A 103,997-nucleotide genomic window follows, 5' to 3' on the forward strand; every position below is an offset into this window, starting at 1 on the left:
CAGGGCTGGCAGCAGGAAGCTCAGGCTATCGCAGCACAGATGGGCGGCATTTAGTCATAATTTGGTCTAAAATTGTCTAATCCCTGTCAGCTTGGAAAGTCTTTTTTCCTCCCTGGCAGGGATTATTTTTTTATTTCAAACGGTTAAACCCTTCCCCGGCAGATCAGCCACTTAGCACTTTCCTCGGGCGTAGCTCACAAATATGACATTGGCGTGAATTTTGCGCATTGATCTTCTCTTCTTTTAGCGCTATTGATTACTCGTGGCTGCGCAAAAAGCAGCCATTGTTTTCTTTCCACCAGACCAAAATGAGGGAAACGAGGCATGAAGAGACAGAAACGCGATCGTCTGGAAAGGGCGCATTCGAGAGGGTATCAGGCAGGTATTTTAGGGCGTTCCAGGGAACATTGTCCCTACCAATCATCAGTGGACGCCCGGTCTCAATGGCTGGGAGGTTGGCGAGAAGCCATGGAAGACAGGGCTGTGACCGCTTAAGCGGCTCCCTGTCAAATAAAAGGAATAACCTCCGCCCTTGGCGGAGGTTTTTGTTTCAGGCGTTTATTTATCCTGCCAGCGCTTCAACAAAATACTCGCATTCACGCCGCCAAAGCCGAAGCCGTTTGATAAGGCGTAGGTCATGTTCATCGATTCCGCCTGTTTCGCGACCAGATGCAAGCCTGCCGCCGCCGGATCGGGATTATCCAGGTTTAGCGTTGCAGGGGCTATCTGATCGCGCAGAGCCAAGGCGGTGAAGATGGTTTCCAACCCGCCGGCAGCGCCCAACAGGTGCCCGGTCGCTGATTTCGTCGAGGTCACGGCGACAGTTCCGGCGGTGCCAAACAGGTGCTTGATGGCGTTGATTTCGCCTAAATCGCCTACGGGTGTTGAAGTCGCGTGCGCGTTTAAATGTTGAACTTCCTCAGGTGCGACGTTAGCCTGCTTCAACGCAATTTTCATCGCCCGATAGGCGCCATTGCCGTCTTCAGCGCCGGATGTCATATGGTAAGCGTCGGCGCTGGTGCCATAGCCGACGATTTCCGCGAGCGGCGTGGCGCCGCGCGCCAGCGCGTGTTCCAGTGTTTCAATCACCAGCATGCCGGCACCTTCCCCCATGACAAATCCGTCCCGGGCGCTGTCGAAAGGCCGAGAGGCCTGTCGCGCCAATTCGGCCGGTGCGGTAGACATGGCGCGTGCAGCGGCGAAGCCGCCCAAGCTGACAGTATCTATCGCGGCTTCGGTACCGCCGCACAGCGCGATATCGGCCTCATCATTGCGGAGCAATCGCACTGCGTCGCCGATGGCCTGCACGCCGGCCGCACAGGCGGTGACCGGTGCGCCAATCGGGCCTTTGAAGTGATGCTTGATGGAAACGTGGCCGGCCGCCAGATTGACCAGGAAAGAAGGGATGGTAAATGGCGACAGGCGCTTGGCACCACGGCTGTCAGTGGTGCGTACCGCCTGGGCAATTGCCGGGAAACCGCCAATGCCTGAGGCAATGACGGTGGCGGTACGTTCTTGTTTTTCCTCTGTATCGGCTATCCAGCCGGCCTGGCGAATGGCTTCATCCGCCGCCACCATGGCGAAAAGGATGAAGCGATCCATTTTCTTTTGGTCTTTGGGCGCGACAGATGCGTCGGGATTGAAGCCTGCTTCAGCATCTTGCGCCAGCGCAGGAACCTGGCCTCCCACCTTGACCGGCAAATCTGCAACGATCTCGTCAGGCAAAGCCCGAATGCCCGATTCTCCTTTCAACAAACGTTGCCAGATGGCTTCAACACCGCACCCTAATGGCGAAACGGCGCCCATACCGGTAATAACAATACGACGATGACTCATGAGGTCTCCTTGGTAGATTCGGGTAAATCGGCGAGGCGCCGCTGCCGCATCAGTTCGGCGCGTTGATTTATGCCATCGCTTGCCGCCGGCCCTGGTGCCAGCGTAATGAACTGCGGTGGCACCGGCTGTTGGGTATCACGATTGACCAACTGAACCTCGATCGGCTGGTCAGAGCGACTGTCGACTAACAAGGCGCTGATATCGCCGTCGATCAAATGGCGATTACCCCATTGTGAGAGGGCTGCCAGAACAGGGAGAAAATCTTTGCCGCGCTCAGTTAGCAGGTAGTGATAGCGCATCGGCCGCGTTTGATAACGTTCTTTATACAGAATGCCGTGGGCCACCAGATCCTTCAGGCGACGAGCCAGTAGCGTGGGCGACATCCCCAAACTTTGTTGGAATTCGTCGAACCGGGACAGCCCCTGAAATGCATCACGCAGGATCAGGATGTTCCATGACTCGCAGACGCGATCCAATGAGCGCGCAACTGGGCAAGGTGCATCGCTAAAGCGGGTCTTTTGCATGTCATTCCTCACTGGGTACACTAACTGTAGTTACCTTTCGAACCATGTTAGGGGATTTTGAGGGGCAAGAGAATAACCGGATGCAAAAAACCTGCTATCGCGCTGGTACCAATATCGAGAGCGTGCGACGTTCAGCCGGTCTGTTGCTTTAACCGCCTCAGGTAAGAATAGGCCAGAGACAGGAGAGAAAAGACGTTTCGATAACGGGCGATTAAAGGAGAGGGGGCTTGAAACGCTAAAAGAAAGAAATGCCGCCACGAGAGACGTGACGGCATACGCGATCGTTGGGAAAGAAGGCGGTGGCCGCCTTCTCGTCAGCGTGATTAGAACGCTGCGGTATCCTTGAACAGGCCCACTTTCAAATCGGTGGCGGTATAGATCACTTCGCCGTCAACCAGCACTTCGCCATCGGCGACGCCCATGATCAGCTTGCGGGTGATAACGCGCTTGAAGTTAATGCGGTAAGTCACCTTCTTGGCGGTTGGCAGCACCTGGCCGGTGAACTTGACTTCACCGACGCCCAGCGCGCGGCCTTTGCCTTCGCCGCCCAGCCAACCGAGGTAGAAACCGACCAACTGCCACATGGCATCCAGGCCCAGGCAACCGGGCATGACCGGATCGCCGATAAAGTGGCAACCGAAGAACCATAGGTCCGGATTAATATCCAGCTCCGCTTCCACATAACCTTTGTTGTGAGTCCCGCCGTCTTCGCTCAGTTTGACCACGCGGTCCATCATCAACATGTTACCTGCCGGCAACGGTGGGCCACCGGCGCCGAACAGCTCGCCACGGCCGGATGCTTCGAGGTCTTCTTTCGTATAGGAATCGCGTTTATCTACCATGTTCTCAGTAAGCCTTATTTTAATGAAGGACGCAGGTTAGCTAACACGTGTACGCTGAACAAGTCCGATCAGCCGTGGTTGAACCAGTTGAGCCAGCGCAGCGGCCATGGACGACGGCGTTCCTGCAGGCTCACCTGCGCAATCCGTTCCTGAATGGCCGCCAACAAATTCGGCTGTTGTTCATCAGAGTAGAGGCAACCTGTAAGCAAAGGCAAGGCTTCCGCCGCGCTCTCTACCGCCCACAGATGGAATTGCCCCTCGCGTACCGCGTCGACGACATCTTGACGCAGGCACAGGTGGCGCACGTTGGTCACGGGCAATACCACGCCCTGTTTGCCCGTCAGGCCGCGGCGTAAACAAACTTCGAAGAAACCTTCGACCTTTTCGTTAACGCCGCCTATCGGCTGTACGTTGCCGAATTGGTCGACGGAGCCGGTGACGGCGATCTGCTGTGTGATTGGCTGCTGCGACAGAGCGCTGACCAAGGCGCACAGCTCGGCGAGCGAAGCGCTGTCGCCGTCCACTTCACCGTAAGATTGTTCAAAGACGATGGAAGCGGAGAAGGGCAACTGCTGATCCAAATCCAGTTCGGCGATAAGGAACGCCTGCATGATCATCATGCCTTTAGCATGCAGGTTGCCGCCCAGCTCGGCTTTGCGCTCGACGTCGGTAAACTCGCCGTCGCCAAGATGCACGACGCAACTGATGCGCGAGGGCTCGCCGAAGCTGCGCGGATGGCCGGGATAATCCAGGACTGACAGGCCGTTGATCTGCCCGATCACTTCACCCTCGGTCTCAATCAGGATCTGACCCAGCTCAATCTCATCCTGCATACGCTCGGCCAGATAGCTTTCACGCCATTCGCGGGCATTCAACGCCGCCTCAAACGCTTTGGCGGTAATGCGCTCCTCTTCGGCATACAGTGCGGCCTCGGACAGCTGCTGGCCAAGCCAAACCGGCGAGAGTGGCAGGATGCCCTGATCGCCGGTGTAACGCACAGCCTGGACGATCAGCGGCGGCCAGGCGTCGGCCGCTAACATCGGCAACTGCCGATCGGCAATCACGCCGTTGACGTAGCCGCACCACTGCGCCATATCATCGACTTCGGTCAGCTGCAGATCGTCTTCGTATTCGCCGTAGACCGCTTGTTCGCTCAGTTCCGGCTCGATATCGTGGAAATCGGCCAGGCCGTGACGATCGCCGACCACAATCAGCCGCAGGTCCAGTGGCATCGGTGGAATGGCTACCGGCAGCGGGCGGGTTTCGTCTGGCGAAACCCAATGGAACTGGCGCTGGCCGATCATCTGCTTCAGCCGCAGCCATAGCAACGGCTGAGCCAGCAGCGCCCGGGCCGACAGGATCAGGACGCCGCCGTTGGCCTGGTGCACCAGACCCGGTTGCAGGGTAATGTCGCCATTGTGGATCCGTACGCAACCAAACAGCTGCTCCGGTTCAATCCACTCCTGGAACAGACAAGCACCGCCGGCGGCGAAAGGTTCATCGCCACGGTTGGCCGGCTCTATGCTGACCTTGCCATCCTGAATGGCATAGTGGCTGCCGCGGAATGCCGTATTCTTCGCCAGCAGTGGTGTGACGGCGTGAGCGATCAGCTCCAGGTATTCTCGCGTTTCTTGCGCTTTCAACAGCATGAAACGCGGTGGCGACTGAGGGTGGCAAAATAGCGTCAGGGCATTTTCCAGCCGAGGCTGAATGGCGGAAAAGGGCACGGGTGCCAACTGAGCGGCGGTATCAAATATCGCCTGATAAGGCGTTACGTCCGGCAATAAAGATTGCCATTCAAGTCGGTTATTGGTCAAAGTGTTAGATGCAATCGTTAAAAAGGGAAAGGGGGATTATACAAGAATAACGGCGGCTTGATACATGTGGAGTGCCAGTTGGCATCAGGGAGTTTGACATCGCGCGATGACTGTGCAAAAAACAGTCTAAATGACGGCTTAATTGCCGGGGAAATTCGGCGCAAAGCTGTTATGCTTATTTGAAGTTACGCGGTCACTGAAGAGCTCAAGATGAAATATCAGCAACTGGAAAATCTGGAGAGCGGTTGGAAATGGAAGTACCTGGTGAAGAAGCACCGGGAAGGGGAACTTATTACCCGCTACATTGAAAACAGCGCTGCTCAGGAGGCGGTTAACGAGCTGCTGAAGCTGGAAAATGAGCCGGTAAAGGTACTTGCATGGATTGCCGCTCATATGAATCCGGAGCTGGATAACCGGATGAAGCAAACGATCCGCGCCCGCCGCAAACGTCATTTTAACGCAGAACATCAGCATACGCGTAAAAAATCTATCGATCTGGAGTTTTTGGTTTGGCAACGCTTGGCTGCCCTGGCGCGCCGTCGTGGCGTCACGCTGTCGGAAACGGTTGTGCAGCTTATCGAAGATGCTGAGCGCAAAGAGAAGTATGCGAATCAGATGTCGTCGTTGAAAGAAGATTTGAAGGCGATTCTCGGTAAAGAACCTAAGTAAACGGGGCAGAGCGCCTTAGTTACACTGGGTCTTGAATGTTCTGATAACAGCAGGACGAAAAAAAACCCCGCAATGCGGGGTTTTTTATTAGGCGAGTAAACTTAGCCCTGAGGCTGAGTTACAACGTCTTTGATACCTTTAACTTCGATCTCTACGCGACGATCTGGTGCCAGGCAGTCGATCTGAGCTTTGGTAGCGCGGCCAGCTTTGTAGCCACAGGTGTTGCCAGTAACTGGATCAGCTTTGCCCATGCCACGTGCAGAGATTTTGTCTGACGGGATGCCTTTGGAGACCAGGTAGTCAACAACGCTTTGTGCGCGTTTTTCAGACAGTTTCTGGTTGTACTGAGCAGAACCAACGGCGTCAGTGTAACCCAGAACAACTACGGAACCGTCTTTAGGATCCATGGAGCTCAGCTGGGAGTACAGCTGATCCAGAGCCTGCTGACCTTGTGGCTTCAGAGTTGCTTTGTTGAAGTTGAACAGCACGTCAGACTTCAGAGTGAAACGCTTGGTTTCAACAACTGGAGCCGGAGCTGGAGCTGGAGCAACTGGAGCAACTACGTCATCCTGACCGAAGCGGTAAGAAACGCCCAGGCTCAGCATGGTGTTGTCTGGACGTGCGCCAACGGTACCTGCGTCACCGATGTTGCTTACGAACTGGTAGTCCAGGCGGGTAGCCCAGTTTTTGGTCAGTGCGTATTCAACACCAACAGCAGCCAGCGGAGAAACGCCGGTGTCGTGGTCGCTCAGACGCTGACCAGTGCGGCCGTAGTTAGCTTTGGAGTCTGCACGCCATACCATACCACCCAGACGAGTGTAGATATCCAGATCGTCAGCAATTGGGTAGCTCAGTTTAGCAGCCAGTTGAACGCCCTGCGCTTTGAAAGCACCGTTGTTCACGCTGCCTTTGTAAGGCATACGGCCGAGCCAGTCATAGCCCAGTTCGAAGCCCAGGTATTGGTTTGCCTGGTAGCCCAGGAACGCGCCGGCACCCAGCTGATCTTTGTGGGTTGGGCCGTTGCCGATACCGTTCTGGTAACCGTTGCCGTAGAAACCAGTGTCGTGGTACTGGGACCAGCCCAGTTTAGCACCGGTGTACCAGGTGTTATCTTTTGGAGCGGCTTGCGCTACGGTAGCGAAACCTGCCAGTGCCACTGCTAATGCGATAGCTGTCTTTTTCATTTTGCGCCTCGTTATCATCCAAATAGGCAATGAGCTTTAAAGCTGTTTTAAGCCCTTGGTTAAATTCCTTCGCCAAGGTTTAAGCCCTCGTTTGTTACTCGCCAGTTTTTCTGACGTTATAGAGCAACCTTGGCGATGTAAAGTCTACAACGTGGCGCGAAAGTTACAAGTGTGATGTGATAAGGCTCTAAAAAAAAACGCGGAATCGTACATATTTGCTAACATTCTTAGCCTAAAAAAACGACGATTCATCGGGCGTTTTTGCTTGGCAAACCGCGGCCGGACTAGCTTTGTGCCTTATCCCGTAAAGGTTCCCTCTACGGGGTGCGAAAATGATGGGAAAAATCCTAAATTTACTTAATGATACAAAGAAGAGTGAATTTTTAGGGTGGAACAGTGTCCGTGAGTCGGGTCAATGTCACGTTGAGGACGCATGATAAACCCGTAGGCATTACCCAATTCTGCAGCACGTCTTAATTTTAGACGATCCTCCTCCGTTAGCTCGGGCAACCAGCCTAGTACCACGCTGTAGTTCCCCGTTTGCAGCGCTTTTTCCATTGCCTCAACCGTATTCACCGGGCTGATTTGGCTCAACTGTACCATTTTATCCACTGGCAGGCCGGATTGCTGCAGCCATTGCTTGCTTAACTTTTGCTGCGGCGTCAGCCACAGAAGCCAGCGAGACTGCTTGCCCAGTTGCTGCAGCAGGGGCAACAGCAGTTGAGCCACTGCGGGCTGGCGCTCGTTGTAAACAAGTTCACTGATCAAGCCATTCTCTTTGCCGACATTTGTGTTCTTCGCAACGCTGTTCGCGGTAAAAGAGCCATGGCTAAAATGAGGTTGGTAGAGTGATTGAATACGCATAAAGTTCCCGCCCGTCGTGTTACTGTATGTTTATACAGTATCCCTGATTTCGGATAAGATCAACCCAAATTTTCGTAGCGGCTCGCATAATTGCGATCATTTTTTGTACCGGTGTTTTTTGTGATTGGCATGCAGACGGATAGTGCGTATTTTTCTAATTAGTTGTTCACGTTACTTTTTTCATTGATGAGAGAAATAATACGACCGGAACCTAAAAAGGAGGAACGCTATGAAAAGGATGTCGACGAGAAGAATTACGCAGGCTAAAAGTTGCTTCGCGGCGCTGGGCACCATCACCACGCGGTCACAGTTTGGCGGCTATGGGCTGTTGGCTGAGGGGGTGATGTTTGCAGTGATAGCGGAAGGCGAGCTGTATTTGCGGGCTACAGCGAGCATGGAACCGGCCTTTCGCGCTCGGGGCATGGTCAATATGGTCTATTCCAAGCGCGGTGTGCCCATCACTTTGCGCTATTACTGGGTTGACGAGTCACTGTGGCGGGAACGTAACGAATTGGTGGGGCTGGCCTGGCAAGCTGTCAGGGAGGCCCGTCGGGAACAGCGGCTCAAGGCCGGCGACCACGGCAGATTGAAGGCGCTGCCGAATATAGATGTCAATATGGAGCGACTGTTGTGGCGAGCGGGTATCCGCAACGCTTATGACCTGCGGTTGCAGGGCGCGAAACGCAGCTATCTTAGCCTGCTGCAACAACAGACCAATCTGGGATTGCGCGTCCTGTTGTCGCTGGGCGGGGCGATAGCCGGTTATCATCAGGCGGCATTACCGGCTGAATTGCATAACGAATTGGTGCGCTGGTTCGATCATATGATGGCGATGCGCCGCCATGGACATGAGCCGGTGATTCAGGGCCCGTCGAGCAGGCCCTGAATAATTAGGCTGTCTTATTGATTTGGGTGTGCAGCGCGGTGAGTTCCGGCAGAAGTTCTAGCACCAGACCCACCTGCTGCAAAACCAGCTGTTCTTTGCTTTCAGGTTCCGGAACGGCTTGGCGAATGCGCTCCGCCAGCTGTTCCAGCGCCTGCGCAATGCGCTGGCTGTTCTGTTCTTCCTGATGCAGGGCGCCGTCCACGTAACACACGGCATCATTGAGCAGGTCGAGCGTGGCAGGGGTATTCAGCCGCTCGCGGTGCGCACCCAACGCCGAGATGTAACTCAGGAGTGTGTGGTTCAGGCAGAGCAGGCGAAAGGCGGCTTCCTGCAGAGCCTTGTCGGCCTTAGGATCGGCGGACATGTTGGAGATGACCGAAGCCAGCTCGGCATCGCTGTTGTGGGCATCTCGCCGCGCAATGCGGTAGGCGAGGCCGTTATCCTTACCCTGGTGGTATTGCACCAGAATGGCGTCCAGATAACGGCAGTTGGCATTCAGCGTTTTATCCACCACCGCCGGCAGTTGGCGGAACTTCCAGTCCGGCCAGATAAAGCTGACTGCCGCCCAAGCGATGGCGCAGCCCAGCAAGGTATCGTAAACGCGCGGAGCTGCCACTTCGAATCCTTCACCCAACAGGTTAAAGCACAACAGCACCAGCAGCGTGATGAACATCGTCGCGTGCGCATATTGTACGGTGCGGAAAGCGAAGAACAGAACGCCGGTGATGACGATCAACACCAGCTGACCTTCCAGTGAAGGCACGAAATAGAGGATTGGCAGGCCGATAAGAATACCGGCCAGGGTACCGATGATGCGCAATGCCAGGCGTCGGCGGGTGGCATTGTAGTTCGGTTGGCAGACGAACAGGCTGGTCAACAGGATCCAGTAACCGTGCTGCATGCCGGTGAATTGAATGAAGGCGTAACCCACGCAAAGCACCACCGACATACGGATCGCGTGGCGAAACAGGGCCGACTGGGGCGTCAAATGGCGGCTGATGCGCAGCCGGATATCGCTCCAGCCGGTTAAGCGGTCATCGGCCAGGCTGTTCTCTTCCGCTTGCCCGCTGGCCAGCGTCTGCTCTGATTCGATATTGGCCAGCTGCGCATCGATCGCATGCAGGTTTTTCAACAGATGCGCCAGCGCCTTGGTCTGCTCGGTATTGCCCTGGGTTTCGGCGATGCGCACCAACGCCTCCTGAATGCGGCTGAAAGCCGGTTCAAAGCGCGGGTTGTGCTGGTACTTTTGCCGCAGCAGGATCGATTGTGCCAATTGGCGGCAGGCGCGCGCCTGCATGCTCAGCAAACGCTGGAAGCGGAACAAAATGTCGCTGTGGCGGAATTGGCGGCTGAGCGCGTGGTACTGAACGTGGGAAGAGCTGGCGCGTTCGTGGATATCCTGCGCGACAAAATAGTAGTGCAAGGTGCGGCGGGTGCCACGCTGGCCGCGATCGCCTTTCAGGCGCGTCAGCAGCGAGGCTTTGGTTTGGTTAAGCAACGCGACCAAGGCGCTGTTGGCCATCGCGACATCCATCCAGGGCAGATCGGCGTCGCGCTCGGCATCGGGATCGAACAGATTGGCTTTGGCATCCAGATAGTTGGCCAACTGATCGTAGCAGCGCGCCAGGTTCTCTTGCAGCGGCCGGATAGGGAACAGCAGGTGGCCCGCCAGCGTCAGCAGGTTGTACCACAGTGCGCCGATCACCAACAGCAGCGGTTGCTGATACCAGGCGTCGTACATGGCGGTACCGAGCATGGTATAAACCGCGATCAGCAGCGCGCCGAAGGCGATGGTGGCATAACGTTGCCCCAAGGCACCGAGCAGGATAAAACCGCAGGTTGACGTGGTTAAGCCAAGGGCGAACAACCAGGGGTAGGGGAACAGCAGCTCGATTGAAGCAGAGGCGACAAAGAAGCACACCAGCGTGATCAGCAGGTTGCGTAACCTGCCGGCCAGGCGGTCATCCAAATCAGTCAGGGCCGCCGCCACGACGCCCAGCGTTAGCGGGATGGTCAGCTTGGGAATGCCCAGCCACCAGGGAACGGCGGTGGTGCCGATCAGCGCAATAAGGATGCGCAGGTGGTACAGCAGGTTGCTGTTGTAGGTATAACGACGAACTGCGGGTGCAAAAGAGAGCACGAAAAACTCCTCAAACGGAGAAAAAATTAACGCTGATGATAGTGGCGGCGAGCATTCTCAATACGCGCTTGCTGAGCCATTTCTACCGAGACGACGCGGCGCCCCACCGGCCACAGCGCGATGGCGGCAATTTTGAAATTGGCGATGCCGACCGGAATGCCGATGATCGAAACGCACTGCACGATACCGGCGGCGATGTGTGACAGGCATAGCCACCAGCCGAACAGCACCAACCAGATAATGTTGAGCAGCGAACCGCCGGCGGAGAGCAGCGCATTGCTTTTTTCCGGGTAGAGTTCATCGACGTGGATTGCCTCATTGCCGAAAGGCACCAGCGACAGCTTGGTGATTTCCCAGCAGGAGCGGGTGAGCGGCAGCGTGATGACCAGCAGCACGCTGAACACCGTGGCGATGAGCCAACCCAGCGTGGTGAAGAAACCGCCCAACACAAAATTAAGAATATTCAGTACAGTACGCATAGACGTCATTCTGCTCTAATGATGGCCAAACCGCGATGCGGGCGTATTCACGATAAAAACGCAAAATCTATTCTACCCTTTTTTTAGCGCTAGAGTGCCACTGCTTATCACAGGTAAACTGGCAGATATCCGTTATTTAATCTCAACATAGTCATGGCGCGACGATATGGAACTTAAAGCGACATCGCTGGGGAAACACCTGGCTCAGCACCCTTATAACCGCGTGCGGTTGCTGCACGCCGGCGTTGAGGTGAGCGGGGAAAAACATGAATACCTGATCCCCTTCAATCAATTGATTCAGGTCAGGTGCAAGCGCGGCATCGTCTGGGGCGAGCTTGAATTTGAATTGCCGGACGAAAAAGTGGTGCGGCTGCACGGCACCGAATGGCAGGAAACGCAGCGTTTTCATCATTATCTGCTGCAGGCCTGGCAGCAGTGGAGCGCAGAAATGAGCGAGGTCAGCGCCGGCGTGTTGCAACAGCAGGTGGCGCAGATCCAGCGCATCGAGCAGCAAGACAAATGGTTTAAAAAGTCTGAGCTGGGCAAGTTGCAGCAGCAAATCCACGAGGCTTTCTCCGCGTTGCCGATGCCGGTAGCGCGTCTGGATGAGTTTGATAACTGCCGGGTTGATTATCATCTGTGTCTGCAATGGCTGCAGCAGGGGCTGCGCCGCGTCGAACAACGCAACCGGCAGTGGACCGAACGCATGCTGGAGCAACATCACGACTTCTTCCAGACCGTCGAGAGTTCACCGCTCAATGACTCTCAGAGCCGTGCGGTGGTCAACGGCGAGGATTCCGTTCTGGTATTGGCGGGGGCCGGCAGCGGCAAAACGTCGGTGCTGGTGGCGCGCGCCGGCTGGCTGCTGCGCCGTCAGGAGGCGGAACCGGGGCAAATCTTGCTGTTGGCGTTCGGCCGCCAGGCTGCCAGTGAAATGAATGACCGCATCAAAGAGCGCTTGGGCGATGCCGGTATTCAGGCCAAGACATTCCATGCATTGGCGCTACAGATTATTCAACAAGGCAGCCGCAAGGCTCCGGCCATCAGCCGGTTGGAAACCGATGCCAAAGCACGCAAAGCGTTGCTGATTACCCATTGGCGCCAGCAGTGCGCAGAGAAAAAAGCCCAGGCCAAGGGGTGGCGTCAGTGGTTGAGCGACGAGTTGGCATGGGAAGTGCCGGAAGGCGACTTTTGGCAGGATCAACGCCTGGCGGATCGGCTGGCGGGCCGCTTGGAACGCTGGCTGGGGCTGATGCGCATGCACGGCGGCAGCCAGGCGGAAATGATTGAGCAGGCGGATGAAGAAATCCGCGATCTGTTTTCAAAACGCATCCGGCTGATGGCACCGCTGCTGAAAGCTTGGAAAAGCGCCCTGAAAGAGGAAGGGGCGGTGGATTTCTCCGGCCTGATCCATCAGGCTGTCAATATTCTCGATAAGGGGCGCTTTGTCAGCCCGTGGAAACATATTCTGGTCGATGAGTTTCAGGATATCTCGCCGCAGCGTGCGCTGTTGCTGGCGGCGCTGCGCCGGCAAAACAAACAGACCTGCCTGTTTGCGGTGGGGGATGACTGGCAGGCGATTTATCGTTTCAGCGGCGCAGAGTTGACGTTAACCACGGCTTTTGCCACTCACTTCGGTGAAGGGGCGCAGTGCGCGCTGGATACCACTTATCGCTTCAATGAACGTATCGGTGAGGTCGCCAACCGTTTCGTGCAGCAGAACCCGCATCAGTTGAAAAAACCGCTCAACAGCCTGAGCAAGGGCAATAAAAAGTCGGTGGCGATCCTGCCGCACGAGCAGCTGGAGCCCTTGCTGGATAAACTGAGCGGCTATGCCAAACCGGACGAGCGTATCCTGGTACTGGCGCGCTACCATCATCTGAAACCGGAAGCGCTGGCGAAAGCGGCCACCCGCTGGCCCAAGCTGGATCTGGAGTTCATGACCATCCACGCCAGCAAGGGGCAGCAGGCGGAATACGTCATCATCGCCGGTTTGCATGAAGGGCGTGACGGTTTCCCCGCCGTGGCGCGCGAGTCGGTGTTGGAAGAGGTGCTGCTGCCGCAGCCGGAGGATTTTCCGGATGCTGAAGAGCGCCGCCTGCTGTATGTCGCATTGACTCGCGCCAAACATCAGGTCTGGCTGTTGCAGGATCGTGAACGCCCTTCGGTGTTCGTCGAACAGCTGCAAGATCTTGGCGTACCGGTGCAGAAAAAACCGTAGGCATCAGGCCTGGCGGTAGCCAGGCCGCGAGGACTATTTCAGGCGCTCTTGCAGATAGCGCTGATAGTCGGGGATGGCGATCTCCACTTCGCTTTTGAACAGCGGAGAGTCGATCAGAAAGTCCGCGGTCGAGCGGTTGGTGGCCACCGGGATATTCCATACGGTCGCCAGCCGCAGAAGCGCCTTCACGTCCGGATCGTGCGGTACCGCGTTCAGCGGATCCCAAAAGAAGATCAGCATGTCTATCTTGCCTTCTGCAATCAATGCGCCGACCTGTTGGTCGCCGCCCATTGGGCCACTCAGCATGCTGGTGACCGGAATGCCGCTGGCGCGCTGGATCAGATTGCCGGTGGTGCCGGTGGCGTACAGTTGATGCTGCGCCAGAATGGTCTTGTGGCTCTCTACCCACTCCAACAGGGCCTGTTTGCGGTGATCGTGCGCCACCAGCGCAATGTGCTTGCGCGCGGCGATAGTGCGGGTGGTCAATTCCATCTCGGTGTCCTTCGCTAATCGGGGATGTGCGACAGATTACTGAAACTGTTTTTCACTGCCTAGCGTTTGCGCCTGAAAATGCGAAGAAAAGGCGCCTTGCGAGGAAAGACGCCGGGTAGGATCAGCGAACCGGTTGTTTATTGGCCCACCGCAGAAAACGTTTCTGCGTTTCTTTGTCGGCTTGCTGGAACCAATATTGCAGCATTTGTTCCGACACATTTTCTCCTTTCAACGTCACCGTTGGGGCGTTCAACGGCGTGCCGGCCAGCGGGGGAGTTGAGGGATTACCGGTGTTCATCTGAACGAAGGAGGAGACGGAGGCCGGGCGATTCTGGCGATTATAATCCGTCATCACCTTTTCCAAATCGGCATTGAAGGTGACGCTGTCGGGATGCAGCACGTCATGTCGAAACGGCAGTGTGTTACCGTCTTTATCGACCACCAGGTAGTTCAACGTTTTGTCAAAGCGTTGCGCATCGCGATCGTTCTCGATGCGCGGCAGTTCGATCGCCACCTGGCTGATCTTTTGCGTATTGAAAGAGGCAACCAGCGGCAGGGATGCATAGGCCTGCGTATGCTGGCCGGCGCGGACGGTTTTGGTCACTTTAAACAGCAGCTGGTGCTGTCCGCCATCCAGTTCAAGACTGTCGGCGCCTTTTAACAACGAACCTGTCATTTTCTTGCCGTCGACCACCAACAGGTCGATGTCCGGGGAGAGTTTCAGGGTCGTAGCCGCGGCAGGCATGCTGATGCTGAGCAACGCCGCAACCACCAGACCAAATTTCATCATTATCTCCTTATAAAGTGACGTAGCCCTAAGTGTTGAACACGGCACAGGTTGTGTCAAAATTTATCAATTGGGTATTTTGTTTACATTTTCACATATTTTATCGCGATTAGACACGACCATGAGCAGCTAAACCGCGACAGCCTCTGACCATAAGATTGCGCTGAAGTTTCCCTCATGTTGCGTTTAGCCGAGCGGATGCCGATCGGTTACACTCGAAACGGAGAGTGACGCAGTGATAAACGGGAGTTGAAGATGCAAGATCAAGATATTGCCCTGCTGTTGCAGCGGGTGAAAACGATCGCGCTGGTCGGTGCCAGCGATAACCCGTCGCGGCCCAGCTATGGGGTGATGGCGTATCTGTTGGCGCAAGGGTATCAGGTGATCCCGGTCAGCCCAAAACTGGCGGGGCAGACGCTGCTGGGGCAGCCGGTTTACGCTACGCTGGCCGCTATACCACAGCCGGTGGATATGGTTGACGTGTTTCGCAATTCAGAGGCGGCTTACGGCGTGGCGCAAGAGGCGATAGCGATCGGCGCCAAGGCGCTGTGGCTGCAGGTCGGGGTGATTAACGATCAGGCGGCAGAGTTGGCGCAACAGGCCGGGCTGTGCGTGGTGATGGATCGCTGTCCGAAAATCGACATTCCGCGTTTGGGGTTGGAGCGCTGAATAAAAAGGGCCTGGCACGATGCCAGGCCCTCTCGGGTTTCTCAGGTCTTGGCGCGGTCAATTGCGCAAGCGTGGCGCCTGTAGCTGGTGACGGATGGATTCCGCCAGTTCATCCAGCGATGGTTGCTCGGGGTGTGCCTCCTGGGCTTCGCTATCCAACTGCGCTTCAGCCAGATAGGTGTGTACTGGTTGGCCTTCCTCGTCTTCCATCACCACGTGGTACCAAGGGGCGGAACGCAGTTCATCGTTCGCCGCTATTTCGTCAGCTTTGGGTTGTTCCAAAGAGTATTCCGGGTCGATATCGATCACGACACCCAAATACCCCAGCAGTTTATGCCTAACCTGTTGTCCGATACCGAATTTGCTGGCAATCATGATGACCTCCTGAGAAACAATGCCTTGCTCATATATGGGGGCAAGGCAGCGCATTTCAAGTTACATCACCCGACAAGCGAATCCTTTCAGGTACAGCCCCTCAGGATACGTGGCGATCACCGGGTGATCGGCAGCCTGCCGGAACTGCTCTATAAATTGTACATCACGTCCGGCATCTACAGCGGCGTCGGCCAAAATTTTCTGGAACAGGTCGGTCGGCATCAGCCCGGAGCAGGAGAAGCTGAGCAGAATGCCGCCCGGATTCAGCAGCTGTAGCGCCAGCATGTTGATGTCTTTGTAGCCGCGGCAGGCGCTGGCCAGCTGGTTTTTGTTCTCGACGAACTTCGGCGGATCCATGATGATCAGATCGAATTTCTCGCCCTGGGTGCGGTAGTTGCGCAGCAGCTGGAACACGTCATCGCGGACGAACTCCGCTTTGTTCAGATCCAGCTTGTTGAGCTCGACGTTCTGCCGGGCGATATCCAGCGCCGCCTGCGAGGTATCCACGCTGATCACCTGCGCGCAGCCGCCCATCAGAGCGGAAACGGCGAAGGCGCCGGTGTAGGAGAAGCAGTTCAGCACCCGACGGCCGGCGGAGTAATTGCGCGCCGCCAGGCGGCTGTCGCGCTGGTCGAGGTAGAAACCGGTCTTGTGCCCCTGCTGAATATCCACCAGCAGCTTCATGCCGTGTTCGGTGATCGGCAGCAGTTCCGGCGGCAGATCGCCCAGCACCGGGCCCTGCGCCAGCGGCAGGCCTTCTTTTTTGCGCACCGCAACGTCGGAGCGATCGTAGATCGAACATTCCGGGTAGCAATGTTGCAGGGCGGAAAGCAGGGCCGGGCGCTGGTATTCGGCACCGGCGGACAGCAGCTGCAGCACCAGGAAATTCTGGAAGCGATCGATAGTGATACCCGGCATGCCGTCGGACTCGCCGGCGATCAGACGGTATCCGTCCAGACCGTCGCGCTGCGCGACCCAATCGCGCCAGCTTTGTGCTTGCTGCAGGCGGCGAATGAAGAAATCGATGTTAATCTCTTCATCTTTCTGGAAGGTCCAGACGCGTGCGCGGATCTGCGACTCGGGCGAATAGGCGCCGCGCGCCAGCCACTTGCCCTGGCTGTCGAGAATATCGATGGTTTCACCGGAGAGGGCTTTACCCTCAACGCGTTGAACGGCACCGGAGAACACCCAAGGGTGGCGACGGAGTAAGGACTTTTCACGTCCTTTGGCGAGAAATAGGCGCATTTTAAAACTACTTTATTATCAATAGGTTGAGCGACCAAGGTCATTATTAGTCGAAATAAGTTCATAATCATATCTGAATATCATCCCATTCACTACCGCGCGAGTCCTGGTAACGGGCTGTCATTTCCGCCGATTTGTGGCCGAGAAGATGCTGCGCAAACTCGCCGCCGCGCGCGTCAGTATGCAGGCGCGCCGATAGGCTCCGGATCTCATGGAATGATGGCGGCTCTTTGTCGGCGTCCCACGATAGCGGCGTGAGCCGGCGCGATTTCGTGAAGTAGTCCGTCATTGTCCGCTGCGCGATTTTCTCACCTTTACGGCTCACCAAAATAAACTCGCAGCCGGCGGACAGTTCCCAGCATTCCTCGATCAGATTTTCCAGAGATAACCCAGCGATCGACAGTTCAACCGGGATCGTTATTCTGGCACCGGTTTTTTCCTGCACGACTCGCAGACGAAAATCGACAATGTCGGCCCACCGCATGTTACAAATATCGCTAATACGCTGACCAGTCACCAAAGCTATGTCCATCGCGATGCGGAACCAGTGCGGAAAGTTCACCGCCTGCGCCCGGATCGTTAAAAACTCGTCCAGCAGCAACCGTGCGCGCTTCACCTCAACTCTCGGGTTTCGCGAAGCCTCGACAGGGTTGTGCTGAATGATGCCGTCGGCGACAGCTTCGCGGAATACATCCAGCAGCGCGCCGCGCATCAATTTGGCGCTGGCCGCCTTGCCGGCCTCAACGTATCCATTCAGGAAGTCGGCAATATCCCGCGTTGTAAAATCGCACATCGCCTTATCCGGCAGGGTGCTGCGAAAGGCTTTCATTCTGCTGCGGTGGTTGGCCATTGTCTTTTCCTTCAGCTCGCGGCGTAGCACTATCTCGTCGTATCGATCGAGCCAGGCGTGCAGCGTGACGTTGTTTGCATCCTGCAGGCGTTGCGCCAGCGGCTTAATTTCTTCACTACCAAAAAACGCCATGTTGGCGGCGATCGCCTCGGTCACCGCCAGGCGCTTATCGCGACCGAGCCCGTATTCTTTACCGGTGCGCGGGTCGCGGTAGCAGTAATAGCCGCCATTACGGACGTAGAGGTTTGGCGGGAGATCGCGCCTTGCGTGGTTTCTGGTTCTTGCCATTGGTGATTCTCTGCAGTAGCTCGCTGGTTGGGCTGCACGGTGTATCGATCCGCACGGCCTGCTCGTCAAAAAGGTACTCCCGGCCATCCAGCACCGGCGCAGGGTAGATTTTCCCAGCACGGATCCAGCGGCGAACGGTTTCATGGCTGCGCGGGCGCGGGAGCCGCTTATTCCACTCCCCCAGGGTCAATTTGTTGGACATGGTCTTTCCTCGGTTTCAGCAATTGGGCGATTGCGTCGTCGGTCACACGACACGCCCGGGTGATATCGTCATCGCTCAGCGTCGCTTTTCTGACGCTGGCAGACAGCCGGCCGATCTTGATATCAAAATCAGAGAGTAGGCGGGCGCCTGGTTGCCATGGTTGCATTGCTGTTCCCCGTTGTGTGGTTTCCAACAATGCAAACATGGCGGGGGTGGTTATTTCTGATTAGGCGTAATCGGTTTTTTAAAGGCTTCTTTCTCGCGTGTCAGGCGTACAGATTGCGGGAAGTGGAAAGCCAGTTCGCCTCGGCTCTCGGCCTCAATGATTCCGGTGGTACCGTCAGGGAAGGTCACGTGCACCGCATCGCCTTTGGCCAGGTACATTCTCAGCATGTGAGATCCTCAGTATTGGCCCCGTTGCCGGGGCCGAGTGATTACCGCACCTGCAGCGATGGTTCGCCGATTTCGATATGCGCGCCTTTGACTTCCACGCCGTTCTCGATTGCCTCCTTGATGGCTTTCTTGTCCGGCGCCACCACCGTTTGCACCGTCACCAGTTCATCGGGCAGCAGGTCGGCATTGTCGACCACCACGCTGGCGGAGCCTTTGCGCGCCGTGAAGGTGTTCGCCGTGGTTTTAATTGAGCCTTGACCGCTGGCCAGCAGGCACGTCAGCACATACTTGCGGATCGACTTGGCGCGGTTCTCGAATGACTTTTTACGGTCGGTCAGGCGTTTGATTTCCGCCGTCAGCGTGTCGGCCTGCCCCTCGATATTGCGAACGTGGATAAAAGCGGCGTCCAGCTTGTCGCCGAGCGCCCCTTCAATACCTTCAAGCGTGTCGGCGATCATCTCCGGCGTCAGATCGTCGGAGGTTTCGACCAGTTCGTGCAACTTGGCGTAATCAGCTGCTAATGCAATGGCGGTAGTGCTCATGGTGCTTTCTCCTCGGACAATGCGGCGATACGTTCATCTTTCAGTGCGGTGAGGCGGCGCAGGCGGCCGGCCAGGTACTTGGCATGATCGGCATCGCCTTTTGCCTCAGCGGCCTTGCGATGCGTTTCGACCTCGCGAGCGATGGAGGCGTGAACCTTACTAGCCTCGTTGACTGTTACAGCAGATGTGATGGTGTCGGCGACTTTTGCCAGCTTCTCGTCCAGTTCTTCACGCAGGCGCGTTACGTCTTCGGCCTTGTCACTGGCATTTCTGATCGCGAACTCGGTGGCGTTTTCTTCGCGATATTCCGGCAGGTCGTGCCAACCCAGGAACACGTCGGCGGAGAAGCCCAGCATGGACAGCGACTTTTTGATCGCGTCGGTGAGGCTCTTTTTCATCACCTCACCGTCAGCCATAAAACCGCGCTTCGTTTTGTACATATATGGCGTGGCGCCATATGCCGTAACTCGGCCTTTGGTGCCGTTCAGAACATACCAAAACTCGATCAGTAGGCTGTGGTTCTGCTCGAACAAGATAGAACCGTCTGCATCGCGTAGAATGCGGTTACCAATAATTTTCCCGCCCTCGAATACGGCCTCGCTCATTGGTGCGCCGGCGATCATCTTCTCTTCTACAATGTCAAATCCCCAGCCCGTACCGATAGGGCCAAAAATTTCGGTTGCGCGCATAAACATGTATTCGCTGTTGATGCTGGTACCGACATAGCCAGCCCCTTCGATCGGCTTCGTATATCGAGGATCTGTACGCATAACGCGCTTCCAGATATCGAGATTCTTCTGGGCCTCAGCTGGCTGCTCGGCGATCACCTGCGCAACCTGCGCGGCGCGCTGCTGGAAATCGTCGGCTTTCAGCTGCTGCGCCAGCGCTTCGGCGCGGTCGGCGTTTTCTTCCGCCTGCTGCAGTTGCGGGGATTTCTCCGCTGGCGCGTTGGCGTAAACGCCATAGCCCATCTGATCCAGTTGCTGCTTGGCCTGCGCAGCCGCGGCATCGGTAACCTGCTGCTGCGCCACTTCCGTTTTTTCACCCTGATTTGAGGCGGCAGGCTGCGCCGTGTCTGGATCCGTATGCTGCGGCTCACCGCTTCCGATCAGACCTTCGATAGAGAAGCGGCCGCCGCCAAGGTTGGCCACCTCGACCGGCTTCTCGTCGCCCTTGCCATAGTTCGCCAGTTCGGCGCATGCAGGGTGACCAGCAAGACGGGATTTCACAAAGTGCAGGCGTTCTGCGTCGTCGCTGATCAGCTTGAGGTTTTTCAGGCCGTCGGAAATGATGCCGTGGCGCACGTCCGTTTCGACGTTGAGAATGCCGACGATCACACGCAGCGTTTTGTCCCACGCGCGCCAAGCGTTATCGCGGTTTGCGATAATCTCTTTGGCGTTCTTCACGTCAGCCGCTTTCGCATCCGCAGGATTAACGCCCATGATCGACAGTGCGGTGTGCATGCTCAGGGTGTTGTAGTCGGCCGCACCGCCGGTATTGTCGGTGCTGGTGCTGGTGCTGGTGCTGGTGCTGTTCTGCGTGAGGTTTTCGCGATCGTCAGGCTTGTCGACCCAGGCCTGTGCGAATGCGGTGGTGGCTTCTCTGGTCGGCATGGCGGTGGTGTTTTGGAACAGTGCTGAAACCAATTTGTAGACGGATGCGGGGTACATGGCGCCGACAGCGGGAACTGATACAAGCCCGTCGATCACCGCGCGCATGCCGGTATCATCTGGCGTTTCCTCGTCATTGAGCAAATCCACAACCAGCGATAACTGACTATCATCGATCTCGCCATCACCGTACATCACAACGGCGGCGATCCGAACGTTGGCAGGCTGCGCCATCAGGTCGCTAGGCCCGGCCGGCAATTCTGGCTCTGGCCCTTTTGGCGTCCAGGCGTTGCCGTCGAACACGTTATCAGCGGCAAATTTTTCATCGAACTGACCGACAGCCGGGCGAGGGTGGCCAGTTTGATCTTCGACGGTTTTCGGGTTGAAGAAGTTGTCGCCGCCCTCCGGGTAGGATTCGTACAGTTTGCCGGTGGCGATGCTTTCGGCCGCGCGCTTGTTTGGCGCTTCCAACGCGATCACCAGCGGCACGGCGCCGTTAACCTGAGCCTTTTTCTTAGGCTCAAAAAGTGAAATGTAGATAGGCATTTTTGGTCTTTCCTCTGTTTAAAAACGGCGCTGGTCAGGCGCCGGGGTGGGTTAAAATTTCTCGCGCGCTACGGCTTTCACGTTGTCGCAATACCAGCTGTAAAGCTCACGTTGGCGCTGCTGCAGGTTGTCAGACGTCGCCATCATTACGGCCATTAGCAAGCGGTCGCGGGTGTCGGCGGCGTTGCCGTCGATGTAGGTGAAAACCTCGATCGCCTCGTCGGAATAGCCGTGCGTCGCCGCGGCTTCGAACTGATCGCGTTGGCTTGCTGGATCGACTCCACACCACAGCACCAGCTCTGATTTCAGGTTATCCATTTCGATATCCATGGCCACGCCCTCAGTACGGGAGTTCGTCGGCGTCGACAGGGCAGTGCTCAATGCAAAGCAGTTGCTGCACCTGATCGTCGATCTCGGCAATGCGTTTGTAAGTGGCGTCGGCCAGACGGGCTTTTTCCAGCTTCAACGCTTCAACCTGTTTCCCGATGATGTCGATCGGTTCAGGCTGGTTAACGTCGATGTGGATTGTTCGGGTTTCCAGCAGCACGTATTCCGGGTACTGAGACATGTCCATGGTGAACACAGAGATTTTATCTTGCGTGTACTGGCTAACGTTCGCGTGGATAAACAGCGTGACGGGTATCTGTAGTGCTTTCATAGCGACTCCTGATATAATCGGAGCTGATCAGTAGCTCCATGGGTTATTGGTCTTTCCTCGATACAGGGTCGGTCCCCTGTATCATTCCCGGTTGCTTTGGTCGGCGCCGGGGTAAAAGAACCCGCTTCGGCGGGTTTTTTTACGTCTGGTGGTTGCCGGTCTTTCCCTGCTGTCAGAGCTGGTCAGGCTCCCGGTCTTTCCTCAATTTGCTGGGTGAAAAAATTGCCCCGGCGCGCGGGGCGAAAGACTACACACAGCAATGTCTTTCGGGTTGTGGTGGCCGAGAACAACGCCCCGAAGTTACGACCACCACGTTTAAATTCTTTGCCGCGTATCGCCCGGCTGGCGGAACATTTCTGAACAACCGCTGCAGGGTTAGTGCGCTGTTGATGGGCTTAATTTAGATAAATCTAACTATATGGTCAATCATAAAATTAGAAAAAACGAACAAAAAAGACAATAAAAAACCCAACACATTGAAATGTTGGGTAATTTTTTTATTTGGATTTTCTGGCTTTTAGCAGTTCTTCAAACAGGCGGTTGAACCCATCAACTTTGTCGCGAAGCATTGCAAGGTGGGATTCCTTTTCAGACTCAGGCAAAGCCTTGAATAGATCCAACAGTTCTTTTTCTCGCTCATCAAGTTGCGGCGGTAACTCCTCCGGCTCTCCTGGCTGCTGGCTATCGTCCCCGTAGAGAATCCAGGTGGGGGTGCATTGAAGCGCCTTGCTTAGGGCGAATAGGTTCTTCCCCCCAGGTTCGCTATCGCCTGTTTCCCACTGTGAAACGGTGACGTGTGAAACCGGCACGATCTTCGCGAGAGCGCGCTGGGTTAACTTCAGTTCTTTTCTACGCGCACGTATGCGCTCGCCGGGTAATTTCATAGTTAGATAATTCTAAATTCTCTTGACTTCGTTATCTTGAACATCTAATTTGTTCGGAAAATCTAACAGGAGGTGTTCGCATGTATACCGCAGATGCAATCGCATTTTTCAAAACGAAAGCAGCTTTAGCCGCCGCCGCCGGAGTCCAAAAACCCACGGTGTACGCATGGGGTGAGTTAGTGCCAGAAGGCCGCGCCGCTCGCCTAGAGCGAATCACGGAAGGTGCGCTGAAGTATGACCCCGCGCTTTACCAAAACCGTGACGTGCTCAACAAGGGTGCAGCTTAACAACCAACCCCACCGAAATCTGATTATGCGTAATCGGGTTCGAGCGACAGGAGACGCGAAGTGGAAAACATAGAGAAACTGAAAAACGAGATCGTGGGCTGGGCGGCGGAGCAGGGGCAGGAACACGTTGCCATCGAGATCACCCGCGCATGGTTCCAGCTCGGCGCCGACGGCGATCGGGTTCGCCTGTATCCAATCGAGGATGAAACCGGCGCCGCCGACTGGCGAGCGATCAACACCAACCGGCAGGCGATATTTCGCCACATGCGCAGCGAGTCGAAAGCCGCGCGTGAGAAGGTGCAGGAGCTGGCCGACGCTATGCTCGCCGCTCTGCCGGCGGAACGTCGCGCCCGACTGGCCGGCCCGACTCAGCAGTATTTGCTGTCGGTGGCAATCCGTGAATTTGCCGCCGCGATTATTGCAATCCTGCTCGGCGCCTGTGACACCCCGCAGCGAATAGCAGGGGCGTTAATCGCCTTGCAGGAAACCCAGCGCCTGACCAGCGCCGCGTAAAAACTTTGTACCGAGGAAAGACCAATGCTCAATTCAATCGACCGTATCACCTGGCGGAACGGCTACAAGCTGAACGGCGCGCCAGCGCACCGGGAAGAGATCGAGCCAATTTTTGAAGGTCGGCGCGCTGCTGCGCTGTCGGTCTGGGAACAATACGAGCAGAGCAAGGCCGCGCTGCGCCAACTCAATTTATCGCCGGAGCAGTGCCAGGACGCGTGCCGACAGATAGCGGACGCGCTGGGGATCTGACGATGAACACTTCCAAGCTTCTGATAAACGAGCCGCCGCTGCTGGTTATGCCGTCGCTAGCGGCCAAGATTGGGCTGAATGAAGCTATCTTGCTGCAGCAGATCCACTACTGGTTAAGCCGTTCTGAACACCGGCACGGCGGACGCGTCTGGTTTTACAGAACAGCGGCTGAGTGGTCAGAAGAATTAGTCTTTTGGTCTGACAGCACCATCAAGCGCACGCTGGCCAGTCTGGAATCTGCAGGGCTTATTTTGTCGGCGAAACTGCATCGCGAATTGCTGAATGATCCGTACACCCGCACCAAGTGGTACACGATAAATTATGACCAATTGGAAAAGCTAAGTTGCGTAAATGCATATGGTCAAAATGACCAAATGGCATGTGGTCAGAATGACCAGTTCTCATCTGGTCAAAATGACCAAATGTTACAAGAGAATACAACAGAGAATACTACAGAGATTACTGATGGTGGATCAGCTGGCGCTGATCACCCTGAACAGCCGCAGGCCGATCGGATGGATTATCAAAAAATCCTCGAAGCCTATCACGCTACGCTGCCGGAAATGGCGACGGTGCAGATCCTGACGGATACCCGTAAGCGCACGCTGCGTAACTTCTGGAAGAAATTCAAGTTCAACGAAACCCGCTGGCAGGCATACCTGCAGTTTATCGCCGAGAACTGCCGGTGGATGCTGGAAGACCGGCCGAACGGCCGCGGCGGTCAGTGGCGTCGTAAAAACTTCGACTACCTGATCACTGAGCGCTGCTATGTCGCCGTGAAAGAGGGCCGAGCCGATGATCGATAACCTGCCGGCCGCGCCGTACAACATCGACCTTGAGCAGGCCATTCTCGGCAGCCTGATGCACAACACTGAGCATGACAGGGCGGCGGCAGTGTTCGGCCTGTTGAAACCGGAGTCGTTCTACCTGGCGGCGCACCGGATAATTTTCACTGAGCTGCGCGCGCTGGTGAACGCCAGCAGACCGACTGACCTGATCACTCTGAGCGATTCACTCGAGAGCAAGGGCGTACTGGAGCAAGTAGGTGGGTTCGCGTACCTGGCGGAAACCGGACGGAATACCAGCGTCCCGGCGATGGTCAGCTATGCGCACGCCGTACGTGAGAAGGCCGTTCTCCGCTACGCGTTGGAGAAGCTTTACGCCTGCGTTGAGCTGGTGGGCGCTAACAACGGCATGGACGCGGCGAACAAGTTGGCCAGCGTGCAGCAGATGATCACCGCCGTATCCGACCATGCGAGAACCGGCAAACGCGGCGGCCTGCGCGCGGCGGGCGACGTGATCGGCGAATGGGTGGACGAGATGGATCGCCGGTTCCAAGACCCGGACAGCGCCTCCGGCCTGACGCTGGGTATCGAGAGCCTCGACCGGCTGATGTACCCGAAACAGGTGCTGCGCGGCGCGCTGGTTGTGGTGGGAGCCCGCCCGAAGATGGGTAAAACAGCGCTGTACAACAAAATCAGCGCGCACTTTGCGCTGAACCACCGACTACCGACGCTCGTTTTCAGCCTGGAAATGACCGACCGGGGGATCATCGAGCGAATGGTTGCGCAGGAAGCCCGCGTGAAATCGGAGATTTTCTACGTTGGCGCCCACGACGACAGCGATATGGCGCGCGCCATGGCCAAGGCCACCGAGCTGGCCGAGTCAAATCTGATGATCGACAGTACGCCGGGCGTGACGCTGGCGCACATCGTGGCGGAGTGCCGCAAAGTGAAGCGCCAGCGCGGCACGGTGGGGCTGGTGGCTATCGACTACCTGACCCTGATGAAAGCCGAGGAAGCCGAGCGCCGCGATATTGCGTATGGCGATATCACCACTGGCTTGAAAAATCTGGCCAAAGAATTGGATTGCCCGGTGCTGCTGCTGACCCAGCTGAACCGCAAACTCGAAGACCGTGCCGACAAGCGCCCGGTGCCGAGCGACAGTAAGGATACTGGCCAGATCGAGCAGGATTGCGACGTGTGGATCGGCCTGTACCGCGACGCCGTATACACCAAAGGCGCCGACCCGCAGCTGATGGAAGTGATTTTGCGCCTGAATCGCGAGGGCGCTACTGGCACCGCGTATGCGCTGCTGGAAAACGGATATATCCGAGACATAACCGACGAGGAGGCCGCGCGCCGGGCGCAAACCGGGCAAGCGAGAGAGCGGCGTTACGCCGACAAGAACGAAGCGACAAAGAGTTTTTAACCAGCGCCTGACCAGCGCTTGAACGACCAAAACGAGGAAAGACCATGAGCACTATCAACGAAATGATCCGCGATAAGCGGTTTGTGATGGATGACGGCTGCGACCACGCGCCGGCGATTCTCGACCGCATCAACCAGGCAGCCCGCGCCCGTTCCCGCGCGCCGTACTGCCCACCTCCGAAACCCCAGCGCGTCGCCCGGCCGGCAGCCGAATCCGGCCCGATCGTCAAAATCGGTGACCGTATCAGCTACGGCCGCCGGGTGATGACCGGTATCTACGAGTTGCAGCGCCTGGGGTGCTCTCCCGAAAGCATCGCGCTGATGCTCCGCATGCCCCTCGATCGGGTACTGCACATCCTGAAGCCTCTAACGGCCGTACGCCGCGAGATACAGAAAAGCGTGGCAAGTGGGTTACCCCCACGCGAAAAAGACGTCATGCGCCGTCTGGCGGCCGAATCGAGGGCATAAACAATGGCCGGGCAATCGGACTATCTACCGCCCGGCCTGCCATTCAATCGAGGCGCCTGGACGCAGGAACAACGCGATTTAGAGCAGTTCGACCTGCGTGCCTGTGGCCTGGTACGCGATTTATTCGCGAGGAAGATCACCCGCACCAAGGTGCTGGTGGCGATTGAAGAGGCGCCGGAGCAATACCGGGAACATTTCAGATCACGCCTGAATTACTGGCGTGATCGCAGAGAGGGGAAGGGACAGTGAAAAAATTCAAAGAGTGGGTGATTCGCAAACCGTGGGCGGCGATGTTCTGGGCGTGCGGAATTTTCTGGGCTGTTGTGGCGGCGGCGATCGCCTGGGCGGTGCTGAAATGACAAAAACACGCCATTCAGAACTTGCAGCGCGCAACTTTACGCTTTGCCATGAAAACAAAGAGTTGGGAGGTGCGTGATGCCAGCAAATGAACTGAAGCCTTGCCCGTTCTGCGGCAACACGGCTCCGCAACTGATGACTCCTGACTGCATCCCGCTTGGTGGGTTCATGGTTTGCTGCCCTCAGCCTGGCTGCCAAGCTCAGTGCCGACTATCAGGAAACCGGGACAAGGCAATTGCGGCATGGAACCGCCGGGCAGGTGACGGCGCTAGGGAGGTGGAGCCCGAAACGGCAAGATGCCCCGGATGCGGAAAACGTGGCGAGTCAAATCAGAAAGACGGCGGATTTTACTGCTACGGCAGTGACCGTTGCTGTCCATAGGCCCAGGAGAAAGCATTATGAGCAATGAAGAAAAGACAACTACCGTATCTGTTGACTGGCTTGATGATTGCCCTGCTTGCGGTCACGGCATCGCATCAGTAACCGGTCATGGCATTGACAATAATTGGCTGCATTTCGGTGATGCAGTGCTGTGCGACAAATGCGGGCACGCTGGCGAAATTGATGTGGATGGCGAAAACGCTTGGGTTGACTGGGAAGAGGCATCCGCTGATGGACAATAAGCTGAGCGAACTGAAAGCGGCCGCCGCGAAATATTCCTTGGCGCTCAAGGCACACAGAGAAAACCCGACAGACAAGGGGGCGCTGTATGCATGGGATGCGGCTGATGGAGAGTTTTTCGCTCTCATAAACAATAACGAGATGGAAATCATCATCGCCCTGCTTGCAGATCTGGAAGCGAAGGATAAGCGCATCGCCGAGCTGGAAGCCAAGCTGGCTACGCCGGTGCGGTTGCCTGAGACGTATTCGCCCGAGCCGTGGATGGGGCCAGACCCAAGCGGAACCTGGTTGGAAAAGGAAGACGTGAAAGACTCAATTCGCGCAGCTGGCTTCACCGTGGGGGATGAGTAGGATGCTCGTATCAATCATCAGCTACATCATCGCTATTATCGGCATTGTCGGCGCTACCGTCTGCGTGGCCGGTGGCGTAGCCATTGCCGGGTTCGTCATCAGCATGGCATCTAGTTACATGTGGCGCAACGCAAAAGCGGTCTATGGACTTGGCTACCTGCGTTACACGGCAAAAGCAATCCATCGCCGCACTATGATTCGAACTGCGGTGCGCAGGGCCAATAAAAAATCGGAGGGTGCATGACACTAACGACTGAGCAATTGAGCCAGATTAAGGCCGACATTGCCGCACGCAAGGCAATGCCAGAATATGGCGAAAGCGTCGAAGGAAATATCGAGCGGCTGCGTGTGATTGGCGAAACGCGTAGCCACTTCTCAACTGAAACGGTTGAGATGCTGGTACGGGCACTTGAAGAAAAAAGCAGAGCCCTTGCTGACGCCGAGCGTGAGCGCGATGACTGGGTTGAGCACAGCCGAAAAATGGAGTATCGCGCTATTGAGGCTAAAGAGAAGTTGGCTAACCGGGAGGCGCAGCCGGTGGGTTGGTTGTATGACGGAGATAAAGCACTGCCACCGATGTTTGTTCTAGGGGGTAATGATCCATCTGAATACTGGAAGGTGAAGTATGAGCGGGTATACACAGTGCCGCCAGCGCCAGCAGTGCCGGAGGGTGGGAAATAGCATTACAGGTGGCATTCACTGAGTACCACCGATAACGTCAAGTGGTTGAATTTGTTCCAGAGTGCATTTTTGCACTCTGGGTATTTTGTTTGACGAACAGCACAAAAATAACTACTGTTTATTTGTACAGTATTCTGGTGCAATATCCTTGCAGTACACAATAAAGAGATAGTTAATTGATTGATATTGAAGATTTGATAAAGTCATTGCCCAATACCGGGAGAGTAGTAATAACATGCGAAAAAGGCTCAATCACAGGCACTCGCATCGTAAAGAAAAATGAGCACATAGCATCATTTAACGCGTTGATTGATTTGGCAAAATCCGCCGGTTATTCGATTGTAAGACCCGATGGAAACGCGCTATAATTAACGGGCTGGACTGAACACCCAGCCCGTTCTAATTCTGAGCAACTGCTGCGCCACCGGAGAGAACCCAATGGCGCAGTATTCGTTTGTAAAATCCGCAGGAAATTTGTTAGTGCCGGCCACCCCGGACGCGATCGAATTCCTGAAAACCAAAGTGAAGATCGGTGCCGTCCTATATGCCGATTTTAGCCAGGCTCGCAATCCGGCATTTCACCGCAAATATTTCTCTCTGCTGAATCTCGGATTCCAATACTGGGAACCGACCGGCGGCGCCATATCGCCGACCGACAAAGAGCTGATCACCGGTTACGTTAAATTCCTCGCGTATTACGCCGGGAACGAAAGCACGCTGCAGGCAGCCGCCGACGAATATCTGCAGGATGTGGCAGAAAAGCGCGCCGGGAATATCAGCGCCGCAAAATCGTTCGAGGCATTCCGCGCCTGGGTAACGATTCAATCCGGCCACTACACTGCATACCAGATGCCGGATGGCAGCGAGCGCAAAGAACCCCGCAGCGTATCGTTCGCAAAGATGGACGATATCGAATTCGCCCAGCTCTACAAAGCCACCATCGACGTGCTCTGGAATTTCATCCTGTTCCGCTCGTTCCCCAATCAGCAGGCTGCAGAAAACGCCGCCTCCCAACTGCTCAGCTACACGGCATAGGGGGAACCATGGCGACCAAAGACGAACAACAATGGTTATCCGACGTGGCGGAACTTGGCTGCGTCGTTTGCCGCAATCTGGGTTACGGCCCATCCCCTGCAGAAATACACCATATCCGCACAGGACAGGGAACAGCACTGCGCGCCACCCATAAGCAAACCCTCCCGTTATGCCCACCGCATCACCGCACTGGCGGCCACGGTGTAGCCGTACACGCAGGAAGAAAAACATGGGAGAAGAATTACGGCTCTGAGCTGGAATTGCTGGATCAAGTCACAAGGGAAGTGGAGGAATTGCGCGAATGCAGAATTTAATCCTATCCCTAAGACCAGCAGGAAATAGCGAAAAGTCACAGGGTGCCCAGCGGTGGAAAAGAACAAAATCCTGTTTGGCCCATCTTCTTGCAATGGCCGGCGGCGCGTTCACTCCTCTCTATGCTCGCGCACGCGCGCGTTTAGGGGGCTGATCATGCCTCTCGTCGCGACATTCCGCACTGACTGGTTTCGCGTGATTACCGATATCAACCGCACCCGCATGGCAACGCAGAGCATCGCCGAGGAATTGGGCGTGTCGAAATCTGCCGTTCTCGGCTGGAAGTCGGGATCTGAACCGCGTCACGGTGACGGGGAGGCGCTGATCGCTCTCTGGTGCCAGGCGACGGGCTCAGACCGCAGCAACCTGCCGACGGTGCTTTACCGGCAGTGGTGGACGTTCAAGCGCCCGGTAATTGGTCGGGAATCCGACCGCAAGCAGGGCAGACAATGACCGCTCATCAACCCACGGAGTAAACGCAATGGGACGACCACGTAAAGAAATCCAAACCCCAGGGCAGGAAAATCAGCGGCCGGAAGAAAACGCCGCTGACGCACTGCTGCTGAATTCTGTCGCACAGCAACCAGCAAATACGCCTGAGCAACTGAACGCCGCTACCGCTGGCGCCACGGCCGTTACTACAGGTGAACCCGAAGGCGATGGCAGCGTGGCGATTTTGCAGCAGCGCGTTGCCAAGCTGCTCGACGGCGCAGCACTAGATGAGCGCAACGCGATCCTTTCCGGCCTGAACGATCAGGGCGCAGCAATCATCGCTCGATTCGAAGGGCTGGAGTTCCTCGATGCTGACGATCACCGCCTGACCGATAACCTCGAATTCCTCACGCTGGTGAAGAAAGCCACCGATGTGGCTACCGGTGGTGCCGGCCCGATGGTAACGAACGAAGAGGGCAAGAAGCAGCCGGCGCCGGGCAAACCTGTTTTAACCGAACACGGCTGGCACGTACCAGGCTAAGGAAACCGCTATGTGTGGATCTGCACCGAAAGTAGTACAGACCGACCCGCAGGCCGAGGCAGACGCAGCAGCAGACGCCGCGGCTAAATCTGCAAACGCCGACGCAGCAAGCCGCAAGAAGCGCAAGAAAGGCTCTTCACTGCTGGCCAGCGGCGCACAGGGCGCTACCGATTCCGGTGATTCGCTGCTCGCGAGCGGCGCCCAGGCGGCAGGCAACAAATCAACGCTGGGGGCGTGATTGATGGACGACACCGCCGCAAGGCTGATTAAACGCGTGAACACGCTCAAGGCGTCCCGTCATGTGCACGAAAGTGTCTGGCGGGAGTGCTACGACTACACGTACCCGCTGCGCGGCGCTGGTTTCTCGTCTGAGGTGCTGGATGCCCAGAGCGCCAAGCACAAGGTGGCCAAGCTGCTGGACGGCACGGCGACCGATAGTTCGCGCATGCTGGCGTCTGCTCTCATGTCAGGCATGACGCCGGCAAACGCGCAGTGGCTGAACCTCGACAGTGAATCTCTGCCGGACGACGCCAAAGCCTGGCTTTCTACTTGCGCCACGCTGGTGTGGGAAAATATACATGCGGCCAACTTCGACGCCGAGGGCTACGAGGCCAATCTCGATGTGGTGTGCGCCGGCTGGTTTGTGCTGTACGTCGATGAAGACCGGGAAGAGGGCGGCTATTCATTCCAGCAGTGGCCGCTGGCGCAGTGCTACGTTGCATCGACCCGCAAGGATGGCATTGTCGATACGATTTTCCGCTGCTACCAGCTGACCGCCGAACAGGCGATCGCCGAGTTTGGCCAGGATGCGGTAAGCGAGAAGATACGCCGTTCGGCAAAAGACAAGCCAGACGACAAGTTTGATTTTCTGCACGCGATCTTCCCGCGTACGAATTACATGGTTAACGCGCGCCTGGCTAAAAACCTGCGCTTCGCGTCGTACAACATCGACGTGACCGCCAAGAAGGTGGTGCGTGAATCCGGATATCACGAATTCCCTTGCTGCGTGCCGCGCTGGATGAAAATCCCCGGCGGTTCGTACGGCATCGGCCCGGTTTATGACGCGCTGCCCGATTGCAAAGAGCTGAACGAAACTAAACGCATGGAGAAAGCCGCGCAGGATTTAGCAATCTCCGGCATGTGGATCGCCGAGGATGACGGCGTGCTCAACCCTCGAACGGTCAAAGTAGGGCCGCGCCGCATCATCGTGGCCAACAGCGTCGACAGTATGAAGCCGCTGCTCACCGGTTCCGATTTCAACGTCGCATTCACCGCTGAGGAACGCCTGCAGGCGTCAATCCGCAAGATCATGATGGCCGACCAGCTGCAGCCGCAGGATGGCCCGGCCATGACTGCCACCGAGGTGCATGTGCGCGTCGCGCTGATCCGCCAGTTGCTGGGGCCGGTATACGGACGATTCCAGGCGGAATACTTGCAGCCGCTGGTTGAGCGCTGTTTCGGTATCGCGTTCCGCGCAGGCGTGTTCCCTGAGCCGCCGGAGAGCATGAACGCCGCCAACTTCAACGTGCGCTATATCTCGCCGCTGGCTCGCGCGCAGAAGCTGGAGGACGTCACGGCGATTGAGCGTTACGCCCAGAACGTTATGCAGCTGGTTCAGGTTTACCCGGACATTATCGACAACATGGACAGCGACGAGGCAAGCCGCGTTGTCGGCGAGGCATTGGGGGTGCCGGCCAAGGTTATGCGCTCGTCGGCGGACGTGTCCACGCTGCGCGACCAGCGCGCCAAGGCGCAGCAGCAACAACAGCAACAGGCATTGCTGATGCAGGCCGGCCAGCAGGCGGCAGGCGCGGCAGGACAAAGCGCCGGTGAAGCAATTGGCCAACAACTGGCGGGGGGCTGATGGGCATCAAGCAAGTTTCACCACTGGATTACAAGCGGCTGTTTGAAGAGACGGCCGGCGGCGCCGAGGTGCTGGACGAATTAACCCGACGCTTCGGCGGATCGATTTTTGTGAAGGGCGGCCCAGAGGGCGACCGCCAAACCTGTTTTAAGGCCGGGCAACGTGACGTGCTCGATTTCATTTTGCGCCAGCTTAATCTGGCAGACGGAGTAAACGACGATGTGGAAGCTTAAACACTTATTCATGAACGCAGCTGGCGAAGGTGGGGAAGGTGGCGGCACTGGTGACGGCGGCAACCCAGGCACCGGCGATGGCGGCAGCACTTCATTGCTGAGCACTGGCGCGCAGAATCAACCAGGCGGCGATGATTGGGTGCCTGAGAAATTCCGCGTCATGGGCGAGGACGGGAAACTCAATATCGAAGGATCCGCGCGCAAGCTGGCAGAGTCCTACACGCACCTGGAAAAACAGCGCGGCACCAGCGCGGCGCCGAAAACCGTAGACGAGTATGCACCTACTGTTGAAGTTGAGGGCTTCAAGTGGGACGAGTTCAAAGCCGACCCAGAGATGCAGGGATTCCTCAAGGCAGCGCACGCCAAGGGCATCACCAACGATCAGATGGGCTTTATCCTCGGTGAGTACATGAGTCGCGCGCCGGCGCTGGTGGGCGGTGCTGTTGAGCTGGATCAAGAGGCGGCGGCTACCGAGCTGCGCGGTACGTGGAAAACCGATGCGGAATTCCAGAAAAATATCGGGCTTGCGCACCGCGCGTTTATGTCGCTGGCTGACCCCGCCGATCAAGGCAAGATGGACGAGATCGGTAACAACCCGATGGTGATCCGCATGCTGGCGAAAATAGGTGCGGAGATGGGCGAGGATAATCCGATTGGCACTGGCTCGATTAATCTTGAAGAGCAGCAAAGCATTCGCGACCTGATGAAGTCTGAGGCGTACACCAATCCGAAACACGCCGATCACGAACGCGTTTCCGCACAGGTACGTGCGTTCTATCAGAAAACCTATGGCGATCAAACTGTCGCATAACCCGAGGAAAGACCAATGTCCGACAAAGCAATCGAGCAGGAAATCCAAGCCAAAGGCAAAACCGCGCCGCGCGTGACGCCTGAGCATATCGAGAGTACTATCGACAGCGAGCACTATTTCACAGCAGGTGATGGTATCGCAGGGGTTTGTTTCCGTCAGGTAGCGTCCCTGCATTCCCCGCAAGCGTTAGAAGTATTAACTTTTTGCGTGCTGGTTTTGAAAAACGGATTCACCGTTACCGGGGAAAGCGCCTGTGCCATCCCTGAGAACTTCGACGCCGAGATCGGCCGCAAGATCGCCCGCGACAACGCTGTGCAAAAAATCTGGATGCTTGAGGGCTACCTGTTGAAACAGCGCATGCATGACGACGCGCACCTACGAGAACTGCTGCGCCAGAAAGAAGAGTAACAGCCACCACACAGCACCAAGCGCCAGCCTAACCGCTGGCGTTTTCATTTGGTCGGGATTCCGACCGCGTAACCGCAACAAAATCACTCCAACAGCCCGGCGTGGTAGCCGGATAACTGGTATCTCCCGCCAGGCGTACGCGCCACTCGCCTGGTGTATTCAGGGCCGGTAACCCGATAACCCGCAGGCGATAATCTTTGGAGTGATAAAAATGGCTTTTGATCCGAACAAGAACATGATCACCGCCGCCTTTGTGCAGCAGTTCCATGATTCTTTCGAAATCGCATCGCAGCAGAAGGACTCGCGCCTGCAGGCTGCCGTACACGATCGCGGGATGATTACCGGCGCGTCGTTCACCATCAACGATATGGGCACCATCGAGATGAACCCAATCACCGAGCGCTTCGGCGATACGGTTTGGGATTTGCCTCAAGCGGGTACTCGTAACGCGCTGATGGCGGATTACGGTGTGTTCGTACCGGTGGAAAAACGCGACCTGCGTAAGCTGATCGCTGACCCGCAGGGGCCATATCTGCAGCTGACCCTGGCGGCGGCAAACCGCAAAAAAGACGACGTGATTTACCGCGCGTTGCTGGATACCGTTCTACGCAAAACTTCGAACACTGGCGCCTACGCTCCTGTGGCGCTGCCGGCGTCTCAGAAGATTGTGGCAGGCGGTACCGGCATGACCAAGGCTAAGCTGATCGCCGCCAAGGCTATGTTCCGCCGCAACGAATGCGACGAGCAGAACGGCGAAGAGCTTTACATCACCTACAACGCCGACATGCTGACGCAGATCCTGAGCGACACCACCCTGACCAGCGCCGACTTTATGGCGGTGAAAATGCTGCAGGAAGGTGCGGTGTCTGGCAACTGGTTGGGGTTCAAGTGGATTGCATACGAAAAACTGGATTCGGCCAGTTCCGGCGATCCGGCTGTCACCACCAAGACCGCTGCCGCCTGGTGCAAGTCCGCGGTGCATTTCGGTACCGGTGCAGAGTACAACACCGATATCGGCCCGCGCCGCGACAAGAACAACACCATTCAGATCTCTGTCGATGCGTCCTATGGCGCCGGCCGCGCAGCCGAAAACAAGGTTGTCGCGATCGACTTCACCGCTTAATGCCAGCGCTACTTTGCCGGGGGTAACACCCCGGCCTTTTTCATGAGGTATCGCCATGGCTTCCAGTATTTCCATCTGCTCTAACGCACTGCTTGCGCTCGGTGCGCACCCGATCAACAGCTTCGATGAAAACACCGAACACGCCCGCTTGTGCTCGAACATCTACCCAACCGTTCGTAACGACCTGCTGCGAAAACATCCGTGGAATTGCGCAGTAAAGCGCGTTGTGCTTTCACCCAGCAGCACGGCGCCGGCGTTTGGTTTCGGCTTTCAATTCCCGCTACCCGGTGACCTGATCCGCATCCTGTCCGTCGGCGAAGAGTGGGACGAAATCCCATACCGCATCGAGGGCAAGAAGCTGCTGGCCAATCAGAACGTGATCCGCCTGCGCTACATCTTCCGCAACGAAGACGAATCGACCTGGGACTCGGCGCTGGTGAATCTGGCCGAGGCGACCATGGCGGCCAAGCTCGCCTACGCGGTAACGGCATCCGCCAGCCTGCGCGACAGCCTTACCCAAGAGGCGGCCTATCTGCTGCGGCAGGCCAAATCTATCGATGGGCAGGAAGATCCGCCGGAAGAGCTGGGCGGCTACCCAACGTATAACTCGAGGTTCTAACCGTGCGCGCCAACCTGATTAAAACAAATTTTACCGCCGGCGAGATTTCCCCGCGCCTCATGGGACGCGTTGATATCGCGCGTTACGCCAACGGCGCCAAGCAGATCGAGAATGCGGTTTGCGTGGTACAGGGCGGGGTTATGCGTCGTCCTGGCACCCGTTACGCGGCTGTGGCCAAATACGGCGACCGTGGCGCCCGGCTGATCCCCTACGTTTTTAACCGCTCTCAGGCGTACGTGCTGGAGTTTGGCGACGGCTACATGCGGATTTTCCAAAACGGCGCGCAACTGGTGAACGACGATAACACCCCGTATGAAATCGCCAGCCCGTACAACTCGGCCATGCTGCCGGCAGTAAATTACGTTCAGGGTGCCGATACTATGTTTCTGGTACACCAGGGCGTGAAGCCTCACCGCCTGCAGCGTCGCGGGCAGCTTGATTGGGTGCTGGAGCCGTGTCCGTTTATCGTTGAGCCGTTCGACGAAATCCGCGACACGCCAGAAAAATGGTGCAAGCCGTCAGTTAAGGAGTTTGTCGGCTCAAAAATCACGCTGACTCTAAGCGACGACGAGCCACCGAAAGACAGCGAGGATCCGGCGCCATTCACCGGCCCCGGTTGGGTTGCCGAGGATGTTGGCTCATACGTCCGTATTAACAGCGGCCTGGTGCTGATCAAGAGCATCACCAGCGAGCAGATTGCCGTCGGCGTTATCCGTACTGACCTAACTGCCACACAGGCAGCGTCGCCGGGCGCATGGACGCGCGAGGATACGGTTTGGACGGACGAATATGGCTACCCTGGCGCAGTGACCCTGCACCAACAGCGCCTCGTTCTGGCCGGTTCGATAAAGTACCCGCAAACCATCTGGTTTAGCGAAACCGGCGTTTACCTGTCGTTTGAGCTGGGTACCGACGACGACAAGGCGATCAGCTTTACGCTGTCCTCCGACCAGCTCAACCCGATTGTGCACCTGGCGCAAATGAACACGTTGATTGCGCTGACGTACGGCGGCGAGTTCACGATTACCGCCGGCAACGATGCGGCGATCACCCCGACAAATATCTCGGTGAAAAACCCCAGTCCATACGGCTGCAACGGGATCCGCCCGGTGCGCGTCGGTACCGAAATCATGTTCGTGCAGCGCGCTGGTCGCAAGCTCTACGCCGTAGCCTATGATCCGGACAGCTTTGTTTCGTATTCCGCCAACGATATGACGGTGCTGGCCGAACACATCACCTCCGGCGGCGTGATCGATATGGCGTACCAGCAACAGCCCGACGCCTTTATTTGGCTGGTGCGCACCGATGGCGTAATGGTGACGATGGCAATCGACCGTGCTCAGGAGGTGATCGCTTGGTCTCGCCAAATCACCGCCGGCGGGTTTGAGTCGGTAGCGTCGATCCCGTCTGACAGCAACGATGTAATTTACGCGCTGGTTCGCCGGGAGGTCGGCGGCCAGGTGGTGCGCTATGTCGAGGTGTTCGACTCCACGCTGTATACCGACGCTGCCGTAACTGGCAGCAGCGAGGCTGGTGCAACAACGTGGGCAGGGTTAAATCACCTCGAGGGGCAGACTGTCGATGTTGTCGCTGACGGTTCTGTGATGCCTGTGCAGGTGGTTTCCGGCGGGCAGATCACCCTGACGCGAAAAGCTCACCGCGTGGAAATCGGTCTGCATTTTGAATCCACGATCCAAACGCTCACGCCAGAAGTTGGAACCACCGAAGGCACCACGCAGAGCGCCAAGAAGCGCACCAGCGAAGTCACCATGCGATTCCTCGAAACCACCGGTGCCGAGTGCAACGGCCAGGTGATCCCGTTCCGCACCTTCGGTCCGAAAATCCTCAACCAGCCGGCGCCGCTGTTCACCGGCGATCACTACTTTGGGAAATTGGGCTGGGAGAAGGGCGAGGACACGCTCCTGATCCAGCAGCGCCAGCCGCTGCCGTTCCACCTCCTATCTATCATCACCACTTTCACCAGCAACGGGGGCTGACAATGATCCGCAACGCAACCGCCGGGGATATCCCGGCACTGATTGAACTTGGCGCCCGCATGTACCTGGAGTCGCGCTACGCGGAAACCTCGCCATTCGACGAGCAGAAATGCGCCGAGCTGGCGCAGCACCTGATCGCCGCACCTGGCGGATGCGTGCTGGTGGCCGAGCGCGATAGCCAGGTGATCGGCTGGCTGTCAGGCGGCATCGCCGAGCAGTGGTTTTCGCGCAAGCTGATGGCGTTCGAGTACGGGCTGTTTATCGCACCAGAATATCGGGGCGGATCTGCTGGCCCGCGCCTGGCTAAAACCTTTATCGCGTGGGCTGCAGACCATGGCGCCGCCGTTATCAATATGGGCATCACCACCGGTGTGCATGAAGAACGCACCGGGGCGATGTATGAACGTCTTGGCCTGTCGCGCACTGGCCTGTTGTATTCGAAGGAGATTTGATTATGTGCACCGGGTTAGAGGTGGCGGTAATCGGTTCGTCGGTGCTGGCTGCCGGCGGCGCCGTCGCTGGCGGTATTCAGCAGCAGAAAATGGCGAACTACCAGGCGGCACAGGCTGATGCTGATGCAGAGGCTGCTCGCGCGTCAGCACGCGTACAGGCCGACAGGATCCGCAAGGCAGGGCGTGAGCAGGCAGCACAGGCAAACGCGGCGCTGGCAGCGTCTGGCGTCGAAACTGGCGAGGGTACGGCGCTGCGCATCACGTCCGGCATCACCGGCGACGCAGAGCAGGACGCCTACACGACGATCTTGAACGGCATGAACACCGGCGCGCGGTACAACGCGCAGGCGCAGGCTGACCGACTCAGCGGCCGCAATGCGGCGACGTCCGGCTATATCAACGCGGGCAGCTCGCTGCTGTCTGCCGCCGGCACCGGTTACTCCGGCTGGAAAAAAGCCAACCCAACAACCACGACAAATACCGGCACCGCGGCGTCGAATAACATGTTCTCGAATATGGGGGTGCGCTGATGCGGATACCAACCGGAAATTTTGGCAATGTGACGCCAGAGGCGCAGCGTACGCGCATTGACGTTGGGAACGTTGGTGCTCCTGCCGATGCATTGCAGCACCTGGCGACTGTCGGGATCGGTGTTGCCGAAGATCAGCAACGCAGAATTGCCCAGGAAAACCAGAGCCAACTGCAGGCGCTGACGCTGCAGCTTGATGATTTCAGTAACGGGCTGGTTAACGATCCAGACCATGGTTTACTGGCGCAGCAGGGAACCAATGCTGAAGGTGCAACCAAAAACTACACCAGCCAGTACGAGGATTTTGCGAACAAACTGGCTGCTGATTTACCGCAGGAAGTGCGCCAGCAGTTCCAGCAGCAGGCAATCGCAAAACGCATTCAGCTAGAGCGCACAGGATTAACCCATGAACTGAGCCAGCGCCGCCAGGTGGAGCAGGGCAATTTCGAGTCTGCTATAGCGAACAGCTCAACACGCGCTCAGAGTTATTGGGGAGATAACGTCAATTATCAGCTGGAGGTAGGCGGTGGTCAGCAGATGATCGACGAATACGGTAAGGCCCACGGACTTACACCTGAACAGATCACTGAGCAGAAAAATAATTACATAAAAACAACCGCATATAAAACCATGGAAAACTTGGTTGCGTCAGATGCCGACACGGCCGCCAGGCTGATGGGCGAGCCTTCGGACGTGGGCGGCGCGGTGCGCTACAGCGGTGGCGGCGCTTCTGATCCGGTAGGGCTTCGCAATAATAACCCTGGCAATCTGGTTAAAACTGCCAATACCTGGGACGGGGAAGTAAAAGGCGATGGTCGTTTTGCGTCATTCGCCACACCGGAACACGGGCTGCGCGCGCTATGTAAAAATCTGCTGGCCTACAACAAACGCGGTTACACCACGGTTGAGCAAATTATCGGGCGGTGGGCGCCACCAAACGAAAACGATACTGCAGCCTACACGGCGGCGGTATCCAAGGCGCTCGGCGTGCCGGCTGACAAACGTCTTGATCTGACCGATATCAACACGCTTACCGCGCTGTGTGCCAGCATCACCCAACACGAAAATGGCAGCAATCCCTATTCGCAAGAGCAGATCACCACCGGCGCTATGGCGGCGTTGGGTATGACCGCCTTGCCTCAGCCAGAAGGTGGAAATTTGCGTGCGGCTGGTGCAGCAACAGCGGTTACTCAGCTCGACCCGGTACAGCTGGCGCGACTGCGTAGCATGGCGCAAGGGCAGTTAAGCCAACAGCAGCGTGAATATCGTGCCGGGCTGGAAAGTGAGCTGAAAGACTTCAACGCCGTAGCCCACCAGGGCAAGAGCTATCCACGCGAGTTTAGCGAGGGCGAGTTTGTCCGCGCTTATGGATATGACGCCGGACAAAAAGAGTACGCCAGCTATCTCGACACACGCCAACTTAGCCGCGACATCTCGGTTGTTCAACAGCTATCCCCGGGCGGTCAGCAGGCGCTGCTTAATGCGCGCGAGCCGGTACCCGGCGAAGGGTTCGCCGAATCGTCTAAGCGATACGAAACTTTGCAAAAAGCCGTGGCGTACGTGAACAAGGTACGTGAAGCCGATCCCATCCTTTATGCCGCCGGACAGCAGCAGGTTAACCCGCTGGATATGCAATCCCCTGAGGCGTTCGGCAGCAGCCTGACAAACCGCGCCAGCGCCACCCCGGAGATCGCCCGGCACTACGGAACGCCGTTAACCGTATTTTCAAAGGCAGAAGCATCGCAGATTGGCGAGATGCTGCGTACAGCGCCGGCGTCGCAGTCAGTTGCCTACCTGGATGCGATGCGCCAGGGGTTAGGGACAGGCGCGCAGTATTCAGCAGCGCTGCAGCAGGTTAGCAGTTACGCCCCATCCGCTGCTGTTGCGGGCGCGATTATGGGTAAGAGCGGTAATGTGATCGGTAAGTCCGGATGGATCTCAGACTCCATGGTAAACCCCGATGATGCGGCAAAAACAATCATCGAAGGGGCGAATGCTCGGGCTGGGATCACCACCAAAGTGAATGGAGTGGAGAACAAAACGAAAGGAATCGAGATTCCGAAAGATTCCGATCTGCGCCCGGATTTCGTTGATGCAGTTGGGAATGCCTTTGCCGGAGATGCGGCCGGCGCGTCACAGGCCTATGAGGTGGCCAAGGACTACTACGCCGGGCTGATGGCCAAGAAGGGCGATGTTTCTGGCGAATATGACCGTGACGCATGGACTCAGGCAATCAACGTCGCGACGGGTGGCGTTTACGATTACAACGGGCAGGGAGAGGTTTTGCTACCGTGGGGAATGTCAGAGGGGCAATTTGATTCTGCCGTAAACACCGCGTGGCAATCCCAGATCGTTGATGCCGGCATTAAGGCGCCGCCTGGGCATTATGGGCTGCAAAGCTTTGGCGACAGCCAATACCTGATAAAGCTGGGGGCCGGCTACCTGCTCGGTAAGGACGGTAATCCGGTCGTGCTCCGCATCAACGCTGAGCGCGTTCGCCTCGGAAATGGAGGGATACCGCAGTGAGTTATTTCGGATTTAACCAGGCGCAGCAAAACAAGGAACTGGCGGCGGCAGCAGAAAACCCAATCGGATCCGCCCGCTCTGATGCTGATTTTTTTGACGGCGCATTCACTGCCCCTTTCAAGGGGCTTTACGCCGGGGTTACACAGGCCGATCAAGTTGCCTGGGCAGGCGTGGATGCTGTTGTTTCGCCGATCTCCCGGGCAGTCAATGACACATTTGGCGTAAACGACACTTCTGAAAGTTTCATCAAGAATCAGCGAAAGCTGGCGGAACAGCAGGTACGGGCGTTAACGCCTGACGCCGGAACCACCGGCACCGCCGGGCAGGTGCTTTTCTCTCTGGCAGAGGTTGGCGGGCAGGCGGCGGCCGGCACGCTGTTGGGTGGGTTGCCTGGCGCTGCGGCAACGGTTGGAGGAATTCAGGGCTTTTCCGATTATGAGAAGTCCCGCGCCGATGGCGTAGATTATGGCACCGCAGTAGAAAAAGCGCTGGTGACTGGCGGGACTGCGGCGCTTGGCGCCGTGCTGCCTATGTCTCTCGGTCTGCGAGCCGGTGGGGTGGTATCTGAAAGCATGGGTGCTGCATTTTCTCAGGGGGCGAAACGTTCAGGCATATCTTCAATTTTGGGGGGCTTAATCCCCGGCGCCGGTTCTATCGCTGGCACTATTGCGCGAGCTGCGCCAGACCTGTTTTATTCGGCTGGAACCAACGTTGCCATGGGCATGGCGCAACGCGGGTTGTCTGCTGTGATCCTCCGGCGCGGCGGCTATGAGGATATGGCCCGCCAGTACGATGTTTTCGATAACCAGGCGTTGGCAGTCGACGCCGTACTCGGCATAGCTTTCGGCGGGCTGGGGCGATTTATCAATAGCCGAGGCGAAAACGTGGCGGTGCGAGGCGTAGATCCGGCAGAGATCGACGCGGCGCTGACTTCAAGCTCTCACCTCAACTATGAGGTTACTGCATCGCCTGGTGTTCCTGTAAACGTCCTGTCACGCAATGCGCATGCCCGCGCTATGGACAAAGCCATGACGGATGCGCTTGCCGGTCACCCTATAGACGTCGGCTCATTGATGGATGGCTCGCAATTTTTACAAAAGGCGCCGCGGTTTGATTTGGCTTCCCTGTCTGTTCGTGAAGCTTTGGGCCTTGTGGATGATGGCGTATCTGCCAGAGCGCGCGAAGATTCAGTTCTTAGCGAATTAGCGGCGCAAGTTCTCCCTCGGGGGGAACGGCAAAAAATAATGAGTGATATCCATGATCTTGGCTATAAATTGGAGCTTGCGGAAGGAGAGCTAAAACAGTTGCGCGAAGGCCGATCAGGGAATAGCAGTGATAGGCGCATTAGGGCTAAGCAGACTGCAGCAGTTGATGCGCAATTAGCTAAGCTAAAGGCGACTTTGACCGCGAAAAAACAACAGTTATCCGATAGCTCTCCCGGTGGGCGTTTTTATGATGCACGTTCCGAATTGTCGCGCCGATCGCAACAGCAGGCCCAAATAGACTCCGCTGGAGCAAGCTTCTTCTCTACCCCGAAACCCAGAACACGAGAGCAGATCCAGCAAGATGAAATTGCGGGCGCGGAGCGCGCCATACGCGGGGATGATCCCCGCGCAGCGGAGGTCGATACACTGGAGGCACAGCGCGCCATTTCCGATAACCCGGATCTGCAGGTTCATGTCGTAAACCCAGATGACAGCACGACAGTGGTACGGGCTGCCGATCTGATGGCTGAGGCCGATCGCGATGTGGCCAATGCCCAACATGATGCAAATTTATTTGATGTGGCCGTGAGCTGCTTCCTGAGGAGATAATTTCATGAGAGACGAGTGCATTCAGGCGATCACCGCCGCATCACAGCGACCACTTACCGCCGCAGAAATAAAAGGGATTGAAGACCGCATCGTGAAAAATATGCGCAACCTCGCGCGTAACGATCCAGCCTCATGGCGCAATCTTAGCGAAGCGGAGCGCATGCAGCGCGCCGGGCAGATGGCGGCCGATGAATTGCAGCGAGAAGCTGCACTGAAAAAGCGGCGTGTTGCTTTAACCATTGCCGCGCGCCAGCGCCTTGATAACTACATCAACAGCTACCAAGGCAAGGATGGAAAGCTCGAGGCGCTAAACCGCACCATAGCTTTTCACGCGGACGGCAAGGCGAATTTTCTTTCCGTTGAGTCGAGAACTAAGGCGACCCGCGATTATGCTCTGAGCCAGCTGGAGGAGCTTTTCGAAGCTATCGATCCGCGCTTCTTCCAGCTTTTCGAGGACAATCAAGGCGTGCGTGATCTGGTCTACGAGATGCGCGGGCAGGAAACAGGAAATCAGCGGGCGAAAAGAGGCGCCGAAGCGTGGCGACGTGTCGCAGAACTGCTGCGCCAGCGCTTCAACGATGCCGGCGGCGATGTAGGGTTCCTGGAGGATTGGGGGCTGCCGCAGCATCATTCCATGGAGAAGGTGGGCAAGGCGTCACAGGATGAATGGGTGGGCTTTGTCGTTGGGAAACTCGACCGCAATAAATATGTGAAAGAAAACGGCGAGATGATGAATGATGCGGAGCTTGCCGCGTTCCTGGGCGACGCCTACAAAACTATCGCCACTGGAGGTATGAACAAGCTTGGCGATAGCGGGCTGCGGGTTTCCGGCGCTCGGGCAAATCGCGGGAGTGCTGAACGGCAGATTCATTTTCGTGATGCCGAAACCTACCTCGAATACCAGCAGCGCTTTGGCGAAAAATCGATGTGGGATATTTTGGTAAATCACATTGATGGCGTGAGCAAGGATATCGCGCTGGTGGAAACCTACGGGCCCAACCCCGATCACGTATTCCGGTCTCTGCTGGATCAGCTGACCAGCGAGACAGCAAAGGCAAACCCGCAGCGGTCAGGGCGTATTAATCGCCTGCGTAACAGTACCGAGAGCCTTTACAATTTTGTTGCCGGAAAAACGCAACCCATCGCGAACCCACATATCGCGCGCTGGTCGGATAACGTCCGAAACTGGCTTGTTGCAACGCGGCTCGGATCGGCGCTGATCTCTTCACTTTCGGATAATGGCACGATGTACCTTACCGCCAAAGTGAACAACCTGCCCATGGCGCAGCTGCTGCGTAACCAGCTGGCAGCCATGAACCCGGCGAACAAAGAAGAGCTGCGGCTCGCGCGCGGTGCTGGCCTGTCGATGGAAACCCTGATCGGCAGCGTGAACCGCTGGGCGACCGACAACATGGGCCCGTCGGCGTCACGCTGGACGGCCAACGCGGTTATGCGCGCCAGCGGCCTGTCTGCCTGGTCGGATGCCCATAAACGTGCCTATGGCGTCACTATGATGGGCGGCGTTGGTAATCTGGTGCGCCAGCACGGCAGCCTTGGGAAAATTGCTGCTGATGATGGCCGGATCCTCAAAAGCAAAGGGATTACAGATCGCGACTGGAGCATTTGGCGCTTGGCCGAACAAGAGGATTGGGGGAACGGTAATACAACCATGCTCACCCCGGAAAGCATCATGCGTATTCCGAATGAAAAACTCGAGGCATTTGGTAACCCGGAGCGTGTGAAGTTCGAGGCGATGCGCAAGCTTCTCGCCACGGTTTCCGAAGAAGTCGACATGGCGGTGATCTCGCCTGGCGCGCGCGAGCGGATGATTGCCGGCGCCGGCATGCAACGAGGGACCGTATCAGGAGAGCTTCGGCGCAGCCTTTTCCTGTTCAAATCCTTCCCAATCTCCGTGATGATGCGCCATTGGTCGCGTGCTATGGGAATGCCATCGGCCGGCGGACGCGCCGCGTATCTCGCGACGTTTTTGGCCAGCACGACGATCTTGGGGGCAATGTCTCAGCAGATCAGCGACATGATTGCGGGTAAAAATCCCCGTGAAGCTTTCGGCGACCAATCATTTAAGTTCTGGATGAATGCGTTGCTAAAAGGTGGGGGGCTTGGACTTTACGGGGACTTTTTCTTTTCTGACCACACTAAGTATGGGTCTGGTGCCTTGGCTTCAATGCTCGGCCCTGTGGCCGGTTTGGTTGATGATGCCATTAAACTGGCGCAAGGCGTCCCGCTTAATGCTGTCGAGGGAAAACCAGAACAGACTGGCGGCGATACTGTGAAATTTGTGAAAGGCCTCATTCCTGGACAAAACCTGTGGTACACAAAAGCCGTTTTGGATCATATGATATTCAACCAGATGCAAGAGTATTTCTCCCCTGGGTATTTGCGCCGCATGGAGAAGCGCTCACGTAAAGAGTTCAACCAAACATACTGGTGGCGCCCACAAGATAGGCTGCCGCAATAACCAATGGGGGTAAAATGGCCAATCCGGTATCGTATTTAATATTCTTCCTAGTTGCCTGGGCTTTCTTTAACTTCATTGAAAGCAGGCCGAAAGTCGGTGATATAGTGGGGAAAGCCTTTAAATATGTTTTTAGTTTTATTTGGCCAATCGCACTTCTGTTCGGTTCATATGTTTATGTTGAAAAAAACGAAATCACTGGGGCGTTTATTCTCGGCGCAATAGCATTAGCTTTAACGATACCATGCACCGTGATTGCCTCTGATGATCCTGGCAAGAAATGGTCAGAAATTAAAAAGTTCTTCAACAGGTAAACAGTCAGGAAACCGACCAACCACCCGCCACATCATAGCCCCATGACAACCTTGGGGCTTTTTTATGCACAACGATTACAAAACCCGCCTTACCGCGCTGAGCGACAAGTTAACCGACGTCGTGCTCGAGGAAGCCGATCCGGATACCTGGCCGGGCGCCGACAAACCACTCGACAAACACACGAAGCAGGAGCGCGGCGATCGCTATTGGTGCAAGAAGAACGCGGCGGCGTCGCTCACGCTCCTGGTGAAGGTACATTCGCTGATCGGCATGCACACGCGCGGCGGCACGCCGAAAGACGGCGACGAGCCGGACGACGAGGCGTTTCGCCTTGGGCAGCAGGTATCCGCCGCTGAGCGCGCGGCGCAGGAAGTTATCGAGCGCCTACAGCAGCGGAAAAAATGATCTCGTTCGTCGCCTTTTTCATCATGTGGGCGGAGCGGATGGGGTGGGATGTTCCCGACTGCCATTACCGTGCCTGCCACTGGCTCGAGCACCGCGGCGATCTGGCGGTGCTTCGCTGTTTCCGTGGCTTCGGTAAATCCACCATTTTGGCGGTGTATAACGCCTGGCGGTATTACCAGAATCGCCAATACCGAATCCTGCACCAGTCGGAGGCTGACGGCACGGCGTACAAGACCAGCCGCGACACGCAGAACGTGCTGCGCAATCACCCGCTGACGCGCGGAATGCTGCCGGACGGGCAGGGAACCGTCGAACAGTGGTGGGTTAACGGCTCGCTGGATATGCGTAACGGCAGCATGTACGCGAAGGGCATTCTGTCGAACGTCACCTCAGCCCGCGCCGACGAGTGCCAAAACGATGACGTCGAAGTCCCGCGAAACATCCAGACGCCGGAGGCGCGCGAGAAACTGCGCTACCGCCTCGGAGAGCAAACGCACATCCTCGTCCCCGGCGGTCGTAAGCTGTTCATCGGCACGCCGCACACCCACGACAGCCTATACGATGAGGTCGAAGCCATGGGCGCCGACTGCCTGACGATCAAGCTTTTTGAGAAAGAGCACCGCATCGATGAAAAACAGGCGACGGTGCGCAGCTACGCGCTGCCGTTCCGGCCGGAATACGTCTTTGTCGGCATCCACATCGGCGCGCGTCTGCTCGCCGAGGGTGTCGAATATCAGCTGACGGCTACCGGGATCACCTTCGCTGAGCCGCCGGGAACGACGGTGGACTGCTACGCCGAATGTGCATGGCCAGAGCGGTTCACGCCGGCCGAGATGGAGAAGCGCCGGCAGGAAACGCGCACGGTCAACGAGTGGGACAGCCAGTATCAGCTGCACAGTAAACCGATCGGCGAATCCCGCCTCGACCCTGAACGCATCCGCGAGTACAACGTGCAGCCGGAAATCCGGTACGCGAACCGCACAGCCTCGATGTGGCTGGGCAGCCAGCAGATTGTCGGTGCAGTCGCCTGGTGGGACGTGGCCACCGGTAAAGCAAAAGCGGATGCCAGCGCCTTTTCTCTGGTGCTGACCGACTCACGCGGCCACCTGTACTGGCATGTGTGCCAGGAGCTGATCGGCGATCTGGCTGAGTTCGACGAGCGCGACAAAATCACCGGCGGCCAGGTGGTGCAGATCCGCGAGCTGGTGATCCGGTACCAGATACCGCAGGTAGTGGTAGAGGTAAACGGCCCCGGTAGCTTCGCCGGCAAGCTGCTCCGCCAGGCACTGAAAGGTACCGGCTGCGGCGTTCGTGAGGAGTTCACCATAACCAACAAACAAAAACGCATCCTCGACGCGTTTGAGGCGCCGTTGTCGTCCCGTTTCCTCTGGGCGCATAGCGACGTTCTCGACGGCCCGGCCTACGACCAAATGCGAGATTTCAACCCGGCGGTGACCAACCAGCCGGACGACTTTATCGACTCTGGTGCGGGGGCTATCAGCGAAACGCCGGTGCGCATCGGCAAATTGGTCGGGAAACCGACCGCTCAGGGGCGGGAAGATTGGCAGCCAACAGATGGCGATCATGAGGTCGCAGTGGACTATTAAAACCGAGGCTGCCTTATGTCGGTACCTAACCAGACCCCATACAACATTTACACGGCCAACGGCCTGACAACTGTTTTCCCCTACGAATTTTACCTGCTGAATGCCGGTGATTTAGCTGTTTACCTCAACGGCTCAGTAATCACCTCCGGCTATACGATTTCTGGCGTGGGTAACGTTGATGGTGGCGAGGTTCTATTCCTAACGCCACCAGATAATGGCGCAACCGTAATGCTGGAGAGAGCAATTCCAACCTACCGCCTGACCGATTACCAGGACAATGGCGATCTGCTGGCTGATACCGTAAACAAGGATTTCGATCGGCTGTGGATGGCTATTCAGCAGGCATTTATCTATCTTGGCCTTGCGCTTACACGCCCATTGCTCGGTGGCCCATTTAATGCAAAAGGATACCGGATTGAAAACCTTGGCGATCCAGTTAATGAAAACGATGCAGCAACCAAGCGCTATGTAAAACAGCATTCAGAAAGCCTGTTCAACCGCACGCTGAGGGTAGGGGAGAATCATGTAACACAGATCCCCCCTGTAGCCGTTCGTAAAAATAAGGTGCTCGCTTTCAATGAGCAGGGCAACCCAATAGCAGTTCTTCCGGGAAGCGGAACCGCAACTGATGTAATGATTGAGCTGGCTAAGCCTACTGGCTCGAGTCTGATCGGCCACAATGGAACTACGGTAGGGCAAGCACTAGATGACGTGGAATTCACTAAATATATTCCTAGCATCTACTACGGCTCATTTTTCGAAAACGTATCAAATGCAGTAAACATCGTAACATCTCACGACGGAATTACTTTTAGCGATCCAATTCGCCTAAAAAATCCCAATGGTGATTTGTTGCGGGCCCGAGACCCTTCGCTTGTTTTCTATAATGGCATGTGGTTAATGGCTACAACTGCAAACACTCCTGGTTCAGTTGACCTGATTATTTATTCAAGCCTTGACCTTGTTAGTTGGGTAGCCAACCCGATAAGGCTTAACGGCGATAATGCTATTTGCAGCAATACCGCTCCATGGGATGGTGGAACTGTGCCCGCATCGCTGCTGTGGGCCGGGGAGCTCATAGTTGACAATAAGACCGGAAGGCTACATCTGGTTATTAGTATCCTGTTGGGAACTGACGGCACTAACGGTACAGGCCGGATGTTCGGAACGTATATATCAGAACTAAATGATTTATCAGGACTGAAATTTAGTGTTCCTGTTAGGGTGTCATGTGTAGATCATGACGGAGGGTTTAATAAATATAGCCGTATTGATGCAACCATAGCTTACGATGATGTTAATAATCGTTACCTCATGGCTGTTAAACGCGAAAACTACGGGATTATTGATATATTCTCTAGTTCAGCAATATCTGGCGGATACAGCTATATAAACTCAATTTCTGGTTTACAGAATACAGACGCAGGGAGTGGATATTTCAGGCGTTCATCTGTCGAAGGCCCCGCTCTATACCGCATGAAGGATGGCCATACATGGGTTGTTGCATTTGACCCGAACGACACATTCGACGGAATTTTATACGTTTCATCCAGCGATGGGTTCGCTACATTGTCAGTACCTAAAAAGCTTGAGATGGCAAGGTTCCGTCATGGTTCTATCACTGCCGGTGTGGGGCTTCCTCCTCAGGCGATAAAGAATTTAGAGGATGTGAGAAATGGAATTAGTGGGTATTCAGCACTAACACAAATTCCCCTAAATTTTGTTAAGCTGACAGAAAGTTGCTCAATTATACCTCGCTCAGATACTGTGTACTGGAGTGATACGGATATAACGGTAACGCTAGTTGCTCCAAATACAATTAGTGGGAATATGAATTACCCGCGTAGGTTTTATTTTTGCTTGCGAACAAACTCACGCCTTATCAAAATGAGAATATCTGGTGCCGTTTCCGGGGGGGTGTGGGATATTGGTTGGGGCGTCAATAGTGACCGTCTAATTGAGTTTTTCTATGAAAATCTAAATAACGTTTATCGTAGTGAAGCTATGGGCGCTGTTTCATATACACAGACCCGACTAAAAGCTGATACCGGTACTAACTCTATTAATGCATCTTCTGTTACTTGGGCTCCTCGTCATGCTAAAACTTACGTAATAACAGATGGTGACGGGACAATGATAATTAACGCATTACCTAACATGCCTGTTGGAACGTATTTCAATATTGTTATTCAGTCTGGCACAAACTCGTTTGTTGGATTGATTTTAAAAGCGGCTGTTAACGGTAATAACATGGGGATGCCGACAGATTGGACGTATAACGGGGGTGGTTCAAATTACGACGGAAAAATAATTAGATTGGAAAAGGGCAGTGACCTGTGGTTTGCCACTCGATAAAAATCAAAACCTCTTGGTTATTACTGAACTGAGGGTGGGGTATGAAAATGGAAAAGTTAACGACAGGTCTTTCTTATGGCGCCTCTGGTGGTGGCGCTGCATTCTGGTTTACTAAGCTGCTGGATGGTTACTCACCTGATCAGTGGGCAGCTATTGGCGTTCTTGGCGGTCTTTTTTTCGCCTTCCTCACCTGGCTGATGAACCTGTATTTCAAGATTCGCGAAGATCGACGCCGCGAACGCATGGGGAGGATTGCCGATGAGCAAGCTGAATAAAACCGGTGCCGCCGGTGCTGTCTGTTCTGTAGCGGTAATCATCGGCCTGGTGCTGTCGAGTGGCGAAGTGAAGACCAGCCACGCTGGGCTTGAGCTGATCGGCAATGCAGAGGGCTGCCGCCGAGACCCGTACAAATGCCCGGCAGATGTGTGGACTGACGGCATCGGCAACACGCATGGCGTTAAACAAGGCGTGCGCAAAACCGATCAGCAGATCGCTGCGGACTGGCAAAAGAACATCCTTGTGGCTGAGCGGTGCGTTACTCGCTACGCCGCCGGTGACAAGCTGCGGCAGGGTGCATTCGATGCGGCGGTGAGCATCACCTTTAACGTCGGTTGCACGGCAATGCAGACGTCGACAATGTTCCGTCTGTTTCGTCAGGGGGATGTGGCGGCCGCCTGCGAGCAGTTCCCTCGCTGGGTGTATGCCGGCGGCGTAAAGCTAAACGGCCTGGTGATCCGCCGTGACAAGGAGCGCGCGTTATGTCTGGCAAAATAACATCTGCGGTGGTGATCCTGCTGGCGCTGGCATCCATTGCTGGCGCTGGCGCCTGGCTGGCAGCTCGACACTACCAGCCAACGATTGACCGGCTTAACGATGCGCTGACGCAATGCCGCGATACCGGCAGGCAGCAGGCGGCGACGATCGACAGCCAGAACGCTGGCATAACGGCACTGCAGCGTGAACAAGCCGAGAGAGAGGCCAAGGCCAAGGCTGATCAGGAAAAAGCCCGCGAGCAGGCCCGTGGCGATTATGAAAAGGCCAATGCGGTGATGGCAGAGCGAACTACTGGCGAGGTGTGTGCAGCGGCGTCTGCTGCGTTTGACGCAGAGCTGCGCCAGGAGCGTGCACAATGAAAAAGCTGATCGTGGTTTCTGTTCTGGCATTGGCCAGCTGCTCCAGTACTCCGCCGGCGCCGTCATATGTCGAAGTAAAAGTTCCGATCGCTGTACCATGCAAAACTGCCGATGTGGCACGACCGGCGTTCGCTGTTGACCAATTGCCGATCGGTGCAGCTATCGACGTACAAATGCGAGCGCTGCGCGCTGAACGTCATCAACGTATTGGGTATGAGCGCGAATTACTGGCGGCGAATGAGGCATGTAAGTAGAATTTTGCAGGTCACTATTCGCGGTAAGTTATTGATTGATAGTGACTGAAAATGTCGTTTTTTGTGGTGTAATGTAGTATATTAATTAAGCTGTATTTAATTTAACTATTTGATTTTTATTTTATTTGTTTGCTTGGTTGCTTCTTTTGGCGAGAAACAGGTGTACGGTCATAATTAATAATGCTGCCAGCTAGGAGAGAAACAGTGACACGGCGGTGCAAAGGCACGGCAATGCCATAACGAAAACTGAATAAGGGGGCGATTATGACACAAGTTTGCATAGCTGCGTATGTGTATGGCGTGGTGCAGGGGGTCGGGTTCCGCTATTCCACCCAGCGGCAGGCCGAGGCGCTGGGGGTGACCGGCTATGCGCGCAACCTTGATGACGGCAGCGTTCAGGTGGTGGCCTGCGGCACGCAGGCGCAGGTGGACACGCTGGTGGCGTGGTTGAAACAGGGCGGCCCGCGCAGCGCGCGCGTCGAGCGCGTGCTGGTGGAGCCGCAGGGCGTGGTCGATTACGCCGGGTTTGGCATTCGCTATTGAATACCCGCCGGTAGCGGCGCTGCGGGCAGAGCGGTCAGATGCATTTTACCGGTTTCGGCAATCCGGCGATCTTGGTGGCTTGTTTAGCCGGCCCCTTCGGGAACAGGCGATACAGATAGCGGCTGTTGCCTTTTTCTTCGCCGTATTTTTGCGCCATGGCCTTGACCAGCATGCGAATCGCCGGGGAGGTGTTAAATTCCTGATAGAAGTCGCGCACGAAGCGTACCACTTCCCAGTGTGCTTCGGTGAGCACGATCTCTTCCTGTGCCGCCAGCAGTGGCGCCAGCCCTTCATGCCAGTCGGCGCTGTTTTTCAGATAGCCCTGCGCGTCAGTGTCGATAACCTGACCTTCAAACTCCAACATACTGCCTCGATAACGGATAATTCGGAACGGCCGCCAGTTTAGCAAATTTTTTCGGCCGCAAAAAACAAAGCCCCGCCGGAGCGGGGCCAGGAAGGCATGCGTAACGTGCGATCAGTTGCTGCGGGCGAAGCCCAGAATGCTCAACAGGCTGATGAACATGTTGTAGAGCGACACGTACAGGCTAACGGTGGCGCGAATGTAGTTGGTCTCGCCGCCGTGAATGATGTTGCTGGTTTCCCACAGGATCGCGCCGGCGGAGAACAGGATGAACAGCGCGCTGATAGCCAGGTGCAGGGCAGGGATCTGCAGGAACAGGTTGGCGATCACCGCCACCAGCAGCACCACAAAACCGGCCATCATCATGCCGGACAGGAACGACATGTCTTTACGGGTGGTCAGCACGTACGCCGAGCAGCAGAAGAAGACGGCTGCGGTGCCGCCCAGCGCCAGCATGATCAGGTCGCCCGCGCCGGCGTTCAGGAACGAACTGAGGATCGGGCCGAGGGCGTATCCCATGAAACCGGTCAGCGCGAAAGCCGCCAGAATGCCCGCCGGGCTGTTGGCCAGTTTATGGGTCAGGAACATCAGGCCATAGAAACCGACCAGCATCAGCAGCAGACCCGGCGCCGGCAGACCCAGCATCGTGCTGGCGGTTGCGGTCAGGGCTGAGAAGGCCAGGGTCAGGGATAACAGGAAATAGGTGTTGCGCAGGACTTTATGCGTGCTGAGCAGCGAGTCGCGCGAAGAAGATGAGACGACAATGCGGTCCATAATGCTCTCTCTTATCAAGCCATCACAAAATAATGCCGATAATAGGCAGCGCAAGCGCTTGATTAAAGTTTGTTTACCAATCTTTACCCTTAGTTATCATTACGGCAACAGCGAGGGGATGAGGTGCGCGTTTGTTCACCGTTTGCTGCACCTTCGCCGGTTTTTCGCGCGGTTGAACGCGCCCGGGCTTTACAAGTGAATGAGGTCTGTTTATAGTGCGCGTCGTTGCGGAGGGGTGGCCGAGTGGCTGAAGGCAACGGTCTTGAAAACCGTCGACGGGAAACCGTTCCAGAGTTCGAATCTCTGCTCCTCCGCCATACATTCTGACCCCGTGCTCTCTGAGCACGGGGTTTTTTGCTTTTGCGTGCGCAGAAACTGGGGCGCTTTTGCAGGAAACGCGATCGGCTATTGATAAGGGCCACGCATCGGTGAGATTATGCGGTCATCAAGGTTGGCTGCCCGGATGCCTGCTGCTGTCAGGCGCTGCCGGGGTGATAATCAACGCCACCTTATCAATTTCGCTTAATGCTCGTATGGAGACAGAGATGAACTGGTATCAAGTCGCCCTATGGACCATGATATTTTTGAAGTCCGGCGCTTTCCTGGTGTTCGTGTGGTGGTGGATGTTCAAACGCGCGACCAAACCCTATGTGCGCCCGCAAGACGTCGTGGTGGACGATAAGCCGTATGATGAGAACCTCACCATGGAAGAGGTGATGAAGAATCACGGCATTGTCCGCACGGATATGTCGGTAAAATAGCCCCTCCCCAATCGGTATCTGGGGCGTGTTTGCCATAAACGCGCCCTTTGTGCTGTTTCGCTGTCTCTCCATTACATTCTGTTTTCACGTTAACGGCATAGCGTGACCGGGAAAAGCACGCCATGAACGATGTACGCATCCTGCCGAACTTTACGCATCGAAAAAATGCCGTTCTTAATGCCGAGAGAGAGCATGGGGATTTCTTTGATCAGCTCATCCGGTGCGTTGTCGTCGGGGGTTTTGCTGATTTCTCGGTGGGTAGTCATGTAAAACCCGTGAGCTAACCTCCTTATATCAAAGTTTATTTTTCTATCCAGGCTGTAGGTTTTTTCTCTCACGGTAATGTCCCCGCGCTGCACGATCATGGCATGGTGTTCGTCATAGATGAATAAACTGCCCGTCACTTTTAATTCCAGGTCATCGCCTGAAGCTAATCGTTTTTTAGTTATCGTATCGGCCTGGCAATTCATATGCACTGGTGCTGCGGGCGTTAAAACGCGGAACAGGACAATGAAGAGGATCACTGTCAAAAATCCGATAGTCAGTATTTTGGGATTGTGCAATACGGCCATTTATTTTCCGTTGAGAATTTTGTAGGTGACACACTGGGTATATTGATCTTGCGAACTGAAATAACACACACCAAGAAAGGTGTTATAAGTCAACGTGTGCTTTACGGAGGAGAAATAGATATCCGCCTTGCTGTTGATGCAATCGACGCCGCTGCTCTCTAACGCTTGGTTAACCATGCTTTTTTCCAGGTTGTCATCAATATGCTTGTTCGCATCCAGAGAATACAAGGTGCAGTGGTCTTTTTTTCCTAGCGGAACTAACTTTTCTCTCGGTTGATCGGGCGGTTCAATAGGATAGAACGTCGCGACGAACAACAGCGGAATAAATACGCCGCAGATAGCGGTAATAGCGCTAATCTTTGCCTTCTTCTGCGGTGACGTGATATGAGATCCGGCAACCGGCGGGGGAGGCGAAAGCGGCTCTGATGTGGAAGAGGGCGGCGTTTCGTTCACGGTTATCTGCGGTGATGGATAAATATCAATCATGGCGGTAAAGCAAAAACCGACTTTTGCCAGGGTCTTTATGGGGGCGGTTTCTCTCCCCAGCAGTTTGAATGCTTTCCTTATTTCACTGACGGCCACGTTGAGGCTGATCGATGAGCCTGAAAAACCATACTCTTCCCATACCTTTTTTATCAACATCTCACGTTTCAATGGGATATTCGGATGAGTCAGCATTTCAATTAACAGGCGTGAAGCCGGGTTGGATATCCGTATCGATGACTCATCATTGTCAATGAGTTGGAGACGACACGCGTTTGCGTCATAGATAACGCAGAGGTCGATAATATATTTCATGTATTCAGGTTTTTATAATGATATAGGCTTCCAGTTCGCGGCTAGTATTTAGTGAAACTTCGGAGAGGTCAAGGTTCCGGGCGGAAAACATAAACAATTCAGGGCTTTTTTTATTTTTTCGGCGAACGAAATGTACGGTGGATTACCCTCTTGCCGGTCTTTTTTGGTGTTAAATTCTGAAAATATAATATTTTGTAGATTATAATCATTAAAATTTGCGTTAATAAAAATAATGTTCCTGTTGTTAATGGTTTGATGCAGAATTATCTTAGTGTTTTAAGGCACCGGTTTACGTGCCAGTCGCTTATTGTTTGCTCCGAACGGCAATGCGAATTTTCCAAGAAAACGGCGGGTATTTAGTGCAAGGTATCGCCGTTGTCCTTAGCCATGGATGGAGGAAGTATGCTCAGTATCGGTATCGTATCTGAAAACATCTTTTTCAGAGAGGCGATAAAAAGAATATTGATGCCAAGGATTTTTCATAAAGATCACGTTATTGCCTACTACGACGATCTGCCTTTGGCTATGGGGCGTAATTGCCACGATATTCTGAACGTCGATGATGCGGTAAAAAGCATGCTGCGCTTCAGCATGGCGATGACATTATTGTCTGCTATTCATGGCGTAAAGGTTTTTTTGACGACGGAAGAAAAGCGCCGTCTGTTATTTCGTTCCGTCTCGCGTGATGTGGTTGTGCTCGATAAAAAAATCAGTATCCCCGGTATGAGTAAAGAGTTTTCTTTTCTGGTGGATAAGGTCACGCAGCACTCTGCATTAAATGGAGACGTTGAGGGCGGAACGGTTCGCAATACGAAAAATCGCCTGACGGAAAGTGAGGTGGAAACGCTCCATTTGCTTTCCTTCGGTTATACGGTGACTCAGGTTTCCCGAATTCTTGATAAAAGCGTAAAAACGGTCAGCACGCAGAAATGCAGTGCATTACGCAAAATGGGATTGAAAAATCGAGTGCACAACTTATTGGAGATTTCATCCGGTTTCTCGGAGGTTATCTAGAAGTCGTTATGTTCACCGCTTTCATTACCGGCTGATGAATAACGCTATGGCTTGATTTTATAAAAACAGGAATGTGTTCGCCCTTTTGCCTCTGTATTACGGGGAGGGATTATTTCATCCCGCCGGCAGCGGCCGTTTTTTATTTATTCCCTCAAACCAAACTGTTATGGAGTTTTATCTCATGATGAAGAAGATGCTTTCTGTTGCAATCATGGCGGCTGCGGTCGCTGCGCCAGTGGCTTTTGCTGAAGACAATTCCGCCGGTGGCGTCATTAACTTTACCGGCGCCATTACCGACACCACCTGTACGATTAACGGCGGCAAGAGCGCGGATTTCACCGTAGCGCTGAGCCCGATCTCGGTGACTGACGCGGGTAACACCGTTGGGCCAATCACCAAAAACAAGAAGTCCTTCTCGCTGACCTTCTCCGGCTGTTCGCCGGCGGCCGGTACCGCAGGCACCCCGCTGAAAATCTACTTCTCCTCGGCGGATAACATCTCGACCGACGGCAAATATTTGCTGAACAACTCGGTCAACGAGAACGACGCTTCCGTCGCGAAGAACGTGGGCTTCTCTCTGGCGGAAACCGGTTCTTCCACCCCCATCCAGCTGAACGTGCCTTATGTCACCGACATCATGGGCGACAAAGCGGCACCGGATTCAGAAACCCTGACGTTGGACGCGTACTACTACAAAACTAACGCCGAAGCGGCAAAAGTGGGCGCTCTGAGCTCCAACGTGACTTACACCATTTCTTACCTGTAATCGCGCTGACAGCCAGGCCCTTGATGGGCCTGGCCACCCGGGGGAACGATGAAAAAATACATGATGATAGCGGCGTTGTTGCTCGGTTCCGTTGGTGCCCAGGCCAATGTGGTGGTTAACGGGACGCGGGTGATCTACCCGGCAAACAACAAGGATGTGATTGTCCAACTGCTGAATAACGGCGCCGATCCCTCACTGGTTCAGGCCTGGATCGACGACGGCGATATCAATTCCACCCCGGAAACCGCTAACGTGCCGTTTTTGCTGTCGCCGCCGGTGGTGAAAGTGAACGGCAACAGCGGGCAGCAGCTGCGCATTCAGAAAGTCGGCGCCGCATTGGCGGCGGATCGCGAATCGGTGTTCTATCTCAACGTGCTGGATATCCCGCCGACGCCGGAAAACCTCCAGGGCACCAATACCCTGCAGTTGGCGATCAAGTCACGCATCAAGCTGTTCTACCGCCCGCAGACGCTAACCCGCGGCGTAGAAAACGCGATGGAAAAACTGACGCTGCAAGCCAATGGTAAAGGGTTCAACGTCATCAACAACAGCCCGTATTTCATCACGGTAGCGAATATCGGCCAGGGTACGGACAAGCATCTGCTGGTTGATTCGCTGATGGTCGCGCCGTTTTCCACCCAGTTTGCTGCCAGTAAACGATCGGTCAGTAAAAACGTCCGTTATGACCTGATGTATATCGACGATCTGGGGGCTTACAAGTCTAAAGCCATCACCGCACACTAACCTGAAAGAACAACAATGAAGCTGAATAAAAAAGTCCTCTCGCTGCTGACCGCCTCTTCATTCTTGTTGCCGGATACGGCCTGGGCGGTGACGTTCGATACTTCGCTGTTGGCCGGCGAATCACGCGATTCCGATCTCTCGCGTTTTTACCTCAATAATGACATGCCTGCCGGCCGGCAGGAGATTGATGTGTATGTCAACCATGACTGGAAAGGGCGCTATGCGCTGCTGTTTGGCACGCAGCGCGACGATATCCAAATCGACTACCAGGATGCGCAGCGGCTGGGCATCGATCTGAGTCAGTTGCCGAGGCCCCAGGCACCGTTGACGACGCTGTCGATCGCCACGCTGGTACAGGGTGGGCGGTTCGATATGGACGTCGGTGCGCTGAGCCTGCGGCTGACGGTGCCGCAGGCGCGGGTCAACCGGTCGGAGGCGGGATACGTGGATCCGGCCTTCTGGAATCGCGGCATCTCCGCATTGACGCTGGCTTACAACGCGACGTACTACCACGCCGAGGCGCGCGGCGACGGCAATCACAGAAATAATGACGATTTTTATACCGGGTTGGAATCCGGGATCAATCTGGCCGGCTGGCAATTTCGCGACAGCAGCAGCTTTCGCCACGGCAGTGGGCGAGGGAGCCACTGGCAGAACAACACGCGCTACCTGCAGCGCGGCTTCGCCGACATCAAATCCAACCTGATCGCCGGTGATTTTTATTCGCCGGGGGATCTGTTCGACTCGGTACGCATCCGCGGGGTGGCGCTGGCGTCGGACATCAGCATGCGTCCCAACTCGCAGCAGGGCTTTTCACCGGTCGTGCGGGGCGTGGCGCAAACCAACGCCCTGGTGAAAGTGATGCAGAACGGCAACGTGATCTACCAGGAAAACGTGCCGCCGGGCGCCTTTACCCTCGACAGCATTCAGCCGACCGGCTCGGCGGGCGATCTGTGGGTGACGGTCAAAGAGGCGGATGGGCGCGAACAGTCGTTCAGCGTGCCGTTTTCCGCCGTACCCAACATGTTGAAACAGGGTGTCAGCCAATACAGCGTGCTGGCCGGCAAGGTGAACGAAAGCAATACCGATTACGATCCCGGCTTTGTGCAGGGTACCCTGCAGTACGGTTTCAACAACCTGGTGACCGGTTATGCCGGCAGCATTTTGAGCGACGACTATCAGGCCTGGCTGCTCGGCAGTGGCTGGAACCTGCCGATAGGGGCGGTGTCCATCGATCTGACGCATGCCGATACCCGTCTGAAAAACCGCCGTGAAAGCGGGCAGAGTTTCCGTATTGCCTACAGTAAATTTCTCGACGTCACCGCGACCAACTTCACGCTGGCGGCCTACCGTTACTCCACCCGCGGTTACTACAGCTTTACCGACGCCATTTACTCCAATGACGGCTACCGCCAACTGGAACGGCAGTTTGACCGCTGGCGCGACGAGGAGGGCGTGTCCGAACTGGATATGAACACCTGGGACGCGCTGCGTTCCGCTCGGCCGAAAAATACTTTTACGCTTAACCTGAACCAGCGTCTTAACGAAGGGTGGGGCACGCTGTTCTTCTCCGGTTCCCAGCGCGATTACTGGACGGCCAACGCGAAAAGCCGCGAATACCAGCTGGGATACTCCAACAATCTGGGGCGTGTCAGCTACTCCGTTTCCGCCAGTCGGGTGCGTAATAGCCAGCGTGAGGAAGAAACGCGTTATTACCTGTCGTTCAGCCTGCCGCTGTCGGTGTTCGACAACAACGCCTATCTCAGCACCGGCCTGTCGGTGACGGACTCTCACTATCAGCAAAGCACGGTCAGCCTGAGCGGCAACGCGTTGGAATCCAACCGCCTGAGCTACTCGCTGAGCGGTAGCAATCGCAGCGGCGGAGACAACATGGCCGGCCTCAATGCGGCCTATCGCACCCGCCTCTCGACGCTCGGCGTCTCCTACAGCGAAGGCAACGATTATCGCCAGAGCGGCCTCAGCGCGCGCGGCAGCCTGGTGGCGATCCCCTGGCATGTGCTGGCGTCGAACGAAATCGGCAACACCATGACGGTGGTCGAAGCGCCGCAGGCCGAAGGGCTGATGGTCAACGGCGACGAAAGCATTGTGACCAACGCGCAGGGCCTGGCGCTGGTGCCTTATGCTACGCCGTACCGGCAAAATTCGATCACGCTGTCGGATACCGGCCACAGCAGCGGGGCGGAAATCAGCGGCAACGTTGCCAACCACGTGCCGTACTACGGTGCGGTCAGCTACCTGAAATTCGAGACTGACCCACGTCGGCCATTCCAGCTGCGAGCGCAGCGCGCCGATGGCGCACCGTTGCCGTTCGGTGCCGAAGTGCTGGATGAAAGCGGCCGATCGATAGGCTTTGTCGGCCAGGCCAGCGTGCTGTACCTGCGCGCCGAACAGCCGCCGACGGCGTTAACGGTACAACTGCGCGACGGCCGTTGCCGCATCGCCAAACCGACTCTGGCGCTCGACGCGTCGCCCGGCGTTTGCCGCTAATACAGGATAACCAAACCTATGATCAGGCTGATTTTTTTGCTGCTGCTGTCTGGGCTGTTCAGCGGCTATAGCTATGCTTCCTGCTATGGCAAAGGGGTGGAGTTTGCGTCGCCGATTTTCGTCGATCTCTCCGATAAGCTGAGCGCCAATACGCCGGTATGGGAGGCGCAATACAATACCCAGTACACCGGCACCTTTAACTGCAGCAAGTCCAAAAGCAACTTTTCCTACACCATCAAACTTCCGACGAAAGACTCGCAGGCCGCTATTTTCGGTTTTAACGATGGCCAACAGTGGGTCCGCGCAGAAATCACCCACAAGATAAGTGACAGAACGTTGAGGGGGCGAGGGGAACACTCTGCTTCAGAATTAAATTCCCCGATGACCATTCGTTATTCTCTGGTGCAAAAGCCTAAGGATGGGCGGGTGGTACCGGGCGATACACTGATGCTCGATGATGCTTTAATGGTGAGTGATGTGACCGGCATCGGCATACTGGAGTTACCGTTTTGGCTGCTGGAGCAGGTGGGGAAACTGCTCACTTGGTTGCTTACCGGCAATTGGCCTTATGAAGATCGCGATATGTATGGCCAGCCGATGAACATCAAGTACGCGCCGAAAACCACCACCTGCCGTTTTGACAACGCCGGCCTGACGGTCAGATTGCCCAAAATGGGCGTGGCGCAGGTGCTGAGTAACAATCAACCCGGCTACACGCCGTTCTCGCTGAACATCAGCTGCCAGAACATGCAGCAGGAAGGCATCGCCGATCGCGCCGTTGAGATGTTCCTGTCCAGCAATAATCTGCTGGCCTCCGACGCCAGCGTGTTGACCAATGCCAATGCGGGCGGGGCGCAAGGGGTGGGGCTGCGCCTGGTCAAGCGCGACATGCCGAGTTCACCGGTGGTACTGTCGCCTTCCAACGTCGATCGCGGCAGCGCCACCTCACTGTTTCACGTCGCCGCCGGCGGCAGCCTGAACAGTCACTTCATCATCGGCATGGGGGCTTATTATTACCCTTATCAGCGCGATGGCGTCACACAGGGGGAAATCAACACCTCGGCCACGTTGAACATCATCTATCCCTGAGAGGCTCGGGCTCGGAATAACCGGTGCGCAACCTGCTTCGCTCACCGGTGTTCCGTCGGGCGTTCGAAAATATGCGCGCCGGCACCCTGTTGGCCCCAAATATCGTTTGGGTTGCGCAGCGGGCAGTCGGTGAGCGACAGGCAGCCGCAGCCGATGCAGCTGTCGAGATAGTCGCGCAGCACCGTCAGCCGCTGAATGCGCTCATCCAGGGTTTTGCGCCAGGCGGAGGACAAAATTCCCCATTGTTCGGCGGTCAGCTTGCTGCCGGTGGGAAAGCGGCCCAGCGTGGCGCGGATCTCCTCCAGCGGAATGCCCGCGCTTTGCGCGATCTTGATCACCGCGATGTAGCGCAACACCACCGGCGTGTAGCGGCGCTGGTTACCGGCGTTGCGCGTTGCCTGAATCAGCCCCTTGCTTTCGTAAAAGTGCAGCGCGGATACCGCCACGCCGCTGCGCTTCGCCACTTCCCCCACGGTCAAAAGCCGATAGGTGTCAATCGGTTCATTTCTTGCCATTCCATGTTCCTCAGCTTGACCTCAAGTTAACCTGAGGTTTTATAGTGCAGCCAGCCGGGCTTGGCAACCGGCATCTCTCGTCACCTGCCTGCGCTGCGTCGCGGGAAGGATGGCTTTGGCTGTAAAATCAGGAAGAAACCGTTACATGATGAAACGATACCTCATTATTGCCGCGCTGCTGGCGGCGCTTGCCGTCGCTGCCGTTGCGATGCGATCCACCGCGCGGCAAAACGAAGGCGCGCCGGCCTATCCGCCGGTGAAAGTGGCGCTGGCGCCCGCCCTGCGTGAACAGGCGGCGCGCAGTTACGCCGGCGTGGGCGAGCTGGAGGCGGCCAGCCAGGTGGCAGTGGCGGCGGAGACCAGCGGCCGCATCACGCGCATTCTGTTCGAATCCGGCCAAACGGTGCGGCAGGGACAGCTGCTGGTGCAGCTCAACGATGCGGTCGAGCAGGCTGAGCTGGTGCGCCTGCAGGCGCAATTGCGCAATGCCGATCTGCTGTTGGCGCGCATGCGCAAGCTGATGAACCTCAACGCCACCGCGCGGCAACAGCTGGACGATGCGCTGGCCGAACGGGATATGGCGCTCGGTGCGGTGCAGGAAACGCAGGCCAAAATCGCGCAAAAGGCGATCCGCGCGCCGTTCGCCGGCACCATCGGCATTCGCCGCGTGCATGAAGGGCAATACCTCAACGCCGCCGACGCGGTGGCGAACCTGGTGGACGCCGATACGCTGCGCGTCAATTTCTCGCTGGACGAACAAAGCGGCGCCGGGCTGGCGCTGGGGCAGGCGGTGTCGGTGCAGGTTGGGGCGTATCCCGATCGCGCTTTCCCCGCCGCCATTACCGCTATCGACCCGATGATCGGCAAATCCCGCACCGTGCAGGTGCAGGCGACGTTGACCAACCGCCAGGGGGTGCTGAAGGCCGGAATGTACGCCGGCATTCGCGTCACGCAGCAGCAGCGCGTGGCGGTGTTGACGGTGCCGGAAACGGCGCTGACCTACACGGCCTACGGCGATACCGTGTTCCTGGCGCAGCAGGGTGAAAAGGGCATGACGGTCAAACGCGTTTCGGTCGCCGTGGGTGAGCGCAACGACGGGCGCGTCGAGATCGTCAGCGGCCTGCAGGAAGGCGATCGGGTGGTGACCTCGGGCCAGCTCAAGCTGAGCGACGGCATGGCGGCCGAGCCGGTGGCGCAGGATACGTTGAACGCCGCCCAGGCCGGTTCTTGAGGAGAGACCGATGACATTTACCGATCTGTTCGTGCGCCGGCCGGTGCTGGCGCTGGTGGTCAGCACCCTGATCCTGCTGTTCGGCGCGCTGGCGCTCAGCCAACTGCCGATCCGCCAATACCCGCTGTTGGAAAACTCCACCATCACCATCAGCACCGACTATCCCGGTGCGTCGTCCGAGCTGATGCAGGGCTTTGTCACGCAGCCGATCGCCCAGGCGGTGTCGTCCGTCGAGGGCGTTGACTACCTTTCATCCTCGTCGGTGCAGGGGCGCAGCGTGGTGACGGTGCGCATGGCGCTGAACCGCGACTCGACCCAGGCGTTGACCGAAGTGATGGCCAAGGTCAACCAGGTGCGCTACAAGCTGCCAGAGCAGGCTTACGATCCGGTGATTGAGCGCTCCGCCGGTGAAGCTACCGCCGTCGCCTATGTCGGCTTTTCCAGTAAAACGCTGTCCACGCCGGCGCTGAGCGAATACCTGACGCGGGTGGTGGAGCCGATGTTCACCACTATCGACGGCGTCGCCAAGGTGGAAGTGTTCGGCGGGCAAAAAATGGCGATGCGCCTGTGGCTGGATAGCGATCGGCTGGCCGGCCGCGGCCTGACCGCCGCCGACGTGGCCGACGCGGTGCGGCGCAACAACTACCAGGCGGCGCCGGGCAAGGTGAAAGGGCAGTATGTGGTTGCCAACGTGCGGGTGAATACCGATCTCACCAGCGTGGAGGAGTTCCGCAATCTGGTGGTGCGCAACGACGGCAACGGCCTGGTGCGCCTGAAAGACGTCGGCACCGTGGAGCTGGGCGCCGCAGCCACGGAAACCAGCGCGCTGATGGATGGCGAACCGGCGGTGTTTCTCGGCGTCTTCCCCACGCCGACCGGCAACCCGCTGGTGATCGTCGACGGCATTCGTCACCTGATGCCGGCAATTGACAAGATGCAGCCGCCGGGCGTGAAGATGGCGCTGGCGTTCGAAACCGCACGCTTTATCCAGGCCTCGATCGATGAAGTGGTGCATACCCTGCTCGAAGCGCTGGCGATCGTGGTAGCGGTGATCTACCTGTGTTTGGGATCGCTGCGCACCGTGCTGATCCCGGTGGTGACCATTCCGCTGTCGATCCTTGGCGCCGCCGGGCTGATGCTGGCCTTCGGCTTCAGCGTCAATTTGCTGACGCTGCTGGCGATGGTTTTGGCGATCGGTCTGGTGGTGGACGACGCCATCGTGGTGGTGGAGAACGTGCATCGCCATATCGAAGAGGGGAAAACGCCGCTGGCGGCGGCGATGATCGGCGCGCGCGAAGTGGCGGGGCCAGTGATCGCCATGACCCTGACGCTGGCGGCGGTCTACGCGCCGATCGGCCTGATGGGCGGGCTGACCGGCGCGCTGTTTCGCGAGTTCGCGCTGACGCTGGCCGGCGCGGTGGTGGTGTCCGGCGTGGTGGCGCTGACGCTGTCGCCGGTAATGAGTTCTCTTCTACTGCCTGCCAAACAGAGCGAAGGGCGCGTGGCGCGCGCCGCCGAGTGGTTCTTCGGCGGCCTGACGCGGCGCTATGCGCGCGCGCTGGATTTCTCGCTGCACCACCGTTGGGTGACCGGCGCGCTGGCGCTGCTGGTGATGATCAGTCTGCCGCTGCTGTACCTGATGCCGCAGCGCGAGCTGGCGCCGACCGAGGATCAGGCCATCGTACTGACCGCCATCAAGGCGCCACAGCACGCCAACCTGAACTATGTCGAGCGTTTTGCGTACAAGCTGGACGAGGTTTACAACCGCATGCCGGAAACCGAAAGCCGCTGGATCATCAACGGCAGCGACGGCACCGCGTCCGGCATCGGCGGCATCAACCTGACGCTGTGGCAGGCGCGCCAGCGCTCGGCGTCAGCGGTGCGGGCCGATCTGCAGCGGGCGGTGAACGACGTCGAAGGCACCAGCATTTTCGCCTTCCAACTGCCCGCGCTGCCGGGCTCCACCGGCGGGCTGCCGGTGCAGATGGTGCTGCGCACGCCGCAGGACTACCCGCAGCTGTATCGCACCCTGGAAGAGGTGAAGCAAAACGCCAGAAACAGCGGCCTGTTTATGGTAGTGGACAGCGATCTGGACTACAACAACCCGCTGGCGGAGGTGCATATCGACCGCGCCAAGGCCAACAGCCTCGGGATACGCATGAGCGATATCGGCGAATCGCTGGCGGTGCTGGTGGGAGAAAACTACCTCAACCGCTTCGGCATGGACGGGCGCGCCTATGACGTGATCCCGCAGAGCCTGCGTGAACAGCGGCTGACGCCGCAGGCGCTGGCGCGGCAGTACGTTCGCACGCAGGACAATACGCTGGTGCCGCTCTCCACCGTGGTGTCGGTGGCCGTTAAGGTCGAGCCGAACAAGCTGACCCAGTTTAACCAACAGAACGCCGCCACCCTGCAGGCCATCCCCGCGCCTGGCGTTTCGATGGGCGAAGCGGTGGCCTTCCTCGAACGGCAGGCCAATGCGCTGCCGGCCGAATTTAGCCACGACTGGCAGGGGGATTCGCGCCAATATACCCAGGAAGGTAGCGCGCTGGCATTCGCGTTCCTGGCGGCGTTGGTGATCATCTACCTGGTGCTGGCGGCGCAGTATGAGAGCCTGAAGGATCCGCTGATCATCCTCATCACCGTGCCGCTGTCGATCTGCGGCGCCTTATTGCCGCTGGCGCTGGGTTACGCCACGATGAATATTTATACCCAGGTCGGGCTGGTGACCCTGATCGGGCTGATTAGCAAGCACGGTATTCTGATGGTGGAGTTTGCCAACGAACTGCAGATGCATCAGGGGTTGACGCGGCGTGCCGCGATTTTGCAGGCGGCGCAAATTCGCCTGCGGCCGGTGCTGATGACCACCGGGGCGATGGTGTTCGGCTTGATCCCGCTGCTGTTCGCCAGCGGCGCAGGGGCTGCCAGCCGCTTCGGTCTGGGATTGGTGATCGTGTCCGGCATGCTGGTGGGCACGTTGTTCACCCTGTTTGTGCTGCCGACGGTGTATACGCTGCTGGCGCGCGATCACGCGGTGGCGTCGCCCCGGCAACGTGAGTTGGCCGCCGCGCAAAAGGCGCTGACGGAATAAACCGCCGGCGCCCGGATGAAAAATAAACCCGCCGAGGCGGGTTTTTTCGTCAGTTTTTGCAGCCCATCAACTCCGGCAGGACGCCGGGTTTGCTCTTCAGCGAGGCCTGTACGTCGTCCGGCAGACCGGCCCAGATGATCAGGCCGGTACGCTTCTCGATCTCGTCCACCGTCACGCGGAATTGGCAGAAGTCGGCGCCCTTCGGCGTGTTCTGATCGAACAGGAAGGCGGCATAGTGGTTCACCGCCGGGCTGTTGTTGATGAAAATCACCTTCCAGTAGGCGCTGGGGATGGTGTGCGCTTTCTGGGTGCCCGGCAGTTTGCCCATATCGCGCTCATACAGTGGCCCGGTCACGGTATAGACCGAGGAGATATCGGCGCGATCGATAAGCTTGCGCTCCTGATCTTCCAGCCGTGCCCAGGCGCCCTGGTTAAGATCGGACTTTTGCGGCGTGATATTGGACAGGTAGTTCAGCGATTCCCAGTCGGAAACGCCCGCCAGCGAGGCCAGCGGCGCCTGATGGCCGCGATCGACCTTCAACGCCGCATTGGCGCCGGTGTAATCGGCGGGCGCCAGGGTATCCGCCGGATTGAGCGCCGGGTCGGTTTTCCAGTTGCGCGTCTTGCCACTGGCCGGCGTGTCTTTGGTGATGTGATAGGCTACCCAGTTGGCGAATTTGGTGGTGCTGTTGTTGTTCAACGTATAAGCATGACGCACGATCGACACGTTGCTGCTGCCGCCGGTCGGGCAGCCGACCGCGCAGTTGTCGATGGATTCGAGCGTGTCGGCCGACGCCTGTACGGCGAACAGCAGGGCGGCCAGGGCCAACATCTTGTTGTTAAAGCGCATATTCATATCCTCAATAAGTTAAAAAATACTGTATATATCCACAGTGAATTAAACTTATCGCAGTGAAACGAATACAACAATGCAACATATTCATGTTGTGAATGTGTCGGCGTTGGCAGAGCGGAACGGCGCCCTACACGCCGCTTGGCCGATCAAAAACGCCAAAATGCGCGTGAACAAAGGATCAGCATCGGATAGATCTCGAGGCGGCCGAGCAGCATGGCGGCGCACATCAGCCATTTCGCCGCATCGTTCAGCGTGCCGAAACCGGCGGCGGTTTCTCCGTACCCCAGCCCCATATTGTTGATGCAGGCGGCGACGGTGGCGAAGGCGGTGACCAGATCATAGCCCATCAGATTCAGCAGCCAGATAAACAGGCAGGTGAACAGTACGTAGAGGAAGAAGAAACTCCAGACGGAGCGCAGCGTTCGATCCTGGATCGGTGCATTGCCGACCTTGATGGTATACATGGCGTTGGGATGCACCAGTTGGTTGATCTCGAGCCGACTTTGCTTGTACATGATCAGAAAACGCAGTGCTTTAATGCCGCCGCAGGTGGAGCCGACGCAGCCGCCGAAGAAACTCGCCGCCAGCAGCAGCATGATGGTATGGGACGGGATCCGGGTGTAATCGGCAATCGCCAGGCCGTTGTCGGTCATCATCGAGCTGGTGAGGAAAAAGCCGTGCACGAAGGCGTCTTTGACGCCGTACATGCCTGAACGGTACAGCTCGATACACACGATCGCCACGACGATGGCCAGTATCAACAGGAAAAAGCGCAGCTCGGGGCTGCGGTACAGCGGTTTCAGGCTGCGGCGGCCGACGGCCACGAAATAGAGCGTGAAGTTCACCGCCGCCAGAATAGAAAAAATGCCGCCGACCATTTCCACCGCCGAACTGTCGTAGTACCCCAGGCTTTCGTTGCGGGTGGAAAATCCGCCGAGCGAAACGGTGGAAATGCCGTGGCATAACGCATCGAACCACGGCATGCCCGCCAGACGAAAGGCGACGGTGCAGGCTAATCCCAGCCCAAGGTAGATCAACCACAGGTTTTTCGAGGTATCGGCCAGGCGTGGCGTCAGGCGTTCCTCCTTGAACGGGCCGGGCATTTCCGACTGGTAAAGTTTGGCGCCGCCGATGCCCAGCAGCGGCAGCACGGCCACCGCCAACACGATAACCCCGAGGCCGCCGATAAAATTGAGCTGGGAACGGTAGTAGAGGAATGATTTGGGCACGTTCGAGACGTCATTCAGCACCGAGGCGCCGGTGGTGGTGATGCCGGAGACCCCCTCAAACATCGCGTCGACCAGCCGGACGTTCAGCGTATCATCCAGCCACAGCGGCAGGGCGCTGATCGCGGAAAACAGCAGCCAAAACATCACGATGATCAGAAAGCCGTCCTGAGTGCGCAACTGCACTTTCGACTGGCGGGTGCTGAACCAGCCCAATCCGCCGAGCGTGGCGGCCACCACCAGGGTATAGAAGAATGAGAAGGCGCTTTTTTCTTTATACAACAGGCCCATCAGCAGGGGCGGGATCATCGAAAGGCTGTAAAGAAGGACCAAAAAGCTGCAAAGATGAATGACGACCAGGATTTGTTTGGTTTTGACCATGCTGTTGCTCGGAATGCCTGCCGACAATGTGTCAATTTATTGAAGTGTATCAAGCATAAAGCAGGCGATATAAAAATAGCGTAAAAATTCATATCGCCGAATAAGTATGGCCGGTGAGCCTGCCGGGGAGACGTTATTCCAGCAGGTCGTTGACCGTGCGGCGCACATAGTGCGTCATTTGCGCCAGATCGTCCGGCGATACCGGGCCGCCGCCGGCGCGCACCACCTGCTGTTCAATCTGGGCGATCTCTTGCTCGACCTTGTTGGCGATTTGCACTTTGACTATCTTGTCCACCGAAGACAGCAGCACCTTCAAGACCACTTTCAGCGCGATGTTCTCGCAGAACGAGTCGTAGTGATGAACCGGCGGCGGCGGGGCCGGAGCCGGCTCGGGCGCGCGCGGAGCCAGAGCCTTGAAGCTGTCTACATTTTCAATAATAAGATCCATGTCTCTTATTAGTTCATCAAAATCTTTAGACACTGACTTATTCCCTTCGCTGTGCGCAAAAAACAGAACGCCCGTCCTCGCGCCTAAGGCTGACGAGCGACGGGCAGAACGAATTCGGGCCTGGCCTTCAGACGCTGAATGGCCGGGGGAGGGGCATTCTAACCTTGCGGCGGGTCGGCAACAAGATGGGGCCGTGCGAATGCGCGACCCTTTGAATCACAGGCGCAGGAGGGTGCTTAACTTTTCAGCTTGGCGGTGATTTTTGCCACGTGCTCGCCCTGATAGCGGGCAATGGTCAACTCTTCGTTGCTCGGTTGCCGCGAACCGTCGGCGCCGGCGATGGTGGTGGCGCCATACGGGGTGCCGCCGCGTACCTGCGAAACGTCAAACAGCTCTGGCGTGGCATAGCCGATCGGCACGATGATGAAACCGTGGTGCGCCAGCGTGGTCCAGGTGGAACTGATGGTGTGTTCCTGGCCACCGCCGGTGCCGGTGGAAGAGAAAACGCTGCCTACCTTGCCGTACAACGCGCCAGAGGCCCACAGGCCGCCGGTCTGATCGAGGAAGGTGCGCATCTGCCCGGCCATATTGCCGAAGCGGGTCGGCGTGCCGAAGATAATGCCGTCATAATCCGCCAGCTCCTGCGGGCTGGCGACCTGCGCCTGCTGATGTTGTTTGCCCCCGGCTTTGGCAAAGGCCTCCGGCGTCATGGTTTCCGGCACGCGTTTAATCGTCACGTCCACGCCGTTAACCCGATTCGCGCCTTCGGCCACCGCCTGCGCCAGGTGTTCGATATGGCCGTACATTGAGTAATAAAGCACCAACACTTTCGTCATGTTCCGTACTCCCGCTCAGATGATTAACAAAAACCCTTGATAAGCATAGAAGCGAATGACGAATTTGGTTTTGTCGAATGGCGGATTCAGGGCAAGCGCCGCAGCTTGTGCGCCAGCCGCTGTTCCTGCCAGCGGCTGAAGACATTGCGCAGCAGCAGGGTACGCACCGCCCGCATGACCAGCGCGAGGCTCATGCCGCCGATCGCCCACAGCGACCAGAGATATTGCGGGTGGGTAAACCAGTTGATGGCGAATAACATCACGCCAATCACGGCGAAACGCACCGCCATGCTCAGCAGTTTGCCTTCTGCCGCGACCTGGCGACGAATGCGCTGTTCGTCAGGCGTCTCCTCCTCCATTGCCTGTTGCGGCTGCGCATTGAGATCGCTGACCTGCACGCCCAGCGCGGCAGCGATCGCGTTCAAGGTTTCCAGGCTGGCCTGTTCACCGTTTTCAATCCGCTGGACGGTGCGGGTGCTGAGGCCGGCGATCGTCGCCAGCTGCTCCTGCGACCAGCCTTTTTCCAGACGTAATGGCCTGATGCGGTACTTTTGCATGGTGCACTCCTGAGTTCGCTGTCACTGTCATTCAGTGTAGGGCGAGCGGGGTGGCGGCGCCACGACAGCGGCACGACAGCGACACGACATCCGCTGCCGGTGCGGGCCGGCGGGCGGTCAGAAGGCGACGTTGCGGATAAAGCGCAGGGGTAGGTCGCCGTGGTTGGCGTAAGCGTAGCGCTGATCGCTGTTGAAGGTTTGCGCGGTGCCGGCGGTGAGCGTCAGCGTATCTTGTTCCAGCTCCAGCGTCAGGGTACCGGCAATCACGTAGATCATTTCGCTCCAGCCTTCGGCGTCCGGCGCAGAGTCATAGCGCTCGCCCGGCATCAGCGTCCATTCCCACAGCTCAGCCCGCTGCCGCGCCGGTACGCTGGCGGCGAACAGCGCCTGGCTGCCCGGCTGCGCGCCTTGCCAGGCCAATTCCCCGACCATATGGCTGCCGCGCGCCTCCGGCGCCTGGATCAGATCGGTAAAGGAAATCGCCAGGGCGGCGGCGATCTTGTCGAGCACTGCCAGGCTGACGTTGCGATCGCCGGCCTCGATGCCCGCCAGCATGCGGCGGCTGACGCCGGAAAGCTCGGCCAGCGCCATTTGGCTCAGGCCCGCCTGTTGGCGGTAGCCGCGCAGATTGCTGCTCAGGTACTGCAGCACCTTGGGGGGATCGGTTTTTGCGTTATGCGCCGTATTGCTCATCGCCGGACTTTATCTCATACTGGCAGGATCTGTGCATTATATTGCACTCAGCAGGAAGGGCAAGCCGGTGTCAGCAGCAAAAAAATCCTTTATTTCCGCGGTGGTTCCGCAAATCAGGCTGCCGGAAGCGGTGTTGATTTTCATCACCATGATCTGGGGCGGCACCTTTTTGGCGGTGCACCACGCAATGCAGGTCAGCGGGCCGTTCTTTTTCGTCGGCCTGCGTTTCGCCACCGCCACGCTGGCGCTGACCCTGTTTTCGCTGCGCGTGCTGCGCGGCCTGACCCTGTATGAACTGAAGGCGGGCGTGCTGATTGGGCTGGCGATTATGTTTGGTTACAGCATGCAAACCGTCGGCCTGCAGACCATCACCAGCAGCCAATCGGCGTTTATCACCGCCATGTACGTGCCGATCGTGCCACTGTTGCAATGGCTGGTGCTGGGGCGGTTCCCCGGCATCATGTCGTGGATCGGCATTCTGTTGGCCTTTACCGGCCTGATGCTGCTGGCGGCGCCGAGCAGCACCGACATGACGCTGAGCCTCGGCGAAATTCTGACGCTGGCCGGCACCCTGGGGATGGCGGCAGAGATCATTCTGATCGGCGCTTTCGCCGGCAAGGTGAATATCCGCCGGGTGACCATCGTGCAGCTGGCGACCGCCTCGCTGACCTCATTTTTGATGATGGCGCCGACCGGCGAGTCGCCGCCGCCGTATTCGGATTACCTGCTGTACAGCGCCATTGGGCTAGGGCTGGCCAGCGCCTTGATTCAGCTGACCATGAACTGGGCGCAGCGCAGCGTTTCGCCGACGCGGGCCACGGTGATTTACGCCGGCGAACCGGTCTGGGCGGGCATCGTCGGGCGGTTGGCCGGCGAGCGTTTGCCGGGCGTGGCGTTATTGGGGGGCGCGTTGATTGTGATTGGCGTGGTGGTCAGCGAGCTGCGCGTGCGGCGCAAGGATAAAGCGGCGGTGGCGACGGAAGCGGATTAGCGCAGGGGCTTAGAAAGAAGAAAGGGGCGGAGATATCCGCCCCTTTTTGCATCACGCGGTTTTCTTCTTGCGCAGGAACACGTAAGACAGGCCGAGCACGATGAACCACAGCGGGGTGACGATCAGCGCCTGGCGGGTGTCTTCGCGCAGCGACAGCAGCACCAGCACGAACATGAAGAACGCCATGCATACCCAGCACATCAGCTTGCCGGCCGGCATCTTGTAGATCGATTTCTGGTGCAGCGCCGGGCGCTGTTTACGGTAGACCAGATACGAGCACAGGATGATGGTCCAGACGAACATGAACAGAATCGCCGATACGGTGGTCACCAGGGTGAAGACCGTCATCACGTTCGGGATCAGGTAAATCAGCACCACGCCGCCCAGCAGGCAGATGCAGGAGAAGGTGAGGCCGTTGGCCGGCACCGCGCGTTTGGACAGGTTGGCGAACGATTTTGGCGCGTCGCCTTCCTGCGCCAGCCCGAACAGCATGCGGCTGGTGGAAAACACGCCGCTGTTGGCGGAAGAGGCGGCGGAGGTCAGCACCACGAAGTTGATCACGCTGGCCGCGGCCGGCAGGCCGACCAGCACGAACAGTTCAACGAACGGGCTCTTGTCCGGCACCACGGAGTTCCACGGCGTCACCGACATGATGACGATCAGGGAGAACACGTAGAACATGATGATGCGGATCGGAATCGAGTTGATGGCGCGCGGCAGCGATTTCTCCGGATCCTTGGTTTCTGCGGCGGTGGCGCCCACCAGCTCAATGCCGACGAAGGCGAATACCGCAATCTGGAAGCCGGCGAAGAAGCCGCTGATGCCTTTCGGGAACATGCCGCCGTCATTCCACAGATGGGTGAATGAGGCCACGGTGCCGGTCGGCGATTGGAACTGCATGGCGATCATCACCAGCCCGGCGACGATCAGCCCGACGATGGCGATGATTTTGATCATCGCAAACCAGAACTCCATTTCGCCGAACATCTTCACCGTCGCCAGGTTAAGGCCGAGCAGCAACAGTACGCACAGCAGCGAAGCGATCCATTGCGACAGCTCGGGGAACCAGAACTGGGCGTAGGTGGTGATCGCCACGACGTCGGCGATGCCGGTGACCACCCAGCAGAACCAATAGGTCCAGCCGGTGAAGAACCCGGCCCACGGGCCGAGCAGGTCCGCAGCGAAATCGCTGAACGATTTGTATTCCAGATTGGACAGCAGCAGCTCGCCCATGGCGCGCATCACGAAGAACAGCATAAAGCCGATGATCATGTACACGAAAATGATCGACGGGCCGGCCAGGCTGATGGTTTTCCCGGAGCCCATAAACAGACCGGTGCCGATGGCGCCGCCGATGGCGATCAGTTGAATATGTCGGTTAGTGAGGTTTCGCCGTAGATGATCTTCTGAAGCGGGCGTCGCGTCAGTCGCTATTTTAGAGTGATCTACCATCTGATGATGTCCTGTTTTACCTGTCATTAGTGAAGTCGCGAGCTCTGAAGTGGCTCTTTTTTATACATTTATCCGGTTGGCCCGGCTTTAGTAAGGTAGTGCAATAACGCCACCTTTGTGCAACATGTTTACAACATTTATACGCGGGATAAAAGTCGATCAATCTTTACACGGAGGAGGCAAATCGGACGTTCAGGGAGCGGAAGATTACTCTTCAAAAGGTGGGATTAACAGACCTTATGCGGCTTATCTCGTTGATTAAACAAAGGGTTGCAAAGCTCGCATGAGAAAAAGTAATGAGTGGAAGCGTTTGACGGCGGCACTGACGAGGAGGACAGTTTATCTCGTTGGGTCGTTAGCTCAGTCGGCAGAGCCGTTGACGCTTAATCAATGGGTCACAGGTTCGAACCCTGTACGACCCACCAACCAAATCAGCGTGTTACGCCGAGGTTTTTCTCTGCTTGTTTCCTCATTGCGCCGTTTTAAGCGCGCTTTTTGCAAAAAAATTCGCATTTTTCGACTGATGTTCAGAAAGGTGATCTGGCGCAAACTGCGGTGTTGCACGGCAGTTTATACGGCAAGAGAGGCTGTGCGCTGGCGCAACGTCGGCGCATGAGCCGATCATTTGCCCAAGAATCTTTCAGGTCAAGATGCGGGGAATAAATGCGCAGCCGACATCAAGATCAGCGCCCAGGCGGCGGCCGAGAGTGCGGCGGTGGCATAGACGCGCCCCAGCGGCAGCTTCAGCATGCCGGCCACCAGCGGTACGGTATAGCGCATTACCGCCAGAAAACGCGAGGCGAACAGCAATGGCAACCCGCGCTTTTGCAGGGCGCGCTGGGCTTTGTGCAGCGGCGCATGAAAACGCGCCGGTAGCCGGCTGCCAAGATCGCGGCGGCATAGCAGTGCGCCGCAGTGGAACGACAAGATCGATCCCAGCACGGCCCCGAGGGTGATGGCCGCCCAAACGGCGCTGACAGGCAGCGCGTGCTTGCCCGCAACGATGCCCATCAGCAGCGTGACCGAGGCGGGCGGCAGGACGGAGGAAACGAAGATCACGGATTTACCCAGCGCAAACAGGAAAATCAGCAGCAGCAACATCTCCGGCTCCGGGGTGTATTTGGCGATAATATGCGTCAATTCATCCATTTAACACCTGTGGGCGAGGGGGCTGAATGCCAGTGTCCCATCCGCAGGTTCAATAATGGCTAAATAACGCGCCGCTATCCGGCAATCTTTGCATCTTGCTTGCTCACGTCGGTGCGCCGGTTTTTGAGCGCCCACAACAGCGCGGCGCACAGCAGTGCAAAGGCGGCCAGCACCAGCGGCCCGGCGTGCGGGCTGTGAAAACGCTGTTCCGCCTCGGTGCGGATAAGCGGGGCTAAAAAGCTGAACGCCGCGCCGAGCGTGGTGCAAAAGCCGATGCCGGCCGCCAGTGCCGGGCCGGTGAGCACCTGAGCGGGAAACGTCCAGAAAATCGGCTGTACCGCCAGGAAACTGACTGCACAACAGCTCAGTGCGGCGATAGCGAGCAAAGGACCGGCATAGGAAGAAACCACCAGCCCCAGCGCCGCCGCGACCATGCAGGCGACGGCGATCGGTAGTCTTCTGGCGGTGTTTCTGTCGGCAAAGCGCGGCAGGAAATAGACGCCCAGCGCAGAGAACGCCCAGGGAATGGCGGCCACCAGCGAGGCCTTGAAGCCGAGATGGGTGCCCATCAGCGAGGCGACCTGTGAAGGCAGGAAAAACATCAGGCCGTACACGCCGATCTGCAGGGTGCCGTAGATCAACGCCAGATGCCAAACTTTGCCGTTTCTCAACGCTGCTTTGACGCTGCTGGTTTCGGTCTGCTGCTGTTCGGCGGCCAACTGTGCGACCAGCGCCGTGCGTTCTTCCTCAGTCAGAAAGCGGGCCTGCTGCGGGCTATCGTCGAGATAGAAAAAGGCGAAGACGCCGAGGGCGACGGCCGGCAACCCTTCCAGCACGAACATCCAGAACCAGCCGGGCTTACCCAGCACGCCGTGCATCTCCAGCAATGCCCCCGACAGCGGGGAGCCGAGCGTCAGGGCCGCCGGCACGCCGAGCACGAAAATGCCAATGACCGAGGCGCGCACCTTATTGGGAAAATAGATCGACGCGAGCAGCAGGATGCCAGGGTAAAACCCGGCCTCGGCGATCCCCAGCAGAAACCGCAGGACGATAAACAGTTGTTCGTTGGTCACCAGCCCGGTGCAGGCCGACAGCGCCCCCCACAGCGCAGTGGTGGCGCTGAGCCAGCGTTTGGCGCCCCAGCGGTTCATCAGCAGGTTGGCCGGGATGCCGAACAGCGCATAGGCGGCAAAAAATATCCCCGCGCCGAGCGCAAAGGCGGATTGGGACAGCGCGATATCGATAGCCATCGCGTCCTTGGCAAAGCCGACGTTAACCCTGTCGATAAAGGCGACAAAGTACATGGCGAACATCAATGGCACCAGCCTGCGCCAGGTTTTGCCAATGGCGACGTTGAGCGCAGGAGCGGCATAGGTGGTGTGATTCACTGGCGTTAACCTCTCTTCTGAGAATGACAAGCGTCGGTCACAGGACCGTCCTGATGCCGTTGCCCTCAACACGACGGTAACCACGGTTTCTCTTCGCGATCCTTAAAGGTCTAAAGGACTAATGGTCAGGCCTTTGAGGGCAAAAAAAACGCCGCGTATCGGGTCGGCAGGTTGGTGCAGACATCACCATGGTAAATGGTGTGTTACTTTTTTGTTAACCGGAAGTTCACGCAGGGTCAGTGTAGGTTCAAGCGCTTTGATCGAGATCTGTGTGCGCTATCACCGAATTGGCAACCCGGCGATAGGCCTGGAGCAGGGTGCTTTCATCTCGGGAGTGAGGACGCTAAGGTGAGGCACGGCAAAACAGAATGCAGGAGCGCAACATGCTGAAGGTCATCGCTGAAGACTTTATCCACCCGGAACATATTGAAACCGTTATGCCATGGTATCGCGAGCTGGTGGAGAAAACCCGTCAAGAACCGCTGTGCATCAGTTATGAACTGTGCATCGACCAGCAGGACCCCGGGCATTTTATTTTTATCGAAAGCTGGCCGGATCGTGCCGCCCTGGATGTGCATTGTCAGACCGAGCATTTCACCCGGCTGGTGCCACAGATCAATCAGCATCAGCGCAAGCCTTGCACCTTCCTGTTTATGCAGGTATTTCCCGGTTTGAACGGTGACTGGATGAAAAAAGCCCCGCATGGGGGGCGGGGCTAATGGCTTCTCAATGCATCTTTTAATGGTTAATAAATAACCTTATTGCTTGAGGCATACCCTGAGAATGCTCCTAAATGCATTCATACTATGAATGATTATGCGCAGTGGCCTCGCTGGCGGTCCTGATGTCGCGCAACATACGGCGGCGTATCAGCCCGCTGACCAGGCGAATAGTATACCAGTAGGGGGTGAACCGCCGTCGGCTGGCGTCGTCGGGGCAGAAGATGCGCGTTTCCGTTACCAGGCGGCAGTGGCCGCTCGGCAAAGGGGTCACGACGTAACCCAACGCCAGTTTGGCTACGCCGGGCTGAGCGAAGGCCAGAAACCCCGGCCCGTCGGCGACGTCCTCCAGACCGTATTCGGCCTGCCAAAAGCGGCCGATCAGGCCATAGACCAGCGCCGTTTCATCCCGCTCAAGCAGGCAAAAGTTATGCAGGCCAAACGGCGGTGGGTTGGGTTTATCGCGCGGTATCAGCCGTGCGGGCAATTCGCGCAGCGCTATCATGCTGCGGAAAAAGCGATCGTGCTTGGGATCGTAAGCGGCCACGGCCGCCAGTATCCGGGCCGGCGGTGCGGCGATGGTGATGGCATGCCGCTCCGAGAACTGGTATTGCCCAAGGTATTTATTCAGCAGCGCCATGCTTTGCATTCTCCCGCCATTCGCTTTGCAGCAGAGCGAAACCGAATTCGTCGCCCCACGCGCCTTTAAAAAACACGTTTTGCCGCCAATGGGCCTCGCGCCGAAAACCCAGCTTGCCGAACAGCGCGGCGGCGCCAAGATTACGGGCGTCCACCACCGCGGTAATGCGGTGCTTCGCCAGCGGCCCGAACAGCAGGGCGATGACGGCGTTCAGCGCCTCGTGCGCCATCCCTTGCCGCTGATGGCTGGGTGCGCAGGTCACGCCCAGTTCAGCCTGGCGCCCCGCATCGAAAAAATGCACCGCGACATCGCCGAGCAACGCGCCGTCTTCGCGGCGCTCGACCGCCAGTTGAAACCAGCTGTCTTCACGGTTGAACTCGAGCCGCCGCTGCCGTTCGAAAAAGGCCTGCGCATCGGCGGCGCCGTAGTCGCTCCAGCTTTGATAGCGCGCCACGTCGGGGTGGCTGCGGTAGGCGGTAAAGTGGGGCAGATCGTCGGCCGTGAACGGGCGCAGGATCAGCCTGGGGGTCAGCAGAGGCAAAGGGCGCATTGTTTTTCCTTATCAGCGCATTAGGGCTACCGGCAGTGTAGCCCAGCGCCGAGAGGCGGGCTGCGTAAAATGAGCTGTGGCGGAAAAGCGGAAATGCCGGTTCAGGCGAACCGGCAGGGGTATTATCGGCGGGCGGCAGCCTGACGCAGGCGCTCGACCGGGCCTTGTTGAAAAGCGAATGAGGGGGCTTCCTGCCGTGCCAGCCCCTGGCGCACGATGGCCTTAACCGTTTGGCTGGCGGCAAGATCTTTTCCGGCGATCTGTTCGGCGATGCGCAGTGCTTCTTCCCGGGCCGTCCCCTCGCTGATACGGGAAATGGCGCCGTGTGATAACGCCTCCTGCGCATCGACGATTCTGCCGGTCAGCAGCCAGTCGATCGCGACATAGGGAGAAACTCGCGCCGGCAAGCGCGCGCACCCGCCTTGTGCGGCGACCAATCCGAGCCCGGTTTCGGGGAAGCTGAAGCGTGCGCCCTGGCCGGCGACGATCAGATCGCAGGCCAGAGCGAGCTCAAAGCCACCTCCGTAAGCGATGCCATCAACGGCGGCGATGATCACCTTGGCGATCTGCGCATGGATCAGCCCGCCAAACCCCTCCGGCGTGACGATGGGCAGTTCACCCTGATGAAAGGCGTTGATATCCATGCCGGCGGAAAATACCGCCGGTTGACCGGCCAGGACGATTGCGTGCACCGAGTCATCGTTATCTGCCTGCCGCAGGTAGGTGCGGATCAGCTCGGCCATCTGCAGGTTGATGGCGTTCTTTTTTTCCGGCCGATTGAGGGTGATGACCGCAACCTGCTCGCCATGGCGCTCATAAAGCACTGGGAGGGCTTCATTCATTGTTGGTCTCTCCCCGGAAAAACAGCAGCGTCAGCAGCAGGGCGATGGCGCCGAGCGGCAGCGAAAACAGCGGCAGGTAATGGGCCGGCAGCGCGTAGAGCGTCAGGCCGCCCAGCATGCCGCCCGCCGCGATGCCGGCGTACAGCACCGAGCTGTTGAGCGACACGGTCAGCGCGCCAAAGCGTTTCGACAGCGACAACAGGTGATGTTGGATCGGCACCAAATACATCCAGCCGGTAATGCCCCAGACCAGGAAGATGGCCAGTACCCACCAGGGGGAAGTGACATAAAAGGCCAGCAGAAACAGGGACAGCGTCTGGAGCGCCACGGAAAACAGCAGCACAAACTTGCTGCCGAGGGCATCGGTTAACGCACCGGAGGCAAAATTGCCGATCACCGCGCCAATACCGAACACCAGCAGCGCGAGGGGCAGAATCGCCTGCGGGCCGAACTGGGTGTTTTTCAGCAAGACGCTGACGTAGCTATAGACGATGTGTTCCGAGCAAACGGCAAAAAAGGTGATCAGCAGCGTAGTCAGCACCGCCTTTTGCCGCAGCGGGGCGAGCCGCTCTTTCAGCGAATGCTTGCCCGGTGGCGCAATGGCGCGCAGCGCCAGCGACAGGCCCAGCAGCGCAATTGCCCCCAACAGGGCGATGAACAGGAATATCTCACGCCAGCCGATCAGTTTGGCGAGAAAGGTACCGAATGGAATACCGAGCGCAATAGCCAACGTCATGCCCCCATAGACGATGGAAATGGCCAGGCCGCGGCGTTTTTCCGCCACCAGCCCCACGGCGGCGGCGGCGGCCTGCGGCGTGTAACAGGCCGCTCCCAATGCGGCCAGCACTCTGCCGAACGAGATCTGCAGGTAGCTGGTGGCCCAGGCGCAGGCCAGATTGCCGGCGATGAACAGTACCAGCGCCAACTGCAGGATATGCTTGCGGTTGACGTTGCCGAGCAGCCAGGCGGTCAGTGGCGCGAACAGCATATAAGCCAGCGCGAATACCGATATCAACTGCCCCGCTTGCGCGGGGCTGACGGCAAAGGTATCGGAAATGTCACTGAGCACGCCGGCCACGATAAAGGCGTCGGTGCCGATGGCGAACGTACCGGTTGCCATTAGACAGAGCGTGACCAGATGGCCGTTATAATCCGCTAACTTCATCCTGCCCTCCGCAGATCGTTCACCGCCCAGACCCGTCCCAGCGCCGCCAGGAACGTCTCCACGTCGGCATGGGAGTGCGCCGAGGTTGGCGTTACCCGCAGCCGCTCGCTGCCTGCGGGCACCGTCGGCGCATTGACCGGCTGCACGTAAATATCATGCTCATCGAGCAGTACTTTGCTGATGTGTTTGTTGCGGTGCGGATCGCCGACCCGCAGCGGCAGGATATGGCTGTCGGCCGACACCAGCGGAATGCCGGCGGCGCGCAGGCCGGTTTTCAGATGATCGACGATCGCCAGCAGGTGCTTGCGCTGGGTGTCATGCTCGAGGTTGTATTTAAAACTGGCCAGCGCGGCGGCCACCACCGGCGCCGGTGACGAGGTGCTGAAGACGAATGCCGGGGCCCAGCTACGCACCGCCTCCACCACCGAGCGGGGTGCGGCGATATAGCCGCCCGCCGCACCGTAAGACTTGCCGAAACCGCCCTGAATAATGGTGATTTTATCCAGCAGGCCCAGCTGTTCGGCGTAACCCAGCCCCCGTTCGCCATAGACGCCGGCGGAGTGGATCTCGTCGAGATAGGTCAGCGCCTGATACTGTTCCGCCAGCGCCACGATCTGTGCCAAGGGAGCGAAGTCACCGTCCATGGAATACAGCGACTCGAAGGCGATCAGCTTTGGCCGCGCCGGATCGGCGGCCTGCAGCAGCTCGGCGAGGTGTGCCACATCGTTGTGGCGGAAGATCTTTTTCTCCGCCTTGCTGTAGCGGATACCGTAAATCATCGAGGCGTGATTCAGCTCGTCGGAGAATACGATCAGATCGGGAATGGCGTCACACAGGGTGGACAAGGTGGCGTCGTTGGCGCCGAAACCGGTAGTGAACAGCAGAGCCGATTCTTTGCCGTAAGCGCTGGCCAGCAGCGTTTCCAGTTCGCTGTGGTAGACCGAGGTGCCGGAAATGCTGCGGGCGCCGCAGGTGCCCAACCCGACCCGGTTAACCGCTTCGGTGGTGGCCAGCAGCACTTTGGGGTGGTGGCTCATCGCCAGATAGTCGTTCGAGCACCAGACGTTGAGACGGCGCTCACCTTGCTGTCCGTGGCTGGTGGCCCAGGGTTTGTCCTGTACGCCGCGTTCAAGGTTGAGGAACTCGCGAAAACGCCCCTGTTTTTTGGTTTCCGCCAGCTTTTCTTCAAGAATGTTCAGTACGCTCATAGCATATTCCTTGTGTTAAACGGCTTTAAGGTTTAGTGACAGACCCTGGCCGACGCCGACGCACATCGTCACCAATGCGTTGCTCGCCTGTCGGTCGCGTAATTCCAGCGCCGCCGATAGCACCAGGCGCGCTCCGGACATCCCCAACGGATGACCGAGCGCGATGGCGCCGCCGTTCGGGTTAACCCGCGCGTCGTTGGCGTCGATACGCCAGTGTTTCAGCGCCGCCAGGACCTGTGAGGCGAACGCTTCGTTAATCTCGATGATGTCGAAGTCGTTTAAGGTGAACCCGCCGCGCTGCAGTAAGCGCTCGGTGGAGGCGATCGGCCCCAGCCCCATCAGCGCAGGTTCAACCCCGGCGGCCGCGCTGTCGCCGATCTCCGCCAGAGGTTGCCACCCCTGACGCTTCACGTAGCGCCCGGAAGCCAGCAGCAGCACGGCGGCGCCGTCGTTGATGCCGGAAGCGTTGCCTGCCGTGACTGTACCGCCGGCGGAGAACGCCGGTTTCAGCGTCTGCAACTGTTGCAGCGTGCTGAGCCGGGGAAACTCGTCCTGCGCGAATGTGCGGGTCGTTTTACGATCCGCCGGCACGTCTACGGGCGTGATTTCCCGCGCCAGCCGGCCGCTGTCGATCGCCCGGCGAGCCTTCTGCTGCGAGGCCAGCGCGAACAGATCCTGTTCCTCGCGTGAGATATGCTGCCGTTGAGCCACGTTTTCCGCCGTGATGCCGAGCGGATCGCTGCCGTAGCGCTCCGCCAGCCGCGGATTAACAAAGCGCCATCCCAGCGTGGTGTCGTACAGCTTTACCCCCTTATCGAATGGCGTTTCGCTCTTGCTCAGCACATAGGGCGCGCGGCTCATGCTTTCCACGCCGCCGGCCAGAATCAGTTCGCTAAGGCCGCTGCGGATTTTTGCCGCGGCGTAGATCACGGCATCCAACCCGGAGGCGCAAAGGCGGTTGAGGGTGATGGCCGGCACCGACGGATCCAGTCCGGCAAGCAGCGCCGCCATGCGGGCGACATTGCGGTTGTCCTCGCCGGCCTGGTTGGCGCAGCCCAGAACCACTTCGTCCAGGCTCGCTTCCGCCGCCGGATGGCGCTGCAGCAGACTGCGAATGATCGTTGCCGCCATGTCGTCGGGGCGGGTATGCGCCAGGCTGCCACCATAGGCGCCGATCGCCGTGCGCGTGCCGTCGATCAGATAAACGCCGTCATCTTGAATGCTCATCATTAATCCTTAAGGCGTGGTCGTCAGCGCCGGTTGCGCGGCGTGCAGAAGGGTGTAATGCGGCGCATAGCGTGCTGCGTGCAGCAGCTGCGCCAGGTTGCTCAGCGTCGTCCTGACGTTTTTCTCCCCCAGGCTATCTAGCCAGCCGAAAATGCCGTCGGCGTAGTTAACGCCGGCGACGGCGGCGACATCGATGTCTTCCCGGCTGCAGACGCCGCTTTCCACCATGATCACCGACTCGTTGATTAGGCTGCTGAGGACGCGGGCGACGATCAGCGCCGGGGAATCCTTGATAAATTCAACCTGCGGGATTGCCGTGTGCAGCAGGCGTAAGAACAGCGCTTTATTGGCTGCAGAGGCGTGGCGGCTGTGCGCTGCCACCAGATACGCCGTGTCGGCGTAATTCAGGGCGACATCGACCACAAAGGCATCCGCCGCCGTCTGCTCGGCCAGCTGGTTTGCCGTGCGGCCATCGGTGATGCTGACGGTGAAAGCGTCATTGATCCGGACGGCCGGCCCCAGGCCCGGTAATGCCGGCCGTTGTTCCACGCGCAGCTGTGGCCACTGAAGCGCGGCACGTTGTTGTAACAGGGTAAAAAAAGGGTGTTCGCCGTAAACGTGCAGCGTCTCAATGTCTGCATCGGTGGCGGCCATCACCGGCGGGGCGTTTTCTTCGACGGCAAAATAGGAGCGGCCGTTCTTTTTTCCCAATAGACCGGCATCGACCAGCGAACGCTGCAGGTGGCCGGGGGTATAGCGCGCGTCGTATTGCATGTCCTGCCAGATTTGCCGACTGACCTGATAGTTGATGTCCTGGCCGATAAAATCGGTCAGCTCGAGCGGCCCCATACGAAAGTGCCCGCCGGCCTTGAGGGCACGGTCGATCTGCGGCGCGCGCGCCACGTGTTCTTCCAATAGGCGGAACCCTTCCAGGTAGTAGGGGCGGGCCATGCGGTTGACGATAAACCCCGGCGTGGCCTGGCAGACAACATCGCGTTTCCCCAACGCGGCCACCAGTTGACGGCAACGCTCCGTGGTGGCGTGTGCGGTAAAGTAGGCCGGGATGATTTCAATCAGTTTCATCAGCGGCGCGGGGTTAAAAAAGTGCAAACCGATAAACCGCTCGCTGTGCGTCACCGCGGTTGCCAGCTTATTCAGCGACAGTGAGGAGGTATTGGTGGCGATCAGCGTGTCGGGCTTGACTGCCGCGGCGATGGCCGCCAGCACCTCAAGTTTGGTTTGCTCTTGCTCGGCGATGGTTTCTATCACCAGCTCGCTGTCGGCAATGGTCTCAAATACCGAGGTGAACACCAGATTGGCCAACACCGCGCCTTTATCCTGCAGCGCGATCTTACCCTGTTCGACTTTCTTGTTCAGGTCTAGCTCGATATAGTCGCGAGCCTGATTGAGGGTATTGCCGTTGCGATTATAAAGCACCGTGCGAATGCCTTTTTGCGCGAAAAGATAAGCGATGCCTCTGCCCATCGTTCCCGCGCCGATAATCGCAGCCGACTGAATTGCCGCATTACTTTCTGCCATAGAAAATCCCCGTCACTGTATGCCATGCGAAATTCGCAAATGCTTATTATCTCTTTGGATTTACGGCGGCACTGGGTGCCTGTCTGGAAAGTAATTGGCGGTGTCCTGGCTGTCTAACGGTAGAAATGACAGGTTTACGTGCCGAGGAGATTATGCTATTCGCGTAGTTTTCCTGTTCGGTGCAATAAAAAGGCTTATTTTAAAGGGAATAGCTGTTTTCGTTATAGCGTTGGTATTTTTTATTATATGAAACGGCTACTGGCGCCGGGCGACGATATTCTATAGTGAGTCTGACCTATCGATAAATCGGCATCGCTATCTGGAGAACCTGCGTTATGGATACCCGCACTCAACGGCTCATGGCGGAGGTAATTGGCAGCCTGGCCGATCGCGAATGCTTTCTGACGCAGCTGGAGCCCTGCGCCGAGGCGTTGGGGTTTGATTATTTCTCCTACATCGTGTTTTCCTGTTATCCGGCCAGCCGCCCCAAGATGCTGATCGAAGGGAATTTTTCAGCGAACTATCTCGAGGATTACCGGCGGCAGCGGGTGTATTTGCAGGATCCGGTTATTGAGCGCGCTCACCATTCCACGCTGCAGTTCCAGTGGGACGAAAGCTTTTATCACGAGCGGCCGACGCTTTGGCGGTATATGGCGCAATTCGGCCTGTGCGCCGGCTGGTCGCAGTCGGTTAAGGATTGTTATGGCCGGCTGGGGATCCTGACATTTGCCGGTAAAGCGCTACCCGAGCAAACGCCGCAAGCGCGCGCAGTAAATGAAACTTTTTTCCTTTGGCTGGCGCAAACTGCCCATAAAACGCTGCGTGAAGCCTTGATCTCGGTGAACGACGACGCGATAAAAGATGTGCTGACGCTGCGCGAAAAAGACATCTTACGCTGGTGCAGCGAAGGGAAAACGGCGGAAGAGATCGCGCTGTTGATGGGGGTGAGCGAGCGTACGGTCAATTTCCATATCGGCAACTCGATTAAAAAACTTTCTGTCGCTAATAAGACCGCCGCCACCGCCAAAGCGGTTTATTTGCAGCTGATTTAATCTCGAGTGCTAAATAATTAAGCGCCTATCCGTTATCGGTGTGATGTTTATATTTTGTTAAATTAAGAACTATCCTTATCAGTATTTACCCCCGATCACAAAAGCGTGATAAAGCGATTCACCGCGCCCGTGCGCGGCAGTATTCTGTAGGCACCCGGTTTACATAGAAAGGACGTAATATGTACAAGACTATTTTGGTGCCGATCGATATTGAAGAGGACCTGTTGACCGAACATGCGCTGAAGCATGTGGAATATTTGGCGAAGATGTCCGGCGCTAAAGTGCATTTCTTCCATGCGCTGCCGGATGCCTCGGCTTTTGTTACTGCCTATTCGTTCGGTCTCAAGGAATTTGAGAATCAGGCGGAAGTGAAGGCGGTCGAGAAGCTGAAGAAAATCATGTCGGAAATCGATCTGCCGTTGGAACGCCTCAATTACACCGTCAGCTTCGGCTCTGCGCGCGATCAGGCGCTGGAGCTGGCGGAAGAGATCGACGCCGATCTGATCATCATCGGTTCGCGCCGCCCGAGCGTGAAAACCTATCTGCTGGGGTCTAACGCTGCCGCTATCGTTCGCCATGCCAATATTTCGGTGATGGTCGTCAGATAATCCGTCTTAAGCCCACCGTTTTCGGGCGCGTTCTGCGGTTGCCGGTCGGCTGCAGAGCGTGCCTGGCGTTTTATTGCCATCTCAGCCTGAGCTGCTACGATTTTAGCTGACGTTTTTATGCCAACCTGGGCACCGGCCTTGCGCATATTCTTCATCTCAGCCAGAAGAGGGGCAGCTATGCCATTAGAAGTTGATGGGATCATCAGAGGCGATCGGGGCAGTGAACCGAGCCGTTGGCAACATGCGTCAACCAAACCGCTTATCACGCTGACCTGGCATCACACCATTCCCTGGAACTGTTTGCGTAATGTCTGGAATGGTCTGGTCGCGGGGCAGCATTGGGACGCGCTGGACGAGTTTATGAACCTGATCGGTGTGCCAAACCGCGCCGAGGTGCTCAAACAGATCAAGAATAAAAACCTGCAGGATCGCGATGGATTACACACTCTGGTGACCTGGCAAGGATGGAATATCGTCGAGGGGCCGGGTAATGAATATCGTGCGCAGGGGGACGATCCCGGTGAAAACTTCGACGGTTGGTCGGGTAAGGGGATGAGCACTAATCAGCAGGCGACGCAGCAGCAGGTCAACGTGTTGTATCAGGCGATGGCGCCGTTGGGCAACCGGGCGCTGGACGCCGCCAGACAGGCGCCGCCCATTACCACTGAGGAAGCGGGCGTTTTGCAACGGACGATTAAACAGACTCGCCCAACGTTGCGAGGAAAGGAACCGATCCGGTGGCAAGAAGACATGTGGCATCAGGTGCAGCCGGGTAAAGAGGCGAAACACTTCGCCCGCTGGGATACCAAACCGGTATGGCGCAAGCGCCTGCACAGCGACCTGGCTCAGGCAGGATAAAACTCGCCCCGCGCCGGATTGCCGGCGCGGGGGAATCAATCCGGCGCTAATCGCACAGCGCCACGATTTCGTCGTACAGCGTCCTGGGGATCTCCACGCCGTCTCGTTCGCTCTGCCTCCGCTGCCGATAACGGCGTTCGCCGGGGATGCGTGCGCCTTGCGCCTGCATATCAGCAAACATCGCCTCTGCGCTGGCGAAATATTTCGCCCTATCCGCACCGAGAAAACGTTCAGGATCCAACGCGATGATCAGCTCACCGCCGTAAGGCGACGAACCGGTGCCGTCGTCGTAGGCCAGCGATTCCTTGCTGGTCATATCGCCGATCAGCGGCCCGGCCAACAATTCAACCATCGCCGCCAGCGCCGAGCCCTTATGTCCGCCGAAGGTCAGCATTGCGCCCTCCAACACGCTGGCGGCATCGGTGGACGGATTGCCTGCCTTATCAATGCCCCAGCCTTCAGGCAGCGGGGTGCCTGCGCGGCGATGCAATTCGATTTCGCCGCGCGCCGTTGCGCTGGTGGCCATGTCGAATAAAAACGGCGGGCGATTCGGGCGCGGCCAGCCGAAGGCGATGGGGTTGGTGCCGAACAGCGGGCGCGAACCGCCGGCCGGCGTCACCCAGGCGTGGCTGGGCGTGCAGGCCAAGGCCACCAACCCCTGCTCGGTCAGCGGTTCGATGTCGGCCCACAGCGCGGAGAAGTGCACGCAGCGGTTGATCGCCAACGCGGCGATACCGTTGGTGCGCACCTTATCGATAAAGGCCGGCAGAGCGGTGCGGTAGGCCAGCAGAGAAAATGCGCCGCCGGCATCGGCGCGCAAGATAGCCGGCGCTTGGTCGAACAGCCTGGGTATCGCATCGGCAGAAACCTTGCCTGCCTGCAGCGATCGCACGCAGCCCAAGAGCCGGTACAACCCGTGCGAAGCGCAGCCGTCGCGTTCACCCTGGGTGACATTTTGTGCCACCGCCTCGGCATGCGCCTGATTGAAACCGTTGCTGCGCAGTGCGCGCAACGCCAGTTGATAAGCCTGTTCCAGCGACAGAACGTGCGTGGATGTCATTTTGATGTCCTCCCTGGGTTCATTCTTCTTCATCGCCGATAAAATTGGCCTGGGGTAAACAGGTATAGGCGCCCCAGTAGTAAACCGCCAGCGCAATCACCGCCATGGTAAGGGTGTCCCACGGGTGGGCAATGGCGCCGATGCCGCCGAAGCTGCTGAGGTAGGAGAGTGAGATCACCAGCGCATAGAAGACGATCAGCCACAGCGAGGACCAAATTTGCTGCCGGAGGCTAACGGCGTGGGTCGGCACCTGATTTTTGAACAGGATGTAGATGAAGAACATCAGGATCTGCAAACCGAGCAGCCAGGAGACGGTATCCCAGCCGGACCAGAAGACGATCAGCGCCGAAATGATAAACGACAACGGGCCGAGCACGCAGAAAGCGCGCACCCGGAACGGACGCGGCATATCGGGCGCATTGCGCCGCAGCCCGGCGGCGGTGACCGGGGCGATGGCGTAGCTCAGCACCAGCGCGGCGGACACCACGCCGATCAGCTTTTCCCACGACGGGAACGGCAGCGTCCAGAATACCGAGAGAGCGAAGGTCAGCCACAGCGCCGGGCGGGGAATGCCGGACTCGCCATCTACCCGGGTGAACAGTTTGAAGAAGGTGCCGGCGCGCGCCCAACCGTAGATCACGCGAGGCGTGGCGTTCATATAGATATTGCCGGTGCCGCTCGGTGAAACGATCGCGTCGCTGACCACCAGAAATGCCAGCCATCCCATGCCCAGCGTGATGGCGATATCGCGAAACGGCAGGGAGAACTGTTGGCTGATGCCGGCCCAGCCGCCGCTCAGCATCTCGCTGGGGATACTGCCGAGAAACGCTATCTGCAGCAGCACATAGATGATGGTGGACAGCACCACCGACAGGATCAGCGCGATGGGAATGGTGCGCTGCGGCCTTTGCACCTCGCTGGCGACCGAAATGATCGGCGTCAGGCCGAGGTAGGCGAAGATGATGCCGCCGGCGGAAATGGCGGCCTCAACCCCAGCGGAACCGAAGGGAGCAAAGCCCTGGCTGTGCAGGTTTTCCGGTTTGAAAAAGCTGAACAACACCACGATCACCAGCAGCGGCACCAGAAATTTCAGCACGCTGATCAGGTTATTGGATTTGGCGAAGGTTTTGACGCTGTAGTAGTTGAGCGCGAAGAAAAAGCACAGCAGCGCCAGCTGCACCAGCCAGCCGATCGGCGTAGGGTCGCCGGAACCCGGCAGGCTGAGGAATGGGAACCAGGCGGCGGCGTATTGCCGGGCGGCGACGACTTCGATGGCGATCAGGCTTGAGAAGGCGATCAGCGTGATAAACCCCAGCAGATAACCCATCAGTTCGCCGTGCGAGAACACCGGATAGCGAATAATGCCGCCGGCGCGCGGCAGGGCGGCGCCCAGCTCGCAGTAGACGATGCCGAGCAGCAGCACCGCCAGGCCGCCGATCAACCAGGAATAGATGCCGGCCGGGCCGGCGATGGAGGAGACATGGCTGGCGGCGAACAGCCAACCGGAGCCGAAGATGGCGCCCAGACCGATGAACGTCAGATCGGTGAGCGTAAGCTGCTTCTTGAATTTGCCTTGGGTTGTCATGGTATTACCCTTTTGTTATTGAGTGGCAGGCAGATGCGGCCGGGCTAATTTGGGGCAGGTGAAACCAGGGGATCTCGGGTGAAAACGCCGTTCACCAGCCGCAGTAGGTTGAGCGGGTTGGCGTCCTGCAGCGGTGGCGGCAACAGCGCCGCTGGCGTGTTTTGCAAACAGACCGGCCGCAGGAAACGTTCGATGGCCATCGTGCCTACCGAGGTGCCGCGTGCGTCGCTGGTCGCCGGATAGGGGCCGCCGTGCACCATGGCGTCGCACACTTCTACCCCGGTCGGATACCCGTTGAACAGCACCCGACCGGCTTTGCGTGCCAACAGCGTCGTCAGCCCGGCGGCCATATCGAGATCGCCGTGATCCGCCAGCAGCGTGGCGGTCAACTGACCTTGCAATGCCGACAGCGCCGCGTGCAGCTGTGCTTCGCTATTTACAGCGACCAGGATGCTGGCCGGGCCGAAGACCTCCTGTTGCAGCAGCGGATCTGCCTGCAGCAGCAGTGCCTCCTCCGCTTGATACAGCTGTGCCGTCACCCGATGAGGGGGCGTTTCGCTGCGGCCCGCCAGACGGCGCATACCCGGGTGCGCATCGAGGGCCGCCAGCCCGTGACGGTAGTGCTCCAGCGTGCCGGTATTCAGCATCGGTTGCGGCTCGGCGGCGTTGACCAAGGCGCTCATCGTTTCGGCCAGCCGATCGAAGGCGGCGCCACGCAGCGCGACGATCACGCCGGGCTTGGTGCAGAACTGACCGCAACCGAGCGTAAAGGAAGAGACCAGTTCCTGCGCGATGTGCTGCCCGCGCCGCACCAGCGCCTGCGGCAGGATCACGACCGGGTTGATGCTCGACATTTCGGCGAAGACCGGGATGGGGTGAGGGCGTCGCGTCGCCAGATCGAAGAGCGCTCGACCACCTTGCAGTGAGCCGGTGAATCCCACGGCCTGAATCGCCGGATGTTGTACCAGGTCGGCTCCCACGCGGTTGCCGAAGATCATGTTGAAGACGCCGGCAGGCATCCCCGTACGTTTCCGGGCGCGCTCGATCGCCTGAGCGCTCAGCTCGGCGGTGATCATATGGCCGCTGTGCGCCTTGAACACGACCGGGCAGCCGGCGGCGAGCGCGGCGGCGGTATCGCCACCCGCGGTGGAGAACGCCAGCGGGAAGTTGCTGGCGCCGAATACCGCCACCGGGCCGAGCGCCGTGCGGTATTGCCGTAGATCGGGGCGCGGCAAGGGGGAGCGCTGCGGCAGCGCGCAGTCGATACGCACGCCCTCGACGTCGCCGCGCCGCAGCAGCGTAGCGAACAGCCGCATCTGGTCGCTGGTTCTGGCGCGTTCGCCGCTCAACCGCGCCGGCGGCAAGGCGGTTTCCTGCATGGCGAAGGCGAAAAAAGCCTCATCCAATGCGTCTAACTCCTCGGCAATGGCGTCGAGAAAGTTCGCGCGTTGTTCCGCGCTGAGCTGCGAATAGGGTGCAAAGGCCGCGGCGGCAGCTTCTGCGGCGGCGGAGGTTTCTGCCGCCGTGGCCTGGTGGAAGCGGTAGCCGGTCGGCTGACCGTCGTCGGCACGCAGGCTGAGCAGCGCCGCTTCTCCTGTGGCGCGGCGTTGGCCGCCGATAAATTGTTGGCCGCTGATGGCGGCATAGCGATCGTTGGGCATCGGTTCCCCCCGGTAGAGAAAGCATGACGCCCGGCATGGCCGGGCGATGAAGGCGTTACAGGCCGACGTTCGGCAGCGCAGGGCGAGTGGCCAGCGCTTTATCGATCACGGCGTTGATCTCGGTGAGCGTCCCGCCCTGCAGCGGCAGGCGCGGCGGACGAGTGACGGCGCTGCCGCGGCCGACCCGCTGTTCGCAGAGTTTGATGCACTGCACCAGATCGGGGCGGGCATCGAGGTGCAGCAGTGGCATAAACCAGCTGTACAGCGCCAAGGCTTCTTCATAGCGTTTGTCCTTCGCCAGCCGGAACAGCGTTTCCCCTTCGCGCGGGAAGGCATTGGACATGCCGGAGATCCAACCTTGCGCACCAACGGCGAGGCTTTCCAGCACCACATCGTCCAACCCGGCAAACAGCACGAAGCGATCGCCGACTTCGTTGCGCAGATCGATAAAACGGCGGGTGTCGCCCGAAGAGTCTTTGAAGCACACGATATTTTCGCAGTCGACCAGCGAGGTCAGGATGTCGGGCGTGACGTCATTTTTGTAAATGGGAGGATTGTTATAGACCATGATCGGCAGATCGGTCGCGCAGGCGACGCTGCGGAAGTGCGCGGCAGTTTCGTGCGGCTTGGCGGAGTAGACCAGCGCCGGCATCACCATAATCCCGTCGACGCCGGCCTTTTGCGCTTCACGCGCCATGTTCTGCGCGAAGGCGGTGGTGAACTCGGCGATGCCGGCGATCACCGGAACTTTACCGTCGGCGGCGTCTCTTGCCACTTCGATCACCGCCAGCTTCTCTTGCACCGTCATCGAGGTGTTTTCACCGACGGTGCCGCACACCACCAGGCCGGAGACGCCGTCGCGCACCAGGTTTTTAATCACCGTATGAGTGGCATCGAGGTCCAGAGAGAAATCGTTGCGGAACTGGGTCGTCACCGCCGGGAATACGCCGCTCCAGCTTATGGCTTTATGGCTCATCGTGTTTGTCCTGTCGTCCGAAGTGTTAATGAAAAGTGAATCTTTGGTAAGGCTCACCGACAGATTGACCGGTATTGCGCGGGGTGGCTTGACGCTTTTCGCCGATTGCCGCGACGAAATTGGCACAATGGCGCCGAATAGCGGGCGTGAAAAAAACGGGCGCCGGTGCACCGTGAAAAGAGGGGGATAACCAGATAAATCAGCGTATTAAGCGGAAAGCGTCAGGCGGAAATCGCGCGGCGTAGAGCCGGTCATCGCTTTGAATTGACGGCTGAAGGCGCTGTGATCGGTGTAGCCGCACAGTAGCGCGATGTCGGTGATCGGCAGATCGCCGGCCAGCAGTTCCGTGGCCTTTTCCAACCGCACTTTGTGGATCATCTGGCGCGGGGTGAGGTGGAAGATACGCTTGCAATAGCGTTCGATCTGCGCCACCGACAAGCCGGTCAGCACCGTCAGCTCCTCAAGTGCGATCGGCCGTGCGTAGTGGCGGCGGATGTGCACGTCGATCGCCGCCAGCCGTTGGTAGGCCGGGTGATGGGCCCTGGCCTCCTGCAGATCGTGAGAAATACCCGCCATACCGATGATTTTGCCCTGCGCGTCGTACAGCGCCAGCTTTTGCGTCAGGCACCAGCCGGTTTCGCGGCCGTTGTACAGGTGCATTTCCAGCTGATCCTGGATCAGCACGCCGTGGCGCAATACCCGCAGATCCTGCTCGGTGTAGCCGGATCCGAGCTGGGCGGGAAAAACGTCGGCGGAGGTCTTGCCCAGCAACGGCGTAACGGTTTTGAAACCGCAGCGCCTGGCCAGCGTCAGGTTGGCCAGCAGGTAGCGGGCCTGGGCGTCTTTGATAAAGAACACCACGTTGGGGATCGCGTTCAGCAGCGGCGCGATCAGCGCCAGCGTATTCAGCAGATCGCACAGGTTGTTCGGGCGCTGCTGCGCCAGGCCGTCGCACAGGCGCGAAAGATGTTCGACGGCGAAAACGTCCTCTTGCTCCGGCAGCCCCACGAGCGAAGGCGGAGAGAGAGAAACCGGAGGCTGATAGTCTGAAGTGGATCGCATAGCTGTCCCTTTTCGGTCGTTAGCCGGAAAAACAGGCGGCTCGGGTTGATGTCTTCGCATCAATATTAACTTTTCTTTAACGAATCAAGCGCTATTTCCGGCCGCCTGCCAAATATGCGGATTGCCGCATACTTTTGCCGCGCGGTGCGTGGTGGTTGCTTGAAAACTGCGGCGTTTCTCGCCACGTGGAGGTTTAGCATGAAAGTAAGGTTATGATAAATAAGTTATTGTTATGGTTTTCGTTAAGGGCGTACCCGCGACGCGTCAGGCCTGACTTTTGTCACTGTGCTGATTTCTTCATTTGCCGCGCCGAAACGCATCAAGCCGTTATGGCCACATTCGTTCAGGCTAACGCCATTGGTAACATCTCATTAACCCAGGAGACGCCGATGGCACTTTCTGCGCATATCACCGCTTTGCGGGCGATCGATTCTCATACCGGCGGAGAGCCGACCCGCCTGATCGTCGAAGGCTTTCCCGATCTTGGCGAGGGCAGCATGGCGGAACGGCGGGCGCGTTTCGCGCAACATTATGACGATTGGCGTTGTGCGGTGATGCTAGAGCCGCGCGGTAACGACGTGTTGGTGGGGGCGTTGCTGTGCCGCCCCTGTTCGCCACAGGCCACCGCCGGCGTGATCTTCTTTAACAACAGCGGCTACCTGGGCATGTGCGGGCACGGCACTATCGGGCTGATCGCTTCGCTGGCGCACCTGGGGCGCATCCACGTCGGGCGTCACCTGATAGAGACCCCGGTCGGCCCGGTAAACGCCACGCTGCACGAGGACGGCAGCGTCACGGTGGAGAACGTGGCGGCTTATCGTTACCGCCGCCAGGTGCGGCTTGAGGTGGCGGGTTACGGGCCGGTGACGGGTGACATCGCCTGGGGCGGCAACTGGTTCTTCCTGATCGGCGAGTCGCCGTTGCCCATCGATAAACAAAATCTGGAGGCGTTGACTGCGTTCACCTGGGCGGTGCGGCAGACGTTGGAGCAGGCGGGCATCTGCGGTGAAGACGGCGGAGCGATAGACCATATCGAACTATTCGGTGACGATCCGCAGGCCGACAGCCGCAGCTTCGTGCTGTGCCCCGGCAAAGCCTATGATCGCTCCCCGTGCGGCACCGGCACCAGTGCCAAACTGGCGTGTCTGGCAGCGGAAGGCAAGCTGCCGCCGGACACGCAGTGGCGGCAGGCCAGCGTGATCGGCAGCGAGTTTCAGGCCTACTATCGCCGGAATGGCGATCGCATTACCCCCTTTATTCGCGGGCAGGCCTATGTGTGCGCCGATAGCCAACTGCTGCTCGACGAACGCGATCCCTTTGTCTGGGGAATTCGCTGATGGGCGTCGGGCGGAAAGCCGATGTCATCGTGATCGGCGCCGGCATCATCGGTGCCGCCTGCGCCTGGCGGCTGGCGCGGGAGGGGTATCGCGTCTCGGTGGTGGACGATCGCCGCGCCGGCGCTACGGCCGCCGGCATGGGGCATCTGGTGTGCATGGACGACAACCCGGCTGAGCTGGCGTTGAGCGCTTATTCGCTGCGGTTATGGCGTGAAGTGACGGGGTGCATGCCGCAAGCGTGTGCCTGGCGCGGCTGCGGAACGCTATGGCTGGCGGATAAAGTGGATGAAATGGCCATCGCCGAGCAAAAACGGGCGCGGCTGGCGGAGCTGGGGGTAGCCGCGGAACTGCTGACGGCGGAGCAGATCGCCGCCGTGGAGCCGATGCTGCGGCACGGTCTGGCCGGGGGACTGCGGGTGCCGGGCGACGGCATTCTGTATGCGCCGCTCGCGGCTCGCTGGCTGTTGGCCGACGGTGGCGCGGCGATCGACGTGGTGCATGGCGAAGCATCAGCGCTGGAAGAGGGGGCCGTGCGGCTGGCGGACGGCAGGCGCCTGGCTGCGCCTATAGTGGTCCTGGCCTGCGGCCTTAGGGCCAATAGCCTATTGCCCCAGACTTTGCTGCACGCCAAGAAGGGCCATCTGGCGATCACCGATCGCTATCCGCCGCGGGTGCGGCATCAGTTGGTGGAGTTGGGATACGGCGCCAGCGCGCATGCCAGCGGCGGCACCTCGGTGGCATTCAATGTGCAGGCACGGCCAACCGGGCAATGGCTGATCGGTTCTTCCCGCCAGTTCGATGCCGTCGATTCGGCGTTGGACATGCCAGTGCTGGCGGCGATGCTCACGCGTGCGCAGCATTTCTTGCCCGTGCTGGCGCAGATGAACATCATTCGCTGCTGGACCGGGCTGCGCGCCGCCTCTGTCGACGGGCTGCCGCTGCTGGGCGTGCATCCGCGGCATTCCTGGCTGTGGCTGGCGTTGGGGCACGAGGGATTGGGCGTCACGACTGCCCTCGGCAGCGCCGCGCTGATTACTGCTCAGATCGGCCGGCAAACGCCGGAGATTGACGATACCCCGTATTTGGCGGCGCGGGCGTTTGCCGCCGAGGAGCTGTCGGTATGAATGAAGGACAAAACACGCTTACGTTGAGCATCGATGGCGATCCCTGCCGGGTGCCGGTTGGCATTAGCGTTGCTGCGGCACTCAGCCTGTGTGGCGACGCTCGTTGTCGGTTGTCGATTTCACACCAACCGCGTGCCCCCTTTTGCGGCATGGGCGTTTGCCAGGAGTGCCGGGTGACCATTAACGGTCTGCGTCGTCTGGCGTGTCAGACGTTGTGCCAAGCCGGTATGCGCATTGAGAGGAGCGATGATGAGTAACTTCGACTGTGAGGTGCTGATCGTCGGTGCCGGGCCGGCCGGCATGGCGGCGGCGCTGGCCGCAGCGGAAAGTGGTGGTCAGGTACGCATGATTGATGATAATCCGCATCCCGGCGGGCAAATCTGGCGCGATGGGCCGCAGGTGGCTTTGCCTGAAACGGCGAACCGCTATCGGCAGGCGATAGCGACGAGGGAAAATATTGCGCTACAGTCCGGCTGCAAGCTGGTGGCGCAGTGTGGCGTTGGCCGATTGGCCTATGAAGATGCCGAAGGTTGCGGCGTGATTCGCTATCAAAAGCTGATTTTATGCAATGGCGCGCGTGAGCTGTTGCTGCCGTTTCCCGGCTGGACGCTGCCGGGGGTGACCGGCGCCGGTGGCCTACAGGCGCAAATCAAGCAGGGGCTGGCGATCCGTGGTGAGCGAGTGGCGATCGCCGGCAGTGGTCCGCTGTTGCTGGCGGTGGCGAACAGCGTGAAACAGGCCGGCGGCGAGGTAGTGCTGGTGGCGGAACAGGCGCCGCTTTGGCGGTTGGCGGCGTTCGCCGGCGGCCTGTGGCGCTGGCCGGCCAAACTGCGTCAGGCGTTTTCCCTGATGCCGGGTCATTACCTTGCCGGCAGCCGGGTACTGGCGGCGTTGGGGCAAGAATGTTTAACCTCGGTGCACGTCAATAACGGCGGGCGGGAGAGAACGATCGCCTGCGACAGGTTGGCCTGCGGTTTTGGCCTGGTGGCGAATATTGAGTTGGCGATGCTGCTGGGGTGTCGGATAGAACACGACGCTGTAGCGGTGGATCATTGGCAGCAAACCAGCCTGGCGCATATTTTTGCTGCCGGGGAGTGTACCGGCATCGGCGGCAGTGAATTGGCACTCACTGAAGGCGCTATCGCCGGTTATGCTGCCACTGGGCAGCGGGAAAAGGCAGAGCGCCTGGCGGCGCAGCGGCGGCAGTGGCGACGTTTCGCCACGGCGGTGGCAAGCACCTTTGCACTTGATGATCGCTTGAATTCGCTGGCCAAACCGCAAACGATACTGTGTCGCTGCGAAGACGTCACGCTGGAACAGGTGAGCCATCAGCCAGATTGGAACACGGCCAAGCTGAGCAGCCGTTGTGGCATGGGAGCTTGCCAGGGCAAAGTCTGTGCGACGGCGGCGAGGCAGCTTTTGGGCTGGCCTTTACCGCCACCGCGTGTGCCTTTAACGCCGGTCAGAGCGGAAACGCTGGTTGCGCTGGGAGGGCATTGCAGCGACGACGCCAATTGATGGCGCATCGCTGCGGTGACGTTTCAGTCCAATCCTACGTCGCTGCATCACCATTGCGGCCAATAGTAGGTTTTCTCACGCCAGCCTTTGCCGTACATACAGGCTTCGATGGTGGCGTCTCGGGCGGACTGATTGCGATCGGTCTGCACTGTTTTAATCGACGGTTCCTTGTCATAGCGGTATCCCGATGGACAGTCTTTCTTGTTCTTCTCGCAAGGAATGTATTTATTTTCGTAGCTGAACTCCACGTCCCGTACCACGTCCGGGGGGAAGCGATCATAGCCGCGGCTACGGCATTCGGCATATTCGGCATTCCGGGTACTCTCAACCGCGCCGGGCCTTTCCCATTGTGTGCAGGCGGTCAACATCAATAACGGCAAAACAATCAAACAACGGCAATTCTTCATGGTGTCCCTAATTCTTTCTCTATCCTGAGGCTCGCCGCCTAGGAATGTTCCTAACTGGCGAGGCGGGAAAGTGTAATAAACTGACAGAACAATTGGAAATGATAATTGTTATTGTTTAGGTGTGATTAAGGTAGCGCCGCGTCGTGAGAGGATGTGGCGAATTGAGGGAGGCCTGCAGGGATCGCGATCTCACGACGAGGGGGGCGATGTGACGCTAGTTTTATCCATTCTCTTTTTTGCCGCAATATACCGATCGCCATTGCATCATTTCGAGCAGCGAAACAATATGCATGCTAAGCATTTTCTTATCCTATTTTAAGGTCATTTTTATTTAGGATATTTACCCATGCCTAAAATTTAATTCCCGGTATTAATACCTTATTTTTTTATTTCTGTTTTTTTATTGTGGTTTTATTTTCAGATTTCATCCATGAAAGACTTTTTAGTTACAGGGAATTCATTTGCATTTTAAATTTGGATTTTTTAAATTCAGCTCAGATGAAGGATAACCGTTCGCGACAGAGTCAAAAAAGGAGTTTATTTTGTCTGGGATAAAGAAAACGCCTGAAAGTCATGACGGTTTACCTTCACCATCAGAGGATTATGATGCATTTAAGCACCTCTCTGATGTTGGCGCCGTGTTGGGATATGGGCGAACTCGCTTTTATCAGTGGTGCCGCGGGCGTGGATTTCTAACCCCGATGAATGTGCCTTCACATGAAATGATCAGCCTGGGATATATGGTGGCGGTGTTATCAGAGACCGGCCATACCCGGGTTTACGTCACGCCGGATGGTTTCAGTTACGTCAGTGGTGCGTTTGCGGCAGATATCCAACGTGGCATGGTCAAGTTTTAAATTTGCAATAATCGCCTTTATTTCAAGAGCTTTAATGCAGAATCTTCTTATTCCTGAGGGCTGGTGGGGGCGTGGGAAGTTGTCCGATTTTTTCGCCTCTGCGACATGAATGCTACTGGAGGCAGCTATTCTCTTGTTACGATAAGCATTATTTTCTTCAGGAGCCAAGGATGAAGCATTACGCCGCGTTGTTATTTGCCTCTGCACTGTTAACGGGATGTGCGACTCAAGCCATACCGCCGCAACAGGCTCAGTTACCGCCCCCGAGCCGTCTGATGCTCTATCAGAATATCCCGGATACGCCTTACGCCACGGTGGTGGTGGTTCGCGACAGCGGAATGCTCGCAGGCAGCTGCCGCACCGGCGTCTATGTGAATGGGGAGTTTGCCGCTTCGCTGGAGGCGAAAGAAAAAGCAGAGTTTCGCGTGCCGCCAGGCAATATCTCGGTCAGTATCGGGCAAGATATGATCGAGAATCACCTGTGCATTTGGCGTGATACCGGAGGCAGTATACCGATGACGCTGCGCGCCGGTGAAAGCCGCTATCTGCGCATCGCCGGTGACCGGCAGCGCGGTTTCGTTTTGCAGGCGGGGCGACCGTAACCCCGGCCGGGCAAGGGCGTTAACGTCCTTGCCACCATCCCCAGAGGGTAATTAATAGCCACGCCGCCGCAATCCAGCACAGCACCGCCGCCCCCAGGGCCAACGACAGCCGCAGGCTGTTAATCAGGAAATACAGAGAAATCAAATACACCAGATAGGGCAGCACTGCCCACATGCCGAAAATCAGCGTCGTTTTCAGCGCCGCAATGGAACGCTCGTTGCCGACAATGTAGTGCGCAATCAGGGCGAAGGTGGGGAAAAGCGGAACTAAACCGGCGATATAATAATTGCGCGTTTTGGCCAGCAGGCCGATCAGAACCACGACCAGTGCGCCGATCAGCGCTTTGACAAGGATGCCCATAATGGTCCCGGGTGTGGGGGAAAGCCAACACACTGCCCGAAAGCACGTGCAAGATCAATGGGGTGTGGCGTCACGCGGGGAAAAGCAGACCCGCATGAAGCGCGGGTCTGAGACGCAACGCTTACTGACGGTAAGCGTGCTTGATTTGCTGAATACTGTTCTTGAAGATTTCCGCCTGGGTGGGATCTTCAATCTGGGCGATAAAACGTTCCATGTTGATGATAACTTTCCCGGCGTCGGCCTGGCCGATCGACTTCAGGATCAGCGTCAGCGTGGCTTTGAGGCAGGCAACCTCGGTCGCCAAGATCTCCGGGTTTGCAGACGTAGTGAAATCAACGTTGCTCATTTTCTCTCCTGATTTTTGAGGCCGTAGCCTGATACAAGCTGCTTTGGCACACCGCGCGCGGGCTAAACGTTGCCCCATGCGCAGCGGCGAATTTAACTGGGCGCGGAGTATAGCATAGCATGCGTCCATCATCTGCACCGGGCTTGCTCAGCTCACGCCGGCGGGCAGCGTCCGTTCACCGCCAGCCTGAATCATCCATTATCGGTAAGTTATTTCGGGGCGGTTAACAAGTATTTGTCCGGCACGTTATTGTTGAACCATTGGGGTTATTATAATTATTTGAGGCGGCTGGCACCGATTTTGCCGATGTTCGCCGGGAATAATAGTTCTGCACGTCGGGTGTTCGGCCGGCGATGGCGGTGGTTTTTGCTACGTCTTTAAATATCAAATGATTACAAACGGCCAACCGCCGTGCTAATATTATTCATGTCGTGATTGCTTACACAGATTTCCCCCTCGCTGCATGATTATCGCGCTATCCTGTGTCTGACGCGGCGCAACGAAATTATTTTCGTCGCCCGATCTTTTCCGACGTGACGATTTATTGGCGGCATAGACGGCTAAAATTGAAAAATCAGCTCTGCTCCGCAAAGTTATTCGGAAGTATGTATTAATCTGTGTTCATTCTTGTCTGAAAAACAAGTAATATCTCTGGCGAAAACAGAGGCTGATTGCGTTACTCCCTTTTTTTGGAGATTTTTCCTTGATTAGCGTTCTTCTTGTTGATGACCACGAACTGGTGCGCGCAGGGATACGACGCATTCTTGAAGATATCAAAGGTATAAAAGTTGTCGGTGAGGCCCAATGCGGTGAAGACGCCGTAAAATGGTGCCGTGGCAACGCTGTCGATATCGTGCTGATGGACATGAATATGCCGGGCATTGGCGGGCTGGAAGCCACGCGCAAGATTGTGCGTTATGCACCCGACGTCAAAGTCATCATGTTGACTATCCATACTGAAAACCCGTTGCCCGCGAAGGTGATGCAGGCGGGGGCCGCCGGTTATCTGAGCAAGGGCGCCGCGCCGCAGGAAGTGATTAACGCCTTGCGCTCCGTGCATGCGGGGCAGCGCTATATCGCGTCTGATATCGCCCAGCAGATGGCCCTGAGTCAGCTGGAGCCCCAGGCCGAAACGCCGTTCAGCTGCCTGTCTGAACGCGAGTTGCAGATCATGCTGATGATCACCAAAGGCAAAAAAGTGAATGAGATCTCGGAGCAGTTGAGTCTCAGCCCGAAAACGGTGAACAGTTACCGTTACCGCATGTTCAGCAAACTGAATATCAGCGGCGACGTCGAACTGACCCACCTGGCCATCCGACATGGATTGTTCAATGCGGAGACGTTGTTAAGCAGTGAATGACCGTTTTGATGCCAAAGCCTTCCTGAGTACCGTCACCAGCCAGCCCGGCGTCTACCGTATGTACGACGCCACGGGCACGGTGATCTACGTCGGTAAAGCCAAAGACCTGAAAAAACGTCTCGCCAGCTATTTTCGGCAGCAGGTCAGCAGCCGTAAAACCGAGACGCTGGTTAAAAATATCGCGCAAATAGACGTAACGGTTACCCACACCGAAACGGAAGCGCTGTTGTTGGAACATAACTACATTAAATTGTACCAACCGCGATATAATGTTCTTTTGCGCGACGATAAATCTTATCCGCTGATTTTTCTCAGCGCGGATACCCATCCCCGTTTGGCGGTGCATCGCGGCGCCAAACACGCCAAGGGCGAATATTTCGGGCCTTTTCCCAACTCTTATGCCGTGCGTGAAACGCTGGCGCTGCTGCAGAAGCTGTTCCCGATCCGCCAATGCGAAAACAGCGTGTATCGTAATCGCTCGCGCCCGTGTCTGCAGTATCAGATCGGCCGCTGCCTGGGCCCTTGCGTCGCTGGCCTGGTGAGTGAAGAAGAGTACCGGCAGCAGGTGGACTACGTGCGGCTGTTCCTTTCGGGCAAAGATCAGCAGGTGTTGCATCAGCTGATTGCGCGCATGGAAGAAGCCAGCAAACTGCTCAATTTCGAAGAGGCGGCGCGCATTCGCGATCAAATTCAGGCCGTGCGCCGCGTTACCGAACGGCAGTTCGTGTCGGGCGACAGCGACGATCTGGACGTGATCGGCGTGGCGTTCGACGCCGGTATGGCGTGCCTGCATGTGCTGTTCATCCGTCAGGGCAAGGTGCTGGGGAGCCGCAGCTATTTCCCTAAAGTGCCGGGCGGCACGGATATGAGCGAAGTGGTGCAGACCTTTGTCGGCCAGTTCTATTTGCAAGGCAGCCAGGCGCGTACCTTGCCCGGCGAGATCCTGTTGGATTTCAGCCTGCCGGAAAAAGACCTGCTTGCGGAGTCGCTCTCCGAGCTGGCGGGGCGCAAGATCCAAATTCAAAGCAAGCCGCGCGGTGACCGCGCCCGTTATCTGAAGCTGGCGCGTACCAACGCGGCAACGGCGTTGACCACCAAGCTTTCGCAACAGTCGACGATCCATCAGCGGCTGGCGGAGCTGGCCAAGGTGCTGAACCTGACGGAAATCAACCGCATGGAGTGCTTCGATATCAGCCATACCATGGGCGAACAAACCGTGGCTTCGTGCGTGGTGTTCGACGGTAACGGCCCGGTGCGCGCGGAGTATCGGCGCTACAATATCAGCGGCATCCCCCCCGGCGATGACTACGCGGCGATGACGCAGGTGCTGAAGCGCCGTTACGGTAAGGCGCTGGAAGAGAAAAAGATCCCGGATGTCATCTTCATCGACGGCGGCAAAGGGCAGCTCGGCATGGCGATCGACGTGTTCAAATCGCTGAACGTTACCTGGGACAAGAACAAGCCGCTGCTGATTGGCATCGCCAAAGGCGCCGATCGCAAGGCCGGGTTAGAAACGCTGTTCTTCGTGCCGGAAGGCGAGGGGATTTCGCTGCCGCCGGATTCGCCGGCGCTGCATGTGATCCAACACATCCGCGATGATTCGCACAATCATGCGATTACCGGCCACCGGCAGAGAAGGGCGAAAGTCAGAAATACCAGCGCACTGGAGCTGATTGAAGGCGTAGGGCCGAAACGGCGCCAGGTGCTGTTGAAGTATATGGGCGGACTGCAACCTTTGTTGAACGCCAGCGTGGAGGAAATTGCAAAAGTGCCGGGTATTTCACAAGCATTGGCAGAAAAGATCTACAATGCATTGAAACACTGAGGGCAATGTAGCAACATACTCTTAATTTCCACTCTAGCCAGATAGTTACCGTAGCATTATGCAATTGAATATACCGACTTGGCTTACCCTGTTTCGCGTAGTTCTGATCCCATTCTTTGTGCTGGCGTTTTATCTGCCGTTCAGCTGGGCTCCGATGGTTTGCGCCGTTATCTTTGTGTTTGCCGCCGTCACCGACTGGTTTGACGGCTTCCTGGCACGCCGCTGGAAACAAACGACGCGCTTCGGGGCGTTTTTGGATCCGGTTGCGGACAAAGTGATGGTGGCGGTGGCGCTGGTGCTGGTGGCGGAGCACTACCACAGCTGGTGGATCACGCTGCCGGCGGCCACCATGATCGCCCGTGAAATCATCATTTCGTCGCTGCGAGAGTGGATGGCGGAAATTGGCAAACGCAGCAGCGTGGCGGTGTCCTGGATCGGCAAAGTGAAAACCATGGCGCAGATGATGTCGCTGGTGGGCTTGCTGTGGCGGCCGGACCGCTCCGTAGAGTATGTGGCGATCGGTTTGCTGTATATCGCGGCGGTACTGACTTTCTGGTCTATGTTCCAATATTTGAATGCTGCGCGCAACGATCTGCTGGAACCGTGATCGATGCGCTGCAAAAATCGGCAAACGATCGTGATGAGCCAACAATTTTATTGACTCATCACGTCAGGTAAGTAGAATGCATCGCATCAGACGACAACGATGAATTGCCGAAAGATAGCAAAGAAATCAGTCAGTTCTGGTAATGCGGGAATAGCTCAGTTGGTAGAGCGCAACCT

Annotated in this window: 115 protein-coding genes and 3 tRNA genes (1 of these 118 running past the window's edge); 68 read left to right on the forward strand and 50 right to left on the reverse strand. The window is 57.6% G+C overall.

The window, feature by feature from the left end; all coding sequences use genetic code 11:
* Positions 1-324 precede the first annotated feature (324 nt).
* Positions 325-495 carry a ribosome modulation factor gene (gene rmf / locus HMPREF3138_RS25935; RefSeq protein WP_004928150.1) on the forward strand — a complete coding sequence of 57 codons (171 nt, stop codon included), beginning with the start codon at positions 325-327 and terminating at the stop codon, positions 493-495.
* 63 nt (positions 496-558) lie between these two features.
* On the opposite strand, the gene fabF is transcribed toward rmf, so the two are convergent.
* The 4 genes from fabF to HMPREF3138_RS23480 form a co-directional block, all read right to left on the reverse strand.
* Positions 559-1,836: a beta-ketoacyl-ACP synthase II gene (gene fabF, locus HMPREF3138_RS23465; protein ID WP_038875222.1), complete on the reverse strand. Its 1,278-nt coding sequence runs from the start codon at positions 1,834-1,836 to the stop codon at positions 559-561.
* Positions 1,833-2,360 carry a winged helix-turn-helix transcriptional regulator gene (locus tag HMPREF3138_RS23470; protein WP_038875225.1) on the reverse strand — a complete coding sequence of 176 codons (528 nt, stop codon included), beginning with the start codon at positions 2,358-2,360 and terminating at the stop codon, positions 1,833-1,835. The genes fabF and HMPREF3138_RS23470 overlap by 4 nt, the downstream gene beginning before the upstream one ends.
* 323 nt (positions 2,361-2,683) lie before the next feature.
* Positions 2,684-3,202, reverse strand: a complete 519-nt coding sequence (gene fabA / locus HMPREF3138_RS23475; RefSeq protein WP_038875228.1) for a bifunctional 3-hydroxydecanoyl-ACP dehydratase/trans-2-decenoyl-ACP isomerase — start codon at positions 3,200-3,202, stop codon at positions 2,684-2,686.
* 68 nt (positions 3,203-3,270) lie between these two features.
* Positions 3,271-5,019 carry an AAA family ATPase gene (locus tag HMPREF3138_RS23480; RefSeq protein ID WP_038875231.1) on the reverse strand — a complete coding sequence of 583 codons (1,749 nt, stop codon included), beginning with the start codon at positions 5,017-5,019 and terminating at the stop codon, positions 3,271-3,273.
* 210 nt (positions 5,020-5,229) lie between these two features.
* Here HMPREF3138_RS23480 and matP point away from each other — a divergent pair, with 210 nt between their 5' ends.
* On the forward strand, positions 5,230-5,688 hold the full coding sequence (matP, locus tag HMPREF3138_RS23485; RefSeq protein WP_019454505.1) for a macrodomain Ter protein MatP: 459 nt from the start codon (positions 5,230-5,232) through the stop codon (positions 5,686-5,688).
* 101 nt (positions 5,689-5,789) lie between these two features.
* On the opposite strand, the gene ompA is transcribed toward matP, so the two are convergent.
* Both ompA and sulA read right to left on the reverse strand, forming a co-directional pair.
* Positions 5,790-6,872, reverse strand: a complete 1,083-nt coding sequence (gene ompA / locus HMPREF3138_RS23490; protein WP_038875614.1) for a porin OmpA — start codon at positions 6,870-6,872, stop codon at positions 5,790-5,792.
* 357 nt (positions 6,873-7,229) lie between these two features.
* Positions 7,230-7,736 carry an SOS-induced cell division inhibitor SulA gene (gene sulA / locus HMPREF3138_RS23495; RefSeq protein ID WP_038875236.1) on the reverse strand — a complete coding sequence of 169 codons (507 nt, stop codon included), beginning with the start codon at positions 7,734-7,736 and terminating at the stop codon, positions 7,230-7,232.
* A gap of 229 nt (positions 7,737-7,965) precedes the next feature.
* Between sulA and HMPREF3138_RS23500 the strand changes: the two genes are divergently transcribed.
* On the forward strand, positions 7,966-8,622 hold the full coding sequence (locus HMPREF3138_RS23500; RefSeq protein ID WP_038875239.1) for a TfoX/Sxy family DNA transformation protein: 657 nt from the start codon (positions 7,966-7,968) through the stop codon (positions 8,620-8,622).
* 4 nt (positions 8,623-8,626) lie between these two features.
* On the opposite strand, the gene yccS is transcribed toward HMPREF3138_RS23500, so the two are convergent.
* Together yccS and HMPREF3138_RS23510 are read right to left on the reverse strand one after the other, a co-directional pair.
* Positions 8,627-10,762 (reverse strand): YccS family putative transporter, encoded by a 2,136-nt coding sequence (gene yccS / locus HMPREF3138_RS23505; protein WP_038875241.1) that lies wholly within the window; start codon positions 10,760-10,762, stop codon positions 8,627-8,629.
* 26 nt (positions 10,763-10,788) lie between these two features.
* Complete coding sequence (locus HMPREF3138_RS23510; RefSeq protein ID WP_004928120.1) at positions 10,789-11,241, reverse strand: YccF domain-containing protein; 453 nt, start codon at positions 11,239-11,241, stop codon at positions 10,789-10,791.
* Positions 11,242-11,407: 166 nt separating this feature from the next.
* Between HMPREF3138_RS23510 and helD the strand changes: the two genes are divergently transcribed.
* On the forward strand, positions 11,408-13,462 hold the full coding sequence (gene helD, locus HMPREF3138_RS23515) for a DNA helicase IV (RefSeq protein WP_038875244.1): 2,055 nt from the start codon (positions 11,408-11,410) through the stop codon (positions 13,460-13,462).
* A gap of 33 nt (positions 13,463-13,495) precedes the next feature.
* Here the strand turns inward: helD and HMPREF3138_RS23520 are convergent, their stop codons facing one another.
* Both HMPREF3138_RS23520 and HMPREF3138_RS23525 read right to left on the reverse strand, forming a co-directional pair.
* Positions 13,496-13,954, reverse strand: a complete 459-nt coding sequence (locus HMPREF3138_RS23520) for a methylglyoxal synthase (protein WP_038875247.1) — start codon at positions 13,952-13,954, stop codon at positions 13,496-13,498.
* 121 nt (positions 13,955-14,075) lie between these two features.
* Positions 14,076-14,741, reverse strand: a complete 666-nt coding sequence (locus HMPREF3138_RS23525; RefSeq protein WP_038875250.1) for a DUF2057 family protein — start codon at positions 14,739-14,741, stop codon at positions 14,076-14,078.
* 255 nt (positions 14,742-14,996) lie between these two features.
* Here HMPREF3138_RS23525 and HMPREF3138_RS23530 point away from each other — a divergent pair, with 255 nt between their 5' ends.
* Entirely contained in the window at positions 14,997-15,410 is a 414-nt protein-coding gene (locus tag HMPREF3138_RS23530; RefSeq protein WP_038875252.1) for a CoA-binding protein, read from the forward strand.
* 57 nt (positions 15,411-15,467) lie between these two features.
* Here HMPREF3138_RS23530 and hspQ read toward each other — a convergent pair whose 3' ends face one another.
* The 11 genes from hspQ to HMPREF3138_RS23575 all read right to left on the reverse strand — a co-directional run bounded on the left by hspQ (position 15,468) and on the right by HMPREF3138_RS23575 (position 23,003).
* Positions 15,468-15,785, reverse strand: a complete 318-nt coding sequence (gene hspQ / locus HMPREF3138_RS23535) for a heat shock protein HspQ (protein ID WP_033637900.1) — start codon at positions 15,783-15,785, stop codon at positions 15,468-15,470.
* A gap of 60 nt (positions 15,786-15,845) precedes the next feature.
* Entirely contained in the window at positions 15,846-17,030 is a 1,185-nt protein-coding gene (gene rlmI / locus HMPREF3138_RS23540; protein WP_070559362.1) for a 23S rRNA (cytosine(1962)-C(5))-methyltransferase RlmI, read from the reverse strand.
* 67 nt (positions 17,031-17,097) lie between these two features.
* Positions 17,098-18,168: a site-specific integrase gene (locus HMPREF3138_RS23545; protein WP_070559364.1), complete on the reverse strand. Its 1,071-nt coding sequence runs from the start codon at positions 18,166-18,168 to the stop codon at positions 17,098-17,100.
* Entirely contained in the window at positions 18,110-18,370 is a 261-nt protein-coding gene (locus HMPREF3138_RS25940; protein ID WP_047568270.1) for an excisionase, read from the reverse strand. The genes HMPREF3138_RS23545 and HMPREF3138_RS25940 overlap by 59 nt, the downstream gene beginning before the upstream one ends.
* The gene (locus HMPREF3138_RS23550) at positions 18,336-18,536 is read right to left on the reverse strand and encodes a hypothetical protein (RefSeq protein ID WP_019454494.1); all 201 of its coding nucleotides are present in this window, start codon (positions 18,534-18,536) and stop codon (positions 18,336-18,338) included. The genes HMPREF3138_RS25940 and HMPREF3138_RS23550 overlap by 35 nt, the downstream gene beginning before the upstream one ends.
* 50 nt (positions 18,537-18,586) lie before the next feature.
* Positions 18,587-18,763 carry a hypothetical protein gene (locus tag HMPREF3138_RS26790; RefSeq protein WP_168166355.1) on the reverse strand — a complete coding sequence of 59 codons (177 nt, stop codon included), beginning with the start codon at positions 18,761-18,763 and terminating at the stop codon, positions 18,587-18,589.
* Positions 18,764-18,804: 41 nt separating this feature from the next.
* Positions 18,805-19,305 (reverse strand): siphovirus Gp157 family protein, encoded by a 501-nt coding sequence (locus tag HMPREF3138_RS23555; RefSeq protein WP_070559366.1) that lies wholly within the window; start codon positions 19,303-19,305, stop codon positions 18,805-18,807.
* Entirely contained in the window at positions 19,302-21,461 is a 2,160-nt protein-coding gene (locus tag HMPREF3138_RS23560; protein ID WP_070559368.1) for a hypothetical protein, read from the reverse strand. The genes HMPREF3138_RS23555 and HMPREF3138_RS23560 overlap by 4 nt, the downstream gene beginning before the upstream one ends.
* A gap of 51 nt (positions 21,462-21,512) precedes the next feature.
* The gene (locus HMPREF3138_RS23565) at positions 21,513-21,791 is read right to left on the reverse strand and encodes a hypothetical protein (RefSeq protein WP_070559370.1); all 279 of its coding nucleotides are present in this window, start codon (positions 21,789-21,791) and stop codon (positions 21,513-21,515) included.
* Between the two features lie 10 nt (positions 21,792-21,801).
* Positions 21,802-22,119 carry a hypothetical protein gene (locus HMPREF3138_RS23570; RefSeq protein ID WP_070559372.1) on the reverse strand — a complete coding sequence of 106 codons (318 nt, stop codon included), beginning with the start codon at positions 22,117-22,119 and terminating at the stop codon, positions 21,802-21,804.
* A 497-nt stretch (positions 22,120-22,616) separates the two neighbouring features.
* A complete protein-coding gene (locus HMPREF3138_RS23575) occupies positions 22,617-23,003 on the reverse strand; it encodes a helix-turn-helix domain-containing protein (protein WP_060435315.1) in 387 nt (128 codons plus the stop codon).
* A gap of 80 nt (positions 23,004-23,083) precedes the next feature.
* Between HMPREF3138_RS23575 and HMPREF3138_RS23580 the strand changes: the two genes are divergently transcribed.
* From HMPREF3138_RS23580 to yccX, 38 genes are all read left to right on the forward strand, one after another.
* On the forward strand, positions 23,084-23,290 hold the full coding sequence (locus tag HMPREF3138_RS23580) for a Cro/CI family transcriptional regulator (RefSeq protein ID WP_060424678.1): 207 nt from the start codon (positions 23,084-23,086) through the stop codon (positions 23,288-23,290).
* 60 nt (positions 23,291-23,350) lie between these two features.
* Complete coding sequence (locus HMPREF3138_RS23585) at positions 23,351-23,803, forward strand: toxin YdaT family protein (RefSeq protein ID WP_070559374.1); 453 nt, start codon at positions 23,351-23,353, stop codon at positions 23,801-23,803.
* Positions 23,804-23,827: 24 nt separating this feature from the next.
* Positions 23,828-24,052, forward strand: coding sequence for a hypothetical protein (locus HMPREF3138_RS23590; RefSeq protein WP_070559376.1), 225 nt, complete (start codon positions 23,828-23,830; stop codon positions 24,050-24,052).
* 2 nt (positions 24,053-24,054) lie between these two features.
* Positions 24,055-24,858, forward strand: coding sequence for a hypothetical protein (locus HMPREF3138_RS26560; RefSeq protein ID WP_070559378.1), 804 nt, complete (start codon positions 24,055-24,057; stop codon positions 24,856-24,858).
* Positions 24,848-26,263 (forward strand): DnaB-like helicase C-terminal domain-containing protein, encoded by a 1,416-nt coding sequence (locus HMPREF3138_RS23600; protein WP_070559380.1) that lies wholly within the window; start codon positions 24,848-24,850, stop codon positions 26,261-26,263. The genes HMPREF3138_RS26560 and HMPREF3138_RS23600 overlap by 11 nt, the downstream gene beginning before the upstream one ends.
* A 44-nt stretch (positions 26,264-26,307) precedes the next feature.
* Positions 26,308-26,730, forward strand: coding sequence for a hypothetical protein (locus tag HMPREF3138_RS23605; RefSeq protein ID WP_070559382.1), 423 nt, complete (start codon positions 26,308-26,310; stop codon positions 26,728-26,730).
* A 3-nt stretch (positions 26,731-26,733) separates the two neighbouring features.
* Positions 26,734-26,979, forward strand: a complete 246-nt coding sequence (locus HMPREF3138_RS23610) for a hypothetical protein (protein ID WP_070559384.1) — start codon at positions 26,734-26,736, stop codon at positions 26,977-26,979.
* Between the two features lie 186 nt (positions 26,980-27,165).
* Positions 27,166-27,468: a Lar family restriction alleviation protein gene (locus HMPREF3138_RS27530; protein ID WP_083301503.1), complete on the forward strand. Its 303-nt coding sequence runs from the start codon at positions 27,166-27,168 to the stop codon at positions 27,466-27,468.
* Between the two features lie 17 nt (positions 27,469-27,485).
* Positions 27,486-27,710 carry a hypothetical protein gene (locus HMPREF3138_RS25955; protein WP_083301504.1) on the forward strand — a complete coding sequence of 75 codons (225 nt, stop codon included), beginning with the start codon at positions 27,486-27,488 and terminating at the stop codon, positions 27,708-27,710.
* Positions 27,700-28,059 carry a hypothetical protein gene (locus tag HMPREF3138_RS23615; RefSeq protein WP_083301505.1) on the forward strand — a complete coding sequence of 120 codons (360 nt, stop codon included), beginning with the start codon at positions 27,700-27,702 and terminating at the stop codon, positions 28,057-28,059. The genes HMPREF3138_RS25955 and HMPREF3138_RS23615 overlap by 11 nt, the downstream gene beginning before the upstream one ends.
* Position 28,060: 1 nt before the next feature.
* Complete coding sequence (locus HMPREF3138_RS23620) at positions 28,061-28,303, forward strand: hypothetical protein (protein WP_070559386.1); 243 nt, start codon at positions 28,061-28,063, stop codon at positions 28,301-28,303.
* Positions 28,300-28,740 carry a hypothetical protein gene (locus tag HMPREF3138_RS23625; protein WP_070559387.1) on the forward strand — a complete coding sequence of 147 codons (441 nt, stop codon included), beginning with the start codon at positions 28,300-28,302 and terminating at the stop codon, positions 28,738-28,740. Before HMPREF3138_RS23620 ends, HMPREF3138_RS23625 begins: the two co-directional genes overlap by 4 nt.
* Before the next feature lie 438 nt (positions 28,741-29,178).
* Complete coding sequence (locus tag HMPREF3138_RS23630) at positions 29,179-29,775, forward strand: DUF1367 family protein (RefSeq protein ID WP_070559388.1); 597 nt, start codon at positions 29,179-29,181, stop codon at positions 29,773-29,775.
* An 8-nt stretch (positions 29,776-29,783) separates the two neighbouring features.
* Positions 29,784-30,089 (forward strand): Ref family recombination enhancement nuclease, encoded by a 306-nt coding sequence (locus HMPREF3138_RS25965; protein ID WP_083301507.1) that lies wholly within the window; start codon positions 29,784-29,786, stop codon positions 30,087-30,089.
* A gap of 52 nt (positions 30,090-30,141) precedes the next feature.
* Positions 30,142-30,540: a hypothetical protein gene (locus HMPREF3138_RS23635; RefSeq protein WP_230122536.1), complete on the forward strand. Its 399-nt coding sequence runs from the start codon at positions 30,142-30,144 to the stop codon at positions 30,538-30,540.
* Positions 30,541-30,568: 28 nt separating this feature from the next.
* The gene (locus HMPREF3138_RS23640) at positions 30,569-31,060 is read left to right on the forward strand and encodes a hypothetical protein (RefSeq protein ID WP_070559390.1); all 492 of its coding nucleotides are present in this window, start codon (positions 30,569-30,571) and stop codon (positions 31,058-31,060) included.
* Between the two features lie 10 nt (positions 31,061-31,070).
* Positions 31,071-31,298, forward strand: a complete 228-nt coding sequence (locus HMPREF3138_RS23645; RefSeq protein WP_070559392.1) for a hypothetical protein — start codon at positions 31,071-31,073, stop codon at positions 31,296-31,298.
* Positions 31,299-31,301: 3 nt separating this feature from the next.
* Complete coding sequence (locus HMPREF3138_RS23650) at positions 31,302-32,924, forward strand: portal protein (protein ID WP_070559394.1); 1,623 nt, start codon at positions 31,302-31,304, stop codon at positions 32,922-32,924.
* The gene (locus HMPREF3138_RS23655) at positions 32,924-33,157 is read left to right on the forward strand and encodes a Bbp19 family protein (protein ID WP_070559398.1); all 234 of its coding nucleotides are present in this window, start codon (positions 32,924-32,926) and stop codon (positions 33,155-33,157) included. The genes HMPREF3138_RS23650 and HMPREF3138_RS23655 overlap by 1 nt, the downstream gene beginning before the upstream one ends.
* A complete protein-coding gene (locus tag HMPREF3138_RS23660; RefSeq protein WP_070559400.1) occupies positions 33,144-33,968 on the forward strand; it encodes a hypothetical protein in 825 nt (274 codons plus the stop codon). Before HMPREF3138_RS23655 ends, HMPREF3138_RS23660 begins: the two co-directional genes overlap by 14 nt.
* Positions 33,969-33,983: 15 nt before the next feature.
* Positions 33,984-34,376, forward strand: coding sequence for a Gp49 family protein (locus HMPREF3138_RS23665; RefSeq protein WP_070559402.1), 393 nt, complete (start codon positions 33,984-33,986; stop codon positions 34,374-34,376).
* Between the two features lie 211 nt (positions 34,377-34,587).
* Entirely contained in the window at positions 34,588-35,499 is a 912-nt protein-coding gene (locus HMPREF3138_RS23670) for a phage capsid protein (RefSeq protein ID WP_070559404.1), read from the forward strand.
* A gap of 55 nt (positions 35,500-35,554) precedes the next feature.
* Positions 35,555-36,118 (forward strand): phage connector family protein, encoded by a 564-nt coding sequence (locus HMPREF3138_RS23675; protein WP_019456275.1) that lies wholly within the window; start codon positions 35,555-35,557, stop codon positions 36,116-36,118.
* Positions 36,119-36,120: 2 nt separating this feature from the next.
* Positions 36,121-38,115, forward strand: a complete 1,995-nt coding sequence (locus HMPREF3138_RS23680) for a phage tail protein (protein ID WP_070559406.1) — start codon at positions 36,121-36,123, stop codon at positions 38,113-38,115.
* A 2-nt stretch (positions 38,116-38,117) separates the two neighbouring features.
* Positions 38,118-38,567: a GNAT family N-acetyltransferase gene (locus tag HMPREF3138_RS23685; protein ID WP_070559408.1), complete on the forward strand. Its 450-nt coding sequence runs from the start codon at positions 38,118-38,120 to the stop codon at positions 38,565-38,567.
* Positions 38,568-38,569: 2 nt separating this feature from the next.
* Positions 38,570-39,097 (forward strand): hypothetical protein, encoded by a 528-nt coding sequence (locus HMPREF3138_RS23690; protein ID WP_070559411.1) that lies wholly within the window; start codon positions 38,570-38,572, stop codon positions 39,095-39,097.
* Positions 39,097-41,622 (forward strand): hypothetical protein, encoded by a 2,526-nt coding sequence (locus HMPREF3138_RS23695; protein WP_070559413.1) that lies wholly within the window; start codon positions 39,097-39,099, stop codon positions 41,620-41,622. The genes HMPREF3138_RS23690 and HMPREF3138_RS23695 overlap by 1 nt, the downstream gene beginning before the upstream one ends.
* The gene (locus tag HMPREF3138_RS27310) at positions 41,619-43,436 is read left to right on the forward strand and encodes a hypothetical protein (protein WP_070559415.1); all 1,818 of its coding nucleotides are present in this window, start codon (positions 41,619-41,621) and stop codon (positions 43,434-43,436) included. Before HMPREF3138_RS23695 ends, HMPREF3138_RS27310 begins: the two co-directional genes overlap by 4 nt.
* Positions 43,437-43,440: 4 nt before the next feature.
* Positions 43,441-45,915 (forward strand): hypothetical protein, encoded by a 2,475-nt coding sequence (locus tag HMPREF3138_RS23705; protein WP_070559417.1) that lies wholly within the window; start codon positions 43,441-43,443, stop codon positions 45,913-45,915.
* 14 nt (positions 45,916-45,929) lie between these two features.
* Positions 45,930-46,226, forward strand: a complete 297-nt coding sequence (locus HMPREF3138_RS23710) for a hypothetical protein (protein ID WP_070559419.1) — start codon at positions 45,930-45,932, stop codon at positions 46,224-46,226.
* 64 nt (positions 46,227-46,290) lie between these two features.
* Positions 46,291-46,632 carry a hypothetical protein gene (locus tag HMPREF3138_RS23715; protein WP_060433328.1) on the forward strand — a complete coding sequence of 114 codons (342 nt, stop codon included), beginning with the start codon at positions 46,291-46,293 and terminating at the stop codon, positions 46,630-46,632.
* Positions 46,629-48,239 carry a phage terminase large subunit gene (gene terL / locus HMPREF3138_RS23720; protein WP_070559421.1) on the forward strand — a complete coding sequence of 537 codons (1,611 nt, stop codon included), beginning with the start codon at positions 46,629-46,631 and terminating at the stop codon, positions 48,237-48,239. Before HMPREF3138_RS23715 ends, terL begins: the two co-directional genes overlap by 4 nt.
* A gap of 15 nt (positions 48,240-48,254) precedes the next feature.
* Positions 48,255-50,594 carry a phage tail fiber domain-containing protein gene (locus tag HMPREF3138_RS26795; protein ID WP_083301508.1) on the forward strand — a complete coding sequence of 780 codons (2,340 nt, stop codon included), beginning with the start codon at positions 48,255-48,257 and terminating at the stop codon, positions 50,592-50,594.
* A 41-nt stretch (positions 50,595-50,635) separates the two neighbouring features.
* The gene (locus HMPREF3138_RS23730; protein ID WP_070559425.1) at positions 50,636-50,869 is read left to right on the forward strand and encodes a class II holin family protein; all 234 of its coding nucleotides are present in this window, start codon (positions 50,636-50,638) and stop codon (positions 50,867-50,869) included.
* The gene (locus HMPREF3138_RS23735; protein ID WP_070559426.1) at positions 50,853-51,368 is read left to right on the forward strand and encodes a lysozyme; all 516 of its coding nucleotides are present in this window, start codon (positions 50,853-50,855) and stop codon (positions 51,366-51,368) included. The genes HMPREF3138_RS23730 and HMPREF3138_RS23735 overlap by 17 nt, the downstream gene beginning before the upstream one ends.
* The gene (locus HMPREF3138_RS23740) at positions 51,353-51,727 is read left to right on the forward strand and encodes a hypothetical protein (RefSeq protein ID WP_070559427.1); all 375 of its coding nucleotides are present in this window, start codon (positions 51,353-51,355) and stop codon (positions 51,725-51,727) included. Before HMPREF3138_RS23735 ends, HMPREF3138_RS23740 begins: the two co-directional genes overlap by 16 nt.
* A complete protein-coding gene (locus tag HMPREF3138_RS23745; RefSeq protein WP_019456261.1) occupies positions 51,724-51,981 on the forward strand; it encodes a hypothetical protein in 258 nt (85 codons plus the stop codon). The genes HMPREF3138_RS23740 and HMPREF3138_RS23745 overlap by 4 nt, the downstream gene beginning before the upstream one ends.
* A 264-nt stretch (positions 51,982-52,245) precedes the next feature.
* Positions 52,246-52,524, forward strand: coding sequence for an acylphosphatase (gene yccX / locus HMPREF3138_RS23750; protein ID WP_038875257.1), 279 nt, complete (start codon positions 52,246-52,248; stop codon positions 52,522-52,524).
* Positions 52,525-52,558: 34 nt separating this feature from the next.
* Here yccX and tusE read toward each other — a convergent pair whose 3' ends face one another.
* The gene (tusE, locus tag HMPREF3138_RS23755; protein WP_004928095.1) at positions 52,559-52,888 is read right to left on the reverse strand and encodes a sulfurtransferase TusE; all 330 of its coding nucleotides are present in this window, start codon (positions 52,886-52,888) and stop codon (positions 52,559-52,561) included.
* Positions 52,889-52,999: 111 nt separating this feature from the next.
* Entirely contained in the window at positions 53,000-53,659 is a 660-nt protein-coding gene (yccA, locus tag HMPREF3138_RS23760) for an FtsH protease modulator YccA (RefSeq protein WP_004928091.1), read from the reverse strand.
* A 229-nt stretch (positions 53,660-53,888) separates the two neighbouring features.
* Here yccA and HMPREF3138_RS23770 point away from each other — a divergent pair.
* Together HMPREF3138_RS23770 and HMPREF3138_RS23775 are read left to right on the forward strand one after the other, a co-directional pair.
* A tRNA-Ser gene (locus HMPREF3138_RS23770) sits at positions 53,889-53,976 on the forward strand.
* A 228-nt stretch (positions 53,977-54,204) separates the two neighbouring features.
* Entirely contained in the window at positions 54,205-54,420 is a 216-nt protein-coding gene (locus HMPREF3138_RS23775) for a hypothetical protein (protein WP_038875263.1), read from the forward strand.
* Between the two features lie 89 nt (positions 54,421-54,509).
* Here the strand turns inward: HMPREF3138_RS23775 and HMPREF3138_RS23780 are convergent, their stop codons facing one another.
* On the reverse strand, positions 54,510-54,992 hold the full coding sequence (locus HMPREF3138_RS23780) for a hypothetical protein (RefSeq protein WP_038875266.1): 483 nt from the start codon (positions 54,990-54,992) through the stop codon (positions 54,510-54,512).
* Positions 54,993-55,790, reverse strand: a complete 798-nt coding sequence (locus tag HMPREF3138_RS23785) for a winged helix-turn-helix domain-containing protein (RefSeq protein ID WP_049193791.1) — start codon at positions 55,788-55,790, stop codon at positions 54,993-54,995. It lies immediately after the preceding gene.
* Between the two features lie 402 nt (positions 55,791-56,192).
* Between HMPREF3138_RS23785 and HMPREF3138_RS23790 the strand changes: the two genes are divergently transcribed.
* From HMPREF3138_RS23790 to HMPREF3138_RS23810, 5 genes are all read left to right on the forward strand, one after another.
* Complete coding sequence (locus HMPREF3138_RS23790) at positions 56,193-56,804, forward strand: response regulator transcription factor (protein ID WP_038875268.1); 612 nt, start codon at positions 56,193-56,195, stop codon at positions 56,802-56,804.
* A 181-nt stretch (positions 56,805-56,985) separates the two neighbouring features.
* On the forward strand, positions 56,986-57,570 hold the full coding sequence (locus HMPREF3138_RS23795) for a fimbrial protein (protein ID WP_038875270.1): 585 nt from the start codon (positions 56,986-56,988) through the stop codon (positions 57,568-57,570).
* A gap of 48 nt (positions 57,571-57,618) precedes the next feature.
* A complete protein-coding gene (locus HMPREF3138_RS23800; protein WP_038875272.1) occupies positions 57,619-58,314 on the forward strand; it encodes a fimbrial biogenesis chaperone in 696 nt (231 codons plus the stop codon).
* 15 nt (positions 58,315-58,329) lie between these two features.
* On the forward strand, positions 58,330-60,822 hold the full coding sequence (locus tag HMPREF3138_RS23805) for a fimbria/pilus outer membrane usher protein (protein WP_038875275.1): 2,493 nt from the start codon (positions 58,330-58,332) through the stop codon (positions 60,820-60,822).
* An 18-nt stretch (positions 60,823-60,840) separates the two neighbouring features.
* Positions 60,841-61,911, forward strand: a complete 1,071-nt coding sequence (locus HMPREF3138_RS23810; RefSeq protein ID WP_038875277.1) for a fimbrial protein — start codon at positions 60,841-60,843, stop codon at positions 61,909-61,911.
* 41 nt (positions 61,912-61,952) lie between these two features.
* Here HMPREF3138_RS23810 and soxR read toward each other — a convergent pair whose 3' ends face one another.
* A complete protein-coding gene (gene soxR / locus HMPREF3138_RS23815) occupies positions 61,953-62,426 on the reverse strand; it encodes a redox-sensitive transcriptional activator SoxR (protein ID WP_038875279.1) in 474 nt (157 codons plus the stop codon).
* A 145-nt stretch (positions 62,427-62,571) separates the two neighbouring features.
* On the opposite strand from soxR, the gene HMPREF3138_RS23820 reads away from it, so the two are divergent.
* The gene (locus HMPREF3138_RS23820; RefSeq protein WP_038875282.1) at positions 62,572-63,657 is read left to right on the forward strand and encodes an efflux RND transporter periplasmic adaptor subunit; all 1,086 of its coding nucleotides are present in this window, start codon (positions 62,572-62,574) and stop codon (positions 63,655-63,657) included.
* 10 nt (positions 63,658-63,667) lie between these two features.
* Complete coding sequence (locus HMPREF3138_RS23825) at positions 63,668-66,748, forward strand: MexW/MexI family multidrug efflux RND transporter permease subunit (protein WP_038875286.1); 3,081 nt, start codon at positions 63,668-63,670, stop codon at positions 66,746-66,748.
* Between the two features lie 49 nt (positions 66,749-66,797).
* Here the strand turns inward: HMPREF3138_RS23825 and HMPREF3138_RS23830 are convergent, their stop codons facing one another.
* The 6 genes from HMPREF3138_RS23830 to HMPREF3138_RS23855 all read right to left on the reverse strand — a co-directional run bounded on the left by HMPREF3138_RS23830 (position 66,798) and on the right by HMPREF3138_RS23855 (position 71,745).
* A complete protein-coding gene (locus HMPREF3138_RS23830) occupies positions 66,798-67,598 on the reverse strand; it encodes a DNA/RNA non-specific endonuclease (RefSeq protein WP_038875289.1) in 801 nt (266 codons plus the stop codon).
* Positions 67,599-67,750: 152 nt separating this feature from the next.
* Positions 67,751-69,211, reverse strand: a complete 1,461-nt coding sequence (locus HMPREF3138_RS23835) for a TrkH family potassium uptake protein (RefSeq protein ID WP_038875292.1) — start codon at positions 69,209-69,211, stop codon at positions 67,751-67,753.
* 133 nt (positions 69,212-69,344) lie between these two features.
* Entirely contained in the window at positions 69,345-69,659 is a 315-nt protein-coding gene (locus HMPREF3138_RS23840) for a hypothetical protein (protein ID WP_016928271.1), read from the reverse strand.
* A 236-nt stretch (positions 69,660-69,895) separates the two neighbouring features.
* Positions 69,896-70,495 (reverse strand): NAD(P)H:quinone oxidoreductase, encoded by a 600-nt coding sequence (gene wrbA, locus HMPREF3138_RS23845; RefSeq protein WP_038875296.1) that lies wholly within the window; start codon positions 70,493-70,495, stop codon positions 69,896-69,898.
* Between the two features lie 86 nt (positions 70,496-70,581).
* Positions 70,582-71,052: a helix-turn-helix domain-containing protein gene (locus HMPREF3138_RS23850; protein WP_038875303.1), complete on the reverse strand. Its 471-nt coding sequence runs from the start codon at positions 71,050-71,052 to the stop codon at positions 70,582-70,584.
* A 117-nt stretch (positions 71,053-71,169) separates the two neighbouring features.
* On the reverse strand, positions 71,170-71,745 hold the full coding sequence (locus HMPREF3138_RS23855) for a helix-turn-helix domain-containing protein (RefSeq protein WP_038875306.1): 576 nt from the start codon (positions 71,743-71,745) through the stop codon (positions 71,170-71,172).
* A gap of 67 nt (positions 71,746-71,812) precedes the next feature.
* Here HMPREF3138_RS23855 and HMPREF3138_RS23860 point away from each other — a divergent pair, with 67 nt between their 5' ends.
* Positions 71,813-72,736, forward strand: coding sequence for a DMT family transporter (locus HMPREF3138_RS23860; RefSeq protein WP_038875309.1), 924 nt, complete (start codon positions 71,813-71,815; stop codon positions 72,734-72,736).
* A gap of 51 nt (positions 72,737-72,787) precedes the next feature.
* On the opposite strand, the gene cycA is transcribed toward HMPREF3138_RS23860, so the two are convergent.
* A complete protein-coding gene (gene cycA / locus HMPREF3138_RS23865) occupies positions 72,788-74,188 on the reverse strand; it encodes a D-serine/D-alanine/glycine transporter (RefSeq protein ID WP_038875313.1) in 1,401 nt (466 codons plus the stop codon).
* A 349-nt stretch (positions 74,189-74,537) separates the two neighbouring features.
* Here cycA and HMPREF3138_RS23870 point away from each other — a divergent pair.
* A tRNA-Lys gene (locus tag HMPREF3138_RS23870) sits at positions 74,538-74,613 on the forward strand.
* A gap of 220 nt (positions 74,614-74,833) precedes the next feature.
* On the opposite strand, the gene HMPREF3138_RS23875 is transcribed toward HMPREF3138_RS23870, so the two are convergent.
* Together HMPREF3138_RS23875 and HMPREF3138_RS23880 are read right to left on the reverse strand one after the other, a co-directional pair.
* On the reverse strand, positions 74,834-75,337 hold the full coding sequence (locus HMPREF3138_RS23875) for a DedA family protein (RefSeq protein ID WP_038875315.1): 504 nt from the start codon (positions 75,335-75,337) through the stop codon (positions 74,834-74,836).
* A gap of 74 nt (positions 75,338-75,411) precedes the next feature.
* On the reverse strand, positions 75,412-76,725 hold the full coding sequence (locus tag HMPREF3138_RS23880; RefSeq protein WP_038875316.1) for an MFS transporter: 1,314 nt from the start codon (positions 76,723-76,725) through the stop codon (positions 75,412-75,414).
* A gap of 383 nt (positions 76,726-77,108) precedes the next feature.
* Between HMPREF3138_RS23880 and HMPREF3138_RS23885 the strand changes: the two genes are divergently transcribed.
* On the forward strand, positions 77,109-77,444 hold the full coding sequence (locus HMPREF3138_RS23885) for a putative quinol monooxygenase (RefSeq protein WP_048233851.1): 336 nt from the start codon (positions 77,109-77,111) through the stop codon (positions 77,442-77,444).
* Positions 77,445-77,529: 85 nt separating this feature from the next.
* Here the strand turns inward: HMPREF3138_RS23885 and HMPREF3138_RS23890 are convergent, their stop codons facing one another.
* From HMPREF3138_RS23890 to HMPREF3138_RS23920, 7 genes are all read right to left on the reverse strand, one after another.
* Positions 77,530-78,084 carry a hypothetical protein gene (locus HMPREF3138_RS23890; RefSeq protein WP_038875318.1) on the reverse strand — a complete coding sequence of 185 codons (555 nt, stop codon included), beginning with the start codon at positions 78,082-78,084 and terminating at the stop codon, positions 77,530-77,532.
* Positions 78,068-78,634, reverse strand: a complete 567-nt coding sequence (locus HMPREF3138_RS23895; RefSeq protein ID WP_038875320.1) for a GNAT family N-acetyltransferase — start codon at positions 78,632-78,634, stop codon at positions 78,068-78,070. Before HMPREF3138_RS23895 ends, HMPREF3138_RS23890 begins: the two co-directional genes overlap by 17 nt.
* A gap of 122 nt (positions 78,635-78,756) precedes the next feature.
* Complete coding sequence (locus HMPREF3138_RS23900) at positions 78,757-79,476, reverse strand: enoyl-CoA hydratase-related protein (protein WP_038875322.1); 720 nt, start codon at positions 79,474-79,476, stop codon at positions 78,757-78,759.
* Positions 79,469-80,641, reverse strand: a complete 1,173-nt coding sequence (locus tag HMPREF3138_RS23905) for an MFS transporter (protein WP_038875325.1) — start codon at positions 80,639-80,641, stop codon at positions 79,469-79,471. The genes HMPREF3138_RS23900 and HMPREF3138_RS23905 overlap by 8 nt, the downstream gene beginning before the upstream one ends.
* A complete protein-coding gene (hemA, locus tag HMPREF3138_RS23910; protein ID WP_038875328.1) occupies positions 80,638-81,849 on the reverse strand; it encodes a 5-aminolevulinate synthase in 1,212 nt (403 codons plus the stop codon). Before hemA ends, HMPREF3138_RS23905 begins: the two co-directional genes overlap by 4 nt.
* 15 nt (positions 81,850-81,864) lie before the next feature.
* Positions 81,865-83,076 carry an acetyl-CoA C-acyltransferase gene (locus HMPREF3138_RS23915; protein WP_038875331.1) on the reverse strand — a complete coding sequence of 404 codons (1,212 nt, stop codon included), beginning with the start codon at positions 83,074-83,076 and terminating at the stop codon, positions 81,865-81,867.
* Between the two features lie 9 nt (positions 83,077-83,085).
* Positions 83,086-84,615, reverse strand: a complete 1,530-nt coding sequence (locus HMPREF3138_RS23920; RefSeq protein WP_038875333.1) for a 3-hydroxyacyl-CoA dehydrogenase NAD-binding domain-containing protein — start codon at positions 84,613-84,615, stop codon at positions 83,086-83,088.
* A gap of 335 nt (positions 84,616-84,950) precedes the next feature.
* Here HMPREF3138_RS23920 and HMPREF3138_RS23925 point away from each other — a divergent pair, with 335 nt between their 5' ends.
* The 3 genes from HMPREF3138_RS23925 to HMPREF3138_RS23935 all read left to right on the forward strand — a co-directional run bounded on the left by HMPREF3138_RS23925 (position 84,951) and on the right by HMPREF3138_RS23935 (position 87,133).
* Positions 84,951-85,667 carry a LuxR family transcriptional regulator gene (locus tag HMPREF3138_RS23925; protein ID WP_038875336.1) on the forward strand — a complete coding sequence of 239 codons (717 nt, stop codon included), beginning with the start codon at positions 84,951-84,953 and terminating at the stop codon, positions 85,665-85,667.
* 179 nt (positions 85,668-85,846) lie between these two features.
* Positions 85,847-86,275 (forward strand): universal stress protein, encoded by a 429-nt coding sequence (locus HMPREF3138_RS23930; RefSeq protein WP_038875339.1) that lies wholly within the window; start codon positions 85,847-85,849, stop codon positions 86,273-86,275.
* A gap of 177 nt (positions 86,276-86,452) precedes the next feature.
* On the forward strand, positions 86,453-87,133 hold the full coding sequence (locus HMPREF3138_RS23935; RefSeq protein WP_038875342.1) for a hypothetical protein: 681 nt from the start codon (positions 86,453-86,455) through the stop codon (positions 87,131-87,133).
* Between the two features lie 46 nt (positions 87,134-87,179).
* Here HMPREF3138_RS23935 and HMPREF3138_RS23940 read toward each other — a convergent pair whose 3' ends face one another.
* From HMPREF3138_RS23940 to HMPREF3138_RS23960, 5 genes are all read right to left on the reverse strand, one after another.
* Complete coding sequence (locus HMPREF3138_RS23940) at positions 87,180-88,193, reverse strand: Ldh family oxidoreductase (protein ID WP_038875346.1); 1,014 nt, start codon at positions 88,191-88,193, stop codon at positions 87,180-87,182.
* A 19-nt stretch (positions 88,194-88,212) separates the two neighbouring features.
* Entirely contained in the window at positions 88,213-89,778 is a 1,566-nt protein-coding gene (locus HMPREF3138_RS23945; RefSeq protein ID WP_038875349.1) for an APC family permease, read from the reverse strand.
* Between the two features lie 44 nt (positions 89,779-89,822).
* The gene (locus HMPREF3138_RS23950) at positions 89,823-91,439 is read right to left on the reverse strand and encodes an aldehyde dehydrogenase (NADP(+)) (protein ID WP_038875351.1); all 1,617 of its coding nucleotides are present in this window, start codon (positions 91,437-91,439) and stop codon (positions 89,823-89,825) included.
* A 55-nt stretch (positions 91,440-91,494) separates the two neighbouring features.
* On the reverse strand, positions 91,495-92,415 hold the full coding sequence (locus HMPREF3138_RS23955; protein ID WP_038875354.1) for a dihydrodipicolinate synthase family protein: 921 nt from the start codon (positions 92,413-92,415) through the stop codon (positions 91,495-91,497).
* A 207-nt stretch (positions 92,416-92,622) separates the two neighbouring features.
* On the reverse strand, positions 92,623-93,477 hold the full coding sequence (locus HMPREF3138_RS23960) for an AraC family transcriptional regulator (RefSeq protein ID WP_038875357.1): 855 nt from the start codon (positions 93,475-93,477) through the stop codon (positions 92,623-92,625).
* Positions 93,478-93,866: 389 nt separating this feature from the next.
* On the opposite strand from HMPREF3138_RS23960, the gene HMPREF3138_RS23965 reads away from it, so the two are divergent.
* From HMPREF3138_RS23965 to HMPREF3138_RS23975, 4 genes are read left to right on the forward strand one after another with little or no spacing between them, the layout of a single operon-like run.
* Positions 93,867-94,814, forward strand: a complete 948-nt coding sequence (locus HMPREF3138_RS23965; RefSeq protein WP_038875361.1) for a 4-hydroxyproline epimerase — start codon at positions 93,867-93,869, stop codon at positions 94,812-94,814.
* Positions 94,814-95,938 (forward strand): NAD(P)/FAD-dependent oxidoreductase, encoded by a 1,125-nt coding sequence (locus tag HMPREF3138_RS23970; protein ID WP_038875364.1) that lies wholly within the window; start codon positions 94,814-94,816, stop codon positions 95,936-95,938. The genes HMPREF3138_RS23965 and HMPREF3138_RS23970 overlap by 1 nt, the downstream gene beginning before the upstream one ends.
* Complete coding sequence (locus HMPREF3138_RS25980) at positions 95,935-96,195, forward strand: (2Fe-2S)-binding protein (RefSeq protein WP_071605387.1); 261 nt, start codon at positions 95,935-95,937, stop codon at positions 96,193-96,195. Before HMPREF3138_RS23970 ends, HMPREF3138_RS25980 begins: the two co-directional genes overlap by 4 nt.
* A complete protein-coding gene (locus HMPREF3138_RS23975) occupies positions 96,188-97,456 on the forward strand; it encodes an NAD(P)/FAD-dependent oxidoreductase (protein WP_038875367.1) in 1,269 nt (422 codons plus the stop codon). Before HMPREF3138_RS25980 ends, HMPREF3138_RS23975 begins: the two co-directional genes overlap by 8 nt.
* A gap of 47 nt (positions 97,457-97,503) precedes the next feature.
* Here HMPREF3138_RS23975 and HMPREF3138_RS27535 read toward each other — a convergent pair whose 3' ends face one another.
* The gene (locus HMPREF3138_RS27535) at positions 97,504-97,863 is read right to left on the reverse strand and encodes a hypothetical protein (protein ID WP_004927961.1); all 360 of its coding nucleotides are present in this window, start codon (positions 97,861-97,863) and stop codon (positions 97,504-97,506) included.
* A gap of 542 nt (positions 97,864-98,405) precedes the next feature.
* Between HMPREF3138_RS27535 and HMPREF3138_RS26570 the strand changes: the two genes are divergently transcribed.
* A complete protein-coding gene (locus HMPREF3138_RS26570; protein WP_038875370.1) occupies positions 98,406-98,720 on the forward strand; it encodes a hypothetical protein in 315 nt (104 codons plus the stop codon).
* Positions 98,721-98,890: 170 nt separating this feature from the next.
* Positions 98,891-99,322 carry a hypothetical protein gene (locus HMPREF3138_RS23985; protein WP_038875373.1) on the forward strand — a complete coding sequence of 144 codons (432 nt, stop codon included), beginning with the start codon at positions 98,891-98,893 and terminating at the stop codon, positions 99,320-99,322.
* 19 nt (positions 99,323-99,341) lie between these two features.
* Here HMPREF3138_RS23985 and HMPREF3138_RS23990 read toward each other — a convergent pair whose 3' ends face one another.
* Together HMPREF3138_RS23990 and HMPREF3138_RS23995 are read right to left on the reverse strand one after the other, a co-directional pair.
* Positions 99,342-99,683: a GlpM family protein gene (locus HMPREF3138_RS23990; RefSeq protein ID WP_038875376.1), complete on the reverse strand. Its 342-nt coding sequence runs from the start codon at positions 99,681-99,683 to the stop codon at positions 99,342-99,344.
* A gap of 121 nt (positions 99,684-99,804) precedes the next feature.
* The gene (locus HMPREF3138_RS23995; RefSeq protein WP_004927950.1) at positions 99,805-100,029 is read right to left on the reverse strand and encodes a DUF2594 family protein; all 225 of its coding nucleotides are present in this window, start codon (positions 100,027-100,029) and stop codon (positions 99,805-99,807) included.
* 703 nt (positions 100,030-100,732) lie between these two features.
* On the opposite strand from HMPREF3138_RS23995, the gene uvrY reads away from it, so the two are divergent.
* The 4 genes from uvrY to HMPREF3138_RS24015 form a co-directional block, all read left to right on the forward strand.
* A complete protein-coding gene (uvrY, locus tag HMPREF3138_RS24000) occupies positions 100,733-101,389 on the forward strand; it encodes a UvrY/SirA/GacA family response regulator transcription factor (protein ID WP_004927947.1) in 657 nt (218 codons plus the stop codon).
* Positions 101,382-103,214: an excinuclease ABC subunit UvrC gene (gene uvrC, locus HMPREF3138_RS24005; protein WP_071605386.1), complete on the forward strand. Its 1,833-nt coding sequence runs from the start codon at positions 101,382-101,384 to the stop codon at positions 103,212-103,214. The genes uvrY and uvrC overlap by 8 nt, the downstream gene beginning before the upstream one ends.
* Positions 103,215-103,272: 58 nt before the next feature.
* Positions 103,273-103,821, forward strand: coding sequence for a CDP-diacylglycerol--glycerol-3-phosphate 3-phosphatidyltransferase (gene pgsA / locus HMPREF3138_RS24010; protein WP_033642639.1), 549 nt, complete (start codon positions 103,273-103,275; stop codon positions 103,819-103,821).
* Between the two features lie 144 nt (positions 103,822-103,965).
* Positions 103,966-103,997, forward strand: a tRNA-OTHER gene (locus tag HMPREF3138_RS24015); it runs 50 nt beyond the window's last position.

Source organism: Serratia sp. HMSC15F11, assembly GCF_001808215.1.
GTDB classification, from domain to species: Bacteria; Pseudomonadota; Gammaproteobacteria; order Enterobacterales; family Enterobacteriaceae; genus Serratia; species Serratia nevei.

Excerpts from the sequence above, each read along its gene's own strand:
- rmf (WP_004928150.1), top strand. The coding sequence starts at position 325 with ATGAAGAGACAGAAACGCGATCGTCTGGAAAGGGCGCATTCGAGAGGG.
- fabF (WP_038875222.1), bottom strand. The coding sequence starts at position 1,836 with ATGAGTCATCGTCGTATTGTTATTACCGGTATGGGCGCCGTTTCGCCA.
- HMPREF3138_RS23470 (WP_038875225.1), bottom strand. The coding sequence starts at position 2,360 with ATGCAAAAGACCCGCTTTAGCGATGCACCTTGCCCAGTTGCGCGCTCA.
- fabA (WP_038875228.1), bottom strand. The coding sequence starts at position 3,202 with ATGGTAGATAAACGCGATTCCTATACGAAAGAAGACCTCGAAGCATCC.
- matP (WP_019454505.1), top strand. The coding sequence starts at position 5,230 with ATGAAATATCAGCAACTGGAAAATCTGGAGAGCGGTTGGAAATGGAAG.
- ompA (WP_038875614.1), bottom strand. The coding sequence starts at position 6,872 with ATGAAAAAGACAGCTATCGCATTAGCAGTGGCACTGGCAGGTTTCGCT.
- sulA (WP_038875236.1), bottom strand. The coding sequence starts at position 7,736 with ATGCGTATTCAATCACTCTACCAACCTCATTTTAGCCATGGCTCTTTT.
- HMPREF3138_RS23500 (WP_038875239.1), top strand. The coding sequence starts at position 7,966 with ATGAAAAGGATGTCGACGAGAAGAATTACGCAGGCTAAAAGTTGCTTC.
- HMPREF3138_RS23510 (WP_004928120.1), bottom strand. The coding sequence starts at position 11,241 with ATGCGTACTGTACTGAATATTCTTAATTTTGTGTTGGGCGGTTTCTTC.
- helD (WP_038875244.1), top strand. The coding sequence starts at position 11,408 with ATGGAACTTAAAGCGACATCGCTGGGGAAACACCTGGCTCAGCACCCT.
- HMPREF3138_RS23520 (WP_038875247.1), bottom strand. The coding sequence starts at position 13,954 with ATGGAATTGACCACCCGCACTATCGCCGCGCGCAAGCACATTGCGCTG.
- HMPREF3138_RS23525 (WP_038875250.1), bottom strand. The coding sequence starts at position 14,741 with ATGAAATTTGGTCTGGTGGTTGCGGCGTTGCTCAGCATCAGCATGCCT.
- HMPREF3138_RS23530 (WP_038875252.1), top strand. The coding sequence starts at position 14,997 with ATGCAAGATCAAGATATTGCCCTGCTGTTGCAGCGGGTGAAAACGATC.
- hspQ (WP_033637900.1), bottom strand. The coding sequence starts at position 15,785 with ATGATTGCCAGCAAATTCGGTATCGGACAACAGGTTAGGCATAAACTG.
- rlmI (WP_070559362.1), bottom strand. The coding sequence starts at position 17,030 with ATGCGCCTATTTCTCGCCAAAGGACGTGAAAAGTCCTTACTCCGTCGC.
- HMPREF3138_RS23545 (WP_070559364.1), bottom strand. The coding sequence starts at position 18,168 with ATGGCAAGAACCAGAAACCACGCAAGGCGCGATCTCCCGCCAAACCTC.
- HMPREF3138_RS25940 (WP_047568270.1), bottom strand. The coding sequence starts at position 18,370 with ATGTCCAACAAATTGACCCTGGGGGAGTGGAATAAGCGGCTCCCGCGC.
- HMPREF3138_RS23550 (WP_019454494.1), bottom strand. The coding sequence starts at position 18,536 with ATGCAACCATGGCAACCAGGCGCCCGCCTACTCTCTGATTTTGATATC.
- HMPREF3138_RS26790 (WP_168166355.1), bottom strand. The coding sequence starts at position 18,763 with ATGCTGAGAATGTACCTGGCCAAAGGCGATGCGGTGCACGTGACCTTC.
- HMPREF3138_RS23555 (WP_070559366.1), bottom strand. The coding sequence starts at position 19,305 with ATGAGCACTACCGCCATTGCATTAGCAGCTGATTACGCCAAGTTGCAC.
- HMPREF3138_RS23560 (WP_070559368.1), bottom strand. The coding sequence starts at position 21,461 with ATGCCTATCTACATTTCACTTTTTGAGCCTAAGAAAAAGGCTCAGGTT.
- HMPREF3138_RS23565 (WP_070559370.1), bottom strand. The coding sequence starts at position 21,791 with ATGGATATCGAAATGGATAACCTGAAATCAGAGCTGGTGCTGTGGTGT.
- HMPREF3138_RS23570 (WP_070559372.1), bottom strand. The coding sequence starts at position 22,119 with ATGAAAGCACTACAGATACCCGTCACGCTGTTTATCCACGCGAACGTT.
- HMPREF3138_RS23575 (WP_060435315.1), bottom strand. The coding sequence starts at position 23,003 with ATGAAATTACCCGGCGAGCGCATACGTGCGCGTAGAAAAGAACTGAAG.
- HMPREF3138_RS23580 (WP_060424678.1), top strand. The coding sequence starts at position 23,084 with ATGTATACCGCAGATGCAATCGCATTTTTCAAAACGAAAGCAGCTTTA.
- HMPREF3138_RS23590 (WP_070559376.1), top strand. The coding sequence starts at position 23,828 with ATGCTCAATTCAATCGACCGTATCACCTGGCGGAACGGCTACAAGCTG.
- HMPREF3138_RS26560 (WP_070559378.1), top strand. The coding sequence starts at position 24,055 with ATGAACACTTCCAAGCTTCTGATAAACGAGCCGCCGCTGCTGGTTATG.
- HMPREF3138_RS23600 (WP_070559380.1), top strand. The coding sequence starts at position 24,848 with ATGATCGATAACCTGCCGGCCGCGCCGTACAACATCGACCTTGAGCAG.
- HMPREF3138_RS23605 (WP_070559382.1), top strand. The coding sequence starts at position 26,308 with ATGAGCACTATCAACGAAATGATCCGCGATAAGCGGTTTGTGATGGAT.
- HMPREF3138_RS23610 (WP_070559384.1), top strand. The coding sequence starts at position 26,734 with ATGGCCGGGCAATCGGACTATCTACCGCCCGGCCTGCCATTCAATCGA.
- HMPREF3138_RS27530 (WP_083301503.1), top strand. The coding sequence starts at position 27,166 with ATGCCAGCAAATGAACTGAAGCCTTGCCCGTTCTGCGGCAACACGGCT.
- HMPREF3138_RS25955 (WP_083301504.1), top strand. The coding sequence starts at position 27,486 with ATGAGCAATGAAGAAAAGACAACTACCGTATCTGTTGACTGGCTTGAT.
- HMPREF3138_RS23615 (WP_083301505.1), top strand. The coding sequence starts at position 27,700 with ATGGACAATAAGCTGAGCGAACTGAAAGCGGCCGCCGCGAAATATTCC.
- HMPREF3138_RS23620 (WP_070559386.1), top strand. The coding sequence starts at position 28,061 with ATGCTCGTATCAATCATCAGCTACATCATCGCTATTATCGGCATTGTC.
- HMPREF3138_RS23625 (WP_070559387.1), top strand. The coding sequence starts at position 28,300 with ATGACACTAACGACTGAGCAATTGAGCCAGATTAAGGCCGACATTGCC.
- HMPREF3138_RS23630 (WP_070559388.1), top strand. The coding sequence starts at position 29,179 with ATGGCGCAGTATTCGTTTGTAAAATCCGCAGGAAATTTGTTAGTGCCG.
- HMPREF3138_RS25965 (WP_083301507.1), top strand. The coding sequence starts at position 29,784 with ATGGCGACCAAAGACGAACAACAATGGTTATCCGACGTGGCGGAACTT.
- HMPREF3138_RS23640 (WP_070559390.1), top strand. The coding sequence starts at position 30,569 with ATGGGACGACCACGTAAAGAAATCCAAACCCCAGGGCAGGAAAATCAG.
- HMPREF3138_RS23645 (WP_070559392.1), top strand. The coding sequence starts at position 31,071 with ATGTGTGGATCTGCACCGAAAGTAGTACAGACCGACCCGCAGGCCGAG.
- HMPREF3138_RS23650 (WP_070559394.1), top strand. The coding sequence starts at position 31,302 with ATGGACGACACCGCCGCAAGGCTGATTAAACGCGTGAACACGCTCAAG.
- HMPREF3138_RS23655 (WP_070559398.1), top strand. The coding sequence starts at position 32,924 with ATGGGCATCAAGCAAGTTTCACCACTGGATTACAAGCGGCTGTTTGAA.
- HMPREF3138_RS23660 (WP_070559400.1), top strand. The coding sequence starts at position 33,144 with ATGTGGAAGCTTAAACACTTATTCATGAACGCAGCTGGCGAAGGTGGG.
- HMPREF3138_RS23665 (WP_070559402.1), top strand. The coding sequence starts at position 33,984 with ATGTCCGACAAAGCAATCGAGCAGGAAATCCAAGCCAAAGGCAAAACC.
- HMPREF3138_RS23670 (WP_070559404.1), top strand. The coding sequence starts at position 34,588 with ATGGCTTTTGATCCGAACAAGAACATGATCACCGCCGCCTTTGTGCAG.
- HMPREF3138_RS23675 (WP_019456275.1), top strand. The coding sequence starts at position 35,555 with ATGGCTTCCAGTATTTCCATCTGCTCTAACGCACTGCTTGCGCTCGGT.
- HMPREF3138_RS23685 (WP_070559408.1), top strand. The coding sequence starts at position 38,118 with ATGATCCGCAACGCAACCGCCGGGGATATCCCGGCACTGATTGAACTT.
- HMPREF3138_RS23690 (WP_070559411.1), top strand. The coding sequence starts at position 38,570 with ATGTGCACCGGGTTAGAGGTGGCGGTAATCGGTTCGTCGGTGCTGGCT.
- HMPREF3138_RS23695 (WP_070559413.1), top strand. The coding sequence starts at position 39,097 with ATGCGGATACCAACCGGAAATTTTGGCAATGTGACGCCAGAGGCGCAG.
- HMPREF3138_RS23705 (WP_070559417.1), top strand. The coding sequence starts at position 43,441 with ATGAGAGACGAGTGCATTCAGGCGATCACCGCCGCATCACAGCGACCA.
- HMPREF3138_RS23710 (WP_070559419.1), top strand. The coding sequence starts at position 45,930 with ATGGCCAATCCGGTATCGTATTTAATATTCTTCCTAGTTGCCTGGGCT.
- HMPREF3138_RS23715 (WP_060433328.1), top strand. The coding sequence starts at position 46,291 with ATGCACAACGATTACAAAACCCGCCTTACCGCGCTGAGCGACAAGTTA.
- terL (WP_070559421.1), top strand. The coding sequence starts at position 46,629 with ATGATCTCGTTCGTCGCCTTTTTCATCATGTGGGCGGAGCGGATGGGG.
- HMPREF3138_RS26795 (WP_083301508.1), top strand. The coding sequence starts at position 48,255 with ATGTCGGTACCTAACCAGACCCCATACAACATTTACACGGCCAACGGC.
- HMPREF3138_RS23730 (WP_070559425.1), top strand. The coding sequence starts at position 50,636 with ATGAAAATGGAAAAGTTAACGACAGGTCTTTCTTATGGCGCCTCTGGT.
- HMPREF3138_RS23735 (WP_070559426.1), top strand. The coding sequence starts at position 50,853 with ATGAGCAAGCTGAATAAAACCGGTGCCGCCGGTGCTGTCTGTTCTGTA.
- HMPREF3138_RS23740 (WP_070559427.1), top strand. The coding sequence starts at position 51,353 with ATGTCTGGCAAAATAACATCTGCGGTGGTGATCCTGCTGGCGCTGGCA.
- HMPREF3138_RS23745 (WP_019456261.1), top strand. The coding sequence starts at position 51,724 with ATGAAAAAGCTGATCGTGGTTTCTGTTCTGGCATTGGCCAGCTGCTCC.
- yccX (WP_038875257.1), top strand. The coding sequence starts at position 52,246 with ATGACACAAGTTTGCATAGCTGCGTATGTGTATGGCGTGGTGCAGGGG.
- tusE (WP_004928095.1), bottom strand. The coding sequence starts at position 52,888 with ATGTTGGAGTTTGAAGGTCAGGTTATCGACACTGACGCGCAGGGCTAT.
- yccA (WP_004928091.1), bottom strand. The coding sequence starts at position 53,659 with ATGGACCGCATTGTCGTCTCATCTTCTTCGCGCGACTCGCTGCTCAGC.
- HMPREF3138_RS23775 (WP_038875263.1), top strand. The coding sequence starts at position 54,205 with ATGAACTGGTATCAAGTCGCCCTATGGACCATGATATTTTTGAAGTCC.
- HMPREF3138_RS23780 (WP_038875266.1), bottom strand. The coding sequence starts at position 54,992 with ATGGCCGTATTGCACAATCCCAAAATACTGACTATCGGATTTTTGACA.
- HMPREF3138_RS23785 (WP_049193791.1), bottom strand. The coding sequence starts at position 55,790 with ATGAAATATATTATCGACCTCTGCGTTATCTATGACGCAAACGCGTGT.
- HMPREF3138_RS23790 (WP_038875268.1), top strand. The coding sequence starts at position 56,193 with ATGCTCAGTATCGGTATCGTATCTGAAAACATCTTTTTCAGAGAGGCG.
- HMPREF3138_RS23795 (WP_038875270.1), top strand. The coding sequence starts at position 56,986 with ATGATGAAGAAGATGCTTTCTGTTGCAATCATGGCGGCTGCGGTCGCT.
- HMPREF3138_RS23800 (WP_038875272.1), top strand. The coding sequence starts at position 57,619 with ATGAAAAAATACATGATGATAGCGGCGTTGTTGCTCGGTTCCGTTGGT.
- HMPREF3138_RS23805 (WP_038875275.1), top strand. The coding sequence starts at position 58,330 with ATGAAGCTGAATAAAAAAGTCCTCTCGCTGCTGACCGCCTCTTCATTC.
- HMPREF3138_RS23810 (WP_038875277.1), top strand. The coding sequence starts at position 60,841 with ATGATCAGGCTGATTTTTTTGCTGCTGCTGTCTGGGCTGTTCAGCGGC.
- soxR (WP_038875279.1), bottom strand. The coding sequence starts at position 62,426 with ATGGCAAGAAATGAACCGATTGACACCTATCGGCTTTTGACCGTGGGG.
- HMPREF3138_RS23820 (WP_038875282.1), top strand. The coding sequence starts at position 62,572 with ATGATGAAACGATACCTCATTATTGCCGCGCTGCTGGCGGCGCTTGCC.
- HMPREF3138_RS23825 (WP_038875286.1), top strand. The coding sequence starts at position 63,668 with ATGACATTTACCGATCTGTTCGTGCGCCGGCCGGTGCTGGCGCTGGTG.
- HMPREF3138_RS23830 (WP_038875289.1), bottom strand. The coding sequence starts at position 67,598 with ATGCGCTTTAACAACAAGATGTTGGCCCTGGCCGCCCTGCTGTTCGCC.
- HMPREF3138_RS23835 (WP_038875292.1), bottom strand. The coding sequence starts at position 69,211 with ATGGTCAAAACCAAACAAATCCTGGTCGTCATTCATCTTTGCAGCTTT.
- HMPREF3138_RS23840 (WP_016928271.1), bottom strand. The coding sequence starts at position 69,659 with ATGGATCTTATTATTGAAAATGTAGACAGCTTCAAGGCTCTGGCTCCG.
- wrbA (WP_038875296.1), bottom strand. The coding sequence starts at position 70,495 with ATGACGAAAGTGTTGGTGCTTTATTACTCAATGTACGGCCATATCGAA.
- HMPREF3138_RS23850 (WP_038875303.1), bottom strand. The coding sequence starts at position 71,052 with ATGCAAAAGTACCGCATCAGGCCATTACGTCTGGAAAAAGGCTGGTCG.
- HMPREF3138_RS23855 (WP_038875306.1), bottom strand. The coding sequence starts at position 71,745 with ATGAGCAATACGGCGCATAACGCAAAAACCGATCCCCCCAAGGTGCTG.
- cycA (WP_038875313.1), bottom strand. The coding sequence starts at position 74,188 with ATGGTAGATCACTCTAAAATAGCGACTGACGCGACGCCCGCTTCAGAA.
- HMPREF3138_RS23875 (WP_038875315.1), bottom strand. The coding sequence starts at position 75,337 with ATGGATGAATTGACGCATATTATCGCCAAATACACCCCGGAGCCGGAG.
- HMPREF3138_RS23885 (WP_048233851.1), top strand. The coding sequence starts at position 77,109 with ATGCTGAAGGTCATCGCTGAAGACTTTATCCACCCGGAACATATTGAA.
- HMPREF3138_RS23890 (WP_038875318.1), bottom strand. The coding sequence starts at position 78,084 with ATGGCGCTGCTGAATAAATACCTTGGGCAATACCAGTTCTCGGAGCGG.
- HMPREF3138_RS23895 (WP_038875320.1), bottom strand. The coding sequence starts at position 78,634 with ATGCGCCCTTTGCCTCTGCTGACCCCCAGGCTGATCCTGCGCCCGTTC.
- HMPREF3138_RS23900 (WP_038875322.1), bottom strand. The coding sequence starts at position 79,476 with ATGAATGAAGCCCTCCCAGTGCTTTATGAGCGCCATGGCGAGCAGGTT.
- HMPREF3138_RS23905 (WP_038875325.1), bottom strand. The coding sequence starts at position 80,641 with ATGAAGTTAGCGGATTATAACGGCCATCTGGTCACGCTCTGTCTAATG.
- hemA (WP_038875328.1), bottom strand. The coding sequence starts at position 81,849 with ATGAGCGTACTGAACATTCTTGAAGAAAAGCTGGCGGAAACCAAAAAA.
- HMPREF3138_RS23915 (WP_038875331.1), bottom strand. The coding sequence starts at position 83,076 with ATGAGCATTCAAGATGACGGCGTTTATCTGATCGACGGCACGCGCACG.
- HMPREF3138_RS23920 (WP_038875333.1), bottom strand. The coding sequence starts at position 84,615 with ATGGCAGAAAGTAATGCGGCAATTCAGTCGGCTGCGATTATCGGCGCG.
- HMPREF3138_RS23925 (WP_038875336.1), top strand. The coding sequence starts at position 84,951 with ATGGATACCCGCACTCAACGGCTCATGGCGGAGGTAATTGGCAGCCTG.
- HMPREF3138_RS23930 (WP_038875339.1), top strand. The coding sequence starts at position 85,847 with ATGTACAAGACTATTTTGGTGCCGATCGATATTGAAGAGGACCTGTTG.
- HMPREF3138_RS23935 (WP_038875342.1), top strand. The coding sequence starts at position 86,453 with ATGCCATTAGAAGTTGATGGGATCATCAGAGGCGATCGGGGCAGTGAA.
- HMPREF3138_RS23940 (WP_038875346.1), bottom strand. The coding sequence starts at position 88,193 with ATGACATCCACGCACGTTCTGTCGCTGGAACAGGCTTATCAACTGGCG.
- HMPREF3138_RS23945 (WP_038875349.1), bottom strand. The coding sequence starts at position 89,778 with ATGACAACCCAAGGCAAATTCAAGAAGCAGCTTACGCTCACCGATCTG.
- HMPREF3138_RS23950 (WP_038875351.1), bottom strand. The coding sequence starts at position 91,439 with ATGCCCAACGATCGCTATGCCGCCATCAGCGGCCAACAATTTATCGGC.
- HMPREF3138_RS23955 (WP_038875354.1), bottom strand. The coding sequence starts at position 92,415 with ATGAGCCATAAAGCCATAAGCTGGAGCGGCGTATTCCCGGCGGTGACG.
- HMPREF3138_RS23960 (WP_038875357.1), bottom strand. The coding sequence starts at position 93,477 with ATGCGATCCACTTCAGACTATCAGCCTCCGGTTTCTCTCTCTCCGCCT.
- HMPREF3138_RS23965 (WP_038875361.1), top strand. The coding sequence starts at position 93,867 with ATGGCACTTTCTGCGCATATCACCGCTTTGCGGGCGATCGATTCTCAT.
- HMPREF3138_RS23970 (WP_038875364.1), top strand. The coding sequence starts at position 94,814 with ATGGGCGTCGGGCGGAAAGCCGATGTCATCGTGATCGGCGCCGGCATC.
- HMPREF3138_RS25980 (WP_071605387.1), top strand. The coding sequence starts at position 95,935 with ATGAATGAAGGACAAAACACGCTTACGTTGAGCATCGATGGCGATCCC.
- HMPREF3138_RS23975 (WP_038875367.1), top strand. The coding sequence starts at position 96,188 with ATGAGTAACTTCGACTGTGAGGTGCTGATCGTCGGTGCCGGGCCGGCC.
- HMPREF3138_RS27535 (WP_004927961.1), bottom strand. The coding sequence starts at position 97,863 with ATGAAGAATTGCCGTTGTTTGATTGTTTTGCCGTTATTGATGTTGACC.
- HMPREF3138_RS23985 (WP_038875373.1), top strand. The coding sequence starts at position 98,891 with ATGAAGCATTACGCCGCGTTGTTATTTGCCTCTGCACTGTTAACGGGA.
- HMPREF3138_RS23990 (WP_038875376.1), bottom strand. The coding sequence starts at position 99,683 with ATGGGCATCCTTGTCAAAGCGCTGATCGGCGCACTGGTCGTGGTTCTG.
- HMPREF3138_RS23995 (WP_004927950.1), bottom strand. The coding sequence starts at position 100,029 with ATGAGCAACGTTGATTTCACTACGTCTGCAAACCCGGAGATCTTGGCG.
- pgsA (WP_033642639.1), top strand. The coding sequence starts at position 103,273 with ATGCAATTGAATATACCGACTTGGCTTACCCTGTTTCGCGTAGTTCTG.